This window comes from Flavobacterium fontis (assembly GCF_900129405.1).
Lineage (GTDB): Bacteria > Bacteroidota > Bacteroidia > Flavobacteriales > Flavobacteriaceae > Flavobacterium > Flavobacterium fontis.
Genome location: NZ_FQVQ01000007.1, coordinates 1 through 115,343, shown reverse-complemented (window position 1 = coordinate 115,343; position 115,343 = coordinate 1). Strand labels below are relative to the sequence as shown.

Annotated in this window: 109 protein-coding genes and 2 tRNA genes (1 of these 111 running past the window's edge); 72 read left to right on the top strand and 39 right to left on the bottom strand. The window is 40.2% G+C overall.

The annotated features are described in order from the left end of the window. From BUC17_RS07745 to BUC17_RS07725, 5 genes are all read left to right on the top strand, one after another. On the top strand, nt 1-180 hold the end of the coding sequence (locus BUC17_RS07745; protein WP_073363117.1) for a GAF domain-containing protein. The gene continues 276 nt to the left of window position 1, outside the view; only the last 180 of its 456 coding nucleotides appear in the window; the start codon falls outside the window, past its left edge; its stop codon occupies nt 178-180. 99 nt (nt 181-279) lie between these two features. Further along, nucleotides 280-549, top strand: a complete 270-nt coding sequence (gene rpsO, locus BUC17_RS07740) for a 30S ribosomal protein S15 (protein WP_073363115.1) — start codon at nt 280-282, stop codon at nt 547-549. A gap of 129 nt (nt 550-678) precedes the next feature. Continuing rightward, nucleotides 679-2,883, top strand: coding sequence for a polyribonucleotide nucleotidyltransferase (locus BUC17_RS07735; RefSeq protein ID WP_073363114.1), 2,205 nt, complete (start codon nt 679-681; stop codon nt 2,881-2,883). A 296-nt stretch (nt 2,884-3,179) separates the two neighbouring features. Beyond that, nucleotides 3,180-4,295, top strand: coding sequence for an Lcl C-terminal domain-containing protein (locus BUC17_RS07730; RefSeq protein WP_143161753.1), 1,116 nt, complete (start codon nt 3,180-3,182; stop codon nt 4,293-4,295). Between the two features lie 252 nt (nt 4,296-4,547). After that, entirely contained in the window at nt 4,548-8,126 is a 3,579-nt protein-coding gene (locus tag BUC17_RS07725; protein ID WP_073363111.1) for a DUF2339 domain-containing protein, read from the top strand. Here the strand turns inward: BUC17_RS07725 and BUC17_RS07720 are convergent. Beyond that, nucleotides 8,123-8,722 carry a CDP-alcohol phosphatidyltransferase family protein gene (locus BUC17_RS07720; RefSeq protein ID WP_073363110.1) on the bottom strand — a complete coding sequence of 200 codons (600 nt, stop codon included), beginning with the start codon at nt 8,720-8,722 and terminating at the stop codon, nt 8,123-8,125. The genes BUC17_RS07725 and BUC17_RS07720 overlap by 4 nt on opposite strands. Nucleotides 8,723-8,965: 243 nt before the next feature. Here BUC17_RS07720 and BUC17_RS07715 point away from each other — a divergent pair, with 243 nt between their 5' ends. The 5 genes from BUC17_RS07715 to BUC17_RS07695 all read left to right on the top strand — a co-directional run bounded on the left by BUC17_RS07715 (nt 8,966) and on the right by BUC17_RS07695 (nt 13,766). Continuing rightward, nucleotides 8,966-9,910 carry a helix-turn-helix domain-containing protein gene (locus BUC17_RS07715; RefSeq protein ID WP_073363108.1) on the top strand — a complete coding sequence of 315 codons (945 nt, stop codon included), beginning with the start codon at nt 8,966-8,968 and terminating at the stop codon, nt 9,908-9,910. A gap of 57 nt (nt 9,911-9,967) precedes the next feature. Then, nucleotides 9,968-10,516, top strand: a complete 549-nt coding sequence (locus BUC17_RS07710) for an RNA polymerase sigma factor (RefSeq protein WP_073363107.1) — start codon at nt 9,968-9,970, stop codon at nt 10,514-10,516. After that, entirely contained in the window at nt 10,506-11,822 is a 1,317-nt protein-coding gene (locus BUC17_RS07705; protein ID WP_073363105.1) for a porin family protein, read from the top strand. Before BUC17_RS07710 ends, BUC17_RS07705 begins: the two co-directional genes overlap by 11 nt. A 47-nt stretch (nt 11,823-11,869) precedes the next feature. After that, nucleotides 11,870-12,817, top strand: coding sequence for a hypothetical protein (locus BUC17_RS13990; protein ID WP_143161752.1), 948 nt, complete (start codon nt 11,870-11,872; stop codon nt 12,815-12,817). Between the two features lie 85 nt (nt 12,818-12,902). After that, nucleotides 12,903-13,766: a sigma-70 family RNA polymerase sigma factor gene (locus BUC17_RS07695; protein ID WP_073363102.1), complete on the top strand. Its 864-nt coding sequence runs from the start codon at nt 12,903-12,905 to the stop codon at nt 13,764-13,766. A gap of 125 nt (nt 13,767-13,891) precedes the next feature. Here the strand turns inward: BUC17_RS07695 and BUC17_RS07690 are convergent, their stop codons facing one another. After that, complete coding sequence (locus BUC17_RS07690; protein WP_073363100.1) at nt 13,892-14,218, bottom strand: hypothetical protein; 327 nt, start codon at nt 14,216-14,218, stop codon at nt 13,892-13,894. Between the two features lie 127 nt (nt 14,219-14,345). On the opposite strand from BUC17_RS07690, the gene rpe reads away from it, so the two are divergent. Then, nucleotides 14,346-15,005: a ribulose-phosphate 3-epimerase gene (gene rpe, locus BUC17_RS07685; protein WP_073363099.1), complete on the top strand. Its 660-nt coding sequence runs from the start codon at nt 14,346-14,348 to the stop codon at nt 15,003-15,005. 30 nt (nt 15,006-15,035) lie between these two features. On the opposite strand, the gene BUC17_RS07680 is transcribed toward rpe, so the two are convergent. Both BUC17_RS07680 and BUC17_RS07675 read right to left on the bottom strand, forming a co-directional pair. After that, complete coding sequence (locus BUC17_RS07680) at nt 15,036-15,455, bottom strand: CBS domain-containing protein (protein WP_073363097.1); 420 nt, start codon at nt 15,453-15,455, stop codon at nt 15,036-15,038. A gap of 67 nt (nt 15,456-15,522) precedes the next feature. Beyond that, on the bottom strand, nt 15,523-16,521 hold the full coding sequence (locus tag BUC17_RS07675) for a GntR family transcriptional regulator (protein ID WP_073363095.1): 999 nt from the start codon (nt 16,519-16,521) through the stop codon (nt 15,523-15,525). 100 nt (nt 16,522-16,621) lie between these two features. On the opposite strand from BUC17_RS07675, the gene BUC17_RS07670 reads away from it, so the two are divergent. From BUC17_RS07670 to BUC17_RS07640, 7 genes are read left to right on the top strand one after another with little or no spacing between them, the layout of a single operon-like run. After that, nucleotides 16,622-17,665, top strand: coding sequence for an aldose epimerase family protein (locus BUC17_RS07670; protein WP_073363094.1), 1,044 nt, complete (start codon nt 16,622-16,624; stop codon nt 17,663-17,665). 4 nt (nt 17,666-17,669) lie between these two features. After that, complete coding sequence (locus BUC17_RS07665) at nt 17,670-18,740, top strand: glycoside hydrolase family 53 protein (protein ID WP_073363092.1); 1,071 nt, start codon at nt 17,670-17,672, stop codon at nt 18,738-18,740. Between the two features lie 9 nt (nt 18,741-18,749). Next, nucleotides 18,750-19,760, top strand: coding sequence for a glycoside hydrolase family 53 protein (locus BUC17_RS07660; protein WP_073363189.1), 1,011 nt, complete (start codon nt 18,750-18,752; stop codon nt 19,758-19,760). Nucleotides 19,761-19,764: 4 nt separating this feature from the next. Next, entirely contained in the window at nt 19,765-22,170 is a 2,406-nt protein-coding gene (gene galA, locus BUC17_RS07655) for a beta-galactosidase GalA (protein ID WP_083544805.1), read from the top strand. 6 nt (nt 22,171-22,176) lie between these two features. Continuing rightward, entirely contained in the window at nt 22,177-23,349 is a 1,173-nt protein-coding gene (gene galK, locus BUC17_RS07650; RefSeq protein ID WP_073363091.1) for a galactokinase, read from the top strand. Continuing rightward, nucleotides 23,346-24,392, top strand: a complete 1,047-nt coding sequence (locus BUC17_RS07645; RefSeq protein ID WP_073363089.1) for a UDP-glucose--hexose-1-phosphate uridylyltransferase — start codon at nt 23,346-23,348, stop codon at nt 24,390-24,392. The genes galK and BUC17_RS07645 overlap by 4 nt, the downstream gene beginning before the upstream one ends. Before the next feature lies 1 nt (nt 24,393). Continuing rightward, complete coding sequence (locus BUC17_RS07640) at nt 24,394-26,064, top strand: sodium/sugar symporter (RefSeq protein WP_073363088.1); 1,671 nt, start codon at nt 24,394-24,396, stop codon at nt 26,062-26,064. On the opposite strand, the gene BUC17_RS07635 is transcribed toward BUC17_RS07640, so the two are convergent. From BUC17_RS07635 to mraZ, 16 genes are all read right to left on the bottom strand, one after another. Further along, on the bottom strand, nt 26,035-26,883 hold the full coding sequence (locus tag BUC17_RS07635) for a zinc-dependent peptidase (RefSeq protein WP_073363086.1): 849 nt from the start codon (nt 26,881-26,883) through the stop codon (nt 26,035-26,037). The two genes, BUC17_RS07640 and BUC17_RS07635, sit on opposite strands and share 30 nt — an antisense overlap. Before the next feature lie 637 nt (nt 26,884-27,520). Beyond that, nucleotides 27,521-27,594: transfer RNA gene (locus BUC17_RS07630), tRNA-Arg, on the bottom strand. A 23-nt stretch (nt 27,595-27,617) separates the two neighbouring features. Beyond that, complete coding sequence (locus BUC17_RS07625) at nt 27,618-28,067, bottom strand: GatB/YqeY domain-containing protein (protein ID WP_073363186.1); 450 nt, start codon at nt 28,065-28,067, stop codon at nt 27,618-27,620. Nucleotides 28,068-28,192: 125 nt separating this feature from the next. After that, nucleotides 28,193-30,160, bottom strand: coding sequence for a cell division protein FtsZ (ftsZ, locus tag BUC17_RS07620; RefSeq protein WP_073363085.1), 1,968 nt, complete (start codon nt 30,158-30,160; stop codon nt 28,193-28,195). A gap of 34 nt (nt 30,161-30,194) precedes the next feature. Next, nucleotides 30,195-31,589, bottom strand: a complete 1,395-nt coding sequence (gene ftsA, locus BUC17_RS07615) for a cell division protein FtsA (RefSeq protein WP_073363083.1) — start codon at nt 31,587-31,589, stop codon at nt 30,195-30,197. Between the two features lie 28 nt (nt 31,590-31,617). Beyond that, nucleotides 31,618-32,346: a cell division protein FtsQ/DivIB gene (locus BUC17_RS07610; RefSeq protein WP_073363081.1), complete on the bottom strand. Its 729-nt coding sequence runs from the start codon at nt 32,344-32,346 to the stop codon at nt 31,618-31,620. Then, nucleotides 32,337-33,677, bottom strand: coding sequence for a UDP-N-acetylmuramate--L-alanine ligase (gene murC, locus BUC17_RS07605; RefSeq protein ID WP_073363080.1), 1,341 nt, complete (start codon nt 33,675-33,677; stop codon nt 32,337-32,339). The genes BUC17_RS07610 and murC overlap by 10 nt, the downstream gene beginning before the upstream one ends. A 116-nt stretch (nt 33,678-33,793) precedes the next feature. Then, nucleotides 33,794-34,885 (bottom strand): undecaprenyldiphospho-muramoylpentapeptide beta-N-acetylglucosaminyltransferase, encoded by a 1,092-nt coding sequence (gene murG, locus BUC17_RS07600; RefSeq protein WP_073363078.1) that lies wholly within the window; start codon nt 34,883-34,885, stop codon nt 33,794-33,796. 2 nt (nt 34,886-34,887) lie between these two features. After that, nucleotides 34,888-36,177 carry an FtsW/RodA/SpoVE family cell cycle protein gene (locus BUC17_RS07595; protein ID WP_073363077.1) on the bottom strand — a complete coding sequence of 430 codons (1,290 nt, stop codon included), beginning with the start codon at nt 36,175-36,177 and terminating at the stop codon, nt 34,888-34,890. Nucleotides 36,178-36,355: 178 nt separating this feature from the next. Further along, a complete protein-coding gene (murD, locus tag BUC17_RS07590) occupies nt 36,356-37,690 on the bottom strand; it encodes a UDP-N-acetylmuramoyl-L-alanine--D-glutamate ligase (RefSeq protein ID WP_073363075.1) in 1,335 nt (444 codons plus the stop codon). Between the two features lies 1 nt (nt 37,691). Continuing rightward, nucleotides 37,692-38,918, bottom strand: coding sequence for a phospho-N-acetylmuramoyl-pentapeptide-transferase (gene mraY, locus BUC17_RS07585; protein WP_073363073.1), 1,227 nt, complete (start codon nt 38,916-38,918; stop codon nt 37,692-37,694). A gap of 3 nt (nt 38,919-38,921) precedes the next feature. Beyond that, nucleotides 38,922-40,382: a UDP-N-acetylmuramoyl-L-alanyl-D-glutamate--2,6-diaminopimelate ligase gene (locus BUC17_RS07580; protein ID WP_073363072.1), complete on the bottom strand. Its 1,461-nt coding sequence runs from the start codon at nt 40,380-40,382 to the stop codon at nt 38,922-38,924. Beyond that, entirely contained in the window at nt 40,382-42,394 is a 2,013-nt protein-coding gene (locus tag BUC17_RS07575; protein ID WP_073363070.1) for a penicillin-binding protein, read from the bottom strand. Before BUC17_RS07575 ends, BUC17_RS07580 begins: the two co-directional genes overlap by 1 nt. Continuing rightward, a complete protein-coding gene (locus tag BUC17_RS07570; protein ID WP_073363069.1) occupies nt 42,382-42,732 on the bottom strand; it encodes an FtsL-like putative cell division protein in 351 nt (116 codons plus the stop codon). The genes BUC17_RS07575 and BUC17_RS07570 overlap by 13 nt, the downstream gene beginning before the upstream one ends. After that, nucleotides 42,729-43,628 carry a 16S rRNA (cytosine(1402)-N(4))-methyltransferase RsmH gene (gene rsmH, locus BUC17_RS07565; RefSeq protein WP_073363185.1) on the bottom strand — a complete coding sequence of 300 codons (900 nt, stop codon included), beginning with the start codon at nt 43,626-43,628 and terminating at the stop codon, nt 42,729-42,731. Before rsmH ends, BUC17_RS07570 begins: the two co-directional genes overlap by 4 nt. Continuing rightward, complete coding sequence (gene mraZ / locus BUC17_RS07560; RefSeq protein WP_073363067.1) at nt 43,615-44,088, bottom strand: division/cell wall cluster transcriptional repressor MraZ; 474 nt, start codon at nt 44,086-44,088, stop codon at nt 43,615-43,617. Before mraZ ends, rsmH begins: the two co-directional genes overlap by 14 nt. Nucleotides 44,089-44,480: 392 nt before the next feature. Here mraZ and BUC17_RS07555 point away from each other — a divergent pair, with 392 nt between their 5' ends. Genes BUC17_RS07555 through BUC17_RS07545 form a run of 3 tightly spaced genes read left to right on the top strand, consistent with a single transcriptional unit; the run spans nt 44,481 to nt 46,502 of the window. Continuing rightward, nucleotides 44,481-45,245 carry an alpha/beta fold hydrolase gene (locus tag BUC17_RS07555; protein WP_073363066.1) on the top strand — a complete coding sequence of 255 codons (765 nt, stop codon included), beginning with the start codon at nt 44,481-44,483 and terminating at the stop codon, nt 45,243-45,245. A 3-nt stretch (nt 45,246-45,248) separates the two neighbouring features. Further along, on the top strand, nt 45,249-45,866 hold the full coding sequence (gene yihA / locus BUC17_RS07550) for a ribosome biogenesis GTP-binding protein YihA/YsxC (protein ID WP_073363064.1): 618 nt from the start codon (nt 45,249-45,251) through the stop codon (nt 45,864-45,866). A 12-nt stretch (nt 45,867-45,878) separates the two neighbouring features. Next, entirely contained in the window at nt 45,879-46,502 is a 624-nt protein-coding gene (locus tag BUC17_RS07545) for a hypothetical protein (protein ID WP_143161751.1), read from the top strand. A 1-nt stretch (nt 46,503) separates the two neighbouring features. Here BUC17_RS07545 and gldC read toward each other — a convergent pair whose 3' ends face one another. After that, a complete protein-coding gene (gene gldC, locus BUC17_RS07540; protein ID WP_073363061.1) occupies nt 46,504-46,842 on the bottom strand; it encodes a gliding motility protein GldC in 339 nt (112 codons plus the stop codon). Next, complete coding sequence (gene gldB / locus BUC17_RS07535; RefSeq protein ID WP_073363059.1) at nt 46,835-47,803, bottom strand: gliding motility lipoprotein GldB; 969 nt, start codon at nt 47,801-47,803, stop codon at nt 46,835-46,837. Before gldB ends, gldC begins: the two co-directional genes overlap by 8 nt. Before the next feature lie 186 nt (nt 47,804-47,989). Between gldB and nadE the strand changes: the two genes are divergently transcribed. Next, on the top strand, nt 47,990-48,796 hold the full coding sequence (gene nadE / locus BUC17_RS07530; RefSeq protein WP_073363057.1) for an NAD(+) synthase: 807 nt from the start codon (nt 47,990-47,992) through the stop codon (nt 48,794-48,796). Nucleotides 48,797-48,873: 77 nt separating this feature from the next. Beyond that, complete coding sequence (locus BUC17_RS07525; protein WP_073363056.1) at nt 48,874-49,503, top strand: response regulator transcription factor; 630 nt, start codon at nt 48,874-48,876, stop codon at nt 49,501-49,503. Here BUC17_RS07525 and dnaG read toward each other — a convergent pair. The 5 genes from dnaG to BUC17_RS07500 all read right to left on the bottom strand — a co-directional run bounded on the left by dnaG (nt 49,500) and on the right by BUC17_RS07500 (nt 55,032). After that, nucleotides 49,500-51,485: a DNA primase gene (gene dnaG / locus BUC17_RS07520; RefSeq protein WP_073363054.1), complete on the bottom strand. Its 1,986-nt coding sequence runs from the start codon at nt 51,483-51,485 to the stop codon at nt 49,500-49,502. The two genes, BUC17_RS07525 and dnaG, sit on opposite strands and share 4 nt — an antisense overlap. An 87-nt stretch (nt 51,486-51,572) precedes the next feature. Next, nucleotides 51,573-52,622 carry a hypothetical protein gene (locus BUC17_RS07515; RefSeq protein WP_073363052.1) on the bottom strand — a complete coding sequence of 350 codons (1,050 nt, stop codon included), beginning with the start codon at nt 52,620-52,622 and terminating at the stop codon, nt 51,573-51,575. A gap of 34 nt (nt 52,623-52,656) precedes the next feature. Beyond that, nucleotides 52,657-53,373, bottom strand: coding sequence for a hypothetical protein (locus BUC17_RS07510; protein WP_073363051.1), 717 nt, complete (start codon nt 53,371-53,373; stop codon nt 52,657-52,659). Further along, nucleotides 53,360-53,920: an RNA polymerase sigma factor gene (locus BUC17_RS07505; RefSeq protein WP_073363049.1), complete on the bottom strand. Its 561-nt coding sequence runs from the start codon at nt 53,918-53,920 to the stop codon at nt 53,360-53,362. Before BUC17_RS07505 ends, BUC17_RS07510 begins: the two co-directional genes overlap by 14 nt. A 134-nt stretch (nt 53,921-54,054) precedes the next feature. Further along, entirely contained in the window at nt 54,055-55,032 is a 978-nt protein-coding gene (locus BUC17_RS07500) for a polyprenyl synthetase family protein (RefSeq protein ID WP_073363048.1), read from the bottom strand. Between the two features lie 115 nt (nt 55,033-55,147). On the opposite strand from BUC17_RS07500, the gene BUC17_RS07495 reads away from it, so the two are divergent. Then, nucleotides 55,148-56,014, top strand: coding sequence for a hypothetical protein (locus tag BUC17_RS07495; protein ID WP_073363046.1), 867 nt, complete (start codon nt 55,148-55,150; stop codon nt 56,012-56,014). A gap of 49 nt (nt 56,015-56,063) precedes the next feature. Here the strand turns inward: BUC17_RS07495 and rlmN are convergent, their stop codons facing one another. After that, nucleotides 56,064-57,101 carry a dual-specificity RNA methyltransferase RlmN gene (gene rlmN / locus BUC17_RS07490; protein ID WP_073363045.1) on the bottom strand — a complete coding sequence of 346 codons (1,038 nt, stop codon included), beginning with the start codon at nt 57,099-57,101 and terminating at the stop codon, nt 56,064-56,066. A 588-nt stretch (nt 57,102-57,689) separates the two neighbouring features. Beyond that, the gene (locus tag BUC17_RS07485) at nt 57,690-58,226 is read right to left on the bottom strand and encodes a CIA30 family protein (protein WP_073363043.1); all 537 of its coding nucleotides are present in this window, start codon (nt 58,224-58,226) and stop codon (nt 57,690-57,692) included. A gap of 408 nt (nt 58,227-58,634) precedes the next feature. Between BUC17_RS07485 and BUC17_RS07480 the strand changes: the two genes are divergently transcribed. Next, on the top strand, nt 58,635-59,276 hold the full coding sequence (locus BUC17_RS07480; RefSeq protein ID WP_073363041.1) for an O-methyltransferase: 642 nt from the start codon (nt 58,635-58,637) through the stop codon (nt 59,274-59,276). Here BUC17_RS07480 and BUC17_RS07475 read toward each other — a convergent pair whose 3' ends face one another. The 5 genes from BUC17_RS07475 to BUC17_RS07455 form a co-directional block, all read right to left on the bottom strand. Then, nucleotides 59,277-59,831: a phosphatase PAP2 family protein gene (locus tag BUC17_RS07475; RefSeq protein ID WP_073363040.1), complete on the bottom strand. Its 555-nt coding sequence runs from the start codon at nt 59,829-59,831 to the stop codon at nt 59,277-59,279. Beyond that, complete coding sequence (locus tag BUC17_RS07470) at nt 59,831-60,193, bottom strand: Sec-independent protein translocase subunit TatA/TatB (protein ID WP_073363038.1); 363 nt, start codon at nt 60,191-60,193, stop codon at nt 59,831-59,833. The genes BUC17_RS07475 and BUC17_RS07470 overlap by 1 nt, the downstream gene beginning before the upstream one ends. 39 nt (nt 60,194-60,232) lie before the next feature. Beyond that, nucleotides 60,233-62,479, bottom strand: coding sequence for a M1 family metallopeptidase (locus BUC17_RS07465; protein WP_073363037.1), 2,247 nt, complete (start codon nt 62,477-62,479; stop codon nt 60,233-60,235). 62 nt (nt 62,480-62,541) lie between these two features. Beyond that, nucleotides 62,542-63,039, bottom strand: coding sequence for a DUF6702 family protein (locus BUC17_RS07460; protein WP_073363035.1), 498 nt, complete (start codon nt 63,037-63,039; stop codon nt 62,542-62,544). Continuing rightward, complete coding sequence (locus BUC17_RS07455) at nt 63,032-63,775, bottom strand: carboxypeptidase-like regulatory domain-containing protein (RefSeq protein WP_073363034.1); 744 nt, start codon at nt 63,773-63,775, stop codon at nt 63,032-63,034. Before BUC17_RS07455 ends, BUC17_RS07460 begins: the two co-directional genes overlap by 8 nt. 98 nt (nt 63,776-63,873) lie before the next feature. Here BUC17_RS07455 and pepE point away from each other — a divergent pair, with 98 nt between their 5' ends. Further along, the gene (gene pepE / locus BUC17_RS07450; RefSeq protein ID WP_073363032.1) at nt 63,874-64,593 is read left to right on the top strand and encodes a dipeptidase PepE; all 720 of its coding nucleotides are present in this window, start codon (nt 63,874-63,876) and stop codon (nt 64,591-64,593) included. Between the two features lie 45 nt (nt 64,594-64,638). On the opposite strand, the gene BUC17_RS07445 is transcribed toward pepE, so the two are convergent. Beyond that, nucleotides 64,639-64,714 (bottom strand) — tRNA-Gly (locus BUC17_RS07445). 109 nt (nt 64,715-64,823) lie between these two features. On the opposite strand from BUC17_RS07445, the gene BUC17_RS07440 reads away from it, so the two are divergent. Both BUC17_RS07440 and BUC17_RS07435 read left to right on the top strand, forming a co-directional pair. After that, on the top strand, nt 64,824-65,288 hold the full coding sequence (locus BUC17_RS07440; RefSeq protein ID WP_073363183.1) for a GNAT family N-acetyltransferase: 465 nt from the start codon (nt 64,824-64,826) through the stop codon (nt 65,286-65,288). Continuing rightward, entirely contained in the window at nt 65,285-66,973 is a 1,689-nt protein-coding gene (locus BUC17_RS07435) for a L,D-transpeptidase family protein (RefSeq protein ID WP_083544798.1), read from the top strand. Before BUC17_RS07440 ends, BUC17_RS07435 begins: the two co-directional genes overlap by 4 nt. On the opposite strand, the gene BUC17_RS07430 is transcribed toward BUC17_RS07435, so the two are convergent. Beyond that, on the bottom strand, nt 66,944-67,636 hold the full coding sequence (locus BUC17_RS07430) for a murein L,D-transpeptidase catalytic domain family protein (RefSeq protein WP_073363029.1): 693 nt from the start codon (nt 67,634-67,636) through the stop codon (nt 66,944-66,946). The genes BUC17_RS07435 and BUC17_RS07430 overlap by 30 nt on opposite strands. Before the next feature lie 250 nt (nt 67,637-67,886). On the opposite strand from BUC17_RS07430, the gene BUC17_RS07425 reads away from it, so the two are divergent. The 8 genes from BUC17_RS07425 to BUC17_RS07390 all read left to right on the top strand — a co-directional run bounded on the left by BUC17_RS07425 (nt 67,887) and on the right by BUC17_RS07390 (nt 78,602). Beyond that, entirely contained in the window at nt 67,887-70,310 is a 2,424-nt protein-coding gene (locus BUC17_RS07425; protein ID WP_073363027.1) for a DUF5916 domain-containing protein, read from the top strand. 89 nt (nt 70,311-70,399) lie between these two features. Beyond that, nucleotides 70,400-71,917: a 2,3-bisphosphoglycerate-independent phosphoglycerate mutase gene (gpmI, locus tag BUC17_RS07420; protein WP_073363182.1), complete on the top strand. Its 1,518-nt coding sequence runs from the start codon at nt 70,400-70,402 to the stop codon at nt 71,915-71,917. A 119-nt stretch (nt 71,918-72,036) separates the two neighbouring features. Further along, nucleotides 72,037-72,675 carry a leucine-rich repeat domain-containing protein gene (locus BUC17_RS07415; protein WP_073363026.1) on the top strand — a complete coding sequence of 213 codons (639 nt, stop codon included), beginning with the start codon at nt 72,037-72,039 and terminating at the stop codon, nt 72,673-72,675. Between the two features lie 2 nt (nt 72,676-72,677). Beyond that, nucleotides 72,678-73,376 carry a TerC family protein gene (locus BUC17_RS07410; protein ID WP_073363024.1) on the top strand — a complete coding sequence of 233 codons (699 nt, stop codon included), beginning with the start codon at nt 72,678-72,680 and terminating at the stop codon, nt 73,374-73,376. A gap of 3 nt (nt 73,377-73,379) precedes the next feature. Further along, on the top strand, nt 73,380-74,045 hold the full coding sequence (locus tag BUC17_RS07405; RefSeq protein ID WP_073363022.1) for a TetR/AcrR family transcriptional regulator: 666 nt from the start codon (nt 73,380-73,382) through the stop codon (nt 74,043-74,045). A gap of 2 nt (nt 74,046-74,047) precedes the next feature. Continuing rightward, nucleotides 74,048-75,712 carry a peptidase domain-containing ABC transporter gene (locus tag BUC17_RS07400; RefSeq protein WP_073363021.1) on the top strand — a complete coding sequence of 555 codons (1,665 nt, stop codon included), beginning with the start codon at nt 74,048-74,050 and terminating at the stop codon, nt 75,710-75,712. Nucleotides 75,713-75,716: 4 nt separating this feature from the next. Next, the gene (locus BUC17_RS07395; protein WP_073363019.1) at nt 75,717-77,081 is read left to right on the top strand and encodes an HlyD family secretion protein; all 1,365 of its coding nucleotides are present in this window, start codon (nt 75,717-75,719) and stop codon (nt 77,079-77,081) included. Nucleotides 77,082-77,219: 138 nt separating this feature from the next. Further along, the gene (locus tag BUC17_RS07390; protein WP_073363018.1) at nt 77,220-78,602 is read left to right on the top strand and encodes a TolC family protein; all 1,383 of its coding nucleotides are present in this window, start codon (nt 77,220-77,222) and stop codon (nt 78,600-78,602) included. Between the two features lie 62 nt (nt 78,603-78,664). On the opposite strand, the gene BUC17_RS07385 is transcribed toward BUC17_RS07390, so the two are convergent. Further along, entirely contained in the window at nt 78,665-79,939 is a 1,275-nt protein-coding gene (locus tag BUC17_RS07385; protein ID WP_073363016.1) for an acetyl-CoA hydrolase/transferase family protein, read from the bottom strand. Nucleotides 79,940-80,105: 166 nt separating this feature from the next. Here BUC17_RS07385 and map point away from each other — a divergent pair, with 166 nt between their 5' ends. From map to BUC17_RS07355, 6 genes are all read left to right on the top strand, one after another. Continuing rightward, entirely contained in the window at nt 80,106-80,924 is an 819-nt protein-coding gene (gene map, locus BUC17_RS07380; RefSeq protein ID WP_073363014.1) for a type I methionyl aminopeptidase, read from the top strand. Further along, the gene (locus BUC17_RS07375; RefSeq protein WP_073363180.1) at nt 80,924-81,694 is read left to right on the top strand and encodes a class I SAM-dependent methyltransferase; all 771 of its coding nucleotides are present in this window, start codon (nt 80,924-80,926) and stop codon (nt 81,692-81,694) included. The genes map and BUC17_RS07375 overlap by 1 nt, the downstream gene beginning before the upstream one ends. Before the next feature lie 52 nt (nt 81,695-81,746). Continuing rightward, nucleotides 81,747-82,994, top strand: coding sequence for a type IX secretion system plug protein (locus BUC17_RS07370; RefSeq protein WP_073363013.1), 1,248 nt, complete (start codon nt 81,747-81,749; stop codon nt 82,992-82,994). Between the two features lie 69 nt (nt 82,995-83,063). Continuing rightward, a complete protein-coding gene (gene apaG / locus BUC17_RS07365; RefSeq protein ID WP_073363011.1) occupies nt 83,064-83,450 on the top strand; it encodes a Co2+/Mg2+ efflux protein ApaG in 387 nt (128 codons plus the stop codon). A 128-nt stretch (nt 83,451-83,578) separates the two neighbouring features. After that, nucleotides 83,579-85,207 (top strand): L-glutamate gamma-semialdehyde dehydrogenase, encoded by a 1,629-nt coding sequence (gene pruA / locus BUC17_RS07360; RefSeq protein ID WP_073363010.1) that lies wholly within the window; start codon nt 83,579-83,581, stop codon nt 85,205-85,207. A gap of 106 nt (nt 85,208-85,313) precedes the next feature. After that, complete coding sequence (locus BUC17_RS07355) at nt 85,314-87,584, top strand: T9SS type A sorting domain-containing protein (RefSeq protein WP_073363008.1); 2,271 nt, start codon at nt 85,314-85,316, stop codon at nt 87,582-87,584. A gap of 32 nt (nt 87,585-87,616) precedes the next feature. On the opposite strand, the gene rsmG is transcribed toward BUC17_RS07355, so the two are convergent. Next, nucleotides 87,617-88,246, bottom strand: coding sequence for a 16S rRNA (guanine(527)-N(7))-methyltransferase RsmG (rsmG, locus tag BUC17_RS07350; protein ID WP_073363007.1), 630 nt, complete (start codon nt 88,244-88,246; stop codon nt 87,617-87,619). 111 nt (nt 88,247-88,357) lie between these two features. Between rsmG and BUC17_RS07345 the strand changes: the two genes are divergently transcribed. From BUC17_RS07345 to BUC17_RS07195, 29 genes are all read left to right on the top strand, one after another. Next, on the top strand, nt 88,358-89,452 hold the full coding sequence (locus tag BUC17_RS07345) for a fatty acid desaturase family protein (protein ID WP_073363005.1): 1,095 nt from the start codon (nt 88,358-88,360) through the stop codon (nt 89,450-89,452). A 45-nt stretch (nt 89,453-89,497) separates the two neighbouring features. Then, entirely contained in the window at nt 89,498-90,682 is a 1,185-nt protein-coding gene (locus BUC17_RS07340; protein WP_073363004.1) for a pyridoxal phosphate-dependent aminotransferase, read from the top strand. A 179-nt stretch (nt 90,683-90,861) separates the two neighbouring features. Further along, a complete protein-coding gene (purT, locus tag BUC17_RS07335; RefSeq protein ID WP_073363002.1) occupies nt 90,862-92,028 on the top strand; it encodes a formate-dependent phosphoribosylglycinamide formyltransferase in 1,167 nt (388 codons plus the stop codon). Between the two features lie 3 nt (nt 92,029-92,031). Further along, on the top strand, nt 92,032-92,358 hold the full coding sequence (locus BUC17_RS07330; protein WP_073363001.1) for a DUF6370 family protein: 327 nt from the start codon (nt 92,032-92,034) through the stop codon (nt 92,356-92,358). A 2-nt stretch (nt 92,359-92,360) separates the two neighbouring features. After that, complete coding sequence (locus tag BUC17_RS07325; RefSeq protein ID WP_073362999.1) at nt 92,361-92,936, top strand: Crp/Fnr family transcriptional regulator; 576 nt, start codon at nt 92,361-92,363, stop codon at nt 92,934-92,936. Between the two features lie 80 nt (nt 92,937-93,016). Then, nucleotides 93,017-93,481, top strand: coding sequence for a hypothetical protein (locus BUC17_RS07320; RefSeq protein ID WP_073362997.1), 465 nt, complete (start codon nt 93,017-93,019; stop codon nt 93,479-93,481). Nucleotides 93,482-93,699: 218 nt separating this feature from the next. After that, entirely contained in the window at nt 93,700-94,545 is an 846-nt protein-coding gene (locus tag BUC17_RS07315) for a hypothetical protein (protein WP_073362995.1), read from the top strand. A 267-nt stretch (nt 94,546-94,812) separates the two neighbouring features. Then, the gene (locus BUC17_RS07310) at nt 94,813-96,195 is read left to right on the top strand and encodes a tetratricopeptide repeat protein (protein ID WP_073362994.1); all 1,383 of its coding nucleotides are present in this window, start codon (nt 94,813-94,815) and stop codon (nt 96,193-96,195) included. Between the two features lie 139 nt (nt 96,196-96,334). Further along, complete coding sequence (locus BUC17_RS07305) at nt 96,335-96,535, top strand: hypothetical protein (RefSeq protein ID WP_073362992.1); 201 nt, start codon at nt 96,335-96,337, stop codon at nt 96,533-96,535. Next, on the top strand, nt 96,525-97,049 hold the full coding sequence (locus BUC17_RS07300) for a hypothetical protein (protein ID WP_073362990.1): 525 nt from the start codon (nt 96,525-96,527) through the stop codon (nt 97,047-97,049). Before BUC17_RS07305 ends, BUC17_RS07300 begins: the two co-directional genes overlap by 11 nt. A 249-nt stretch (nt 97,050-97,298) precedes the next feature. Beyond that, complete coding sequence (locus BUC17_RS07295; protein ID WP_073362989.1) at nt 97,299-97,907, top strand: hypothetical protein; 609 nt, start codon at nt 97,299-97,301, stop codon at nt 97,905-97,907. Nucleotides 97,908-98,052: 145 nt separating this feature from the next. Next, the gene (locus BUC17_RS07290; RefSeq protein ID WP_073362987.1) at nt 98,053-98,283 is read left to right on the top strand and encodes a hypothetical protein; all 231 of its coding nucleotides are present in this window, start codon (nt 98,053-98,055) and stop codon (nt 98,281-98,283) included. 6 nt (nt 98,284-98,289) lie between these two features. Beyond that, nucleotides 98,290-99,141, top strand: a complete 852-nt coding sequence (locus BUC17_RS07285; protein ID WP_073362986.1) for a hypothetical protein — start codon at nt 98,290-98,292, stop codon at nt 99,139-99,141. A gap of 318 nt (nt 99,142-99,459) precedes the next feature. Then, nucleotides 99,460-100,317 (top strand): toxin-antitoxin system YwqK family antitoxin, encoded by an 858-nt coding sequence (locus tag BUC17_RS07280; RefSeq protein WP_073362984.1) that lies wholly within the window; start codon nt 99,460-99,462, stop codon nt 100,315-100,317. Nucleotides 100,318-102,035: 1,718 nt separating this feature from the next. After that, nucleotides 102,036-103,403 carry a tetratricopeptide repeat protein gene (locus tag BUC17_RS07270; RefSeq protein ID WP_159433936.1) on the top strand — a complete coding sequence of 456 codons (1,368 nt, stop codon included), beginning with the start codon at nt 102,036-102,038 and terminating at the stop codon, nt 103,401-103,403. 260 nt (nt 103,404-103,663) lie between these two features. Continuing rightward, nucleotides 103,664-103,825, top strand: coding sequence for a hypothetical protein (locus tag BUC17_RS14075; protein WP_159433935.1), 162 nt, complete (start codon nt 103,664-103,666; stop codon nt 103,823-103,825). A 110-nt stretch (nt 103,826-103,935) separates the two neighbouring features. Continuing rightward, nucleotides 103,936-104,334 carry a hypothetical protein gene (locus BUC17_RS07265; protein ID WP_143161750.1) on the top strand — a complete coding sequence of 133 codons (399 nt, stop codon included), beginning with the start codon at nt 103,936-103,938 and terminating at the stop codon, nt 104,332-104,334. A 476-nt stretch (nt 104,335-104,810) separates the two neighbouring features. Continuing rightward, on the top strand, nt 104,811-105,071 hold the full coding sequence (locus BUC17_RS07260) for a hypothetical protein (RefSeq protein WP_143161749.1): 261 nt from the start codon (nt 104,811-104,813) through the stop codon (nt 105,069-105,071). 795 nt (nt 105,072-105,866) lie between these two features. Further along, complete coding sequence (locus BUC17_RS07250) at nt 105,867-106,280, top strand: hypothetical protein (protein WP_143161748.1); 414 nt, start codon at nt 105,867-105,869, stop codon at nt 106,278-106,280. 78 nt (nt 106,281-106,358) lie between these two features. Further along, nucleotides 106,359-106,745, top strand: a complete 387-nt coding sequence (locus BUC17_RS07245; protein ID WP_073362973.1) for a hypothetical protein — start codon at nt 106,359-106,361, stop codon at nt 106,743-106,745. Between the two features lie 261 nt (nt 106,746-107,006). Next, nucleotides 107,007-107,699, top strand: a complete 693-nt coding sequence (locus BUC17_RS07240; protein WP_073362971.1) for a hypothetical protein — start codon at nt 107,007-107,009, stop codon at nt 107,697-107,699. A gap of 443 nt (nt 107,700-108,142) precedes the next feature. Continuing rightward, entirely contained in the window at nt 108,143-108,466 is a 324-nt protein-coding gene (locus tag BUC17_RS07235; RefSeq protein WP_073362969.1) for a hypothetical protein, read from the top strand. A 168-nt stretch (nt 108,467-108,634) separates the two neighbouring features. After that, nucleotides 108,635-108,934, top strand: a complete 300-nt coding sequence (locus BUC17_RS07230) for a hypothetical protein (protein WP_143161747.1) — start codon at nt 108,635-108,637, stop codon at nt 108,932-108,934. A 111-nt stretch (nt 108,935-109,045) separates the two neighbouring features. After that, the gene (locus BUC17_RS07225; protein WP_143161746.1) at nt 109,046-109,477 is read left to right on the top strand and encodes a hypothetical protein; all 432 of its coding nucleotides are present in this window, start codon (nt 109,046-109,048) and stop codon (nt 109,475-109,477) included. Between the two features lie 735 nt (nt 109,478-110,212). Continuing rightward, nucleotides 110,213-110,614, top strand: coding sequence for a hypothetical protein (locus tag BUC17_RS14070; protein WP_159433934.1), 402 nt, complete (start codon nt 110,213-110,215; stop codon nt 110,612-110,614). A 175-nt stretch (nt 110,615-110,789) separates the two neighbouring features. Beyond that, nucleotides 110,790-111,185, top strand: coding sequence for a hypothetical protein (locus BUC17_RS07210; protein WP_073362961.1), 396 nt, complete (start codon nt 110,790-110,792; stop codon nt 111,183-111,185). A 467-nt stretch (nt 111,186-111,652) separates the two neighbouring features. Continuing rightward, the gene (locus tag BUC17_RS07205; RefSeq protein ID WP_073362959.1) at nt 111,653-112,600 is read left to right on the top strand and encodes a toxin-antitoxin system YwqK family antitoxin; all 948 of its coding nucleotides are present in this window, start codon (nt 111,653-111,655) and stop codon (nt 112,598-112,600) included. 85 nt (nt 112,601-112,685) lie between these two features. Then, nucleotides 112,686-113,306 (top strand): hypothetical protein, encoded by a 621-nt coding sequence (locus BUC17_RS07200; RefSeq protein ID WP_073362957.1) that lies wholly within the window; start codon nt 112,686-112,688, stop codon nt 113,304-113,306. Between the two features lie 209 nt (nt 113,307-113,515). After that, nucleotides 113,516-114,253: a hypothetical protein gene (locus BUC17_RS07195; protein WP_143161745.1), complete on the top strand. Its 738-nt coding sequence runs from the start codon at nt 113,516-113,518 to the stop codon at nt 114,251-114,253. A gap of 61 nt (nt 114,254-114,314) precedes the next feature. Here BUC17_RS07195 and BUC17_RS07190 read toward each other — a convergent pair whose 3' ends face one another. Continuing rightward, nucleotides 114,315-114,515 carry a type II toxin-antitoxin system ParD family antitoxin gene (locus BUC17_RS07190; protein WP_073362954.1) on the bottom strand — a complete coding sequence of 67 codons (201 nt, stop codon included), beginning with the start codon at nt 114,513-114,515 and terminating at the stop codon, nt 114,315-114,317. 140 nt (nt 114,516-114,655) lie between these two features. On the opposite strand from BUC17_RS07190, the gene BUC17_RS07185 reads away from it, so the two are divergent. Continuing rightward, on the top strand, nt 114,656-114,919 hold the full coding sequence (locus tag BUC17_RS07185; RefSeq protein WP_073362953.1) for a hypothetical protein: 264 nt from the start codon (nt 114,656-114,658) through the stop codon (nt 114,917-114,919). Nucleotides 114,920-115,343: the final 424 nt, after the last annotated feature.

Genomic DNA, 115,343 nt, shown 5'->3' with positions numbered 1-115,343 from the left:
GCCCAAGATAATTACATCGCTTGTAGTTTTACGGTCAAATCAGAAATCGTAGTTCCGTTGTTTGTTCGCGGTCAAAATATGGGCCAAATCGATATTGACAGTCATGTACTCGACCCGTTTTCAGAAGCTGACGAACGTTTCTTGGAGTTTGTAAATCAAGAAGTTGCCAAATTATTTTAATTCCTTTTTTTTATTTGTCAAATTCAAAAATAAGGCTACCTTTGCAACCGAATTGGGAACGACCCAATCTACATAATAATTATTTAAATAAATATTAGCATGTACTTGACTAAAGAAGTTAAAGAACAAATCTTCGCTAAACACGGAGGAGCTGCTGCAAACACAGGGTCAGCAGAAGGACAAATCGCTTTGTTCACATTCAGAATTAACCACTTAACGGAGCACTTGAAAAAAAATCGTCACGATTTCAACACTGAGCGTTCGTTGGTAAAATTGGTAGGTAAACGAAGAAGCTTACTCGATTACTTGAAAAATAAAGATATCAACAGATATCGTGAAATCATCAAGGAATTAGGTATTAGAAAATAATACAAAACTAAAGAGGTGCCTGCGCGCCTCTTTTTTTTAAACACTATTAAAAAAAGTTTCAGTTTTTCATTGGGTTACAACAACTAACAACAACACAACTAACCTTAATTAAAAACAGAATTAAATTTTATGATTTCAAAAGTAACCCAAGAAACCATTACTTTGGCCGATGGAAGAACCATCACCATTGAAACCGGGAAACTTGCCAAACAAGCCGATGGTTCGGTTGTTGTTCGCATGGGCAATTCTATGCTATTGGCCACTGCCGTATCGGCACGTACATCCAATCCCGGAGTAGACTTTTTACCTTTAACGGTAGATTACCGTGAAAAATTTGCCGCTGCAGGGCGTTTCCCTGGCGGATTCTTCAAACGTGAAGCTCGTCCAAGTGACGCGGAAGTATTAACCATGCGTTTGGTTGACCGCGTATTGCGTCCCTTATTTCCAGACGATTATCACGCCGAAACCCAAATCATGATTCAATTGATGTCGCATGACGAAGAGGTGATGCCCGATGCTTTAGCAGGTTTGGCCGCTTCGGCTGCATTGGCTGTTTCTGACATTCCTTTTTACAACTTAATTTCGGAAGTTCGTGTAGCCCGTGTTGACGGAAAATTAGTCATCAACCCAAGTCGTGCCGATTTAGAGCGTTCAGACATCGACATGATGATTGGGGCCTCTATGGATTCTGTTGCGATGGTAGAAGGCGAAATGAAAGAAATTTCAGAGGCCGAAATGATTGAAGCCATCAAGTTTGCTCACGAAGCCATTAAAATTCAAATTCAAGCGCAAGAGCGATTGAGAGTCGCTGTTGGTTCTCCAGCCTACCGCGAATATGAAGGTGAAGTTGAAGATGAAGAGGTGTACAAAAAAGTAAAAGCAGCTTCGTATGACAAGTATTATGCTATCGCACAAGAAGCTTCTGCTAAAAGCGAAAGAGGCGAAAAATTTGCGGCAGTTAAGGAAGAAGTAAAAGCGCTTTTTAGCGAAGAAGAATACGCCGAAAACCCCGATTTAGCTGGGTTAGTTGGTAAATACAGTTACAAAACACAAAAAGAGGCCGTACGCAATGTAATTTTAGAAAAAGGCATTCGTTTAGATGGAAGAAAAACAACTGAAATCAGACCTATTTGGTGTGAAACAGATTACTTACCTTCTGTTCACGGATCATCATTGTTTACCCGTGGGGAAACACAAGCCTTGGCCACAGTAACCCTTGGAACATCACGCGAAGCCAATGTGATTGATAACGCTTCTGAACAAGGAGAAGAAAAATTCTATTTACACTACAACTTCCCTCCTTTCTCTACTGGAGAGGCCAAACCGTTACGTGGAACGTCACGCCGTGAAGTAGGCCATGGAAATTTGGCACAACGCGCCTTAAAGAATATGATTCCTGCTGATTGTCCGTATACTATTCGTGTGGTTTCAGAAGTATTAGAGTCTAACGGTTCCTCATCGATGGCTACGGTTTGTGCTGGTACAATGGCACTTATGGATGCAGGAGTTCAAATGATTAAACCGGTATCAGGGATTGCCATGGGATTGATCACTGACGGACAAAAATTTGCTGTTCTTTCCGATATTTTAGGTGATGAAGATCACTTGGGGGATATGGATTTTAAAGTAACGGGAACTGCAGACGGAATTACCGCTTGTCAAATGGACATCAAAATTGATGGATTGCGCTATGACATCATGGAGCAAGCTTTGGAGCAAGCTCGTGAAGGCCGTATGCATATTTTAGGTAAAATTACCGAGACCATCGCTACTCCAAGAACCGACGTTAAAGATCACGCGCCAAAAATTATTACCCGAACTATTCCAGGCAACTTTATTGGTGCACTTATTGGACCCGGTGGAAAAGTAATTCAAGAATTACAAAAAGCCTCGGGAACCACGATTGTCATCAACGAAGTGGACGAGCAAGGTATTGTAGAAATCTTAGGAACTAGTCCAGACGGTATCGCCATGGTTTTGGCCAAAATCGATTCAATTATTTTCAAGCCTGAAATTGGCGAGACGTATGAAGTTCGCGTCATCAAGATGTTGGACTTTGGTGCAGTAGTTGAATATACCCAAGCGCCAGGAAATGAAGTGTTACTTCACGTGTCTGAATTGGCCTGGGAGCGCACCGAGAAACCTTCTGACGTAGTGAATATGGGCGATGTGTTCCAAGTGAAATACTTGGGTATTGATCCGAAAACGCGTAAAGAAAAAGTTTCCCGAAAACAATTGTTACCACGTCCTCCACGCGACGATAAACGTCCCGAAGGTGGACCGCGCAAACCTTTCCCTCCGAAAGGTGATGCTAAAGAAAATCAAGAAGGTTAATTCACAATTCTTTTTCGATAAAAAACCCCAATCGCAACCGATTGGGGTTTTTGTTTTAAGGAAATTTTAAAATTTGTTTTACCCAGACGCAACCTACACCCAATTTTATCGTCATTCTAAAAAACAATCCTATGAAAGCCTTACCAAAAATCAAACATTTCATCCTTCTCACCCTATTGATACTCGGCGTCGGGAGTTGTACTAACGAGCCCGCTGAACGGACTGAGTCGACTATCGGATACCAGAATGAGCTCTTCAAACTTATGTTAAATACCAGCTCGCAAAATGGGGACCCGATGAAGGAGCAGATTTGTATTGATTTTGTGTATCCTTTTCAATTGTTGGTGTACAATACCAATCGGGATCCGGTGCAAAACTTGACTATGACCGATGACAGCACCTTGTTTCAAACGTTGATGAATTTACCCTTAAATCACAGCATCAGCATTTCGTATCCCATTGAAACCACCGATTCCAATGGAAATATAATAAGTATAAACAACGATGATGAACTGTTGATTTCCCTACGTTCGTGTTCGGATGAAAGCGTTATTTCGTATGTTTCGGGTCAGTTTTGCACGCCCATGAATTGTGTGACAAAAGTCCCGTACCTCCCGGATAATGCAGATAATGAATATGCAGGCGCTATTTTTTACGCCAATCCTGACAACACCATCACTTTACGCCATTTGGGCAACAACTACTTAGGAACCTGGACGGTGATGATTATCAATCAAAAATCGTACATCAACATCAACTTTGCGGGTATTAATCCCATTGCGACCTATTGGAATAAAAGTTATCACTATTTGGGCTTTGTGGGACCGTATCGAAAACTTAGCTATTCGGGAGGATCGCGCTATTTTCTACAAGTTTGCAACGAAATTCTACCGTATCAAGTGGGTGATTTCGGACCTTCAGGTGGAATTATTGCCTATGACAAAGGAAGTTACTCGGACGGATGGCGCTATATGGAAGTGGCGCCCAACGATTTACCCGCCAACGAGTGGGGTTGTGTCACCTCCAATTTGATGAACGCCCAATTTGACGGTGTGGGTAGCGGATATCAAAACTCGGTGGCTATTGCCAATTTTCACCAATCGTTGAATCAATATGCAACGAATCCTGCAATTTGCAGTGCGTTGAATAATGGAACCGTTGCAGCATTTTCGGGCTTAACGCATGATTTTGGGGACCAACGCGACTGGTGTTTGCCTTCGCATGATGAATTAAAACTGATTCACGACAACTTACATGTAACCGGAGCGGGCGGATTTACAGCGATTCCCTACTGGAGTTCAACCGACACGGGAACGCCACAGGCAAAATGCATAGATTTTAGTACCGGAGCGACCGTTTTACTTCCTAAAAACACAGCCAATGTGGGCACACGTTTGGTGCGTTATTTTTAATGATAGGGAAAAAGTTATCCCACCAATTCTAAGGATTTAGTGATTTTCATTCCCTGCAGGAAGTGCACGAGGGGGAGAAGCGGCATCCTGCCCCGACGTGAGAAGGGGCAGATACAGCGGATCACCCGGCCCCGATTGCGGCAGACAATGTTCCTTATCACTGGCCAAATTACTGACTATCGGGGCGTGCCCAAAAAATAAAAAAGCGACTTCGGTTTTGTTTTTCTATATTTGAGTACTAAAGGCCTTGGTATGGAGTTTTTTGTATTTATACTTTTTATTCTTGTAATTTATGGTGTGGTCAAATTCCAATCGCTGAAATCGAGCGTGGATGTCATGATGACCCAATTGTTTAAACTAGCGGGTGATCGGGACAGTTTGCAGCAACAAATAAATGCGCTGCGCGAAGAATTGCAACAATTGAAAAACCAACCAATCAAGGCAACTCCTGTTGAAATTGAACCTCCGATTGAAGCACCGGAACCGCCACTACCGATGGACGAAGAGCCTGCTGTGGAACCTGTGCTTCCTGAAGAAGTATTATCCCTCTCAGAATCAGAAGTAGTAGAGGAGTTCGCGCAAGAAGCAATGCCTGAGACCAGTACCGTTGCTGCCTTCAGCACCCCGAAAGTTACTGAAACCGTAGCTCAACCCACTCCTTATGTTCCGCCCACTCCTCCTGAACCCTCGGCGTTATATTTATTTTTTAAAAAATGGGAACGCCAATTTGCTGACAATTGGACGGGAATTTTGGGCACCGCGATTATGGTCTTGGGCGTGGGGTATTTGAGTATTTACACGGCCCTCAAGGTAAGTCCGCTTTTCCGAGTGCTCATTATTTGGGCCTATGCCGGACTCTTAATGGGTTCGTATCTCCTTTTGAAGAAGAAACCGCTTTGGGAAAAAACGGGCTTATGGTTGCGCAGTGCCGGAGCGAGTTTGTTTTTGTTTGGGTGCTTTGGCGCTTCTCAGATTCCGGCTTTACAATTTATTGAGCAAACGACTTTGGGGTACGGACTTTTGGGGATAGGTATTGGATTGAATTTATGGATTGGATATTGCATCAAAAGGCAAACTTTTTTATCACTGCATGTGGTACTCAGTATGCTTATCTTGTGTGTCATTCCCGAGAAGTTGCTCCTTACCTTTTTACTGGCCGCGGGTACGGCTACGGTGGGTATTTTACTTTCTTACAAAGAGAAATGGGAGTACCATATTCTTTCGGTAATTGGTTCGTTTTTGGTTTTTGACGTTTGGTTTAACGTGACCGATTCACCTCTTACGAATGTAGAAAATAAAATAGCTATTCTGGGGATTGTGGGGGTTGCGGTGAGTTGTATGTTGATGCAATACCGCAAATTATATGACCACACGGCCTTTGACAAAGCGGGTTTAACGACGCATTTGGTCAATTGGAGCTTGTTTGCCACAGGATTGTTAATGCATGCCACAGGAAGTAAATTTAAAACTATAGTTGTAGCCTTGGGTGCTGTGTTGTGTTTTTGGGCGTCTCGCGTGGCCAAAAAACGAGGGATTACATGGTTGTATCACGTTGATTTCTTGGTTAGTTTTTCACTGCTTTCATTTACCATCATCACCTTAAACGAATGGAACGTCGGCTTGGCCATTTTGTTTTTGGGTCTCACCCTAACGTTTAATTTGGGCTTATTGTTTACCCATTTGGAGCAGCAGGATTTTTTACATCGTATTTTAAAAATAGGATACCATGCGTACATCGGTTTTTCGTTGCTCATTAGTTTGAAGGTCGTGGTGGAAACCGACGATTATGGCATATGGTTGTATGGACTAATTGCACATTCGCTGTTGGTTTTGGGGCTACATGTATATAGCCTTGGCACAGCCAAATGGAAGTCGTTTGATGCGTTTTATGGGTTGCCATCGGTAGCCTTAAACGGTCTTTTTGCGGTGGGACTTCAACTTTTATTGGTGGCTTTGGTTTATCATCAAACGACACATAATCTTTTTGTTTATGTGCTGTTGGGAGCGGCATTGCTGTGGAGTGTTTTGCTCCTTTTCAGATCGAGTTTACTGCTCAATTTAGGTCGGATTTTGTTCTTCATACTTGCGGGTATCGAGGTAATTTATCTGACTTTGGAGGGGGCCGAGCACTGGATAGACGGTTTATACCTTCTTGCATTAGCTTTGATTGCTGGCCTTCAATGGCGCAAGCCTGAATGGGCAGAAAATCGCTTTTTTGTGCGCTTTACCCTTGGTCTTGTTACAACTTTATACTTGATTGTGGTTAACTTTAAATATGGCGATTATCAACCCTTGTTGACTACGTTAGGATTTTTTGGCCTCGCCTTTGGTTTAGTTCGAATTTTACATCATCTTATTCTATCGGAGCCGAATGAGTTGGAATTGGCAAAATTCTTCAAAATACTGTATGGACTGACGTTTCTTTGTCTTTTATATTATGTAAGCAGCGAGGTAAGTTCGTTTTCATGGGTTGAAATGGTGGGCTGTTTTGGAATTGGTTTGGCGTTGCCGCTTGTCAATTTGGGACTTTCGCATCGTTTTGCCTTACGTTATCCTGCGATAGATCCATTTTTGGTATCCAAAACGCATGAAGCCTTGGCCTTGTTTTTAATAACCCAAAGTATAGGATTTTGGGTGGTGCCTTCGCCCTACACCATCATTTATTTTGGAGCCATTCCGATGGTCTATTTTATACTGTATGAAAAATCGAATTGGTTTGAGCCCCTTCGATTCTTTGCTTTTTTACAGCTGATTTTCAGCTTCAGTTATTTTTGCCCCGAATTGATTGAAGTCATTGGGTTGTATGACCCCACTACTGCGTTGTATTATGCTATTGGGTTTTTATTTGCGCTAGGCTATGGGGTGCTTCAATTTCGTTCGAAGCAGCCCAGTGGATCGGAGCATCTGGTGAAAACGATTTATGTGCTCAATCTATTTCTGTTGCTCTTTTGGTATCGATCGATAGAGGAATTGTATTTCGGTTTGGCGTTCATGAGTGTTGCCCTGTGCAATTATTACCTTCGTTTCCAAAAAAATATTGGCCTACATCGTTTGGTTCCCGATGGTATTGCCTTATTAGGGCTCATTGTTTCATTGCTTTATGCACTGACTGAAACGCAATTCAAAGGGATGGAATGGTTGGTATATACGGGCGTGTATGGATTGGCATGGGTTTGGATCGTGGTTATGCAACGCACTTCCCTGCACCCGATGGAAAATGGATGGCGTCAAATTTTGGTGAATATTTGGGTATCGGCACTATTATTTAGTCAGCTTGATCAAAAATGGATGCCATTTTATTGGGCTGTAATGGCCGTTATACAATTGTATTTGGTGCAACGAAAAGTGACTTTCCACACTTCCATTCCACTGATCTACTTCATGTTGGCCAACCTGCATTTGGGCATTTTAGGATTTTGGTACTATCACCCAGACTACTTACCCTTTTATTTGGGGCTCATGGGAATCTTGGGCGTTTTTGTGGGTTATGCCTACCGTGTATTGGATTCCTTTCCTCTCAAAAACAGCCTTTTGATTTATCCCGTTACGTTGAGTATTGGCTTGTTCTTATACCTCACATTTGACAAGGGCGCGCTTACTTTTTTCTGGGTTTTGGAAGCATTAGGCTTGTTGGTGTTGAGCATCACTTTAAAAGAAAAATACTTCCGTTATGTATCCTTAGCGGTGGTGGGATTGTGCATAGTACGATTGATGTTTTTTGACCTCTCTAATACCGACTTTTTGATCCGCGCGTTGGTGTTACTTGGAGTTGGAGTCGTGCTATTGGTTATGAACAGCTTATTCAAAAAATACAAGGACCGATTGGATTAATTTAAAAGGCGGTGTTTTTTGAACGGAATTCCTTTTCGAATCAAATACGCATGATAGGCGCTGGGAACATCATGGGTCCATTGCGGAAGAATCCAGATGATGAGATATACATCCAAATGACTTATCACGCCAAAAATAACAGCTAAAGCAAATGGCCAACCCGTATGCGCAAAGCCAATGAGGGAAACAAAAGCACTCAAAAGTGTAATGCCCCAAAGTTTGGATAAAAAGGCATGGGTACAGGTTTCGCGCCCAAATTTGAGAAAACTAAATACGTAGGTTAAGGCTTCCATACCCAAAACGGTGAGAACGGCCAATCGATTTTGAGCGATTAATGCTGGATTCAACCACCAAGCACAAATGCCGATACAAACCCAAAATACCATATCGGTTTGACTGTCCATGCGACGTAATTTGGCGGTAGCCACACCTGTTTTACGGGCGATGATACCGTCGAGAATATCGCTCACAAATCCGAGACTCATAAGCACCAACAAAATAGGCCGAACTTGAGTAACGTCCAGCACAACAAGTGTGATGGCCAATGGGCCTAACAACAATCGAAACAGGATAAGAAGTAAAGGAATCTTTTTCATATTATTTGTTTTTTAGATAATTCATTAATTGCAACAACAGGTACTTCAATTGCTTTCGTAAAAGGCTTTCGGGTTCATACCATTCGACTCCTTTTCGATAGATCCAAGACAAAATCCAAAGTGCTTTTTTTTGCATCTCATAGTGCTATTGCGTGGAATTCACAGTTCAAAATTAATTGCGATTATCGCTAATACATTTGTGTTTATCCGTATATTTGAAATAAATATTTGCGTTTTTCACAAATGAATAGACAAGACCTTTTGCTACAGAGCATTCGAAAAAAAATTGGAGACCGCTCCTTACACGATGTATTATCCGAAATATTGGCCATTAGTTATGATGCGGCCCACCGAAGAATTAGCGGAAAAAGTAAATTAACACTGGAAGAAGCGCTGACATTGAGTCAATATTTTAGTATTCCCTTGGACCAACTCCACTCGAAGTCGGGACTTTTGCATTGTAAAAAATCGGTGAGTGTCACTTCGCAAACAGAGTTAGCCTCATATATTCAACAAGCGGTATCCGATTTACAAGCGTTTCAACCGCAAGGTACATTTTACTATTCGGCCAAAGACATCCCCTTATTTTATACGCTTGGGGGTAATCTTTTGACCAAATTCAAATGGTATGTTTGGCTGAATTTGTTGGCAAAACCGGAGGAGAGCAAAGCATTTCATCAATTTTACCTTACTGCATCTGTTGCCGAACAAGCGCAGCATTTGCAACAAATTTATGCCAAAGCTACTGTACATGAATTATGGAATGACTCTACGTTGAATAGCACTCTTTTCCAAATTGATTATTACTACGAATCGGGATTGTTGCAGGCAAATGAGGCTTTACTTTTGTTAGCCGATTTGTTGCAATTGGTGCAGGACATTGAACGAAAATTAAATGAAGAATCAACTTACTTTTTATACTACCACGAACTTTTGTTGATGAACAATAATGTTTTGGTGGAAAACGAGCGTTTGCGAAAATTATTTGTTCCCTACACAATGATAAGTTATTTGGTAACCGAAGATGAGCAAACCTTGATAGAAGCCAAAACCTATTTTCAACGTCTATTGCAAAATGCCAAATGTTTGAATACCGCAGGCCCGAAAGACCGCCTCCAGTTTTTTGCCAAAAAGAAACAGCGCATTCAATTTTACCACCAAAAAATAAAAGAGTCAATACAAGAGTAAAATGAACACGCAACGTTTTCACTTTTTGTCCGTCTTGCTATAAACAACCCTTTTACCTTGGATTTAAACCAAATCATCCATGGGTGTAAAAACTACAACCCAAATGCACAAAAAAGACTTTTCGAAATATACTCGAAGACGCTGTTCCATTTGAGTTTAAAATACTGCCGTTCGTTTGCTGATGCACAAGACAATACGCAAGATAGTTTTATCACCATTTATCATAAAATTCACCAATACCGAGGAAAAGGTTCGTTTGAAGGATGGATGAAACGCATCGTTATTAACCATGCTATCGATCGGTACCGGGCAGAGATAAAGACGGTTACAGAAGATGTTCCCGCAGTTTGGCTCACAGAAGAACCCGAAATTGAGGACCCTGAAACGTTTCCAATGGAAGCATTAATCCGTATGATACAGGAGTTACCCGATCAGTATCGACTCGTGTTTTCGCTATATGAGATGGAACACTATTCGCATGCTGAAATTGGTTCCCTTTTGCAAATAAGCGAGGGAACATCGCGCTCTAATTTGTCGCGGGCAAAACAACTTTTGAAAAGTAAAATTGAACAATTTTCACTACACCATAAAAATCATGGAACATAAACCCCAAAATATCGGTGATTTTTTCAATGCGCAACTAAACAATATGGATTTTTCAATGCCAGAAGATAGTTGGCAGGCGATTGAGCCGCATTTGCCTAAAAAGGAAAAGAAAAGACGCTTTATAATCTGGTTTTGGCTTGGAGGATTACTCATTATTGTGGGTTTGGGAACCTATACCTGGAACCGTAACCTTCCCTTTTTGCCTCAACAGAAAAACAACATTCCTCAAGCGAATTCGATACAAAAAAGCACAAAAGTCGCGGTAGAACCCAACAGCGATAAATCTTCAGCAGCTATTTTGGCGAAAAAAGCTTCTTCACCAGCAAAGGCTACTATTGTAGAGACTGATTTCCAAATCAGCAAGCCTGAAAAATTGAATACCGAGACGAAAGATAACCCTCATGCACCTAAAGAATCCTTTGAACGCCGATTATCAGCATTTGATACCAAAGCAGACAAAGTAGAACCACAACCCACCATCAATACCACACAAAATAGCATTCTAGTGTCAATGACCAACGTAGACGGCACCTTACTCCGAGAAGAAATAGATTCCCTTTGTTGGGAAGCGGGTAAGGTGAAAAAAAATGGGCGTAAACAGAAGAAAAAACTGGAAACGGCTAGTGACGAACAAGAGGAAAAAGGAAAGAATACGTTTTGGATTATGCCATATGCCGGACCCCTACTTTTGAACGATACAGGCACCGATCAAATAGTGGTAAATCAAGATACAAAGAAGAAAGTGAGTGAAATTACACTAACCTATGGCGTTCAATTTCGATGGATGATGAATGAAAATTGGGGGATGCAATTGGGAATCGGAAAAATGCAAGCTAGACAACGCCTTACATTTACCAATCAAAACTTACTTTTCAATTTTGATCATGTAGAATCGTCGTTAAATCAAAATGACCTCAACAATCAATTTGCAGGTATGGAATCCATTCAACTGCTGCGCGACGTTACCTATTGGGAAGTTCCCATGGAGGGATACTATCAATGGTCGCAAAACAAATGGAACATGGCGGTAAGTGCAGGCTTCAGTTATTTGGTTCAAACGCAAAACAGTCTTAGCAGTACCCATGCCAACGGAGAATCTTTCTATATCGGAAATGTGTTTACCGACACGCGTAACAGTATGTCGGCCAATGCAAAAGTACACTTACAGTATGTATGGAAAAAGAATTGGCGGTTGGAAATCGTTCCCGCTTTTCAATACCACTTTTTGACTAATGTGGAACGAACTAGAGCCATGAACTATTGGTTCTCTATTCGTACTGGAATCACCTATCAATTGCCATTCTAAACTGAATTGCATTACTAACCCTTAAAAAAGAATAAAAAAGAATAAAAATGAAAAAGAATATTCTACTAATGTTCAGCAGCCTGTTTCTTTGCACCCTAGTAGCTTGTTCTGAATCAGAGGACATAGCCGCAACCTCAACCACTACAGTGACGAAAATAGTCGAAAACAATTTCAACACTACAACTTCACCTTTTACCCTTAGTGATTCGACGACATACATCTTAGACAGTCAAGAGCGTATCATTGAAGTGGAACGAAGATTTACTTCGAATTCCAACATAGGAACAAGCACATACCTCTACAATAATGGTAAGATTGCACAAATAGAACGCCGACAAAATAACGTTCTTACTTCAAAATCTTACTACACTTATAATGGTGATGATTTGTCAGAATTCCGAACAGAATCCATTTCCAATACTGGAGTGGTGGGTTCTATCAACAAGCATACTTTCTACACCGTACAAGACACTATTTATTCGGATTGGGAACGAAGTGTTAATGGCGGTACAACCTACAGCCCTGTATTGCATTCTAAAATGGTCATTCAAAATGGAGATCGCACGTTCTATGAACATTATGACCCCATTAACTTGGAATGGCAACGGGTTTTGATTGCCTTTGACGCCAACCATAATCCCATAACAGAAACAAAGTACATTTTAAATGATAATGGCATTTGGGTAGTCGTACAAGTAGACAACTACACCTATGCAACACTGAAAAGTCCATTTTATAGAGCCTTAGAAAGAACTTTTGGTCGTAAAATCCTCGGAATGGTATATCATCTTTCAGGTAATGCAATTAATCGAGTTAACGCTCGTCATATTGCACCGTATTGTTTTGAAACCTATACTACAACTTGGGGAGGTGCAGAAGCTCCTACTTTTCAATTCACAAATACGGCACATAATACTGTATACGCCAAGAGCACGGTCATTAATTGTTTCAGTGGCGCTCTCACCACGCAACTCGGTTTTAATTACTATTTTTAAAAAAAAGGTAATTTTTATGTAACTTTTTGGAAGCGCATTACGTAAAAACACCTGAACACTTGAATTTAATTAAGGAGAAAACGTAATGAGACAGCTCAAAATCACCAAGCAGGTAACCAATCGTGAAACTGCTTCCTTAGACAAATACCTACAAGAAATCGGTAAAGTCGATTTAATTACTGCCGACGAAGAGGTGGAATTGGCCCAGCGTATCAAAGCCGGGGACCAACGCGCTTTGGAGAAATTAACCAAAGCCAATTTACGTTTCGTTGTATCCGTAGCCAAACAATACCAAAACCAAGGTCTTACACTTCCTGACTTAATCAACGAAGGGAATTTGGGATTGATTAAAGCGGCACAACGTTTTGACGAAACGCGTGGTTTTAAATTCATTTCGTATGCGGTTTGGTGGATTCGTCAATCGATTCTTCAAGCGTTGGCTGAGCAATCGCGTATCGTTCGTTTGCCTTTGAATAAAATTGGTTCGATTAATAAAATCAATAAAATGTACGCTTTGTTGGAGCAATCCAACGAGCGTCCGCCTTCAGCTGAGGAAATCGCTAAGGAATTAGACATGACCGTTAATGACGTGAAAGAGTCGATGAAAAACTCGGGACGTCACTTATCAATGGATGCTCCTTTGGTGGAAGGGGAAGATTCTAACTTATACGATGTATTGCGTTCAGGGGAATCTCCGAATCCTGATCGTGAATTGATTCACGAATCGTTGCGCATCGAAATCGAGCGTTCACTAGAAACTTTAACGCCAAGAGAAGCTGACGTCGTTCGTTTGTATTTTGGCTTGGGCGATCAACACCCGATGACATTGGAAGAAATTGGAGAAACTTTCGACTTGACCCGTGAACGTGTGCGTCAGATCAAAGAAAAAGCCATCCGACGATTGAAACATACGTCACGAAGCAAAATTTTAAAAACGTATTTAGGATAATATATTTGTTTCATGTTTAAAGTTTCACGTTACTCATAATAACTTGAAACCTTAAACTTGAAACTTGAAAGCAACAACAGTCCACGACTGTTCGTTTTTTGATTGATGATTGAAACTCCGGCTGATTACCGGAGTTTTGTTTTTTTAGGGCAAACAAAACCCGGTCTGTTCGCTTCCAGCTCGAGTATCCGGAGTTTTGTTTTTTTAGGGCAAACAAAACCCGGTCTGTTCGCTTCCAGCTCGAGTATCCGGAGTTTTGTTTTTTTAGGGCAAACAAAACCCGGTCTGTTCGCTTCCAGCTCGAGTATCCGGAGTTTTGTTTTTTTAGGGCAAACAAAACCCGGTCTGTTCGCTTCCAGCTCGAGTATCCGGAGTTTTGTTTTTTTAGGGCAAACAAAACCCGGTCTGTTCGCTTCCAGCTCGAGTTTAGCTTCGCTCTGTTCGGTTTTCAACCTCGAGTCCGGAGTTTTATTTTTTTATATCCTGTATCTCGCATTCCATCAATTCACAATTCATAACTCATAATTCATAACTTAATTAATTACTTTTGCAGCACAACACAACAAATTCTCTTTTCTCATGAAAAACACCCTACTTGCGCCTTCCGTTTTGGCCGCTGATTTTGGCAATCTACAACGCGATATTGAAATGATTAATCAATCGGAAGCCGATTGGTTCCATATTGATATTATGGACGGCGTTTTTGTTCCCAACATTTCGTTTGGAATGCCAGTTTTGGAAGCAATACAAAAACATGCTAAAAAAACAATCGATGTCCATTTAATGATTGTCGATCCTGATCGTTACATCACCACCTTCAAAAAATTAGGCGCCGATGTTCTCACGGTACATTACGAAGCTTGCACCCATTTGCACCGTACCCTTCAAGCCATTAAAGCCGAGGGAATGCAAGCTGGAGTGGCTTTAAATCCGCATACCCCCATTGAAGTGTTAAACGATATCATCCAAGATATAGACTTGGTCTGCTTGATGAGCGTCAATCCAGGGTTTGGTGGACAATCGTTTATCGAACATACCTACAATAAAATTATCCGTTTAAAACAATTGATTACGGAGCGAGGCGCTGCTACTTTAATCGAAATCGACGGTGGCGTCACCGACCAAAACGCAAAACAACTGGCGGCTACCGGTGCAGATGTTTTGGTGGCAGGCAGTTTTGTCTTCCGCGCGGAAAACCCGATAGCAACTATACAAAATTTAAAATCAATTACACGATAACACAAAGGCTTCTTAGGGAGCCTTTTTTTTTTAATACTGTGCCAATAAGTATTTGATCAAATCTGTGGTCGTGACAATACCCACCAATAATTCATCCAATACAACAGGTAAAGCATGAAACTCTCGGGAAGCTAAAATTTCGGCAACCTCTCGAATAGTAGTCTCAGGCGATACCGTAACCAAATGACGCGCCATCACTTGTTCAATCGAAAACATATTGTAGACGGTAGTATCTACCTCCATCGCTTCCTCGTCAACGGCATCGGCGAAAGAAATACGCAACAAATCGGTGAGACTCAACATCCCAACAATGGTATTGCCTTGCACCACGGGAATATGGCGAATGTGATGCTTTTTGAACAACGCTTCTGCTTTGGTAAGATCGTCTGTACTGTTGAGTTTAATTACATTTTTGGTCATAATCGTAGCGACCGGCACATGATTTTTCATAAGACTTTCTATTTATTTATCCCTAAAGGTAGTCGATACCCAAACGAAAGAATATGATATAAATCAGTTATAAGGATTGGCGCAGCAACAAACGACTTGGATTCTCCTCCTGTATAAAATCTTGCGTGTTCACCCACGATGCCAAACGTTTTCCCATCGCTGTAAAATCGGTTGAAATCGTTGTTATTCCGCGGGCTACGACTTTCTTTAATGGCGTATCATTATAGGATATGATGCCCACATCACTACCAATTTCCAATCCGTATTCTTGTGATTTTTCTACCACCCGAACCAAATCCCGATCATCGGGGATCACAAACACCGTTCCTCGTTCCAATTGCGAAAGCTCAAAATGGGATTGAATGGTATACGGCTTTCCAAAATCACGACAAAATTGCTCAAAACCCGTAACCATGCCTAAAGGTTCTTTTTGCCCTGGGAACAACAATACCAATTGGGTATAGGGTTCCAATCGTGAAGCAGCCAAGGTCAACGCCGAATACATAGCCCGAACAAAATTTTGATAAATACTCGGATATTGCTGTAAACTGGGACGCGTTTGGTCTAAAATCAATACATCCTGACGAGGCAATTGCGCAATGACCTCTTCAACACCTTCCATGTTTGAGGGCATCAAAATGTATTTGGAGTAACTTCCTACCGCATCGTCAATCATTTTACGAAATAAACCTAAATTAAAATGATGAAAAAAAATATCGACCTGTGCCTTACTCTCCAAAGCTTCCAAAAACGCATTATAAATATCCTCTTTAAAAGCATTCAGTTCGTCAAATAATAAAAAATAACGCTGTGTATAACTGAGATCCTCACTTTTTACAAAATATCCTTTCCCCAAATGGGCGTAAATCACCCCCTGTTTTTTTAAAATCTCATACGCCGTCAAAACGGTATCACGCGATACTCCATTTTCTAAACAAACCTTGTTAACGGAAGGAAGTCGATCGTGTTTGCGCCATTTTTTACGCACAATAGCCTCCTCTACGGCAGCAACTATTTGCTTATAAATGGGTGTAACAGACTGTTTATCAATGTGTATAATGCGCATCTTTTAAAAACCGGTAGGGTGAAAAATAAAAACTGGTAGGTACCGGTATGCAATTTACAATAAAGTCGGCTAATTTTGATAATTCCAAAAAAAAATCAGGATGAAATCATCACATTCGCAAATACAGTCCGCTACGGGAGCACAATTTTTCGGAACAACGCCTTTGGGTCATGATGTGTATTTGCGTACCATTCGCAATCAAAATGGGATGGAACTTTCTGTGGCTGATTTTGGAGCGACGATTACACGTTTGAAAATCCCTGTGAATGTATTGTATGCGGTTGATGTTGTCCTCGGATTTGAATCGGTCGACGACTATATTCAATCGTTTTCCTTGCCCAACCCACCCTTTATGGGAGCTGTAGTGGGACCCTTTGCCGGTCGGATCAATCACGGTAAAGCTCCCCTTAATGATAAAATGATTCAATTGGAAACCAATGCTGGAGAGCACCATTTGCACGGCGGCTCGATCAATTTAAGCAATCAATTGTGGCGTTTTAAATCGGCCACTTTTGGTGAAAATCCGAGTTTGACCTATACCTTTACCACAGTGGCAGAGGCAGGGAATTATCCGGGTATTTTAACCTTGTGGGTGACGTACCAACTTTTGGAAAACAACACCCTTAAAGTCACCTTTAAAGGAACCTCAACGGCGGATACTTTTATCAATCTCACCCAACATAGTTATTTCAATTTAAACGGACACGACACTTCGATTCATGGCATGCAATTGCAACTTTATGCTTCCCAAAAATTGGAGACCACCGCGGATTTGATTCCTACAGGAAATCGGTTATCCGTTCGCGAAACCCCTGATGATTTCGAGCAACTTCGAGCATGTCCTAAAGCATGTGATACGACGTTTATTCTTTCAAATGCACATGCCGCAACATTATATAGCCCTAAAAACCAATTGCGCATGGATGTTTTTACCAACCAACCTGCTGTGCATATTTACGTTGGGGGTAACTGTTTTGACACCCTAATCGGCAAAGAGCAAGCCGCCTACCACAGCTTAAGCGGCATTTGTTTTGAAACCCAAAAATTTCCCGACGCGCCCAATCACCCCCATTTTCCCAATACCGTGCTACGAAAAGGGGAACCCTATTTGCACGAAACGTTATTTCAATTTCAAAAACAATAAGCATATGAAAAAGTTACTCTCTTTATGTAGTCTTATCTTTCTTTTCTCTTGTTCCAATAGTGAAGAAAATGCAAATCCAACACCTACTCCCGAACCGACGTTTTATCGGGCTACGGATGCTTCTTTTATTCCGCTTATCGAAAGTGAAGGAACCGTGTATAAAAATAACGGAGTGGCAGAAGACCCTATAATTACGCTAAAAAACGCAGGGTGCAACGCCATTCGTATTCGCCTTTGGCACAATCCCGCCGACGGACATAGTGGATTTAATGAAGTTAAAACCTTTGCCCAACGCATCAAACAAGCGGGACTGAAAGTTTGGATCACCGTACACTACTCTGACACTTGGGCCGATCCGGGACACCAAACCAAACCCGCTGCTTGGCAGAGTATGGATTTTAACAGCTTGAAAAATGCAGTAATTAGTTATACCACCCAAATTGTCAACGAAATTCAACCCGACATCATTCAAATAGGAAACGAAACCAACGACGGTATGCTTTGGCCTGAAGGTCGCCTTTCGACACAAGAAAATCAATATTTACAACTCGTGAATGCGGCTTGTGGAGCTGTTCGATCGGCCAATCCAGCTACAAAAATTATGCTTCATTTTGCAGGTTTGACAGGAGCGGATTGGTATTTTGGAAAAGTAGCTCAAGTGGACTATGATTATATCGGACTCTCGTATTACCCCATTTGGCATGGAAAAAGTTTGGTCGATGTGCAAAACAAAATGAATACTTTGGGCAACCTACATAATAAAAAAGTCATGCTAGCAGAAACTTCCTACCCTTTCACCCTTGGCTTTGATGATTTTACCAACAATGTGGTGGGACTAAACAACCAATTAATCCCCGGTTTTGACGCCACTCCCAATGGCCAACGCGGCTTTTTTTCAGCCATTAAAAATATGGTGAATCAATCGCCCGTAGGTATTGGATTTTGCTATTGGGGCGCCGAATGGGTGGCGTTTCGGGGACCCACAGCTACCAATGGATCCAGTTGGGAAAATCAAGCGTTATGGGATTTTGACCAAAATGCTTTGCCTGCGATGAGTGTATTTAATGCCAACTAACCGTTGAAAATGAAGAAGCTATTCATCTATATCGGGCTATTTCTTTGGGGAACCCTAATGGCTTGGGCGCAAGAACCCTTTTTTGCCAAAGGAGCCGATGTGAGTTGGTTACCTCAAATGGAAGCCAGCGGTATCACCTTTAAAGACTCGCAAGGACAACCCAAAGACTGTTTGCTTATTTTGAAGGAATTGGGCATGAATAGCATCCGATTGCGCGTTTTTGTGAATCCCAACAACGACAAAACCAGCGGCCATTGCAGTACGGATGAAACGGTCGCTATGGCACTTCGGGCCCAAAAATTAGGCATGCGAATCCTTATCGATTTCCATTACAGCGATTCCTGGGCCGATCCTGCCAAACAAAACAAACCCAAAGCGTGGGAAAATCTCGCTTTCCCCCAACTTTGCGATGCCGTTTACCAACATACTCATGAAGTACTTACCGCCTTGAACAAAGCGGGCATCACCCCAGATTGGGTTCAAATTGGCAATGAAATCCCAGGAGGTATGCTTTGGCCCGACGGGAGCACACAACATTGGAACCAATTGGCGCAGCTTCTCAACAAAGGCTATGATGCTACCAAAGCCGTCAATCCCAGCATTAAAGTCATCGTACATGTCGACGAAGGCAACAATCGGGAAAAGTTTAATGCTTTTTTTGACCAAGCCACACAACACCAAGTGCGTTACGACATTATTGGACTCTCCTACTACCCTTTTTGGATAAAAAAAGATTACTCAGAGACGATCACCGATTTGGAAACGAATTTGATTACCTTGTCTAAAAAATACAACAAAGACGTTATGATTGTTGAAGTAGGCGGGGAAGTCTCCAAAATTGAGAACACCTTTCAATTGCTTCAAGCCACCTTGAATGCGGTACGAAAAGTTCCCAACCACCGCGGTTTGGGCGTCTTTTATTGGGAACCGCAAGGCATTCAAAGTTGGAGTCACTACAGCTTAAACGCTTGGCTAGAAAATGGCCAACCTTCGCCCGCTTTGGACGCTTTTAAAAACTAAACCTATGCAAAAAACGCTACTCTTCCTCGGACTTTTGGGCTGTATTTGCTTTTCAACCCAAGCGCAACGTATAACCAACCTCGATAGCGATTGGCGCTTTCATTTCGGACATGCTGCACTACCCGAAAAAGACTTCAACTATAGTTTGGCTACCATTTTCTCCAAATCGGGAGGCGCCGCACAAACCGCGATCGACCCAAAATTTGTAGACACAACGTGGACCAAAATCAATATTCCACACGATTGGGCCGTATCCTTACCTTTTGTCTACGACCCGAGTTATGAAGTGGAGTCGCACGGCTACAAACCGGTCGGCGGACGGTTCCCAGAAACCAGTATCGGATGGTACCGCAAGCGCTTTACCGTTTCGCCACAAGCTGGACTCGATCGCTATGCATTACAATTTGATGGCATCTTTAGAAATGCTTCCGTTTGGCTCAATGGGTTCTATGTAGGCACCAACCAAAGTGGTTATGTAGGCATCACGTATGATGTGACCGATTATATTCAAGTGGATAAGGAAAATGTATTGGTCGTTCGTGTAGACGCTACGCAATATGAAGGTTGGTTTTATGAAGGAGCAGGCATTTATCGCCATGTTTGGTTACAGCAATTCAATTCCCTGCATGTGGCCGATGGGGACTTTTTCGTTCATTCGAAAATAGAGGGTAAAAAAGCAACCGTGACCCTAGAGACCACCGTGACCAATAAAAACTTTTCCCCCAGCGATTGTACCGTTGCCACCTATATTACTACTCGGGAGGGTAAAATAATAGGGAAGTCAAGCGAACAGCAACTCTATTTGACCACCAATCAACAAGGTACCGTCAAACAAAAAATTACGCTCAACAATCCGCTCCTCTGGGATATTGACAATCCGTACTTATACCGTGCTGTAACCGTTGTTAAACAAAAGGGAAAGATTGTCGACCAACACAAAATAAAGTTCGGAATCCGTAGCGTAGCGTTTGAGGGTAAAAAAGGATTTTTCTTAAACGAAAAACCTCTTAAAATTAAAGGTACCAACAACCATCAAGACCACGCTGGAGTGGGCAGTGCATTGCCCGATGATTTGCAGTATTACCGGATAAAACTGTTGAAAGAAATGGGTTCCAATGCCTACCGCGCGAGTCATCATTCTCCCACGCGCGAACTCCTAGAAGCGTGCGACAGTTTGGGCATGTTGGTTGTCGATGAACAGCGATTACTGAATAGCAGTGCTGAATATTTGGATCAATTTACCCGACTTATCAAACGCGACCGCAATCATCCTTCGGTATTTTTATGGTCGATTGGTAACGAAGAAGGATGGATTCAGAAAAATGATTTTGGTAAAAGAATTGCCCTTACGTTGTTGGCCAAACAACGGGAACTCGATCCTTCACGAACCAGTACGTATGCTGCCGATATGGGGAACGAATTTCCAGGGGTCAATGAAGTCATTCCGATACGCGGATTCAATTACCGACAGTATGCTGTTGCCGATTACCACAAAGACCATCCTGACCAACCGCTTGTAGGAACGGAGATGGGGAGTACCGTAACCACCCGCGGTATTTATGAAAAAGACCCTGTACGAGCCTACGTTCCCGATCAAGATATCACCGCACCATGGTGGGCTAGTAAGGCCGAAGATTGGTGGCGATTGGCCGCCGAAAACGACTATTGGATGGGTGGTTTTGTTTGGACCGGATTTGACTATCGCGGGGAACCAACACCCTACAAATGGCCCAATATCAATTCGCATTTTGGTATCTTGGACATGTGTGGTTTTCCTAAAAACATTTACTACTACTATAAAAGTTGGTGGACCGATGAAGAGGTAATGCATATTTCCCCCCATTGGAACTGGCCAGATAAAGTAGGTCAACCCATCGATGTTTGGGTAAATACCAACGCCGATGACGTCGAACTTTTTTTGAATGGTAAAAGTTTGGGTAAAAAAGTCATGCCGCGCAACAGTCATTTGAAATGGTCAGTTCCCTACGAGCCCGGGAAACTGGAAGCTGTTGGATATAAAAAAGGAAAACGTATCACTGCACAAGTAGAAACTACAGGCACACCCAATCGTGTTAGCGCCACACCCAACCGTGTACAATGCCAAGCTAACGGTACCGACATTATCGTGGTTAACCTTTCGATAGTCGATGCTGCAGGCCGTGAAGTCCCTGTTGCCGACAACCGCATCCAATTTGAACTCACAGGAGAGGCCAAAATCATCGGAGTTGGGAATGGCGATCCCAGTTCACACGAACCCGATCAATGGGTGAATGGCACCTGGCAACGCAATGCGTTTAATGGAAAATGTCAAGTGATTATACAGGCGGGAACGACCGCAGGACCCGTACAACTAAAAGCAACAGCCAACGGACTTCAGGCGGCAACCCTAACGTTGACCCAAACCAAATAAGCATCCATGAAAAAGCAACTTATCCGTCAAACCCGTGAACACTTTCAACACCGCTACCACCAAGCGCCTGAAGCCCTATTTCTGTCGCCGGGTCGCATTAATATCATCGGGGAACACGTAGATTATAATGACGGGTTTGTATTGCCAGCCGCCATAAATAAATACGTTTGTTTTGCCTTTCGAAAAACGGATAATGAAATGATCTCCTTGGATGCGAAAGACATCAACGAATCCTATTCACTCTCTATTCACGACAATTTGGTCCCTGTCGAACCCATGTGGGTGAATTACCTCTTGGGCGTTTTGGACGAACTCAAGCGTCGGAATAAAAAAATAGCAGGTTTTCAAATGACATTTAGCAGCACCGTACCCATGGGATCAGGACTTTCCTCGTCGGCAGCGGTTGAATGCGGATTGGCCTTTGCTTTAAATACGCTGTTTGATCTTGGTCTTTCCCGTCAAGAAATTGCCTTGATTGGTCAGCAAGCAGAGCACCGTTTTGCGGGTGTAAAATGCGGTATTATGGACCAATTTGCTTCCGTTTTTGGCAAAAAAAATAAGGTGATCAAACTTGATTGTACGACCTTGGACTATACTTACTATGAAGCGAATTTAGGAGAATACAGCTTACTACTTTTAGACAGTTGTGTCAAACATACCCACCTCACCTCGGGCTATAATGATCGAAGAAATGAAGTGGAAGTTGGTTTAAAAATGATTCAATCTCAGTTTCCCGCAGTACACACTTTTCGCGATTGTTCGTTGGAAATGATTGAACAGCTCAAAACCGAACTAGGCGATATTATCTACAAACGCTGCCTTTTTGTGGTCAAAGAAATAGCCCGTGTAAGTCAAGCCGTTGCGGCATTGCAAGCCAAAGACTTTTCGTTGTTGGGGCAAACGATGACCGAAACGCACTGGGGACTCTCGAAAGAGTATGAAGTAAGTTGCCCTGAAATTGATTTTTTGGTCGAAACGATTTTACAACAAGAAGGGGTTTTAGGAAGCCGAATGATGGGCGGAGGCTTTGGAGGCTGCTCCATCAATCTGATTCCAAAAGCACAAGAAAAAACAATTATCGCCACCATGAAATCGGCATATTTTGAAAAATTTGGCATCCATTTGAACTACTACCCTGTAAAAATTTCAAAAGGAACCACCCAATACAAAAAAGCATGATGGTTTTTGATCGAAACGAACACCCCCACCGTCGCTACAATCCCTTGCTGGGAGAATGGATTTTAGTTTCTCCACAACGGGCCAAACGTCCATGGCAAGGCCAACAAGAAACTGTGGTTAGCGACACCCTACCTTCTCATGACCCCTCGTGCTATTTGTGCGCAGGAAATACACGTGCCAACGGAGAAATTAACCCTGACTATTCGGACTGTTTTGTCTTTGACAATGACTTTGCCGCCTTATTGAATCGGGAGGTGCAATATACCGCTCCACCCGATTCTTTTTTTACACTTCAACCGGAACGCGGCATCAATCGGGTGGTATGCTTTTCGCCCTACCACCATTTGACCTTAGCCGAAATGAACGTAACGGCCATTGAAAAAGTCATTTCCACTTGGCAAAGCGAATTCGAGCAATTAGGGCAACTGGATTACATTAACCATGTTCAAATTTTTGAAAACAAAGGTGCCGTTATGGGATGCAGCAATCCACATCCCCACGGTCAAATCTGGGCGCAGTCGTCCCTGCCTACTCAAGTAGCCAAAACACACGAACATTTGACCCGCTATTACCAACAAAAGGGAACGAATTTACTGAGCGATTACGTTCAAGCAGAAATACAGGCCAAAGAGCGTGTGGTGTATAGCAACGCCCATTGTATCGTTGTGGTTCCGTTTTGGGCAACTTGGCCCTATGAAACGCTATTACTTCCCAAACGAACGATTGCAACTATCCTTGAATTTACAGCCGCCGAAAAAGCCTCATTTGCCGAGGCCATAAAAGTACTAACCGTGAAGTACGACAATCTTTTCCAAACCTCTTTCCCCTATTCGGCGGGAATACATCAAGCACCTACCGATGGAATGCCTCACCCTGAATGGCATTTGCACATGCATTTTTACCCGCCATTACTGCGCAGTGCATCGGTCAAAAAATTTATGGTAGGCTACGAAATGCTAGGCGAAGCACAACGCGATATCACGCCCGAGCAAAGTGCCGCCCTCCTTCGGGAAACCTCCAACCAACATTATAAACAAACGTAGTATGAAAACATTGGCTACCCAAGATTACATTGTCTTTTTCCTGTATTTTATTCTTATCGTTAGCTACGGAGGCTACATTTATTATAAAAAGAAAAAAAAGGAAGCCGACAGCAAAGACTATTTTTTGGCTGAAGGTTCGCTTACCTGGTGGGCGATTGGCGCATCATTAATCGCTAGCAATATCAGTGCAGAACAATTTATCGGTATGAGTGGCAGCGGCTTCAAAATGGGATTAGCAATCGCCACTTACGAATGGATGGCCGCATTCACCTTGCTTATTGTGGCCGTATTTTTTATCCCCGTGTATTTGAAAAATAAAATCTATACCATGCCACAATACCTGCACCAACGCTATAACGGTCAAGTAGCCATGATTATGTCGGTATTTTGGCTTTTGCTGTATGTCTTGGTCAACCTTACCTCCATTTTATATCTTGGCGCCTTGGCCATCAGCAGCATTTCGGGCCTAAACCTCACGTTTTGCATGGTCGGTTTGGCTGTTTTTGCCCTTGTGATTACCCTTGGCGGTATGAAAGTCATTGGCTACACCGACGTGATTCAGGTGTTCTTTTTGATTTTGGGCGGACTCGTGACGACCTATCTCGCGTTGAATTTAGTGGCCGAACAATACGGTACTACTGGCGTTTGGAACGGGTTTACGTTGATGAAAGCAAATGCTTCCGATCATTTTCACATGATTTTTGACAAAACCAATCCCAACTACATGGACCTTCCCGGTTTGTCGGTTTTGATTGGAGGAATGCTCATCATCAATTTGAACTATTGGGGTTGTAACCAATATATTACCCAACGGGCCTTGGGTGCCGATTTGAAGACAGCCCGTGAAGGGATTTTGTTTGCCGCCTTTTTAAAATTACTCATGCCGATTATCGTGGTCATCCCAGGCATTGCGGCCTATGTATTGCATCAAAACGGCTACTTTGGAAACGAATTGATGCAAGACGGTAGTCTAAATCCAGACCGCGCCTATCCTACCTTGTTGAACCTACTCCCTGTGGGGTTGAAAGGACTCTCCTTTGCCGCATTAACCGCTGCCATTGTGGCTTCTTTGGCAGGAAAAGCCAACAGTATTGCAACTATTTTCACCTTGGATATTTACAACAAAAACCGAGCGCAACCGGCATCTGAAGCACAATTGGTGAAAGTAGGGAAACAGGTCGTCATCGCCGCATTACTCATCGCCATCCTCGTCGCACCTTTTTTAGGCATTGACAAAAAAGGAGGATTCCAATACATTCAAGAATACACAGGTTTTGTGAGCCCCGGTATCTTTGCCATGTTTATCCTTGGCTTTTTCTGGAAAAAAACAACCTCCAATGCCGCTTTATTTGCCACGATCGGCGGATTCTTACTGTCGTTGGGATTCAAATTCTTACCGGGCTTGCTGAATTTAGAATTCCTCTACAGCAGCGGTTTTGCCGTTCCCAATGCCGACGGCCTTTATGAAATTCCATTTGTCGATCGCATGGGCTTTGTATTTCTTTTTTGTGTTTTGGGTATGGTAGCCATCAGCCTTTATGAAAACAAACGTGGCGTGAAAACCAACGGCCTTGAAATAGAGGCCGCCCTTTTCAAAACATCCCCCGCATTTACGGTGTGGAGTTTGCTGGTGCTTGGCATTCTAGCGGCGTTGTATACGGTTTTCTGGTAATTGCAGGGTGTGGGCATGGTTGAGCATGCGACTTACTTTCCGAAAAAGATTTGGAAAATGCGACCGAAACTCTAAAGGCGTTTCATAATAATGCTCGATGACCACCGCCAAAAACTCGTATTCATTGGTAAAGGCATAATCCCGAAAATAATTGGATTCCACGATCTGCCGTTGGATATGCGGGTGCTTCACAAATTCCATAAGTCCCTTAAAATGCATTTTAAATAACGACGCCGAAGTGCTGCGTTGTGCCAACCCTTTACGGTGTAAAACATGCGTAAACTCATGAATCCCCAAATTCAAATTATCGTTATCTACCGAATGTCCCTCGAGCAAATCAGCCCATGAAAAAACCACAGCACGAGCCACAGGATTAAATTCACCTTTATGATACTGCTCCGTAATTGTTGAATAGTATACTTCAGGATATACAATAACGCGCTCAAAAACCGAGGTTAGATAATCCCGAAATCCAAACGTCAGCATCACATACGTACCTGCCACCAAAATACGCATCTCATCAGTTATTGTAAGATCTTGTCCATGAAAAGTATAACGTTCCAAAAAACAAGCTACTCGATGCGTAAACTCACGCTGACGACGTGGTGATAAGCGACGATAAAAAGAAAAATAGTGCCGAACCAATGCATTTTGATTAGGAGTCAAGGTTTTGTACTTCATTCGAAAAGGAAGTCGCAATGTACGGCCAATGAGTACCGCCAACAAATAGTCGAGAATATGAATGAAGAAGTATAGCACAACCGCACCCAATAGCAAAACCATTACCAATATCATGGAAAAAGTCAACCAGTCCTCCATAGTCGAAAACCCAAAGATAACAAAATACAACGTGCACTCACTATCCGAAAACAAGCGTTTTAATTTCGTAACCCGTTTCCTCTGTCATTTTGTAGGTAAACCTTTGATTTGATTTTTGGCAGCCGCAAGTCCCTATACCCCAAGAAAGCGGGTTCCCGTGCTCCACTGTATCGTGCCTACGGTACCCTCCGTCACGGATGCCGTTGCGCCCGGGGCTGGATACATCTCAAGTGCTGTAATGAGGGTTTTGAAAAAGACTTTTACCCCAACGCCGCCCTAAAAATTCAACGCCGATGACTTATTAAATTACTAGGGTGAAAAGAAATTTTAAAATAAATTTTAATACCACGAAGGGGAGTCAACTCCGTTGATCCCTCAAAGCTCCGCTTTGAAAATAACTAGGGTGAAAAGAAATTTTAAAATAAATTTTAATACCACGAAGGGGAGTCAACTCCGTTGATCCCTCAAAGCTCCGCTTTGAAAATAACTAGGGTGAAAAGAAATTTTAAAATAAATTTTAATACCACGAATGGGATTCAACTCCGTTGATCCCTCAAAGCTCCGCTTTGAAAATAACTAGGGTGAAAAGAAATTTTAAAATAAATTTTAATTTCTTTTCACCCTAGTTATTTATTCGTGACCGCGGAGGGATTCGAACCCCCAACCCTCAGAGCCGAAATCTGATATTCTATCCAGTTGAACTACGCAGCCGTTATATTATTCTAGACTTTATTTTAAGCCAACAACTTTTTTACGATGGTAGATATTGTTTTTCCATCGGTTTTTCCCGCTAAAGCTTTAGAAGCTATGCCCATGACCTGACCCATAGCGGCCATTCCTGAGAATCCATTTTCAGCAATGATTTGAGCTACAGCCGCTTCTACCTCAGCCTCTGACATTTGAGCGGGTAAAAACTTTTCAATAACCGCCACTTGAGCCAATTCGGGTTCAGCCAAATCTGTTCGTCCTTGCTCCGTAAAAATGGCAGCACTGTCCTTACGTTGCTTCACCAATTTCTGCAATAACTTAATTTCATCGTCCGCAGAAAGGGTATCCGAGGCACCTGCTTCCGTTTTGGCCAATATAATCCCAGATTTAATCGCACGCAAAGCTTCAAGGGCTACGGTATCCTTGGCACGCATCGCGTTTTTCATTTCTTCCATAATTTGGCTTTCCAAACTCATTTCTTTGTCTTTTAGGGGATTAGAAACCAGCAACACTTCAATTGCCAATTTGCGATGCCAAAGGTAAAAAAATAACCCGAAAGAAACAATTCCTTCGGGTTACCCATCTTTAATTAACTTATGATTTAATCTACATTATCGTGCAAGAATGAATTGTTGGAACGCAATTGCACATCGTCATTGCTATCGGTTCCGATAGACATTCTAGACGTATTGGAAGTGGGCTGATTGGCTGACAAATCAACTCCCATGCGTTTGTACGCGGGTTCTTTTTCTAACTCATCCACACGTGATGGATTGTTGTGAAATTTGTAATTAAACTCCTTCAACTTCCGACGACGTTCTTCTGCGCGCATTTTTAAAGTTTCTTCAATGGTTAACTCCACAGGCGACAACTCATCAGCGGCATATTTTGGCATCACCGGTTCAGCAGCGACTTTGGTGGTAAACTGAAGTGTTTCATCCACTTTCTCTTCCACTTTTGCTACTGGCGCTGCAGGTTTTGAAGTACCCAAAAGCTCATTCTCAATTTCCATATACTCTTCCAAAGAGTAACGAATTACGCCTTGATCAACTTCAGTCATGGGAACAAACTCAATAGGTTCGTTCACCTGAATATTTTTCGTTTCATCCGTCAAATCAAAAACCAATTTTGACGTTTCTGCTACAGGGGATTCAGATACTTGTAAAGGTAAATCAAACGTCAATGTCGCTTGCGTTTCTTCCGCAAAAGAAATAGTTTGTGGTTCGTTTACTTTGATTTCTTGAACAGGCGTTACAGGAGCTGTAAATCCGAAATCCAAGTCCTTAATAGGAGAAACAATTTCAAAAGTAACGTCCAAATTACGGATAAACTCATTCATCGGGATCAAAGCTTCTGCCTCAACTGCTGGCGTAAATACGGGCGCAACTACCTCTTCTTCCAACAATTCAAAAACCACTTTTTCCTCTACGGGAGCCGTTGTTTCAAAAACCGGAGTGATGGGAGTTTCTACGGGACTTTCAAAAACGGGTACCGAAGGCTGAATTAAATCACGCACTAAACGTTGCTCGTCTTCCAAAGAATGGATGATTTTTTTGGGCTCAGTGTTCACAATCTCGGCTTGTTGATCGGTGGTGAACCCGGTAGCGATGATAGTAACGGCAATAGCTTCTCCCAAGGTTTCATCTTCACCAACCCCCATAATGATGTTGGCATTGAACCCAGCTTCGGCTTGAATATGATCGTTGATTTCACCAATTTCATCAATGGTAATTTCACTAGTCCCAGAAACGATAAGCAACAATACGTTTTTGGCACCATTAATTTTGTTATCATTCAACAACGGCGAATCTAAGGCCGCAATAATGGCATCTTTGGCGCGGTTATCACCCGTCGCAGTAGCCGATCCCATAATAGCTGTACCACTATTCGACAATACCGTCTTGGCATCTTTCAAGTCGATGTTTTGTGTATAATGGTGCGTTATGACTTCAGCGATTCCGCGTGAGGCCGTAGACAAAACCTCATCGGCTTTGGAGAACCCAGCTTTGAAACCAAGATTTCCATAAACCTCGCGTAATTTATTGTTATTGATAACGATGAGCGAATCTACTTGTTTACGTAAACGTTCAACCCCAGCCATCGCTTGTTCGGAACGAACTTTCCCTTCAAATTGGAAAGGAATCGTCACAATACCAACGGTAAGAATATCGCGTTCTTTGGCCAATTGAGCAATCACAGGAGCAGCACCCGTTCCAGTTCCACCTCCCATACCGGCAGTAATAAAAACCATTTTGGTATTGCTGTCCAACATTTTTTCAATCTCGGCAATACTTTCAATCGCAGACTGCTGACCGACTTCAGGATTGGCACCCGCACCAAGCCCTTCAGTCAACCCCACACCCAATTGGATTTTATTGGGAACAGGACTGTTTTGCAAAGCCTGTGCATCCGTGTTACATACCACGAAGTCTACACCTTTGATTCCTTGTTTGAACATGTGGTTGATGGCATTGCTTCCGCCGCCGCCAACACCGATTACCTTAATAACATTTGATTGGTTTTTAGGCAAATCAAATGAGATGCTTCCAAATTCTGAGTTGCTCATCATACGATTTTGGTTTTGTTTGTATTTTGCTGTCTACTTATTCTGCGTTATCTAAAAAATCTTTAATCTTATCGACATACCGATCAAAAAACGATCGTCGAATGGTACTCTCGGTACTCGGTGCTTGTGGAGTTGTCGCTACAGGTTCTTCTACCTCTTGCGTGACGGAAACCACAGGCGGCACCTCATTTACTGGGACTACAGGCGGTACAGGGGCTGCAACGGGTTGAGGCGCTTGTTGCAATTCAATACGGTAAGCACTTTGGGTATTGTTTGCCACACTATTCATCACCAATCCAACGGCTGTGGCATACAACGGACTTGAAATTTCCTCACTAGAATTTCCCGCCAAATGTTCGTTGGGATACCCAATACGCGTGTCCATTCCCGTGATGTATTCAACCAATTGTTTTACATGTTTCAACTGTGAACCACCTCCCGTCAATACAATCCCAGCAATCAATTTCTTGCGTGGATTTTCATGGCCATACGCTTTGATTTCGGCAAAAACTTGTTCAATGATTTCAACCACGCGGGCATGAATAATTTTGGATAAGTTCTTTAGCGAAATTTCTTTGGGGTCACGTCCACGAACCCCGGGTATCGAAACGATTTCATTGTCTTTATTTTCTCCTGGCCAAGCCGATCCAAACTTCACTTTCAACAACTCTGCTTGCTTTTCGATAATTGAACAGCCTTCTTTGATGTCTTCGGTAATCACATTCCCACCAAAAGGAATTACAGCCGTGTGACGAATAATTCCATCTTTGAAAATAGCCAAGTCGGTTGTTCCCCCTCCGATATCAATCAAGGCAACACCAGCCTCTTTTTCTTCCTGACTCAATACGGCATCCGCAGAGGCTAAAGGCTCTAACGTTAGGCCCGATAATTCAATACCCGAACTTTGGACACATCGCCCAATATTTCGGATAGAAGACGCTTGTCCAACGACCACATGGAAACTTGCTTCCAAACGCCCCCCGTACATCCCGATAGGCTCTTTGATGTCGGATTGACCGTCAATCTTGAACTCTTGCGGCAACACGTGAATAATCTCTTCCCCAGGCAACATCGCCAAACGACTTACTTGATCGACCAACAATTGAATATCCTTTTCGCTAATCACCTCTTCTGGATTGCTGCGGATCAAATAATCGGTATGCTGGATGCTGCGAATGTGCTGTCCTGCAATCCCAACGACTACATCATTGATTTTGTAACCGGAATTTTCCTCGGCTTCTAATACCGCTTGTTGGATGGATTGAATGGTTTGGGTAATGTTGTTGACAACCCCACGGGAAACGCCCAAACTTTTGGCTTTTCCAACGCCCAAAATTTCCAATTTCCCATACTCGTTTTTCTTTCCGATCATGGTCACAATCTTGGTTGTTCCAATATCTAATCCTACGGCAATGCTTTCTTTCGGGTTCATAGTTCAAAAATGGTCACTTACTGTTTGTTTATCGGGTGCATACAACTTGGTGGATAAACCGTAAATTGATGCGTTTATATTTTTCTAGTGTACTGTCTTTCACTGCTTTTTGGAAGAAGGCTTTGTAATTCAAAAACTTTCGTTCCGGATGCACCAATTGTCCAAATTCAATGACAAAGGGGTGATTGCGCGAAGCCATTTCCAGACTTTTATCGTTTAACACGCGTACACTAATTATATTTTTTTTCAAAAATGGATCCTTCTGCATCATGGCCATCACTGCGGTAAGCTTCGGCATCACTTCATCGGTGATTGAACCAGTCAGCAAGGGCACTCGAGCGGTGTAATGATTGGACAAAGGCATTTGTTTTCCATTTTTATCCAAATAATACGACGTTTCGCCTACCATAACGCGCGCTACAGGCGTTCGTTGTACGACTTCAGCCCGCAATACTCCGTCAACACTTACGTAAACCTCTGATTTCTCAACCATTGGATTTTTATTGACAGAAGACTCCAATTTATCCAAATTTAATTGCTCTTTAGTAATGCTTCGCAGGTCACTTTTATTTTCTATTAACAATTTATTAACCGTTTCCTGGCGCATAAAACTGTTGCTTTCACCTACAAAAACAACCTCTGTTTTTTGCAGGGATCGACGGCCATTGCGCAGCGAGGAAAAAGCATACAAAAACCCCGCCAATCCTAGGATTAGCACCAATCGAATGGTGGACCAAGTGTTGCTATTTATGCCCATATTTTTTTAATTTCTGGAACCATTTCACCAATATCGCCAGCCCCTATTGTTACCAAGACAGGAGTGTTAATTTGGGGGATTTGTACCCTAAGTTCTTCCTTGCTCAAAAGTCTCACCTCAGTAAGCGTCATCTTACTCATTAACCAAGCTGAGGTTACCCCTTCGATAGGCAATTCACGCGCGGGGTATATATCCAACAAAATTACTTCGTCAAACTGGGATAAACTGGCTGCAAAACCCTCAATAAAATCCTTTGTTCGGCTAAATAAATGAGGTTGAAAAATAGCCGTCACCTTTTTTCCGGGATACAATTCGCGTACCGCTTGATGTACCGCATTAATTTCCGTCGGATGGTGTGCATAATCGTCTATATACACCTTTTCAGGAGTTTTAATTTGATACGAAAAACGACGTTGCACGCCTTGAAATGAAGCCAAAGCTTTAGCAATGGAACCGGTTGGGGTGCCGTACGTGTAAGCCATTGCTAAAGCGGTTAAGGCATTCATTAAATTGTGATGCCCTGGCAATCCAAAGGCAATATTGTAAATCGTTTCTGTGGGTGTTTTAACATCAAACACATAGGCGCTGTTTTCCACCCGAATATGATGTGCGACAAAATCGGCCTCTTCATTAATCCCTAAGGTTGTTCCCTCCAAGGGCAATCCTTTGGGCACAAACAAATGTTTTGGATTGGAAACTTTGGCCGCAAATTCTCGGAAGGATTCCTCAATCGCCGTAGCATCTCCATAGATATCCAAATGGTCGGCATCCATTGAGGTTACACAAGCCAAATCAGGATGTAAATGCAGAAAGGAACGATCAAATTCATCGGCTTCCACTACCGAAATTGTTTTTCCGTGTCCAATCAAATTGGAATGGTAATTTTCAACAATTCCTCCCAAAAAGGCGGTCACATCGGCACCACTTTCATAGAGAATATGACCCAAAATACTTGATGTAGTTGTTTTTCCGTGCGTTCCTGCCACTGCAAAACAATAAGTACCTTGGGTAATTAAACCTAAAACTTCTGCCCGCTTTTTGATGACAAAGCCTTTTTCAACCAAATAGTTCCACTCCGCGTGATTTTGGGGAATGGCGGGCGTAATGACCACCAGTGTAGTGTCTTTCGTAAAAGTCGACGGAATCGCTGCAATGGAATCTTCAAAATGAATGGGCATACCGCCTGCAACCAACTCATCGGTGAGACGCGTAGGTGTTTTATCATAACCGGCCACGTTTTTTCCTATGAATTGGAAATACCGCGCAAGGGCACTCATCCCGATGCCTCCGATTCCGATGAAATAGACGTTATGGATTTGGTTTAGATTCATATTTATGTTAAAATTCAATGGCAAAATCAATGGCAATGGCAATGTTCAATTTCAATGATTTTCATAGCTCTGACTATTTCCAACAGCATTCTTATTGTTATTTCTAATTGTTATTGTTACTGCACCAATTTTATTATTTCTTCAACGATATCACGAGTAGCATTGGGTTTAGCCAACTTTTTAATATTTTGACATAATTCCTGTTGCCAATTTTCATCGGATAACAACATTGAAAAAGTGCTTTCAAATTTTTCATCCAATTCGTCCTCGCGTAACAATACCGCTCCGCCTTTATCCACAATAGCCTTAGCATTTTTGGTTTGATGATCTTCGGCCACATTGGGCGAAGGGATAAACAACGTTGGTTTTCCCACCAAACACAATTCTGAAACCGAAGAAGCGCCTGCTCGGGAAATCACCACGTCGGCCGCGGCATAAATCAAATCCATTCGGTCAATAAACGCAGTCACTTGCACATTCGGTTTCTCATTCAAATGTTTGTATTCTTCAAAATAGAGTTTTCCACATTGCCAGTACACTTGAATCCCTTGTTCCAACAAAAAATCAAGTTCTTTTGCCAACAATTGGTTAATGCGACGTGCGCCTAAACTTCCACCCAGCACCAGTAACGTTTTCTTTTTTGGGTCTAGTTTAAAATACGATTGCCCTTCTTCGCGTTTATCCGACAATTCAAGCAAATCTTGACGCACAGGATTCCCTGTGACAACAATTTTCTCTTTAGGAAAAAAGCGTTCTAAATTTTCATACGCCACACAAATCGCATTTGCTTTTTTACTCAACAATTTATTGGTAATGCCTGGATAGGAATTTTGCTCTTGAATCAAGGTAGGAATGCCTTTACTATTGGCCATTTGCAATAAAGGGCCGCTAGCAAATCCGCCAGTTCCAATGACCACATCGGGCTGGAAGCGATTCAAAATACGTCGGGACTTCCATAAACTGCTCAACAATTTAAACGGAAACATCATGTTTTGTAGTGTGAGTTTTCGTTGCAATCCTGCAATCCACAATCCCTCGATAGCATACCCTGCTTGAGGTACTTTCTGCATTTCCATTTTATCCTCGGCACCTACAAAAAGAAAATCAGCGTCAGGAAAACGTTGTTTTAACGCATTGGCAATTGCAATGGCCGGATAAATATGTCCGCCAGTTCCCCCACCGCTCAATATGAATTTATACTTTTTCATGGCTAACGATTTAAAACAGCATTCATCGGATTATCATCTTCATTTTGCCCTTGGTTTCCCGCACGTTCGGCTTCCTCTTCTTCCAACAATTGTTTATCAATCAACCGTTGTAAAGCTTCCTCACGACGTTGTTTATCGGCTTCTTCTTGCGCAATTTCCTCTTCTTTTTTGGTCACACTCAAGATAATTCCCAAAGCAATACAAGTCATCCATACCGAACTTCCCCCCGAACTGATTAAAGGAAGCGTTTGACCTGTAACGGGCAACAATTCAACGGCTACTGCCATATTGATTAACGCTTGAAAAACAATAGGAAATCCGAGACCGATGACGACCAACTTGCCAAAAAGCGTATTGGCTTTGTGAGAAGCTATCACAAATCGGAAGAGTAAGAGCATGTAAAAAAACAGGATCGTCAATCCGCCCATCAACCCATATTCTTCTACGATAATGGCATAAATAAAGTCGGAAGACGATTGCGGCAGAAAGTTTTTTTGGACACTTTTACCGGGTCCCAACCCATAAACATTCCCAGAAGCTATCGCAATTTTGGCCTTTTCAATTTGATAATCATCCTCACCGGGTTTGTCGGAGGTAAAATTTTCAATACGGCTTTTCCACGTATCGACGCGGTTGGGAAAGGCTTTGGGAAAGGCAATGACTAGAAGCACAAAAAACGAAGCTGCCGCCACCGCTAAAGCCAAAATGAGTCCGATATATTGCAACGGATATTTCCCGATAAAGGCAATCATTAGCACCATGGCAAACAACAAGGCTGCCGTGGAGAAATTGGCTGGAAAAATCAATCCTAAGGTAATAAAAACTGGAAGCCAAAGGTCGACTAATGAATTTTTAAACGTCAGTGGGGTTTCCCGAGTTTTGGAGAGGTAGCGTGCCACATATACGTACAACACTATCGCTGCAAAAGTTGACGTTTGGAACGAAATGCCCAGAAACGGAATTTGAATCCAACGACTCGCATTGGCCCCGTCGATTACAGTTCCTTTGACGAGTGTATAGCCCAACAACAGCCACACAAAGGGCAACGCTATTCGAGACACCCCTCTGAAATAATGGTAAGGAACTTTATGTATTTTGTAAATGATAAAAAACCCAATGATGATATGCACCGCATGCTTAATCAAGTAGGTAAGCGTGTTTCCTGTACCATGACGCATATAGGCCAAATTACTACTGGCGCTAAATACGGGCATAAAGGAAAACACCGCCAAGAAGGCGACTAGCGCCCAAATGACTTTATCTCCGTGTAAGCTGTTAATCAGGTTTTTCATGGGTTATTTTATTTTCTATCCTAAACACGAACCGAACCATTGATGGTCTACTTGCATTGAAACGACAGCAATGCAGCATGACATGCAACCTTTTGGTTCTCGGCTCCTTCTGCACCCTCTTGTAAAAATTGATTCTTGAGTCAAAAACCTCAAGTGAGCTTTTACAATAGTGGTTTATCTATAAATTCCGAACGGCATCTTTGAACTGACGTCCGCGGTCTTCATAGTTTTCAAACAAGTCAAAACTCGCACATGCAGGAGACAAAAGCACGGTATCGCCTTTTTCGGCAATGTGTTTGGCTGTATTCACGGCATCGCGCATATTATCGACTTCCACCATCATGTCTACTACATTTCCGAAAGCATCGATGATTTTTTTATTTTCAACACCTAAGCAAATAATGGCTTTCACTTTTTCATGAACCAAAGCCATCAATTCGGTGTAATCATTTCCTTTATCAACGCCCCCTACAATCCACACCGTAGGAGTAGTCATGCTTTCCAAGGCAAAATAGGTCGCATTGACATTGGTCGCCTTACTATCGTTGATGTATTGTACATTTTGGATTTTCAACACTTTTTCCAAACGGTGTTCTACCCCCTGGAAATTGGACAAACTCTCCCGAATGGTTTGTTTGCGGATACGCATGAGTTGCGCCACAGAGGTCGCTGCCATTGCGTTTTTTAAATTGTGTTTTCCTTCCAATGAAATTTGAGCAGTTTCCATCATGAACTCCTCTTGGTTGATGTTGATTTCCATAGTTTTGTCGTTTAAATAAGCTCCGTTTTTAAGTACTTTGGTTACCGAAAACGGAATGGGTTTTGCATTGATTTTATTGTTTTGGAGCCACTGGCTAATGGCTTCGTCATCGTTGTCGTAAATGAGGTAATCGTCCTCGGTTTGATTCATCGTGATTCGAAATTTGGAAGCGATGTAGTTTTCATACTTGTACTCATAGCGGTCCAAATGATCGGGGCTAATGTTGGTAATGATCGCAATATGGGGTTTGTAATGCACGATACCATCCAACTGGAAACTGCTCAATTCAAGCACATAGCAATCGTAATTTTCTTCGGCCACTTGCCAAGCAAAACTTTTTCCAATATTTCCACCCAAGCCCACATTCAATCCGCCTTCTTTGAGCAAATGATAGGTGAGCATCGTTGTGGTCGTTTTGCCGTTGCTTCCAGTAATTCCGATGGTGATCGCGTCGGTATAGGGATAGGCAAACTCGATTTCTGAAATCACGGGAATTCCTTTTTCCACCAACTTTTTCACAATAGGGGCTTTATCAGGAATTCCTGGACTTTTCATCACCACATCGGCGTTGAGAATCAAAGCTTCCGTGTGTTGGTTGTCTTCCCACGGAATGGTGTATTGTGTAAGAACGTCTTTGTAATGTTGCTTGATTGCTCCAAAATCGGATACAAACACCTCGTATCCTTTTTTCTGACCCAAAATGGCAGTTCCCACGCCACTTTCGCCCCCACCAAGCACAACCAATCGTTTCATTCTAGCGTAATTTTAGAGTAACAATAGCGACAATAGCGAGCATAATCGTAACAATCCAAAAGCGGGTTACAATTTTACTTTCATGGTAGCCTTTTTTCTGATAATGATGGTGCAAAGGCGACATTAGAAAAACCCGTCGTCCCTCGCCAAATCGTTTCTTGGTGTACTTGAAATAGGAAACCTGAATGATTACTGAGGCACTTTCGGCAAAGAAAATGGCACACAAAACAGGCAAAAGCATTTCTTTTCGAACCGAAATTGCGAGTACGGCAATAATTCCGCCGATGGTAAGACTCCCCGTATCGCCCATAAACACTGAGGCGGGATACGAATTGTACCAAAGAAAACCGACCAAAGCACCCACAAAAGCCGCAATGAATACCGTCATTTCTCCCGAATTGGGGATGTACATGACATTCAAATAGCTGGATAAAATGATGTTTCCGGAGATGAATGCAAAAATTCCCAACGCGAGTACCGATATGGCCGAGGTTCCAGCCGCGAGACCGTCAATCCCGTCGGTGAGGTTGGCTCCATTTGAAACCGCTGTAATGATAAAAATCACAATCGGAATAAACACTAACCAAGCCCATTGATGGTAATCGTCGGTGAATGGTTTTAAAATTTGCGCATACTCCAACTCGTTATTTTTCATAAACGGAATGGTCGTTGTGGTTGACTTGATTTCTTTGGCTGTGGGAGCAATCGTGTTTTGGGTTTGATTGAAGGTAACGGGCGCCGTCGACTTTTCACGAACGGTTACTCCGGGGTGAAAATACAAGACAGACCCCACAATCAATCCCAAACCAACTTGACCGATGACTTTAAAAATGCCTTTTAAGCCCTGTTTATCTTTTTTGAAAATTTTGATATAATCGTCAATAAAGCCAATAGTTCCCATCCAAAGGGTGGTGACGACCAATAAGATCACATAGATGTTGTTTAATTTGGTCAACAATAAAACGGGGATCAGCGTAGCAATAATGATAATTAACCCTCCCATCGTTGGCGTTCCAGCCTTTTGTGTTTGTCCTTCCAAACCCAGTTCTCGAATGGTTTCACCCACTTGTTGGTTGCGTAAAAAATTGATGATTTTCTTTCCATAAATGGTAGAAATCATTAACGATAGAATGAGCGCTAAAGCCGAGCGAAAGGTGATGTATTGAAACACCCCTGCGCCGGGCACATCCAATTGTTTATCGAGATAATCAAACAAATAGTAAAGCATGGGTTAGGAATTTAAGCGTTGGAGGAATTCGGTAACTATTTTTAAATCATCAAAATCGTGGCGCACCCCATTGATTTCCTGGTAGGTTTCGTGACCTTTACCAGCAATCAGGATAATATCGTGGGGTTGAGCCATTTGACATGCGGTTTTTATGGCTTGTTTTCGATCTAAAATCGAAAGGGTTTTTTTGAAATGTTGGGGTTCTACACCAGCTTCCATTTCAGTTAAAATTTGTTGCGGGTCTTCCGTACGTGGATTATCCGAGGTAAAAATGACTTTGTCGCTATGTTCTGCGGCAATATTGGCCATAATCGGACGCTTGGTTTTGTCGCGATCGCCACCACACCCCACTACGGTTATCAATTGTTCGTTGCGGGTACGAATGTCGCCAATCGTTTTCAGCACATTGGCTAAGGCATCGGGCGTGTGCGCATAATCGACAATCGCTGTAATTTGGTTGGGCGAAACCACAAACTGAAAGCGTCCTGAAACACTCTCCAATTCAGACAAAAGGCGTAAAGCCTCTGATTTTTCGAGTCCCAACTCAATGGCAACTCCATAAATGGCCAAAACGTTGTAGGCATTGAAGGATCCGATTAATTTGACCCATACTTCTTGCTCGTTGATTTTTAAAAGCAACCCCGACAACTGATTTTCCAACACCTGTGCTTTGTAATCGGCCATAGATTTCAAGGCATACGAAAGGGTTCGGGCCCCGGTGTTTTGAACCATAACTGCACCATTTTTATCGTCGGTATTGATGAGTGCAAAAGCAGTTTTGGGCAAATGATCAAAAAATGATTTTTTCACATCACGGTATTCTGCGAAAGTGTTGTGGTAATCCAAATGATCATGGGTTAAGTTGGTAAAAACACCTCCTTTGAACACCAATCCTTCGGTTCGTTTTTGGTGTACCCCATGGGAACTTACTTCCATGAAACAATATTCACATCCCACCTCGGCCATTTCGGCCAAATACCGGTTGATCGTGAGGGAATCGGGCGTGGTATGTGTGGCAGGAAATTCGTGGGTATCAACCATCACTTTTACGGTGGAAAGCAATCCGACTTTGAATCCGGCTTTTTTAAACAATTGATACAACAGTGTTGCAATGGTTGTCTTCCCATTTGTTCCCGTTACGCCTACCAATTGTAATTTGGTGGAAGGATTATCATAAAAGTTATTCGCCATCCATGCCAAAGCAGTATTGGTATCGGCCACTTGGATATAGGTGATTTGGGGTAAAAGCGTTTCGGGAAGCGTATCACATACCACCGCTACAGCACCCAAAGTGATTGCTTTTTCGATAAAATCATGTCCATTGGCTAGTGTTCCGCGTAAGGCTACGAACACATCCCCCGAAGTAACTTTGCGGGAATCAAATTCAATCTTAGCCACAGGAATATCGGTCGGTCCTTTAACCGATTCTAAAGCTACGCGGTATAGTAAATCTTTGAGTTGCATTATGATAATTCTAGGGTGATGGGTGTATTTTTTCGGAGGATTTCTCCAGGTCGCAACGATTGGGACTTCACTTTCCCTATCCCTTTGACTTTAACTTTCATGCCCATATTTTCTAACAAAGCAATGGCATCCATGCCGGGCATCCCTTTCAGATTGGGCATGGTATTTTTGGTTTTTTGCAATTTTTGATAGTAGGCATTGTATTGTTGTTCTTGACGCGCAATTTTGGCATCCACATTGTGCACTTTATTCATGGCGGGCGCATCGGTAAAAATCTTCTGCGCAATACGTTTGAATACAGGACCCGCTACATCGGCGCCATAGTAATTGTTGTTGGACGTGTTGGGCTTGTGCACTACAACGATACACGAATACTTGGGCTTGTCGGCAGGGAAAAAGCCCACAAATGACGAAATGTAATGCTTTTCATTGCCCCCATTTTTTGCGTAATTGGCTTGCGCTGTTCCCGTTTTTCCGGCCATAGAGAAATCTTTGGAATACAACTTTGAACCCGTACCGCGTTTGACTACATTTTCCATAATCGCCTTCAACTTTTTAATGGTTTCTGGCGAACAAATGCGACGGTTTATCACTTCCTTATTGTATTTTTTAATGGTATTGTTCCATTCTTTTATCTCAGAAACGAACAACGGTTTTACCATTTCTCCATTATTGGCGATGGCATTGTATAGGGTTAATGTTTGCAGTGGCGTCACCGAAACCCCGTAGCCAAAAGCCATCCAGGGTAATGCAATAGCGCTCCAACCCTTTTCACCGGGTTGTGGGATAAACGGAACGCCTTCGCCTTTGAACGGTAATCCCAAGGGTTTATTCAATCCCATGCGGTCGATGCGATCCACGAATTGTTTGGGATTGCCTTTGTAATTTTCATAAACCGCTTGCACCAAGACGGTGTTGGACGAAACTTCAAATCCGCGTGCCAAAGAGATACTTCCATAGCCTCCCTCATGAGAATCGCGTACTTTTTTACCTCGGTACGTAATCACCCCGCCGTTGGTATTATACACCGCACTCGTATCCACTTTTTTATCCTCCAACAAGGCGATCATATCTACTAGTTTGAACGTAGAACCGGGTTCGTGCGACTCCGCTACCGCATAGTTGATGGTTTCGTAGTAGTTGCCTGATTTTTCATCACGGCCCAAATTGGAAATCGCTCGTACATAACCCGTTTTGGTCTCCATAACCACCACACAGCCATGCTCAGCCCCGTATTCTTCCAATTGCTTTAGCAAGGCATGGTGGGCGATATCCTGAATGAAAACATCGATGGTTGAAATCACATCGTAGCCATCGCGGGGTTCTTTTTCATTTTCATCCCGAATGGGTTTCCATTGACCTTTGGCAATTTTTTGTTTCAAAATTTTACCATCTTCTCCCCGTAAATACTTGCTAAACGCCCCTTCAATTCCGATACGTTTTACTGTACCATCGTCCAAAACTCGTTCGTAACCAATGGTCCGTTCGGCCACTTTCCCAATGGGATGCTCCCGAACGGTATGTTGTTCTACAATCATACCCCCTTTGTAGGCCCCTTTGTTGAACAAGGGCATCGCTTTGAAATCCATGTACTGCGTGTAGGTCAAATCATCAGCGATAAACAAGTATCGGTTTTTGTTGGCGCGTGCTTTGCGCAACATATCTTGGTAATGGGAAGCGGGTTTGCCCAACATCTTGGATAAGGCTTGGGCTAAATCGGGGACATGGGCTTCAAAATCTTCGAGTTTAGGCGCCATCGCATCAAAGCGTATGGTGTAATTGGGAATGGAAGTCGCTAATAAACTCCCGTCGGCAGAATAGATATTGCCTTTATTGGCGGGAATAACAAAGGTTTTTACCGAACGTTCTTTGGCTAACTTTCGGTAATAGGGTCCCTCTACCCACTGGATATTAGTCAATTTTACCACGATAGCAATCGCCATGAGGAAAAAGACCAACGCGGTAAGGTAGGTTCGGTAAGAAAGTGCTTTATCGTTGTTTACTCCTGCCATAGGGAACTCCAAAATCCTTTCGATTCTTTTTTGGTTACGGTTATCTTCTGTGGAGGCACGGGAGAAGGTTTGATCCCACGGGCTTCCATTTTTTTTGAAATGGTCGACTCCATACGGAGTTTCATCAATTGCGAACGGCGATCAACAAATCGCGAACGCAATTCTTTTACTTCATTATTCAATTCGGCGATACGAAACACCTTTTGTTCATACCGATGGGTATTGGCGATCATGATAATGGCCAATAAAATCAGAAATAGAATAAACCGCCAGTTTTGTGAGGCGGACTCATCCACTAGAAATCGGGCTTTTAGTAAGCTATATATTCCTCGTTTCATCCTAATTTTTCGGCTATACGTAGTTTCGCACTTCGAGCACGATTGTTTGTACTAATTTCTGCTGCACTAGGCACGATGAGCTTCCCAATAGTTTTGAAAGGCACCGAATAATTCCCAAAGAAATCGCGTTCGGGTTCGCCTTCAAACATTCCGTTTTTGACATAGCGTTTCACCAAACGATCTTCCAAAGAATGGTAGGAAATCACACTCAATCGTCCGCCAGGGCGCAATACTTCTAGAGATTGTGTCAAAAAATCTTTGAGCACTTCCATTTCTTGATTCACTTCAATTCGAATGGCTTGATAGATTTGTGCCAAAATTTTATTACTCAAATGTGCGGGTAAATATTTGGCCAAAACCTGTTTCAAATCGGCGGTGGTTTCAATTGGTTTTTGACTGCGTGCTTCGACGATAGTTCGCGCAAAAGCGGGAGCTTGTTTGAGCTCGCCATACAACAAAAACATACTGCGCAACGCACTTTCATCATAGGTGTTGATGACTTGATAGGCGTCTAATTCATTTTGCTGACTCATTCGCATGTCCAATTTCGCCTCAAAACGTGTTGAAAATCCGCGCTCGGGCACGTCAAACTGGTGGGACGATACGCCTAAGTCGGCCAATATCCCATCGACGGCACGAACCCCATGAAATCGGAGAAAGCGTTTAAGGTATCGGAAGTTTTCGGGAATCAAAGTGAACCGTGCATCCTCAATCGCATTGGCCCAAGCGTCTTCATCTTGATCAAAAGCAAACAGTTTTCCCTCCGGACCCAAACGACGTAAAATTTCACGCGAATGCCCCCCGCCTCCAAAGGTCACGTCAACATAGACGCCATCGGGACGAATTGCCAAACCGTCAACGGTTTCCTGCAACAATACGGGGTTATGATAGTCCATGATCATCGTCGTTTACATTTCCCATTACATCTTCGGCCAAATCTGCAAAGTCAACGACAGAATCATCAATTGCTTTTTCATACAAGTCTTTATCCCAGATCTCGACGATATGTACCGCCGATGATAAGACTACATCTTTGGAGATTTGGGCAAAAGCGGTTAAGTCTTTGGGGACTAATAAGCGGCCCAAGTTGTCAATTTCAACCACTTTAACCCCCGCTGTAAAGCGACGAATGAAGTCGTTATTTTTTTTGACAAACTTGTTGAGCTTGTTGATTTTTTGCATCATCAGATTCCACTCCGCCATAGGGTACAACTCCAAACAAGGTTGAAATACCGAGCGCTTCAGCACGAAACCGTCCTGAAGTACAGCCGCAAGTTGCTTCTTCAAAGGCGCAGGCATCAAAAGCCTTCCTTTGGCATCAACTTTACACTCGTATGTCCCTATTAATGCGTTCATTATGCGAAATCGGATGTATGGGAACAAAAATAGGAAAGATTTTACCACCTTTTACCACTTTCCTCCACTTTGTTGATAAGTTTTACCACTTTAAAGAAAAATCCTCGAACAACACGGAAAAGGGTCTTTTACCAAAAGTTTAACAATTGTGGATAATGGATAAAAAAATCTCATTTTAAGGTGTTGTTTATCGATACTTACCACAAACCCCATGGAAGATTTAACAGTTTTGAAGCGTTTTGAAAAAATGAAGTTCTGATTTCAAGACGATTAGCCTTTGGGTGTATTGAATCAAAATCGCGAAGAAACATCACCGCAAATAATGATGAGAGCACTGGGATATTAGGTTTAAAAAACTATATTTGTAACCAAGCAAAATCGTAAGATTCACTATGGATGTAAGCGCAAAAAAAGAGGGTAAGTACCAATATTATGAAGCTGGAGAAGGCACCCCAATCGTGGTGTTGCATGGATTGATGGGCGGATTGAGTAATTTTAAAGCGGTTGCCGATCACTTTTCAACCCGAGGCTACAAAGTGGTGATTCCTGAATTACCGCTTTACACCCAAAACATTTTAAAAACCAACGTCAAAGCTTTTGCGAAATACGTCAAGGATTTTATCACCTACAAAGGGTTTTCGCGCGTAATTCTTTTGGGCAATTCTCTTGGAGGACATATCTCGTTGTACCATACGAAAATGTATCCCGAAAAAGTGGCGGGTTTAGTAATCACAGGGAGCTCGGGCTTGTATGAAAGCGCCATGGGAGACAGTTACCCCAAACGCGGAGATTACGAATACATCAAAAAGAAAACCGAAGACGTGTTTTACGACCCCAAGATGGCTACTCCTGAATTGGTAGACGAGGTGTTTTCTATTGTAAATGACCGTATTAAAGTTTTAAAAACACTTACGATTGCCAAAAGTGCCATTCGTCACAATATGGGAAAAGATTTACCCAAAATGCATGTCAAAACCTGTATTATTTGGGGGAAAAACGACCGAGTTACACCGCCTGAAGTTGCCGAAGAATTCCACAAGTTAATGCCTAATTCGGATTTGTATTGGATTGACCAATGTGGCCATGCTGCGATGATGGAACAACCTGAAGCATTCAATCAGCATTTGGAAACATGGCTTAAAAAAGAAGGTTTATAAGGCATGAAAATCAATAGCGCCGAATTTATCATCAGCAATTCTGTGGTCAGTAAATGCCCTCAAGAACCCCTTCCCGAATATGCCTTTATTGGGCGTTCCAATGTGGGAAAATCTTCACTGATTAACATGTTGACCAACCATAAAAATTTGGCTAAAACATCGGGGCGACCCGGTAAAACCCAGTTAATCAATCATTTCAAAATCAATCAAAATTGGTTTTTGGTCGATTTACCGGGGTATGGCTATGCTCGTGTGTCAAAATCGACCAAAGCTACTTTTCAAAAATTTATCACCGATTATTTTGAAAAAAGAACCCAATTGGTATGTGCTTTTGTTTTAATTGATGTGCGTTTGGAAGCTCAGAAAATCGATTTGGAATTTATCAATTATTTGGGGGAAAACGGCATCCCCTTTTGTTTGGTCTTTACCAAAATGGATAAAATTACGCGGGTAAAAGCTGAATCCAATGTGGCGGCTTACCGAAAGAAACTATTGGCAGAAAATTGGGAAGAAATGCCTCCTTATTTTATCACTTCTTCAGAGACTAAAGTAGGTCGCGAGGAACTTTTGACGTATATCGAGTCCATCAATGAAACGATCCGGAAATCACCCTTTCCTTAATATTTTTTTGCCATGAGAAAATCGATCTTTTTTGCCTTTCCCTTGATCCTTCTCACTCTTTCCACAATGCTTTTATCAGGTTGCAATGCAGCCAAATACACGATGCTTTCGCAGGGACCAGCAGGCGGGGTAGATTTTCGTACCGGTAATTGGTTGTTGTTGGAAATCGATTGTCCGCCAGAAGTCTATGGTGCACTCAACACGGCAATACAAACCGACTTCAAAGCAATTTTGGGCGATCGTCTTTACTTTCCCCATCAAATACAAAGTGCTACTATTCCGAAAGACGCTAAAGTACAGATGAAATTAACGGCCTTGAAACAATTGGCGTTGGGGGTTCCAACTTGTGATTATGTAATTTTATGTAAAGCCGTCATTGCTAGAGATGAAATGGGACTCCTTAACTACAATTCCCGTTTTCAGCAAACACAGAAACAAAATCAGGCGCATATTACCTTGGAATGTTACGACCTCAAAAAACAAACCCTGTTGTATTCCAAGCGATTTACGGGAAGCAGCACCAGCACCTCGATACATGGGGGCGAACGTTGGGAGTTTAGCGTTCAAGCGAGAAGTTTATTGCTCAAAGCCTATGAAAAAGGAATAAAAGATTTACGGCGAACATCGGTACGCTAGCTTACCCCTTCAAATTCAATTTTTCGGCAAAAAAATCAGAGAAATCCCGCATGGAATCGGCCATTTTATCGTCTTGGGTGGCACGTTGGTAAGTGTCGGCCATGGCTACCAGGGTTTGATGAAAAAAGATTTTCATTTCATCTACTGGCATATCTTTCGTCCACAAATCAATCCGTAAAGTTTCTTTTTGCTGACTGTCCCACAACGACAACAAGACCGCTTTGGCTCCCGCATTTTCGACTCCACCGTCAATGGCGGTCCAACTTAAGGACTCGGGAATACGATTTTCATCGAGGGTTACATTTACTTTTATTTCCGAGGTAAAGGTTTGCTTACTCATTCTTTTTGGGTTTGTATTTGGATTGTTCAAAGATACGATGTGCATCCATCGCGAGCAAGTCTTTGGGAGTTACATCTTCATTATTTTCAACAAACGAGCGAATGATTTGCCATCCTACCCATTGGCCAATGCGTCCGGGGGTTTCGTTGTCGATTTCGAGATAAAATTTTGAAAAAGGAGCCATGTTGATGAATCGGTTGGGCAACTTACTATCGGTGCTGTAGAGGTATTTGTTTTGCACAAAATTCTCCCAAATATAGGCTTCATTTTCTTGACAAAACTGAAGTTGCTTGGGCGTATATCCAATTTTCTCCGCATCGGTATAATCGGGAATCAAAAGATCTTTAAGGTACAATTCTTTCCCCGCATCAATCATCAAACTCAAAAAGTCGGCTTTGCGCGATTTGGGGATTACCCGAAAACCTATGGCGGCTACTACATCGGGAATCATTTGTCGCGGCTCAAAGTTATCGCGAATGTATTGCGGAATTCCAGCGTAAAAGGGATGATTTTTCCCGAGATACATTTCCAAGGAGATAATCAACTTATCTTGCGTGTAAATGGCTTTGTTAAGGTAATCCATTTCACCTATGGCCGTGTAAATCGCGGGTTCTTTGACTTTGGGAAAGTAATATTTAACGTGCTTAAACACATCGTCTATTTCGGTTTGCTCAGCGCTAAAATCGTTGTAGCGTTTGGAGACCTCGCGGTAAAGTGCCTGCCAATCTTTATTTTGTAGGCGATTAATCCATACGGAATCGGGAACATCCTCAGGAAAAAAATCGGGATATTGTTGTTTGACTTTAGCCAATTCGGTGGGCTTGGACTCATAAAATGCTTGTTCAAACCGATTCAGTTTGGTCACTACAGGTATAGCTTCTACTTCTTTTTCGACCTTAGCTTTCGAATCACAAGCAATGGCTACGAGTCCTATGCAAAACAATCCTATTAATTTTTTCATTCCTACAAAAATTTATTTTTCTTTCGTAAATAAAACCTTACCTTCGCCCTTTACGTAAATAAAGAAAACGTTCTAAAATGGTTAATTTCTTTGTCAATTAATTCAAAACGAACAAGTATTAGAATTCGTATAAATTAATAATTTTGCAAATATACGTGAGATACAATACTTTTCATCACCGTACTAATGACAAATAAAAACGTGTTTAATCCGGCTCTTGTAAACGACTACATCGTACAGTGGTTGCGGGATTATGCAACTCAAGCTGGCGTTAAGGGCTTTGTTGTAGGAATCTCAGGGGGCGTTGATTCGGCGGTTACTTCAACGTTATGTGCCCAAACAGGATTCCCTACGTTGTGTGTAGAAATGCCTATTCATCAGGCCGAGAGTCAGGTCAATCGCGCGCAAGAACATATCGCTCAATTGCAAGAGCGGTTCCCAGGGGTTACAGGAATGCGCGTTGATTTAACCCCCGTTTTTGAAAGTTTTAAAAAAGAAGTTCCCACGAGTCCCGATGAGAAAGCCTACTTCTTATCGTTGGCCAACAGTAGAGCGCGATTGCGAATGACTACTTTATACTATTTGGCGGGTATACACGGCCGTTTGGTCGCTGGTACCGGCAACAAAGTAGAAGATTTTGGCGTTGGATTCTACACCAAATACGGGGATGGCGGTGTCGACTTAAGTCCGATTGCCGATTTGATGAAAAGTGAAGTCTACGCACTTGGAAAGTTTTTAAACATTCCTGAATCAATTCAGCTCGCCGCTCCAACGGATGGATTATTTGGGGACAACCGAACCGATGAAGATCAGTTGGGAGCCAGTTATAACGAACTGGAATGGGCGATGCGCGAACAAGAAAAAGGCAAGCAAGCTGATGCTTACACAGGCCGCGAGCTTGAAGTCTTTACTATCTTTCAGCGACTCAACCGCGCCAACCGACACAAAATGGAACCGATTCCGGTTTGTGTCCTTCCGGAGGCATTACGCTAATCCTGAAGATCTTCAACGTTTTGGAACAACATAAAGAAAAAATAAAGTTACCCTAACACACTCTAAAACGTTAAATTATGATTACAGTTTGTCTAGCCGACAATTTACCCGTGGTTCATTACGGGGTCAAATCGTATTTCAGGGATCACCCCGAAATTGCGGTGGTATCCAATGTAGGTAGCTTCTACATGGTGCCCGACGCCCTTCGGAACCGTGAGATCAACGTACTGGTTATCGACTTAGAATTGGATGGCCTGAAAAGTATTTACGAACTTAAAGCGATTATTAAAAACTTTCCCAACACGAAAGTCCTTGTTTTCTCCAGTCTTAACGAACAAATTTACGCTCCTAATGCCATCAAAGCGGGCGCTGCGGGCTATGTACACAAGAGTTCCAAATTGGAAACCTTAGGTACCACCATCATCCGTGTTCACCAAGGATTGGTGATGATGAGTGAAAACATCAAAAAGAACTTGGCTCTCATTGCCAAACAAAACAAAACCGAACGGGTATACCGTAAACTTTCCAACCGTGAAATCGAGGTACTGCGTTACTTGTCTGACGGAAAGAAAAACAACGAAATTTCTAAGATTTTAAATCTTAACGAAAAAACGATCAGCACTTACAAATTGCGTTTATTACAAAAATTAAACGTAACCAATTTGGTCGACTTGGTCAACAAAGCGAAAACGCTAGATATCGTTTAATGGAGACTGTGGCGCGAGATTACGCGTCCGAGTTTCTTTGAAAAGACACTGGTCAACCCCAAGTAGTCGACGATCATCTCTAATGTATTTGAATTATCTGAATCAGCCTCCGGGCTGATTTCTTTTTTTAGCTCATCGATAATTTTATTTACCCAATACCAACGCAATGTGAGGATAGTTTCGGTAACATATTGCGCAATTCCTTGCACTTTATCTTTCACCAAAATATTCTTGGACTCCCAATTGTGTAAAAACTCACGTTCTTCTTGCATCAATATTCCCGTGACCGTTGCAGAAAGCTCAGGCGGTAATTGCGCCACGTATTGGTCCAAATCAAACTGCTCATTCTGGTGTAAATAGGCAATTACATCGTCGTAAATTTGTTTGAACCCCGGATGTGCCAATTCAATTTCGTCCTCTTGTAAACTCAAGTAAATTCGGTGAAAAACCTTATAGCGATTCCATTCCCGCACCTCAACCATTTCACCTCGTTCATCAGCTTTTAACAAGACATCTTCAAAATCTACCTCTTGGGTTCCATACAACAAGAGTATTTCAATAATTCGCTGCTCCAAAAGATGCTGAATATCGACTCCTGTGGCGGGTTGTTCGGGGGTTTCATTGCGGTGAACTTCAAATGCTTTTTGAGCTTCCTTTTGTTGTTTCCCTATAGCCTCTACCTCTTTTTTGAGCAACTGGGCCAACGTATTAAACAACACGTCTTCAGAAATGTCCATGATACGGGAACACTCTTGGATATAAATTTCACGCTTGATTCGATCAGGAATTTTGGAAATGCTCACCACCATATCCCGAATCAGTTCGGCCTTTTTAATAGGATCATTTTGGGCTTCCCGCATCAATAGCGAAGCTTTAAATTGGATAAAATCCTTGGCCTCTGTGTCGAGATACGCCAACAAATCGTGCAGCGGTGTTTTTTTGGCAAAACTATCGGGATCTTCACCATCGGGAAACGAACATACTTTTACATTCATTCCTTCTTCGAGGATCAAATCAATACCGCGCAAAGACGCACGTAATCCTGCAGCATCACCGTCAAATAATACGGTAATATTTTTGGTCAAACGACTGATTAACCGAATTTGATCGGGTGTCAAAGCGGTCCCCGAAGAGGCTACCACATTTTCTATACCCGCTTGGTGCATTTGAATCACATCGGTGTAGCCTTCCACCAAATAACAGCGGTCGTTCTTGGCAATGGCTTGTTTGGCGTGGGAAATCCCATACAGGACTTTACTTTTATGGTACAAATCGCTTTCGGGAGAGTTCAAATATTTGGCTGCTTTTTTATCGTTGGTGAGAATACGCCCCCCAAATCCCAAAACACGTCCCGACAAACTTTGAATTGGAAACATGACACGGCCTTTGAAGCGGTCAAACGTTTTATCCTCTCCCACTATGGTCAGTCCTGTTTTTTCGAGAAATTCCAATTGATATCCTTTGGCCTGCGCCTCCTTGGTCAAAGCATCCCAGGTATTGGGTGAATAACCCAGTCCAAACTTTTTAATGGTATCGTTGGTAAAACCACGCTCTTTGAAATAGGTCCATGCAATCGCTTTTCCTTCTTCCGTATCCCACAATTGTTTTTGAAAATATTGAGCCGCAAATTCGGTCACCAAAAACATACTTTCCCGCTCGTTCATCGCCTCGCGCTCCTCATCAGTACGTTGCGTTTCTTCTATTTCGATATTGTATTTTTTGGCCAAATAACGAATGGCTTCAGGATACGAAAAATGCTCGTGCTCCATAATAAATGCAATCGCATTTCCCCCTTTTCCTGTACTAAAATCCTTCCAAATTTGCTTCACAGGCGACACCATAAACGAAGGAGTGCGTTCGTCGGAAAACGGACTTAAGCCTTTAAAATTACTGCCCGCGCGCTTGAGCTGCACGAAGTCGCCAATGACCTCTTCTACCCGAACGGCGTCGTATACTTTATCAATCGTTTCTTTGGTAATCACCTTGGTTTTGTTTAGGAACGGGTAAAAATACAAAAAAGACGCCTTACATAAAGCGTCTTTTCTACCCTCATCCAATCGTCATGTGCGTTAATTGAGATCGAAGCGAACGCCCAATGAGATGTTGTTTTGTTTGATGGCATTGTTTTGGAAGAGCGGATTCAAATCGTATTTCAAATACAAACTTGTTTCCCGATACCCGATATAGGTACTCAACCCATAAATAAAATTGGAAGCATTGAAATCGCCTTTCACCTTTTGGTCGTACTCCATATCGTCGATTTCATACTCAATTTTTTGTTTTGACTTGATGCGAATTCCAGCATAGCCTCCTACTCCCAAGCGCAAACTTTTGTGCGTACGGAATAATGTTTTATCGTCTTTCACTTCTTTTTTGGAAAAATCAAACTCCAAATGTAACGGCGCAACCAAATACACATTTCGGAAACGTGCACTTTCTAAATTCACCGGACTGGTCACCAATACAGTTTGATCGCCTTGCTTTTCAAAAACACGGTTATCGGTGGGACGTAAATCGTTGTACATCAAAGACATTCCGTATTTAACATGCAACAAGTTGTCATTTTTAAACAAACGCGTATTGTAGGTAAAACCCCATTCGTAAAAGCGAGACCCTGCAAAACGGAAATCAGAATTTTCTACCGAACCGTCAGTAACGACATTGTTTAAACCAATCGCAAAGACAAACTGCGAGGTGGTGCGTTTTTCACCGTGGAATGTATACTTTTTCTTGTTCTTATCATGGTTTCCAAAGTTGATGGAAAAAAACTTCCCATGGATGTGCACGGTATCGCGGGTAGCCAACTTCCCGTCGACTTTGTTTTGCACTAAAATGCGAAGCTCGTCGTTTAGTAAATTGACGCGTGACTCAATTTTGGCTGCCGTTTCGGTGGCTAAAGCTTGCTTTTCTGTGGCGGCTTGTGCTGCGGTAATTTCGCCTTTTTCCAAACGAACATTTACAGCTTCAACTGCGGTTTTTAGCGCTAATTTTTCCTCCAAGGTTACTTGCTCGATTTTGTCGGCGATAGCACGGGCTTTGGATTCAAAGGTTTCTTGCGCTGTTAATTTTGACGTGATCGCACAAAGGATTAAGGCCAAATAAAAAATAAAGTTTCTCATGACGTAGTGATTTTTGTTTTTTGATGAATGATTGTTACTCCTGATTGCGGGTGGCTAAAGCAGATTTAGCCGATTGATAATTACGGTTAAGGCGGTCAAACATACGCTCGCGAAACGACTGATTGAGTTCGCCATCTACCTGATTCAACAAACTTGAAGCATCCACTTTGATGTTGGTTTTTGCCAACTGGGGTTGGACAACCGCGACAGCTGTTTTGGGGATTACTCCCGTTGTGTTTTGTGGATTCATGGGCTGGTTTTGTACTCCCGTTTGTGGTACAGGCACTGCAGTTGCTGTATAACTTTCGGTGGTAGGTATTACTTTTGGATTGATGATGCGTTTTTTTGGTGAAACGGCAGCTGATTTCTCATGATTCGCTGGTCTTTTCGTTGCAACGGGTTGTACAGCTACAGCTTGAGTCTGTGCGGGTGTTCCAATGGGTAACGCGTTGACGGTTGTTCCTTCGGGTTGGCGTTGGGGCTCACTTCCCTCCTTTTGTGTGACTTCGGTTGGGGTATTCGACTCCGGTTCGGATAGGTTGGAGGTAAAATAAAACCCGAGTGAAAGCAGGACCAAAACGGACGCAGCTACGGCCATATAGCGGAAGTAAACGCCAAACGGACGCTTGGTTTTTTTTTCCTCGGCGACGGTCAACATGGCATCCAAGCGATCCCAAGCTTGCGCCGAGGGCTGGATTTCGCGCCCTTGTAGGCCTTGTTTGATTTGTTCTTCCCAATTATTCGGTGCCATTGGTATATTTTTTTTGAAGGTTAAGTTGCTGTTGCAACATTTTTCTTGCGTGTGATAACTGTGATTTGGATGTGCCTTCACTGATATTGAGCAGTTCAGCAATCTCATGGTGTTTATACCCTTCGATACAATACAGGTTGAACACCATTTTGTAGCCGTCGGGCAGTTGATCAATGAGGAACTGAATCTCGTCTAGAGTGAGCTGACTCTCAATTTGATTATGGGTTTCTTCAAAAAAAGTTTCATCATCCATAAACCGCACTTTCTTTTGCACCCTCAAAAATGAAATACATTCATTAACCATTATTCGACGTATCCACCCTTCAAAACTGCCTTTATGTTGGAAGTGCTTCAAATTGGCAAACACTTTCATAAAAGCGGTAATCATCACATCCTCGGCTTGGTGTATGTCTTTGCAATACTGACGACAAACTCCAAGCATTTTTGGGGCAAACTTCGTGTAGAGTTGGTGTTGCGCATGACGGTTGTTTTCGAGTGCCAGCGCAATCCATTCATTTTCGTCGTTATGGAGGTTGATCACCTTCATGTTCGTTTGTTCCTTAGGGTTTCTATTGGGTAAGACGTGAATGGATTAAAAAGGGTTGCATCACTTGATAAAAAAAGTGATTTTTTTTAAAAAAATACTTTTAATCTATTGACTATGAGTAGTATAAAAATAAATTATTTTTTACGCTCAGTAACGTAATTGACCATTAATTCCAGGCTTTCTTTGTAGGGTGAGGCTGGAAAATTTTGCAAAAGGTGCAAGGCTTCCGATTTAAACTCGGTCATTTTTTGTTCGGCAAAAGTGAGTCCGCCTTTGTCTTTTACAAATTGAATTACCTCCTTGACCCGCTTTTTATCCTTATTGTGGTTTTTGATCGAATTGATGCACCAGCTTTTTTCGGAGGGCGTACAATGGTTGAGGGCATAAATCAGCGGTAAGGTCATTTTTTGTTCCTTGATATCAATACCGGTGGGTTTCCCAATGGCATCGTCGGTGTAATCAAACAGGTCGTCTTTGATTTGAAAAGCCATCCCAATCAACTCGCCGAATTTTCGCATCCGTTCTACCACAACATCGTCATCGGATACTGAACGGGCACCTAAGGCACAACATGCGGCAATTAAGGTAGCGGTTTTTTGACGGATGATTTCGTAATAAATCGCTTCGGTAATATCAAGGCGGCGTGCTTTTTCAATTTGCAACAATTCCCCCTCACTCATTTCGCGAACAGCCACCGAAATAATGCGCAACAAATCGAAATCGCCGTGATCGATGGACAGCAGTAACCCTTTGGACAACAAATAATCACCGACTAAAACAGCAATTTTATTTTTCCATAAGGCATTGATAGAGAAAAATCCACGGCGACGGTTGCTATCGTCTACCACATCATCATGAACTAAAGTCGCGGTATGAATCAATTCGATCACACTGGCCCCGCGGTAGGTTCGTTCGTTGACTTTTCCTTCATGGAGCATTTTGGCGGTTAAAAACACAAACATGGGACGCATTTGCTTCCCTTTTCGGTTGACGATATAATGGGTAATGCGGTTAAGCAATGCTACTTTGGAGGACATTGACTCTCGAAACTTGGTTTCAAAAAGTTCCATTTCCTCTTGGATGGGTTGCTTGATTTGCGCCGTAATATTCATCGGTTCAAAGATACAACAATCCTATGGGTCGCAACGTTTTTTGATTTCGCATTAAACTTTTTTTAACGTTCCTTATCTAAGTACTATAACCGTAAAAATTAGCTTTTTGAAAACAATGCTTAAAACTCTTGTAATTGGCTGGGCTTGCCTTCTGGCCAGTTGTACCAAAGACGATGCTTCCCCTGCTATCACCGCTGAAGAAGCCAGTGTGAATGCCAAAATTGACTTGGCCAACAATGATGTTACCGATATTGTCATGAATGAAGAACAAAGTACGTACCTAGATCCTGCCAACAAAAATAGTGCTGTGAGTGCCTTGGCCTTACCACCTTGTGCCACTGTAACGCGTGTACCAGCCTTTGGAACGCCTTTAACGCCGGGCACTCAGGTGACCAAAACCATCGACTTTGGCACTACGGGATGCACCCTTGCCAGCGGGAATGTAGTGAAAGGGCGAATTATCATCACATTTACCTTCAACCCGGGAGCCACTTCCCATACCATCAACTATCAGTTTGATAATTTTTACCACAACAACCTCAAATTTGAGGGGAATAAAACCTTTACTCGAGTCATGACGCCTGCAACCGCAACAACACCAAGTCTTCCCGTGGTTACGATGAATATGGAGATGAGTGTAACTCTTCCCAACGGCAATGTATACCAACGGGTTGGGCAACGTGTACGTCAAATCACAGCAGGGTATGACACCCCCAATGTACTGATTGACAATGTATATAGTGTCACCGGAAACTGGACCACTACGTTTCCAAATAGCACTCTTCAAACAAGTACGATTACCACACCTTTGATGGTTAAAATGAGTTGTATCACCGCCAACAAACCCTTATTGGTGAGCGGTGTGATTACCATCGCGCGCAATGGAAACACGGCGACCTTGGACTACGGTGACGGGACTTGCGACAATACCGCCCTGTTTACCTTTAATGGAACCTCGGTAACTATTGTGATTGGAAATTAAAAAAAGAACCCTTCAAAAAAAACGTCTCAACATAGCTGAGACGTTTTTTTTATGATTTATTGGCCAATTGCCCACAAGCGGCATCGATGTCTTTGCCGCGACTGCGACGGACTTTCACGACAATATCATGGCGTTCCAAGGCGTCGATATAGGCTTGAATTGCTTCTTCGGAAGCTTGTTGAAATTCGCCATCGTCGATAGGATTGTATTCAATTAAGTTGACCTTACACGGAACGTATTTGCAAAACTTCACCAAGGCATCTACAGCTTCGTGATTGTCATTGATCCCGCGCCAAACGACATATTCATAAGTGACTTTACTTTTGGTTTTTTGGTACCAATACTCCAAACTCTCCCGCAAATCGGTGAGGGGAAAATTGGTCGTAAACGGCATTATCTTGTTGCGCGTGCTTTCAATCGCCGAATGCAACGAAACGGCCAATTTAAATTTCACGCCGTCGTCGGCCATTTTTTTTATCATTTTTGGAATCCCCGAGGTCGACACCGTAATGCGTTTGGGCGACATGCCTAAGCCCTCTTCGGAAGTTATTTTCTCGATGGCTTTCATCACGTTGGGGTAGTTCATGAGGGGTTCGCCCATGCCCATAAACACAATATTGGACAAAGGATGATTATAGTACAACCGACTCTCGCGATCGATAGCGACAACTTGGTCGTAGATCTCATCGGGTTGTAGGTTGCGCATACGCTTCAGGCGTGCCGTGGCACAGAAGTTACAATCCAAGCTGCAGCCTACCTGACTCGACACACAAGCCGTGGTGCGGGTTGCCGTGGGAATCAACACACTTTCGACAACCAAACCATCGTGGAGTCGCACCGCATTTTTGACCGTTCCGTCGGCACTGCGTTGCATTTGGTCGACTTGAATATGATTGATAACAAAATGGGTTTCCAACAAGGTTCGAGTAGCTTTGGACACATTGGTCATGTCTTCAAACTTATGGGCGCCTTTGGTCCACAGCCATTCATAAACTTGATTGCCACGAAAGGCTTGATCGCCTTGTGCTACAAAAAAATCACGCAGTTGGTCTTTGGTCAGCGCTCGAATGTCTTTTTTGTCTTCCATGGGGCAAAGGTAGATAGGAATTGTAAATTTTGAATTATAAATTATGAATTATGGGTTTGAGGTGGGGAAAGTGGAGTTTAGTTTAAATGTTTATTTGGTTTAAAAGTGTAACGAGAATAGGTTGATTTGTTCATTTTCAAATTGACTCATTGACTCATTGACTCATTGGCACATTGACTCATTGACTCATTGCCACATCGGCTCATTGGCACATTGATTATTTGGAGCACAAGGTTACACAAAGTTGGGCACAGAGTTTCACAAGGTTTTTAACCGCATTGTCTTAGTCGCAGTCGCAGTTTTCAGTGGGTTTAGAGTGATAAAGAACGTTTTGGGTTTATCGGGTTGAATGAGTTTAAAAGTGGAGCTGGGAAAGTATATCAATTTGACAAATTAGCACATTTACAACTCAGAATCTTAGTGACTTAGTGGCTTAGTGGCTATAGTTTCAGGTGGAGTAAAAAGTGGAGTTTAGTTTAAATGTTTATTTGGTTTAAAAGTGTACCGAGAAAAGGTTGATACGTTCATTTTCAAATTGGCAAATTGACTCATTGACTCATTGACACATCGGCTCATTGCCACATCGACTCATTCCAAAGCAATCCAATCGATAAGCAGCGTGAAATCTTCTTCCTGTTTGTTGGCAATAAGAAAACTAATTTGAGCGATGCGGTCAAAATTAAAGTTAGGCATCGCCAACATACGACCTCGGAATTGAGGGTAAAAGTCTTTCAGGGGCAATCGAATTTCCTGCCACTGACCATTGGTGAGAAAAGGTTGGACGAATGATTCGGTTTGGTTTCGCGTGCTTTTGAGACGAAACTCATAGCGTTTGCCATCGCCTTTTACACGAAGAACTAAGTGGGTTTGGTCGGGCGTAAGCGATTGGGCAGTGTCCCATTGAACAGAGGCAAAACCTCCGTTATAGGCTAGGGAAACCTGACCCGAGAAGACGCCATGGCCTTCGGGAGAGAGGCGAATTGTACTGCTGGAAACCCCGCCCATGACGCCATCATTGACGATACGCCATTCCCGCAGATTGGTTTCGGTGGAAAACGTAACTATTTTCTTTCGCGGCCCTTCATGGGTAAGGCAAAGCACAAGCAGGAGGCTGATGAATTTCATGGGATATTATTTTTTTTAAAACGAAGCAGATCGCTTGAACCCTTGGTTAGCGACGTTGGATCACCACTTTCTGCTCGAAGATACGAAGATATTTTGTTGTTCGAAAATTAGAAATTTGATCGAAAGTTTATTCTAATGGAGGAGTGCTTTAGGTTGAAAAGTGGATCGAACAATCCGACAGTTGGTTTGTCAATTCATACTGGTAGCGTCGAGCCTTGTTTTAAATAAAAACGAATTAGAGGACTTTGAAGCTATAAATAACGATGAAAAAACCGCACAACCCCGATAGCGCGGATTTGCAATCCGTGCTAGTTGTAATAAGCACCAATTAAAAATCCGCACTATCCGACTATCACCCCCCGCGCAAATTCCAGTATCTATTCGTACTTTTGCCCAAAATTCATCCTTATGCATTTCATCTCTGAAGATCTGGAGCACTATGTGGAGCAACATTCGCAAGACGAACCCGAATTGTTGGTGCAACTCTTTCGCGAAACGCACCAAAAAGTATTGCAACCGCGCATGCTCAGCGGACATTTCCAAGGTCGGGTGTTGAGTATGCTGTCGAAAATCATTCGCCCCAAACACATACTCGAAATTGGAACGTATACCGGATATGCTGCGCTTTGTTTGGCCGAAGGTTTAGCTCCTGAAGGCACATTGGACACCATTGACATCAAAGAAGAATTGGTGGGCATCCAACAAAAATATTTCTCCCTTTCGCCTTGGAAAAATCAAATCACGGCGCACTTGGGCAATGCCCTAGAGGTAATTCCAACGCTGGATAAAAAATTTGACTTGGTCTTTATCGACGCCGATAAAGAAAACTATATTGCCTATTTCCACCTCATCTTACCCATGATGAATCCGGGCGGCATTATTTTATCCGACAATGTATTGTGGAGCGGAAAAGTCTTAGAAGAATTGGATCCACGTGATACCAGTACGAAAGTGTTGTTGGAATATAACACCCTATTGAAAAACGATCCGCGTGTAGAAACGGTGTTGCTGCCCATCCGTGATGGATTGACGGTAAGTCGAGTGCTCTAATTATTGTTTTAAAACGAACTTGCGAAACAAGCGGTACACACCATAGCCATAAACCGCGCCAAAAAAGTATCCGGTCAAAATATCGCCAGGGTAATGCAAGCCCAAGTAAATGCGACTGTAGGCAAAAATCAAAGGAAAGAGAAACAACAGGGCCGCATACTTGTAATAGGGCCGCAACAGCGCAAAAATTACTACCGTCGTGGCCATCGAATTGGTGGCATGTCCCGAGTAAAAACTAAAGGAATCGCTATGTTTTACTACACGAATCAACCCTTCGAGTGCTGGCTCATTGCAAGGCCGTAAGCGCATGAAATAATTTTTAAAGGCATTGGCAGATTGATCGGTAACTACCAACAACAGGGCCATAAAGAGCAGCAGGTATAGAAACGAAACCCGACCCAATTTGCGGTATACTACATAAAAAACTACGATAAAAAAGGGAGTCCAATGGAGTTGCTTGGTCAAAAACAACCAATATGCATCGAAGGGTTTTGACCCTAAATTATTAAGCCAAACAAACAGTTGTTGGTCCCAAGAAATCAATCGTGCTAGCATTACCGTTTCCTTTTAATCGGCCCCGTAAGTGATTCGATATCTTCTTCAATCGCTTTAACCGGCTGTAAAGGATCTTCGAGTAACGCATTTTCATTTAAATCAATGATGCCGCCGGGAGCCACACTTTCTTTAACCTCCTCCACTTCACGCGTAAACGAGTCCGTCAAGCTGTTCATGGACTTGGTAAGGTCTTCCGTTTGGGCGCTTTTCTGAATTTCGTATTTGATTTCGTTGGTTGTACTCTTCAAATTGGCCATAAACTTCCCAAAAGTGCGCGCAAATTCGGGAATCTTATCGGTTCCAAAGAGCATCAAGGCGATGAAAATGATAAAGAGTAATTCTCCTCCCCCAATTCCAAACATAAGTCCTACTTTTTTAACGACCCAAAGGTACGAAGTTCTTTAATCAAATTTGGATTTCTCCACTTGTTTTGGCCACACATTGTTTTGGGTATCAATATCGGCAGTTTCCTCTTTCGGGTCCACCGTAATTTTGGTAATGGCTTTGTGGGTTGCAAACGTACGGCTCACTTCTTTATCGTTCATACGCCAAATTTGGGCTGGAAAACGATGCATTTCGGTGGTACCATCTTCAAAGGTAAGTTCGACCAACAACGGCATCACCAATCCGCCGGGCTTGTCAAAAGTAACTTGGTAAAAATACTTCGGCGACTTTAAAGCAGCGCGTTCTTCGGCGGTAAAGCGTTCGTTGAGATAAGTATCTAGGGCTTGGAACTCTTTAATCACAAAGGGCTTGTTGAGTTCGGGTTTGTAATCGGCCGAGCCCTCTTCAATCATATAGACCATCGGCCCTATAGGCGCATTGCGACGACGGCGGTTTTTGAGAAACTCTTCCACTTCTTTGGAAGGTTCGTTACTCACAAAATATTTTTTTACTTCTTTAACCCCGATGTCATTGTAATCGGTTGTAAAGAACCAACCCCGCCAAAACCAGTCCAAGTCAACCGCTGAGGCATCTTCCATGGTACGGAAAAAATCTTCTGGCGTAGGGTGTTTGAATTTCCAACGGTTGGCATACACTTTAAACGCATAATCAAACAACTCGCGCCCCATAATGGTTTCGCGTAAAATATTCAATCCACAAGCGGGTTTACCGTAGGCATTGTTTCCAAATTGACGGATGCTTTCCGAGTTGGACATAATGGGCTCGAGGTTCTTTTGGTCGCCACTCATGTAGGGCACTATATTTTTGGCAGGACCACGAGTCGCAGGAAACTTTGGATCCCATTCCATCAAGGCCATGTATTCCATAAACGAATTTAACCCTTCGTCCATCCAAGTCCATTGGCGCTCATCCGAATTTACAATCATAGGGAAATAGTTGTGCCCTACCTCATGAACGATTACAGAAATCATTCCGTTTTTCACGCGATCGGTATACTTCCCATCTGGATCGGGTCGCCCCCAATTCCAACAAATCATCGGATACTCCATTCCTTGGTCTTGGGCATGCACCGAAATGGCTTTGGGATAAGGATAATCAAACGTATGGGCCGAATAACTTTTTAAGGTGTGCGCCACTACGCGTGTGGAATACTCACCCCATAACGGATTCCCTTCCTTGGGATACAAAGAAATAGCCATCGCTGTTTTGCCTGCCAATTGCACTGCCATAGCGTCGTAAATAAATTTTCGGGAGGTTGAAAAAGCAAAGTCGCGAACATTTAACGCTTTGAACTTCCAGGTTTTTTTGGCGTCAGAAAACCCTTTTTCCGCAGCAATTGCTTCGTCTTGCGTGACTACAATAACGGGTTTGTCAAAGGTTTTTTCAGCCAACGCATAGCGCTCGAGTTGGGCTTTGGTAAATACCTCTTTGCGGTTGAGTAAGTCGCCTGTTGCTTCGAGTATATGATCGGCAGGAACCGTAATTTCTACGTCAAAATTTCCAAAAGGCAAGGTAAATTCACCCGATCCCCAAAATTGCTGGTTTTGCCACCCTTCTACATCATTATATACGGCCATACGTGGGTAAAACTGAGCGATGATATACACATTATTTCCATCGGCATCAAAATGTTCGTACCCCGAGCGGCCCCCGTCTAGCAAGTAGTTGTTGACATTGTACCACCATTTGAGGTGAAGTTCCACTTTTTCGCCTTTGGCTAAAGGTTTGGGCAATTCCACACGCATCATCGTTTGATTGATGGTATAGGGCATCGGATTCCCTTTGGCGTCGTTCACATATTCGATGCGAAATCCTCCGTCAAAACGCTCTTCTAGGTATTTACGAGAAAATTGCTTCACACCCATGGCAGGTTCTGTACGATCGCCATTTTGCAAGGGAGACAACGAGGTACGTGACTGCTGATTTTGGTCCAGTTGCAACCAAAGATAGTCAAGGGCCTCACGGGCATTGTTGGTGTAGGTGATGATTTCCGTACCATATACTTTTTGAGTACGGTCGTCTAATTCCACTTTAATTTTGTAATCGGCTTGCTGCTGATAATATTCGGGACCCGGTGCCCCAGAAGCGGTGCGATACATATTGGGTGTTGCCAACAAATCGTACATCTGTTTGAATTTGTCTGGATTTCGATAATTCGGATCTGGTTGGGGCTTATCTTGCCCCCACGCCATAAAAGTGATACAAGAAGCGAGTCCGAAAAAGGTAAGTAATGATTTACGCATAGCTATATTTTTTAGCGCCTTAAAAATACTTTTTTTTGCGGGGTTAATTGCAAGAGGGCGAATTATTTTAACATTCCTTTGGAGTTCTCTCCGGTCAGCACTAACGTTTGCTTGGTGCCGTTATATTGAAAGTGCATCATGTTTTGTTGATCCTCAAAAAGCTCGGTAAACACCGTATTCTCGACTTCCATGGGTGTTGCTTTGGAAACGTCAGGAATCGAGAAATAGCACACATATACATTGCCATCCAAGGCTTTGCTTTTGAATTGCAACGTCTTGGGTTGCCCTCCAATGGTGAGTCGCAAATGGGCTGCAAAATACTTTTTCATATCGGCGATATCGGCTTCCGTCTCTTGATCGGTGGCCAAATGGTGTCGCGTTTTGTATTTTTTATCCAACGCAGAATTTAGATCGTCGGCAAAAACGCGGGCCGTAATTTCCATACGTTTTTTGGATGCATTGTGGTCTACTTGAAAGATGGCTACATAAAATTTATGGGCGGAAAATCCAGAGGTTAAAAGCCATAACCCTAAACATCCCATAAGTAAGCGCTTACTCATTTTCTTTGGTTTTTAAAAATTCAACAACCAATTGTGCTAATTTGAATTGCAAACGGGTTACATTATTCGTTTTCAATAAATCGCGTACTTCGGCATTTTCGACGGCATAGTATTGAAACGCTTTGATGCGATCGGGAGGCAAACGAAGTTTATCTGTAAAATAAACCGAATCCAACTGAACTTCCATCGCTTCGAGTGCAAACTCCCGACGTTCGACTTCGAGTTCTTTTTCCAATCGTTTGGTCCGCCCCGAAATGGCATTGATCAGGGGGTCCAGGGGCATTCCTCCCAAGGGAATTAGCAAAAATTGCCAGGGACTAAAACGACCCGCGGTTTCCAATCGGCGTTCGGCGGGCGTATACTTTTTGGGTTTGTAATCGATAATCCCCATTTTTTGTGCATCCAAATGAATGATATTGACTTCGTCCAATTGGTAAACTGCGGTTTTTAACTTGACCATCACGCGCCCTTGTTGTTGGTGCATGGGTTCGATGCGGAGGTAGAAATCTTCATAGCCTACGGCACTAAACTTCAAAGCCTCTTGCTGTTGTACGGGAATGCTAAACTTTCCTTGCGCATCGGTAACGACAGTTACTTGCGATACCATGTTGGTCACATTGATATTGGACAATTCATTGCGCATTTCCGAGAGCACAATCCCCTCCAACCGAAAGGGTTTGGGTTGCGCTTGGAGCACGGTTGTCGTGAAGAAGAGTAAAATCCAAACGTATCGCATGGGGTAAAAATACCGAAATTTCAAAGGGCTTCGGTGCTCCTATGCGTCTAAATTTTTGTTAATTGTTACCTTTGTTGCATACGAAATGTTACTTACTCATGAAAAAAATGGTGATTGCTAGCACTTCCACGTTGCATGGAGGGGCATACTTAGACTACCTTCTACCCCGATTGTCGACGCATTTTGAAGGAGTCAAAACCTTGGTATTTCTTCCTTTTGCACGACCCGGCGGAATATCGCACGACGCCTACACGGCCAAGGTTCAAGAGGCTTTCGCCAAAATAGGCATTGAGGTAGTTGGGTTACATACCTTTGCCAATCCGAATCAAGCTGTACGGGAAGCTGAGGCCCTTTTTACAGGAGGCGGCAATACCTTTCAATTGGTTTCGCAATTGTATGCCTTAAACTTGTGGGCGAGTTTGCGTGAGGCGCTCGAACAAGGAACACCTTATTTAGGGTGCAGTGCTGGTAGTAACATTACGGGGATTTCAATGCAAACGACCAACGATATGCCAATTGTGTATCCGCCCTCGTTTGAAACGTTGGGTGCGATTCCGTTTAACCTGAATCCGCATTATTTGGATCCTGATCCGAGTAGCACCCACATGGGCGAAACGCGAGAAACCCGAATTCAGGAATTTCATGCCTATAATTCAATCCCTGTTTTGGGCTTGCGCGAAGGAAGTTGGTTGGAAGTAGAAGGCGATAGTATTCGCTTGATGGGTCCTTTGACTGCCCGATGGTTTGTGGCCCAGGAAGCCCCTGTAGAATTAGAATCGGGAACAACGTGGCCAAGGAAAGACGCATCTAAAACGTAGCTTTTGAGCATAAAAAAACCTCTAGTTTCCTAGAGGTTTTTCTTTTGGAGCGGAAGACGAGGCTCGAACTCGCGACAACCAGCTTGGAAGGCTGGAGCTCTACCAACTGAGCTACTTCCGCTTTTGTGGATGCAAATATAAGACGATTGTTTTTATCTGTGCAAGTTTTTTATAAATTTTTTTTGCCCGACATTTATACACTTAATTGCGCGAAAGCTAACAATTTTAGGATGAATAATTTATCCCCTTTTCCAGCTAATTTACATTGTGCTCCCGTTTCGGCCACTGAAGTAATTCCGATACGGCATGCGGTTTTGCGCCAGGGAAAACCCGTCGCTAGCTGTTATTTTCAAGGAGATGATGCGGCAACTACCCAACATTGGGGGGCATTCGAAAATGGACTTTTGATTGGCGTTGCTTCGGTATATGCCGTAGCGCGACCCGACGCTCCTGACGCACGAGAATACCAGTTACGGGGCATGGCCATTTTGCCTGAACACCAAGGAAAATCAATTGGAAAAGAATTAGTAGCAGCCCTAGAAAATGCCGTAAAAGCAAAAGGTATGGAACGAATTTGGTGCAATGCTCGAACCGGGGCAGTACCGTTTTACCAACGCCTTGGTTATGGGTGTGAAGGCAACGAATTTGAAATTCCCGAAGTAGGTCCCCACTGGCGAATGGTCAAAACACTATGAGAAACGCAGGATTTTGGAGCATTGTTCTCCCAGGAATGCTTTGGTTTGGATTGATGTCAAACAATCCAAAGCCGTTTTATAGTCCAAAATACCAACAAACCCCATTGGATTCAACCCATATTTTGTTTGAAAAAAATGGGCTGCTCAAAGACTTTTACCGGCGCACCCAATTTTCTCCCGTATGGACCGAATCAGCACTACGCGACACCTTACTCCTACACATCGGTCAAGCCGAATGGGAAGGATTGCGGGCCTCCGACTACGAATACACGCTCCTAGCGCAACGGCATGCACAGTTTGACAGCCTCCCCGATTCGCTACAAATAGACACCGAAATTCGTTTCAGTCGTAGTGCCTTGCGTTGGTTACGTCATGCGTCGGATGGAAAACTGAATCCGGATTTACTTTATGAAGATTGGGACTTGAAGCGCACGCCGACCCCTGTGGCACAACTGCTTCATGAAGGATTACAGCGCCAACAGCTTTCGGCTTTGCTTACAGACTGTCACCCCAAACATCCCGTATACCTGAAATTAAAACGGGCACTCCGACTCCTGAAAGCTTACCCCGATAAATTTATTGGATTGGTCAACTTAAAAGAAGTCATCAAACCCCAACAAAAGAGTAGGTACATGCCGATCATCAAAAAGCGTTTGATGTATTGGGGAGACCTCCCTGAAAAAGACACGCTGCTTACCACTACCTATGATGCCAAAACAAGGGCTGCGGTACTTCGTTTTCAAAAAAGACACGGTTTACGTCCCGATGGCATTATTGCGCGCGCAACGATAGATGCCCTAAATTATTCGCGGGATCAACGCATCGAACAGATTGTGGTCAATATGGAGCGATGGCGTTGGTATCCCAACGATTTGGGGGCACACTATTTACTAATTAACATTCCCGATTACACTTTGGTTGCTGTCAAAGCCAACGATACCGTCCAAAGGCAACGCGTGGTTGTAGGACGCGATAGTCGACGAACGCCCATCCTTACCTCAAAGATTACTACCCTGAATTTGAATCCGAATTGGACTGTACCGCCTACCATTTTGAAGGAAGACATTTTTCCAGAGGCTGAGAAAAACCCCTATTTTTTTCGTAAAAAAGGCTTACAAATTATCGACCGTTACAACCAAGAAGTGGCCCCAGAACTGTGGCGTTTGGAGGATGCCTTTAAATACAAGTATGTTCAAAACCCCGGGCGAAACAACTCGCTGGGGCTAATGAAAATCAACTTTCCCAACCGATATACGGTCTACTTACACGACACCAACCATCGGGAATATTTTTCGCTTTCGTTTCGCTCGTTGAGTTCGGGCTGTGTGCGCTTGGAACGTCCCCTAGAAATGGCAGCGCATTTACTCAACGACACCTTGCAATGGCCGTTACAAAAGATAAAAGACACCACCAATATTAAGCATTATCAAAAATTACGGGAAGCCAAAATCAAAGCCTTAGAAAAAAAACAAGCCCTCGTTAAAGCCAAGAATCCAAAAGCAAAACCAGTTCCAATCCAACTACCAAAAGCCGAGTTAAAAACCTTAGTCCTTAAAATCAAAGACGATATTCGAGTACACCAATTCTACTGGACCGCTTGGGAGGAAAACGGGATACTACAGTTTAGAGAAGATATTTACTGCATTGATTCTGATTTATATACTTTGCTGCGCTATAAAAGTTGATTGCTCCAAATAGGAATTCTGTGGGGCATAAATAAAAAGACAAGAACCGTTTTGAATGGTAGGAATTATCACTTGCGCATCCGGTTGCGAAAGCGCGGGACACCCCTGACTTCTGCCCAACCGTTGGTGCCGTTGAATGTGTTGCGCTGACACATAGGTGGCGCCGTGCATTACAATGGCTCGTTCGGCAGCTTTATCATTAAATCCGGGTTCCATACCTTTTAATTTCATCGCCAAACCGTGTTTCCCAAAATAAGTCCCTCCCGTGAGATAGAACCCCAAACTGCTTTGTTGCGATTCGGGTGTATTGGAGAATTCCGTTGGAGTAATCCAGCCTGAATTACGACCATGGGCAACGTAGGTATGTTGCACCACTTTAAGTTGTTGCATATCGATAACCCATAATCGCTTTTGGGTGGAAGGCAAACTGAAGTCGATAACCGTGAGGTACGGATTATTAATTTTCCCTAAAGCAACTAGTTTTTGGTACCCTTGTTCGGCATACGCAAAACAACTCCATGAGGGATAGGAACGCGATTGGGCTGTAAGTTTTTGAAAATGAAATTGTGCTTCAGAAAGCGAAAATGAAGGCATTTTCTCAGGGCTGGGTACCGTTGAAAAAGAAACCAATACGAGCGATAAAACGAATAGAAGACCACGCATCAGGCATCTGAATTTATAGGTTAAGTAGTATGATTTGGGATTTCAAATGTAGGGAGTTGATTTGGAACGACCAAGAAAAATAGCACAAAAAAGACGATTAAAGTCGTATTTAATCGATGAAATGCATTTTTGAATTAAAAATATAAGATTTTTAAACAATAAATTGGCAGTTAATTTAATTTCCAATTACCTTCGCACAACCCGATACGATTCGGGAATATCGTTATATTTGCACACCAACCCATTGTTAATGAAGCCAAAAATCGGATTTATCTTCCTCTTTTTATTGCTCTCGTTTTACGGCCTAGCTCAGGCGCCAAAGAAAACATTGCGCACTAAATTCTCGGATGAGAAGTTTACCATCGATGGCGTTCTCGACGAAAAAGCATGGGCAACTGCCGATACGGCTACCGATTTTGTGATGATCGAACCCGACAATGGTAAGTTGGAAGAACCCACCCGCAAATCGGTAGTAAAAGTGGTCTATAGCAATGAGGCTTTGTATGTGGGAGCGATTATGTACGACAGTCAACCGGAAACCATTTTACGGGAGTTAACCATACGCGATGACTTTGCGACAGCCGATCATTTTGGGGTCATTTTAAACGGATTCAACGACGGTCAACAAGATTTTCGCTTTTTTGTGAGTGCAGCGGGGGTGCAACAAGACTGTGTGTATACGGACGCAAGTGGAGAAGATTTTTCTTGGGATGCCATTTGGGAGAGCGATGTTAAAATCACTGATTTCGGTTGGGTAGCCGAGTTTAAAATTCCCTATGCTGCTTTGCGATTTCCTCCTAATGCGAAACAAACTTGGGGCATTAACTTTTATCGGGAAGTGAAAACCATTCGTTTTCAATATACATGGAATTTAATCGATAATAAAATTGGCACCGAAGCCAACCAAGCGGGAATTTTGGAAGGTATTGAAAACATCAAAACCCCCACGCGCCTTTTCTTTATTCCCTATTCGTCATTTTACCTCAACACCAACAACACCCAAAAAACAAATGGAGAACTCAAAGGCGGGATGGACATCAAATATGGAATCAATGATGCTTTTACACTCGATGCCATTTTGATTCCCGATTTTGGCCAAACCAAATTTGACAATGTAGTGCTCAACTTGGGGCCATTTGAACAAACGTTCAATGAAAACCGTCCGTTTTTTACTGAAGGTACCGAAATGTTCAGCAAAGGCGACCTACTCTATTCGCGTCGGATTGGTGGAACACCCATTTTACAAGAAAATTTGGGCCCCAATGAAGAAGTTGTTGAACGCCCTGTTGCCGTGAACTTATACAATGCCATGAAAGTCTCAGGCCGCACCGATAAAGGATTGGGTGTGGGGATTTTAAATGCTTTAACCCAACGCATGTTTTCGGATATCCGCAATACGGTTACGGGGGAGACACGAAAGGAATTGGTTGAACCTTTAACCAATTACAACTTAATGGTGTTGGACCAACGTTTTCGCAAGAACTCATCGGTGAGTTTAATCAATACCAATGTTACCCGCGAAGGCCATTTTCGGGATGCCAATGTAACGGCGTTGTTGTTTGACTTAAATACCCGTGAGAATACTTTCAACTTGAGTGGCGATTATAAAATTAGCACCATCAAACGTCCTGAGGCACGCGATTTAACCGGTTACAACACATCGCTATTTTTTGGCGAAACCAGTGGCAACTATCGTTTTGGAATCGGCGGGCAATATGTGAGTACGTTTTTTGACATTAATGATTTGGGCGTCAATTTTCAAACGCATTACCATTCGTTGTATGCCAATGCGAGTTACCGCATTTTGAATCCCACCAAACGATTCAACACTTTTAGTTTGTTTGTTAACGGGTATTCGGAATTTGATAACCGTACGGGACGGGTTCAGCAATTCAATTTACGCTACAATGTAAATATTGTGGACAAAAAAAATGATTACTACGGCTTCGGTATGAGTGCGCGCCCCGTGAAAGTCTATGATTTTTATGAAGCACGAACCGAATTTGACACTCGATTTTTAACGCTTCCTGAAACCTTCAATGTCTTTGCCTATATTTCAACCAATTACAACCGTCCTTTTGCCATAGATTTTAACCCTTCGTTTACCTATCTCAATGAAGAAGGGCGACGTTCGTATTATGTGCAATTGGCTCCGCGCTATCGTTTTTCCAATAAATTTTCAATGGTATGGGACTACAGTTATGGTTTTCAAAACAACAATATCGGATACACAGGACAAAATGATGTCTTGGGCGATATTTATATGGGGCGCCGGGATGTCACCACGCACACCTTGTCCATCACCGGGAAATACTCCATTAATCACAACATTACTATTAATTTAACCACCCGCTACTATTGGTCGTATGCCTTGTACAACCGTTATTACAGCTTGAATTCTGATGGTTCGTTAACCAATTTGGGGGCCGATGCCTTTGATGCCGATCAGAATTTCAACACTTGGAACTGCGACTTGAATTTCTCATGGTGGTTTGCGCCAGGAAGTCAAATCAATATCTTGTACCGCAACAATGCCTTTTTATTTGACCGCTCCGATTTTAACATCGACACCCGTAGCAATTTCGGAAGAGTATTGAGCGCCAACAGTCTCGACCATATCCTGTCGGTGAGCGTTCGGTATTTTGTAGACTATAATTCGTTACGAAAAAAGTAAATTTCCTCCTTTATTTTTGAGAATATTCTATGCATTCGGACTTGATTCAGCGCACCGAATTGCCGTACCTTTGTTTAAATTTTTTTGCAATGAACACAAAAGTCATTCTCATGATATTGGACGGTTGGGGAAAATCGCCCGACCCTAAAGTTTCGGCTATCGACAATGCCCAGGTTCCTTTTATTCAAAGTTTGTACACCCGCTATGCTCATGCCGAATTGCGTACCGATGGGTTACATGTTGGACTCCCCGAAGGACAAATGGGGAACTCCGAAGTAGGGCACATGAATCTCGGTGCCGGTCGCATTGTTTATCAGGATTTGGCTAAAATTAATTTGGCCGTACAAAATCAAACCTTACGCCACGAGCAACCTCTCATAAACGCTTTTGAATATGCCAAAACCCATGGCAAAAAAGTCCATTTTTTAGGATTGGTTTCCAATGGGGGGGTGCACTCGCATACCTCGCATTTGTATGGGTTGTTGGATGCCGCAGCTTCATACAACCTTGACCAAGTATATATTCACGCATTTACGGATGGCCGCGATGTTGACCCGAAATCGGCTCAAACAGACTTGGCGAATTTGCTTTCGTACACCCAACAGTCAAACGCAAAAATTGCCAGTGTCATCGGACGGTATTATGCCATGGATCGTGACAAGCGTTGGGAACGGGTAAAACTTGCTTATGATTTACTCGTGCATGCCGAAGGAGAAAAAACCAGCGACATCCTCGCGAGTATTCAGCAGAGTTATAACGAGGGCGTAACCGATGAATTTATCAAACCTTTGGTGGTAACTCAGGCTAATGGTGAACCCACAGCTGTCATCGCTGAAGATGATGTCGTGATTTTCTTCAATTTCCGCACCGATCGTGGGCGCGAATTGACAGAAACCTTGTCCCAAAAAGATTTCCCTGAGTTTGGGATGCACAAATTGCCCTTGTATTATGTTACCATGACCAATTATGATGACACTTACGAAAATGTTCATGTCATTTACGATAAAGATAATCTAAGTGAAACCTTGGGGGAGGTATTAGAAAAAGCTGGAAAAAAACAGATTCGCATTGCCGAAACCGAAAAATATCCCCACGTGACCTTCTTTTTTTCGGGCGGACGCGAAATTCCCTTTGAAGGTGAACGTCGCATTTTACGCAATTCACCCAAAGTGGCTACCTACGATTTACAACCTGAAATGAGTGCGTTTGCGTTGAAAGACGCTTTGATTCCCGAATTGGCACAAGAAACCGCCGATTTTGTTTGTTTGAATTTTGCAAACGGCGATATGGTAGGACACACCGGTATTATGGAAGCTGCCATTAAAGCTTGTGAAGCTGTCGATCAATGTGTTTCCGAAATTATTCCCGTAGCCTTGGCACATGGGTATACTACGTTGCTTATTGCCGACCATGGGAACTGTGAAACCATGATTAATCCCGACGGTTCTCCCAACACTGCGCATACCACCAATCCTGTGCCGTTAATTTTAATTGACCCCGACCGCAGCCACATCGAAAGTGGAATTTTGGGCGATATCGCACCCACGATTTTATCCTTGATGGGAATTCCACAACCGGCTGCCATGACCGGTCGTTCGCTCGTTTAATACGACCCAAATTCATAGATTAAAGAGGCTTTCAATCGAGAGCCTCTTTTTTTATAATTAAAAGTTAAAATTTCACAATTGAAAGTATTACTATTATCTTTGCGTTAAAATACTCATATATGAAACGCGGACTACTTTTAGGAATCATCGGTTGCATGCTCTTTTTAAGCATGCCAGTAGCCGCTCAGCAAACATTGCCCGGCTATTTTACCAATTTGGAAGAAGCCAAAAAAAATGCTTTGGCTGTAAAACAATTGGATTTGAACAACTTTTCGGGGACATTACCCTCCGATTGGGATGTATTGTTCCCTAACTTGGAGTCGTTATCCCTTCAAAATGACAACCTGCTTGAAGTTCCCGCCAGCATCACACGTCTCAAAAAATTGAAAGTGCTCAATTTGAGCGGGAATCCGATACGCACAGTACCCGAGTCGATGGCCCAGTTGACAACACTGGAAGAACTCTACCTCAACAACGATGCCGCATTGGATTTACCCCAAACCTTAAAAATCTTGGCAAAGTTGCCGAAACTAAAATCCTTGCATTTAGACAACGACGGACTGGTCCAACTGCCTCAAGAGTTGTATGCCTTAAAGCAATTGGAGTCACTTTACCTAAACAACAACAAATTACCTGAGATCCCGCGTCAATTGGAAGGGCTACCCCATTTGCAGTACCTTGAGATGCGCAACAATAAATTACAACCCGATGTAATCGATACCCGTAACTTAAATTTTGGTTTTAAAATTCAATTGTAATCATGACTGACGCTATTATTGCCTTACTTTCTTTAGTGACCCTTGAAGTTATTTTGGGGCTTGACAATGTTATTTTTATTTCCATTTTGGCCGATCGTTTGCCCGAACAAGAGCGAAAAAAATTGCGTTTTTGGGGACTAGGATTGGCGATGATCATGCGTTTGGTGCTGTTGACCGTTATCGCTTGGATCATGAAATTGGATGCCACCCTGTTCACTATAGCCGATATTCCTTTTTCGGGGAAAGGTATCATCTTATTGCTGGGAGGGCTCTTTTTGATTTATAAAAGCACCAAAGAAATTTACCATAAAACCGAGGCCGCCAATGCCGACGCTTTAAGTGCCCCAAAAAAAGCTACTTTTAGCCGCTTATTGGGAGAAGTGATTCTTTTGGATTTGGTCTTTTCCATCGACTCCATCATTACTGCGGTAGGTATGGTAAGTGAAATTTGGATTATGTATACAGCGGTCATTATAACGGTGGTCATCATGTTGTTTGCCTCCAAACCCATCAGTGAGTTTATCAGCAAACACCCTTCGTTTAAAGTACTGGCTTTATGCTTTTTAATGATGATTGGTGTCTCCCTAATTGCTGAAGGATTGCACTTTGAAATACCCAAAGGATACATTTATTTCTCGATGGCATTTGCCTTTTTGGTCGATGTGATTCAGATGAAAACGATTCCGCAAAAAAAAGACTAAACCATGATTTTAAACCAGATCATTATCGCTGTAAACGATAAACTTTACGTTAAAAATCCGGAGTCTTCCGATTTAGGACGCAAGATTATCCAGCACAGCATCCTCTTGATTGACGAAATTGGCTTTGATGCATTTACGTTTAAAAAACTTGGGGAACGCATTGGTTCGAATGAAAGTTCGTTGTACCGCTATTTTGAAAACAAACACAAATTATTGTTGTACCTTTCCTCCTGGTATTGGGGATGGATGGAATACCGCTTGGTTTTGGAAACCAACAACATTCCTGACCCCAAAATAAAATTGTTGAAGGGTATCGAAATATTAACTGAAAAAGTCAAAGACGATTCGGCGACCTTACACATCAATGAAGCGCTGCTCAACAACATTATCATTTTGGAATTTACCAAAACAATCTTGACCAAAGAAGTCGACCGCGAAAATCGAGAGGGCTTTTTTATGGTGTACAAACGCGTCATCAACCGGTTGGTCAATTTAATTTTGGAAGCCAAACCCGATTATCCTTTTGCTAAAAGTCTGGCTTCATCTATCATTGAAGGATCGTTGCACCAACATTTTTTAAAAGACCACCTGACCACCATTACCGATTGCAACGACACCCAATCGCCCGCTATTTTTTATAAAAACTTAATCGAACAAATTTTAAAATAAGTATGAAATCCACCCCTCTTCAACGCCTCACCGGCTTGTTAAAAGTTGACCGCAAAGATGTGACCCAAATCATCTTGTATGCGGTTTTTGCCGGATTGGTGAGCTTGTCGCTTCCGCTTGGTATTCAAGCCATTATCAACTTAATCCAGTCGGGGCAAGTGAGTGCTTCATGGATTCTTTTGGTGGTAATTGTCGTTTTTGGAGTCGCCTTGGGTGGCGTTTTATCCGTCATGCAATTGCGTATCACTGAAAACTTACAACAGAAAATTTTTATCCGTTCTTCGTTTGAATTCAGCTACCGTTTGCCCAAAATCAAATTTGAAGCGCTGTACAACACCTACCCGCCTGAATTGGCCAACCGTTTTTTTGATACCCTCACCATTCAAAAAGGGACCTCCAAATTATTGATTGATTTTTCTTCTGCCTTACTGCAAATCATATTTGGGATTATCTTACTCTCGTTGTACCACCCGTTCTTCATCTTGTTTGGGTTGCTGTTACTCTTTATGTTGTATGCGATTTTCCGCTTTTCTTACAGCAAAGGACTAGATACAAGCTTAAAAGAGTCTAAATACAAGTATAAAGTGGTAGGATGGTTGCAAGAAATTGCCCGCAACAGCATCAGCTTCCGTCGTCGGGAGAACTTTGATTTTGCGCTCGACAAAAATGATCATTTAGTTAAAGAATACTTGGTCAACCGCGAAAAACATTTCAATGTGATCAAACGCCAATACATTCAATTGATTGGATTTAAAATCTTAATCACCGCTTCGTTGTTAATCATCGGGGGATTCTTGGTGATTAGCCGCGAAATGAATATTGGACAATTTGTGGCCGCCGAGATTATCATTCTTTTAGTCATCAACTCGGTCGAAAAAGTAATCTTGGGCTTGGAAACCTTTTACGATGTGTTGACTTCGGTAGAAAAAATTGCACACGTGGTCGAATTGGATACTGAAAAGATGGAAACCAAAGAACCCGAATTTTGTTATACCAACATTCAAATCGTCACCGATCATTTGTGTTTCAAATTCCCAGGCGAATCAGATTCGGTGCTGTCCAACATCAATTTGACCATTAATCCCGGTGAAAAGATTTACTTAGACGGACGAAACGGCTCTGGAAAATCTACGCTGATTCGCATTCTTTCGGGATTGATGCAACCTACTACGGGTTCGTTTTCAATCAACGACGACACCTACCGCAAAGTCGACATCAACCAATTCCGTTTGCATATTGGCACCATTTTGCACGATGAAACGCCTTTTGAAGGTACGATTTTAGAAAACATCACCTTTAAAAACGCCCACGTTTCCGATGAACAAGTGAAATGGGCTATCGACAGTGTGGGATTGGGGAGCTTTATCAAATCACTTCCCGAAGGTTTAGACACCATGATTTATCCGGAGGGCCGTCAATTATCGTCTTCCAATGCGCAAAAAATCTTATTGGCTCGCAGTATTGTTACCCAACCGAAGATTTTATTTTATGAAGATCCTTTGGACAAAATGGATGACGATGCCGCGCTTAAAATCATCGATTTCTTAACCGATTCAAAGCATCCTTGGACCTTGATTGTGACCTCTAAAAATCCGTATTGGAAACAAAAATGCAGCCGCATTATCCAAATCACTGAAGGTAAAATTAGTAACGATATAACGCAATAACCCCATGCTTAATCTATCCGACAAAAATCCGATTACCGAAAAAATTGAGCAATACAGTACGGTTAAAAATCTTGCCGACCGTCCCCATTACAAAATACTCAATCGTATTATCCTTTGGGTATCCATTATCATCGTCATCATTTTGTTTTTGCCATGGACGCAAAACATCGGCGGAACAGGTTCAGTGACCACGCTCAAACCCGACCAACGTCCCCAAACCGTGCACAATGCCATCGCGGGACGTATTGAAAAATGGTTTGTCAAAGAGGGCGACTATGTAAAAAAAGGCGATACCATTTTGTTTATTTCTGAGATCAAAGAAGATTACTTTGACCCTGAATTGGTAGACAACACCAAAAGTCAAATGGAAGCCAAAGCTATGGCGGGTGAATCCTACGGCGATAAAGTAGTCACGCTGGGTACCCAAATTCAAGCCATCGAAAGTGAGCGGAATTTGAAATTACAACAAGCCCAAAACAAAATTCGTCAAGCACTGCTTAAAGTTCAAAGTGATAGCATGGACTTGGAAGCGGTTAAAACCCAACTAAAAATTGCCAACACCCAATTCAACCGGGCGGTGACTTTAAATAAAGAAGGGTTAAAACCGTTGACCGATGTGGAAGAGAAACGCTTGAAATTACAGGAAGTAGAAGCTAAAATCATCACCCAAGAAAACAAATTTTTGGCCAGTAAAAACGAGTTAATCAACACCCGCGTCGAAATCAATCGTATCGGAGCCGAATATGCTGAGAAAGCCTCCAAAGCACGAAGCGATCGCTTTACGGCCATGAGCAATCAGTTTGACACCGAAGCCCAAGTCAACAAACTCAAAAATCAATACACCAATTATCGCATTCGTAACGGTCTGTATTACATTACTGCCCCACAAAATGGTTATGTAAACCGCGCCTTAAAATCGGGACTCGGGGAAACCATCAAAGAAGGAACTGAAATCGTAAGTATCATGCCGGCCAAATACGACATTGCCGTAGAAACCTATGTGAGTCCCAACGATATTCCCCTTATTCATAAAGGCGAACGCGTACGTATCTGGTTCGACGGTTGGCCCACTATCATCTTCTCGGGCTGGCCAAACATGTCGTATGGAACCTTTGGAGGCCGCATTGTCGCTGTGGAGAATTTCATCAGCAGTAACGGAAAATTCCGCGTATTGATTGCACCCGACCCCGAAGATCAAGCTTGGCCGAAACAAATCAGCATTGGTTCAGGAGCGCAAACCTTGGCCTTGTTAAACAATGTCCCCGTTTGGTATGAAATCTGGCGAACACTCAACGGATTCCCACCCAACTATTACCAACCCAAAGGCGGTAACAAAGGGGAATCAAAAACAGATGGCAAAGGAAAATAACACGGAACGAATGGCTTGGGCTTCCCGGCCATCGTAGTTCCTGCTTTCTGTTACAATCCGCAGCCGTTTGGCAACGGCCACGGGATTTTCACGGCAATCAGGGTTAAAAAATTCAGGCTTCAGGCCTACTTGAAACATATGAAAAAAATACTTTTCTTCCTCATCACGATACCCGTTTGGGGTCAGAATGTAGAATCAAACATTCTCACCTACAACGAGTATTTGGGATATGTGAAAAAATTTCATCCACGGGTAAAAAGCGCCGATTTAAATATCAGCAATGCCCAAGCCAATTTAATGATGGCACGGGGTGCATTTGACCCCAAAATAGAAGTGGACTTTGATTCGAAACAATTCAAGGGAAAGGAATACTTCTCGCTGTTGAATAGCAGTTTTAAAATTCCAACCTGGTACGGTATCGAAGTCAAAGCTGGTTTTGACAACAGCGAAGGGATTTTTGTCAACCCCGAAAATACATTGCCCAATCAAGGACTGACTTCCTTTGGAGTGACGGTTCCGCTGGGGCAAGGACTTTGGATCAACCAACGAATGGCCGATTTGCGTAAGGCAAAAATTCAAATCAACCTAGGTAACGCCGAGCGTCAATTGGAAGCGGTACAGGTGCTTTATGATGCTTCGGTAGCTTATTTCAATTGGAAACGAACCTATGACGAAGTCCAATTGTATAAGACTTATTTGACCAATGCAGAGATTCGATTCAAAGGGATAAGCGGTTTGATTCGCAACGGAGACAAACCCGCCATCGACAGTGTAGAGGCTGGTATTATCGTGCGCAATCGCAAACTAAGCCTCACCGAATCCCAACTGAAATTGGTCAAAGCCAAACTGGAATTGTCCAACTTCCTCTGGTTGGAAAACAATATTCCGATGGAGTTACAAGACACGATGATTCCCGAACCCGAATTGGAAAAAACCATTCAGGAAACCCTACGCACCAACGCTTTGATGGCGGGTGACGTTAGTTTGAATAACCACCCTAAAATCACCGCTTTAGAAAGCAAAGTCAATCTGCTTGAAATCGACCGAAAGTTAAAGGCCAATATGCTTTTGCCCAAAGCCAATGTGGGGTATCATTACCTTTCGGAGCCTAGTGCTTGGAACAATCGGGATTTTGAGAATTACAAAATAGGCGTCAACTTTTCTTTCCCGCTCTTTTTACGCAAGGAACGCGGTAGTTTGAAATTGGCCAAATTCAAAGTACAAGACGCTCAATTTGACCTCAACTTGGAACGTGTTCAATTGGGCAACAAGGTCAAAGCGCAACAAACCGAATTGAATTCTTTGCTCGAACAAGGATTGTTAACCAATCAGTTGGTCAATGATTATCAAGTCATGTTGCAATCGGAGGAACGTTTATTCTCTTTTGGAGAGAGTTCTATTTTCTTGCTAAATTCACGCGAAAACAATTTGGTCACCGCCCAATTATCAGCGATTGCTTTGAACAACCGCTACCTGATTTCCAATGCCGAACTCTTCCGCATCATGGCGCAACCCGAGTAACGGAAAAAATCAATACCTAAAGTTATAGCATAAAAAAACGCCTTTATTGGCGTTTTTCTTTTTTATCCCTGTTGAACCATTTCATAATAGCCTCGCTCGATGGCCTCTTGATGGGTAGGATGGGCGATCCGAACCAAGGCATCGGCCCGTTGCTTCAATGTTTTACCGTACAAGTCCGCAATGCCATATTCGGTAATAACATAATGGATGTGTGCTCGGGTAGTCACTACGCCGGCGCCTTGTTTGAGGAAAGGTACAATACGACTTTCGCCGCGTTTGGTTATGGAGGGAAGCGCAATAATTGCTTTACCCCCTGGACTCAAGGAAGCCCCTCGGATAAAATCCATTTGACCGCCCACGCCAGAGTACATGCGTGGTCCTATTGAGTCGGCGCAAACTTGTCCCGTTACATCGACTTCAATAGCCGAATTGATGGCAACCATATTGGGATTCTTTCGAATGCGTGCCGTATCATTCACCATCGAAGACTCTTTCATTTCGATAAAAGGGTTGTCGTGTACAAAATCATACAAGCGTTGGGAACCGATTAAAAACGTAGCCAACACCCGTCCGCGAAGGGTTCCTTTGTACTTGCACGTAATCACTTCTTTTTCGATCAAATCAATCACCCCATCGGAAAACATTTCGGTGTGTAAGCCTAAATCTTTGTGATGAATCAACTGTTTTAAAGCTGCGTTGGGGATCGAACCAATTCCCATTTGCAACGTACTGCGATCTTCAATCAAAGAGGCGATGTAGGACCCAATCTTTTCTTCCTCGGGAGAAGGCGATTCAACCGCATGCGCATAAATAGGCGTATCTACTTCGACTAAATAATCAATTTCAGAGACGTGAAGAATACCATCCCCAAAAGTACGGGGCATCTTGGGATTGACTTGCGCAATGACAATTTTGGCATTCTCAATAGCCGCTACTGTAGCTTCAACCGAGACCCCAAGTGAACAATACCCGTGCAAATCGGGTGGTGAAACATGGATGAAAGCGACATCAATCGGAATCACATTTTTTCGAAACAAAAGAGGCAATTCACTTAAAAAAACTGGCGTGTACGAACCGTTACCTGCTTTTAGTGTATGACGCACATTGGCCCCAATAAAGAAAGAATTCACATGAAAACTCTCGGCCAAATCGGGATGCGCATACCGCGCTTCGCCCTCGGTGTGCAAATGACATATCTCAACATTACGCAATTCCGAAGCCCTGTCGCTTAAAGCATTGGTCAATTCGGTTGGAGCTGCTGCGGCCGCCTGCAAATACACGCGATCGCCTGATTTAACTACTTTGACCGCTTCGGCGGCCGTTACATATTTACGCATACCTATTTCAATTATTGCATCAAAGGTAGGGTGCGTTGTGCCAAAAAAATATGATATTTCTCATTCCAACTTCAGAAAAGAGCCCTTGTAACCGAGCGAAGGACGGGGTGAACTGCCGTAATTTTTCCAAAAAAAATACCTACTTTTGCGGTCTCATTTTTTAGTTATGATTCAACCCAAAACCCGTGAAGAAATCGAAATCATGCGCGAAAGTGCATTGCTGGTTTCCAAAACCTTAGGGGAAATAGCCAAAGTCATTCAACCTGGGGTGACCACCTTACAGTTGGACAAACTCGCCGAAGAATTTATCCGTGATCATGGAGCTGAACCCGGATTTTTGGGCATGTATGGTTTTCCAAACACCCTGTGCGTGAGTCCGAATGCCCAAGTGGTTCATGGGATTCCGAGCAACAAACCCTTGGAAGAGGGCGATGTGATTTCGGTAGACTGTGGGGTGCTTAAAAATGGATTTTACGGCGATCATGCCTATAGTTTTGAAATTGGTGAAGTAGCGCCTGAAGTCAAAAAATTGCTGCAAGTAACCAAGGAAAGTTTGTATGTAGGCATTCGTGAATTTCGTGCGGGCAATCGTGTAGAAGATGTAGGAAATGCCATTCAGAAATACTGTGAAAGTCACGGGTATGGTGTGGTTCGTGAGTTGGTGGGCCATGGTTTGGGACGAAAAATGCACGAAGAACCCGAAATGCCAAATTACGGTAAACGCGGTCGCGGAAAATTGTTTGTGGAAGGCATGGTGGTGGCTATTGAGCCGATGATCAATATGGGGACAAAAAACATCAAGCAATTGAAAGACGGTTGGACGATTTTGACCGCCGACGGAAAACCGAGTGCGCATTTTGAACATAATGTCGCCTTAATTGATGGAAAACCCGAATTGCTTTCTACCTTTCAATACGTCTATCAAGCCTTGGGCATTGAAAGTAATGAGGAGGATGAATTCCGTAAAACCCGTTTGGTAGTATGATCAAAAAAACATTCAAGTTTATACTCAACACCATACCTCGCCCCTTGTTAATTCGGTTGAGTATCGTGGTGCGCCCGATTTTGGCCTTCGTATTGAGCGGAAATCGTTTTACCGACCCCATTGATGGCAAGAGCTTTCGCCTATTTTTACCCTACGGCTATGGGTCACAACGCAACAATGTCCTTTCGCCGAGCACCTTATCGCTGGAGCGTCATCGTTTGTTGTGGTTGTATTTGCAACGGGAAACCGATTTTTTTACCGCAACAGAAAAAAAGCGCGTATTGCATTTTGCGCCCGAACAAGAGTTTTACAAGCGTTTTAAAAAACAAGCCAATATTGATTATACCACCACCGACTTACTGTCGCCACTCGCCGACATCAAAGCGGATATTTGCAACTTACCTTTTGACGATAATACGTACGATATCATCTTTTGTAACCATGTGTTGGAACATATTCCGGATGATACCAAAGCCATGCAAGAATTGTATCGCGTGTTAAAACCGGGCGGGATGGGGATTTTTCAAATTCCGCAGGACCTCAATAGGGCCACTACCTTTTCGGATGACAGCATTACAGACCCTAAAGAACGGGCAAAAATATTTGGTCAATACGACCATGTGCGCGTGTATGGCCGGGATTATTTTGACCAACTTCGCCGCATTGGATTTACTGTAGTTGAAGAGCGTTATACCGAAAAACTAACGCCCGAAGAAGTAGAACGCTATTGTTTAGCACCGGGAGAGATCATTCCGGTTTGTTTTAAATAATTTGGCATTGTTTTCGCGAGTTTAGTATCTTTACGAAACTAAACCAAGAAATATGCGCAATCTATTTTGGCTGTTCGGATTACACCTTTGTTTTTGTTGGGGCTGGACGCAAGAGAAAGAAGTACTTCCACCCTATTACATCAAAACGGTTTCTTTTATCCAAAATGGGCTGAATAAAGTCCCCGTCTTTCAGTTGGGCGACGAATTTCAATTGCAATTCGACGATTTACACGGCTCGGAAGACAACTACTATTATCGCATCACGCATTGTGATTACGATTGGAAACCTTCACAACTCACCATCAACGAATATCTGAATGGTTTCAACGACCAACGCATTATCGAGTACACCAACTCGCTCAATTGTTTGCAAATCTATTCGCACTACCGCATCGGATTTCCCAACAAGTTTACCCAAATTAAGGTAAGCGGCAACTACATGATTAGTATTTTGAACGAAGACCGTGAAGTGGTTTTTTCGCGCAAATTTGTATTGTATGAAAATCTAGTTTCGGTACCCGTTCAAGTAAAACGCGCCCGCCGTAATGAAGATGCTCCGCACAAACACAACCTTGATTTTGCCGTTCGTTCGGGTTCGATTACCTTCCAGAGTCCGTTGCAAAATGTCAAAGTAATGCTGCTTCAAAACGGCAAATTCAATAATGCAAAAACGAATATCCGTCCCATGTTTACAGTGGGGAATGATTTGATTTACAAGTACGATGCGGAGACTCAATTTTGGGGAGGCAACGAATATTTGTTTTTAGAAAACAAAATTATTCAAGCGGCCAATAACTCTATCGCTCGAATTGATACCAACGGCGGTTTATACAATTGCTATTTATACACCAATGAAGCGCGAGGCAACAAACCCTACACTTTTTGGCCTGACAAAAACGGAAACTTCATGGTCAACAATGTTAATGCAGCCAATTCAGAGATAGAAGCGGATTATGCTTGGGTGTATTTTTCGTTGTCGGCGCCTGCCTTCTTTGCCAATAAGAACATTTACATTACGGGAATGTTCAACAATTTTGCCCTCAACGACGAGTACAAAATGGAGTACAATGAAAAGAAAAAAATATACGAGAAGGCCGTGATGATCAAGCAAGGTTTTACCAACTATAGCTACACTATTGCAGACAGTCGTGGTATTATCGATGAAGAAAATGCGCTCGATGGGAATTTCTTTGAAACCGAAAATGACTACATGGTTTTGGTCTATTACCGGGAAAACAACCAACGCTATGATCGGGTCATTGGAAAAGGAATTGCCTCTTCGGTCGACATTATCAATTAATGATACTTTAACAGGTAATTCGTTGACTATTACATATTTTTTTTAACTTTACGTCACTAAAACGAGGTTATGGTTACCCAAATCACCAAAGGCATAAAGATTTCAGTCAGCACAAATTTTGAAGGTACGTACTTCAAAAATTACAAGCTGCACTATGCCTTTTCGTATGAAATTACCATTGAAAATCACAGTAAAGACTCGGTACAATTGTTGTCCCGTCATTGGGAAATTTTTGATTCCCTCAACGACTTAGAAACGGTCGATGGCGAGGGCGTTATTGGTAAAAAACCCGTATTAAAACCGGGGGAAACCCACACCTATTCTTCGGGATGCTTACTTTCCTCGCCCCACGGAGCCATGCGGGGTTGGTTTACCATGGTCAATTTTACGACCACTAAGAACTTTCGAGTTATTGTTCCAGGGTTCCGCTTAAACGCCCCTTATGCTTTGAATTAAACCCGTCTTAAGTTTATTTCCCGATTCCTTAATTATCACCAAAACCTTTGTATTTTTGCGAAAGGGTAACGCATTCGTAAAAAGTACCCCTATTTTTTTTCTATTGTTCAATTTTTAAACACAACACCATGCCTAAAGGATTTTTTAATGTCCCCAAAGCGGTTAACGAACCCGTAAAAGCATACACTCCCAATTCCCCTGAAAAAGCAGCTGTGCTTGCCGCATACCAAAAAATGTGGAATGAAACGATTGATGTGCCTATGCACATTGGCAGTCAAGAAGTTCGCACCGGAAATACCCGCACCATGAGCGCTCCACATGACCACAAACATATTGTAGGTACCTACCATTTGGGTGAAGCTACCCATGTTACACAAGCGATAGATGCCGCTTTGGAAGCGCGAAAAAAATGGGCCAACATGCCTTGGGAGCACCGCGCGGCCATCTTTTTAAAAGCTGCCGAATTGATTGCAGGTCCCTACCGTGCACGCATCAATGCAGCGACGATGATTGCACAATCCAAAACGATTTTTCAAGCCGAAATTGATGCAGCCTGTGAGTTAATTGACTTTTTGCGCTATAATGTAGCCTTTATGACGCAAATCTATAGCGACCAACCTGCCTCGGTATCCGACATTTGGAACCGTGTAGAATACCGACCACTAGAGGGATTTGTGTACGCGATTACACCGTTTAATTTTACAGCCATCGCCGCCAATCTTCCTGCGAGTGCCGCCTTAATGGGGAATACCGTAGTTTGGAAACCCAGCGACAGTCAAGTGTTTTCGGCCAAAGTAATCATTGATGTTTTCCAAGAAGCAGGAGTCCCCGATGGGGTAATCAACGTGATTTTTGGCGACCCCGTGATGATCACCGATATTGTTTTGAAACACCCTGATTTTGCTGGCGTACACTACACGGGCTCAACCTTTGTCTTCAAAGAAATTTGGAAAAAAATTGGTGAAAATATCCACACCTACAAAACCTACCCTCGTATTGTGGGAGAAACAGGTGGTAAGGACTTTGTTTTGGCCCATCCTTCAGCCGATGTAAAACAAGTGGTGGCCAATACCATTCGTGGTGCTTTTGAATTTCAGGGACAAAAATGTAGTGCGGCTTCCCGTGCATATTTCCCAAAATCCTTATGGCCCGCAATTAAAGATGAAATGGGCAAAGAATTGGCTTCCATAAAAATGGGGTCACCTGAAGATTTCTCCAACTTTGTCACTGCCGTCATTCACGAAGGGTCGTTTGACAAACTCGTTTCTTACATCGAGCAAGCCAAACAAGATGCGGATGCCGAAATTTTATTTGGTGGAAATTATGACAAATCGGTGGGGTACTTTATCCAGCCCACGGTGATTTTGACAACCAATCCCAAGTATAAAACGATGGAAACGGAGTTGTTCGGTCCCGTATTAACGGTGTATGTATATGAAGATGCCGATTGGAAAGATACCTTAACGCTAATCGATCAAACATCGGAATATGCCTTAACGGGTGCTGTTTTTAGCCAAGATCGTTACGCCATTGTAGAAGCCACTCAAGCGTTAGAAAATAGTGCAGGGAACTTCTACATCAACGACAAACCCACAGGAGCAGTTGTGGGCATGCAACCGTTTGGTGGAGCACGAGCTTCTGGAACCAATGATAAAGCGGGATCGATGCAAAATTTATTGCGTTGGGTTTCGCCGCGCACCATTAAAGAAACCTTTGTTACACCAGCAAACTATCGTTATCCGTTTTTGGGCGAATAGGTTTTTAACGCTTATCGAATACAAATCCGGTTCTACCTAAGAATCGGATTTTTTTATTCGCTTGATTCTGAATTTTTTGTACATTCGAAAATCAAAATCCTAACACATGAATCAAACAATACGCGTATTCGTTTTGGGCTTATGGGGGATAACCCTACAGGCGCAAGATGCTACTTATGATCTTTTGAAATCGGATACCCAAACCCATATCCTCATCGACCGGGTATGGTGCCATTCAAACATCAAAGAACAAGCACCCAGCACCCTCAACACCTCACTTTTTAAACAAATCTACAGCGAACTCCAACGGGCAGATTTTGACCATCGCTTACCCGATCTTTCAGTGTGGGAAACCCAAAGAGCGCTCGGAATTGCTCAGCAAGAAATTCCTCTTGCCCTTTTGGATACCGATTTTGAATCTATCCCACAAAGCCAATATGCCAACTTGCAAAAAAACAGCCAAGGGCTATGGTTGGCCAAAGGAAATGCCCACTATTTGCAACAACACCATTTTACTGGGGTAGCGCCAATTATGGCTTCTTCGCGCACTAATGCCGTAACCTTCACCCTCCCCGAACAATTGGTGTTTAGCACTTCCAAAACGCTTTCCTCGCTCGTACTTACGTTGGAAAACGGCAGTACGTATTCCCTTCAAAAAGGACAAAAACTACCGATTGCCTTTCCCCAAAGCGGGCAACATACGGTAGCAGTCGCCCTTCAATTTACCGATGGAAGTCAGTCCCAGAGCCGTTTTAACTTTACTACAGAAGGACAAGTATACGGGAAAAGCAATGGTTTTACGGTTGTTCCCAACGTGGTTAATACGATAAATTCGACCCTTACGTACCAAGGATTTGGCGAAACTGCTCCTTTTGCAGGTCGTGGGGAATACGAACTTTTCTTGGACACCACCAATGGTATTTTGGACAAACCCATTATTCTTGTGGATGGTTTTGACCCCGGCGACACCCGAAATACAACCGCTATTTACAATCAATTGACGTATGGTGTGGGACAAAATATGGCCGATGATTTACGCGCCTTAGGGTTTGATGTCATTGTGCTCAACTTCCCCAATTATGTCCGTCCAAATAGCACAACAACGGTTGATGGCGGTGTGGACTTTATCCAGCGCAATGCCTTTGTATTGGTCGAACTCTTGCAGCAAATCAATGCGCAGAAAGTTGGAAACGAGCAAAATGTAGTGATCGGACCCAGTATGGGAGGACTGATTTCACGTTACGCGCTGCGGTATATGGAAATGAATAGCTTAAGTCACGACACCCGTTTGTACATTTCGTTTGACTCGCCCCATTTAGGCGCCAATGTCCCAATTGGCTTTCAACATTTGTTCAACTATATGGCGTTTGGTCCTTTGGGCGACACCTCCATGCAGGCTATTGTCAATGGGATGTTGAAGAGTCCCGCTGCACGTCAGATGTTGATTGACCATTTGGAGGGTCACTTGCAAGCAGGAAGTGCTTTTGAGTTTATGACCGCAACCAATGCTTTATTGCCAACGGGAGCGCCCAACTTTCGGGATGCCTTTCAAAACGAACTCAACACGATGGGATTCCCCACTACGGTGCGCAACGTAGCCATCGCCAACGGGGCAGGTAATGGAACGATGACAGGTACCCCCGATATGGTCGTTATGGATCATACGTTTAACCAAAGTAGCTCCCAACGGGCCATTATCAACCTACGCTTTACGCCGGCTGCGGGACAAACCAACCAAGTGAGCCGTTTCCGTGGACAGACCTTTATCTTGTTTGGATGGGTCACCCTGTTGGAAAGCTTGGCCAACTGCCGTTATCCTGCTACCACGGCTGGATTGGATTCGGCGCCTGGGGGTCGTTTTGACATGTCGGGATTGGCTACGGGAGCGCCAGGCAACACCTTAATTACGGAGTTTATGGATAATTTGGAGATTCAATTTTTTGATTTTATTCCCACCTTAAGCGCCTTGGCCGTGTCGAATCCCAATTGGTATAGTCCGATAACAACCAACACGGTCACCCCTTTTGTCAACTACCATGTGCCCAATGTGAATGAAAACCACGTCACCTTAACACCGACTAATCAACTTTTTGCGTACAACGAAATTGTACAAGGACAATTGGGATTAAACTCCGTTGCGATTGCACAACTTCAGGTAAAAAATCCGATGGGGAGTGCCTTGGAACTCTATGCTCCCGCAGAAGTTGTGGCCTCGACCTTGCAGCTTACCGATATGACCGGGAAAACCATTTGGAAAGCTACGTTGGCCCCTTTTTCGGGGTTGATACGTATTCCGATAGATCTTTCTACTGGCGCCTATCTGCTGAAGTTGTCGAATGAATCGGGGAAAAAAACCTTTAAACTGATGAAATCATAACCAAAAAAGTCCCTTTTACAGAGGGACTTTTTTTAGGTTTTATACTTCAACGGAAGGTATACTACTTTTTTGGTTTCAAAAAACGGGTCTTCAAAATAGTCTGCTAAATCATACAGTACGGTGCGTTGAAATACCGCCAATTCCTCGGTTAAATCCCCGCCTTTTAAATAAAGGATTCCATTGTCGAGCGGGTGTTTGGATTGCTTTTTTACTTTGCCGCGTACCCATTTTACAAAATCGGGCATGTTGGTAACGGCACGGCTCACAATGAAATCAAATTCTTCTTGCACATTCTCCGCGCGCATTTGGGCGGCTTTCACATTGGTCAACCCCAAGGCGGCAGCTACTTCTTGCACCACTTTTATTTTTTTACCAATCACATCAATCAAGTAAAATTGCGTATCGGGAAAAAGAATGGCCAACGGAATTCCCGGAAACCCACCTCCTGTCCCTACATCCATGACCGAAGCGCCCGGTTGAAATTCCATCACCTTGGCAATTCCCAGCGAATGCAAGACATGTCGGGTGTACAACTCGTCAATATCTTTTCGTGAAATTACGTTGATTTTAGCATTCCACTCCGTGTAAAGGGCCTGCAATTGTGTGAATTGATTGCGTTGATTTTCAGTAAGGTTAGGAAATTGCTTCCAAATTTCTTCCATGCATTGAATTTTGGACAAAGTTACGTTAAATCGTGAATAAAATATGAGCAATGTCAGGTTTGAAAAAATTATATTACTTAAATTTGAGGCAATATTTAAAATTTAGAATACATGGAAGCAGGAAGTCCTATCTTCTCCAAAAATGATCAATTAAAATTCTTCAGAACGCTCAACAAGCGCGTAAACGATTACTTCAAAGACAACAACCTCAGCCGCACTGGAAACTGGAAATTGCACCTGAAAACGATTGTAATGTTTTCAATCTTTCTCGTGCCTTACTTTTTTGTATTGGCCATGGATATGCCTTTTTGGATGTATCTTTTGCTCAACATCATCACCGGTATCGGGATGGCTGGTGTGGGCATGAACGTCATGCACGACGGGAATCACGGCTCGTATTCGACCAAATCTTGGGTGAACAAAATTATGGGCGGCAGTATTTATATTTTGGCAGGGAATGTGTACAATTGGCAAGTGCAACACAATGTTTTACACCATACGTATACCAATATTTTAGGCCATGATGAGGACCTAGAAGCGGGACGTATTTTGCGCTTTACACGCGAAGCCAAATGGTACAAACACCACAAGTTTCAACATGTGTATTCCATCTTTTTATATGGATTACTCACGTTCAACTGGGCCATTACCACCGACTTTTTGCAAATGAAACGCTACTTAGCCCGTAAACTGTCGTATGGCGATTTTAAAAGTCCTACCTTCCAATGGACTACCCTTATCATTACCAAAGTGATTTATTTCTCTATCTGGTTAGTAACCCCTATGGTGATGGGAATTACTTGGTGGAAAGTAATCTTAGGGTTCGCCGTAATGCATTATACCGCAGGTCTTATTTTGAGTATTGTATTCCAATTGGCGCACGTGGTACATGAAACCCACAACCCCGTTCCCAATGAAAATGGAGAAATCGAAAATACTTGGGCCATTCACCAATTGTATACTACGGCTAATTTCGCCCCCAAAAACTGGTTGGTGAATTATTACACAGGCGGTTTAAATCACCAAATTGAGCATCACATTTTTCCTAATATTAGTCACATTCATTACGACAAAATTGCAGAAATCGTAAAACAAACGGCCAAAGAATGCAATCTCCCTTATTATGAGTTCAAAACCATGCGGGAGGCCGTGATTTCGCATTTTAGTCACTTGAAGGAATTGGGTAAAAAACCCCAATTGGCATAAATTTTAGGACTATCTTTGCCCGAAATCTCAAAACACAACACCCCTATGAATCCGTTATCCGACCGTATCAACAGTCTGACTACATCCCAAACCCTAGCGATGGCCGCCTTGGCACGCGAATTGAAAGCCCAAGGAAAAGACATCATCAGTTTAAGTTTGGGCGAACCCGATTTTAATACGCCCGATTTTATCAAAGCGGCTGCCAAAAAAGCCATTGATGAAAATTACAGCACCTACTCGCCTGTCGATGGGTATCTCGAACTCAAAGAAGCCATTTGCCGTAAGTTCAAGCGTGACAATAACCTCACCTATACTCCAGCGCAAATTGTGGTTTCTACAGGGGCCAAGCAGTCGTTGTACAACATTGCCCAGGTGATGATCAATCCGGGTGACGAAGTTATTCTTCCAGCGCCGTATTGGGTTTCCTATGCTGAAATCATTAAAATAGCAGGCGGTATTCCTGTGGAAGTTCCAACCAGCGTAGAAAGCGATTTCAAAATTACACCCGAGCAATTGGCACACGCCATCACGCCCAAAACCAAAATGATTTGGTACAGTTCGCCCTGCAACCCCAGCGGTTCAGTGTATAGCCGTGAAGAATTGACCGCGCTATCGGAAATCATTCTTCAACACGACAACCTTTACGTCGTTTCGGATGAAATCTATGAACATATCAACTTTTCGGGAACTTTCTGCAGTATTGCATCGATTCCGGGGATGTTTGACCGCACGATAACCGTCAATGGAGTGGCCAAAGCTTTTGCGATGACCGGCTGGCGTATTGGCTATATCGGTGCCCCCGAAGTCATTGCCAAAGCGTGTACCAAAATGCAAGGGCAGGTGACCAGTGGTGCCAACTCTATCGCGCAACGGGCTACCATAACTGCCGTCGATGCCGATCCGAGTGTGTTAAATGACATGGTGGCCGCATTCCAACGCCGTCGTGATTTGGTAGTCGGATTGATTCAAGATATCCCAGGCATGAAAATCAACGTTCCCGAAGGCGCTTTCTATGTGTTCCCCGATGTGTCGTCGTTTTTTGGAAAAACCTTACGCGGAAAATTGATTCAAAACGCCGATGATTTCTCGATGTATTTGCTTTCCGAAGCCAATGTAGCCACGGTAACCGGCGACGCTTTTGGCAACCCCAACTGCATCCGTTTCTCCTACGCCACCAGCGAAGAGGTACTTACCGAAGCCTTACGCCGCATCAAAGAAGCCCTAGCATAAACCCATCGCCTCAAGGAAACTTGGGGCTTTTTTTATTTTATTTTTTGGGCGTTCCCTTTCAGGTCGGGTGTTCCCTTGCAAGTCCGTTGCCTCCGTAAACTCCAGCATCCGGGCTTTCCAGTACACCCCCTAACGCAACCTGAAAGGCATGTTTCGCCTACCGTAACAACATCTACTGCATGAAAAAAAAGATTTTACTTTTAGGTTCCGGTGAACTCGGAAAAGAATTTGTCATCGCCGCCCAACGTATCGGACAAACCGTGATTGCGGTCGATAGCTACGAAAATGCACCCGCAATGCAAGTCGCCCACGGTTTTGAAGTCATCAACATGCTCGACGGCGCCGCCCTTGACGCAATCGTTGCCAAACACCAGCCTGATTTAATCGTTCCCGAAATCGAAGCCATTCGCACCGAGCGGTTTTACGATTATGAAGCGCAAGGCATAACGGTAGTTCCCTCGGCCAAAGCGGCCAACTTTACTATGAACCGTAAAGCCATTCGCGACTTGGCGGCTAAAGACCTAGGACTACGAACGGCTCACTACCGCTATGCGACCTCCGCTGCCGAATTGGAACAAGCCGTTGCCGAAGTAGGTATTCCGTCTGTGGTGAAACCTTTAATGAGTTCGTCGGGCAAAGGCCAATCTACGATAAAATCATCCGAGGATATTACCAAAGCCTGGGCCTACGCTGTAGAAGGTTCGCGTGGCGATGTAGTCGAAGTGATTGTCGAAGCCTTTGTGAACTTCCATTCGGAGATTACCTTACTCACTGTTACACAGCATAACAATCCCACATTATTCTGTGCGCCTATTGGTCACCGTCAAGAACGCGGCGACTATCAAGAGAGTTGGCAACCGGCCCGCGTTTCCGACCGCGACTTGGCCGAAGCCCAAGATATGGCGCGAAAAGTTACCGAAGCCTTGGGTGGGGCAGGATTGTTTGGCGTTGAATTCTTCTTGACCGATGAAGGCGTCTATTTCTCTGAACTTTCCCCGCGCCCGCATGATACGGGCATGGTGACGTTGGCGGGCACACAAAATTTCAACGAATTTGAATTGCATTTACGGGCGGTGTTGGGTTTGCCTATTTTTGAAATCACCCAAGAAAGAGCTGGGGCTAGTGCGGTAGTTTTAGCGACAGCCAACTCTGAAAATCCTACCTACTCTGGTATTGCAACCGTGGCGGGTTTGCCTAAAACTGATTTTCGTATTTTTGGAAAACCTACTTCGCGACCCTACCGCAGAATGGGCGTAGTGTTGACCCACGATGTTTTAGCAACACCGATTGAGCAACTTGTTGAACGCGCGCAAGAAACGGCGCAAATGATTACTGTAAACCCGTAAGTTATGAAAACTATCCTATTTACTTTTTGCTTGTTTATTATATCCTTCGCGGCACAAGCGCAAGAACCCAAAGCGCAACCCAAAACACAGCGGGTCGAAGTCTCCTGTGGGCAATGCCAATTTGGAATGAAAGATAAAAAAGGCTGTGATTTGGCAGTGCGGATTGATGGCCAATCCTATTTTGTAGAGGGAACCAAACTTGACGATCATGGTGATGCCCATGCGGAGGACGGATTTTGTTCGGCCATCCGTCAAGCGGAAGTCATTGGTGAAATCAAAGGCAACAGGTTTGTGGTGACCTATTTTAAATTACTTCCGTTGAAAAAATAAAGGTGTACTTACTTACCGAACATATCGCACAACATGTTCGCCTCTCTCCCGAAGAGGCGGCGTTGTTTTTGGCCCATACTGAAACCCGACGGTACAAAGCCAAATCGGTGCTGCAGCATGCGGGGAGGGTGTGTACAGAAACCTATTTCATCACGTCGGGTTTGGTGCGGAGTTTTTACATCAACGACAATATTGTGGAGCACATTCTCCATTTTGCGTGTGAGGGTTGGTGGATTAGCGACATGTACAGTTTGTTTTCGGGGAAGCCAGGCGATTTGTTTATCGAAACGCTAGAAGACACCGAGGTCATTGTATTACCCAAGGCGCAGCAAGAACTTCTTTATCAACAACTGCCCCAACTGGAACGGTATTTTCGCCTACTGGCTGAAAATTCGTTGGTCGCCCATCAAGAGCGTTTACGGGACAACATGAGCCGCAGTGCCGAAGAGCGTTTTGAAAAATTTTGCAAACGCTACCCTTCCTTGATTCAGCGTGTGCCTCAAAAGCAAATTGCTTCGTACATTGGGGTTACCCCCGAATTTTTTAGTAAGATGAAGGGGAAGATGTTGCGGAAGTGATATAATAAAAAAACACTCGGGATGTGCAGCGAGGGATATTTAGAGAAATTTTAATAGATGGATGAATTGCTAAATAAAAAATGAAGATTATTAATATACTAAGTTTTATTTGGATATCCTTAATGTCCTTAAACAGTTGCCAAAAAGAAATAATAATTAAACAAGAACAAAATTACTGTTTAATATCAAGTGTTTATGTAGAAAATAACAAGCATTATATAGAAGCTGACTATGTACAATACTTAACTGGTGAAAAAGCAATTGAAGCTGCAAAAAAGAATGGAGATGCAGATGTGTTTATGATAAATGGTAGAAAAGAATACGATATACCAGGTGATTTTTATATTGTAAATGAAAATACTAAAATTAGAAAGTTGGAAGTATCTAACAAAGTGAAAATCGAGTTGGTTGGTTTGAATGAATCTATAAATGAAAATCAAATAAAAACATTTGATAATTTAAAAAATGATTTTAAAAACAGGTTGTTTTTGTTAACTATCGAAAACGATAAAATCATTGAGATTAAAGAGATATTTACGCCATAAGATATTGTTTCAATTTCAATGTAAACACCCTGTTAGCGCGGATTTTCAATCCGTGCTCACAAAGTAACAAGCAAAAATCTACATCCAAACAGATGTAGTTTTACCTATTTTTGAAGAGTACTGTAAAAGCCAACTTTAATGAATTGGGATGGATTGAAAATCCGCGCTAGCGGGAGGAAAAGAAATAAAACCAAAATCATAAATAAAATTATAATACGATGTTACATTTTGCAAATGAAGAGAAAAAAAGAGTTTATTTTTTTCCTGAATGCATTAAGGAATTACAAGATTATTTTAAATCAAATGTTGAAGCAACATTAATAATAAATTTTAGTAATTATATAAATTATGACAATAAAAAAGATTTTTTTGAAAATATTGAGGATATATGTTTTAAAAAAGTTTTGTTAAATGGAAATGGAAGCCATAGATTCAATATAGAAAATCTAAAATCTAATGAGAATCTAATTGAACTAGATGATCAATATTCTGAAATTCCATACGATTTTGCTAGGTTTCCTAATCTAGAAATTTTGAGATATGAGCATGTTAAAAATTGTTCTAATTATTCTTCATTGATTAAACTAAAAGAATTAAGTCTTTGGGCATATCCTAACAAAAATATTGATGAGTTTTTAGGGTTATATAATCTGGAAGACTTACGATTTGTTCAATCAAAAATTATAAGCCTCAACGGTATAAATCTGTTCAAAAAGTTAACTAATGTCTTTTTAATTGCTAACAAAGACTTAATATTTGATATAAATGTTAAGGTAAATGACAGCGTGAGAGAATTGTATATTGAGAGTTGTAAAAAAATTGATATAAATTTAATTCCAAAGCTGTTTCCCAATTTAGAAAAATTAACTTTAATGAAGAATGGAGAAATTAAAGAATTAAAACCCTTGCTTGAAAATCTTAATAGATTACAGGAGTTGAATTTAATGGGGACAAAAATTCTTGAAAATGATAACAGATATTGGAAAGACTACAATAATATAAAAAAGATAAGTTTTTTAGATCAAAAAAACCTATTATTAAAAGCAAATGAATTTAAAAAATAAGTTTTCTAAAATACCCGATAGCGCGAATTTACAATCCGTGCTCACAAAGTAACAAGCAAAAAATATATTCTATTCGATGTAGTTTTATATTTTTATAATGAATTCATCGATCAATTTCAGAGTATTGGCACGGATTATAGATCCGCACTAGCGGTAAAAAGAAACCAGAGGCCAACATTAAAGCAACATGAAATCCACATTTATAAATTGAGTTGCCATTTATAAATACGATAATTAAATAAACCCCTAAATAAGTTAAATCGGCTTATGATACTCTTAGAAAACAAATGGATTAAACTTTTTTTCTTCATTTTATTCATTCCTAACTTTATTTTTTCACAAAAAGAAAGTGATCTTTATTACAAAGAGGCAATCCAATTAATTGAAAAAGGGAGTAATTTGGAAGAAGCTAATACATTATTAGATCGTGCCATACAGAGCGATAGTTTGAACAGAAACTACTTAATTTTAAAATCTAAGGTGTTGTATTTAAAATCGGATTGTTCAAATTCCTTCCGATACTTAAATAAGGTGATTTTAATGGATAAAAAGTTTACCGATTCAACGGCAATTTTTTTCTCTGATCTTTCAGACTGTTTAAAGGATAAAGCCACGGCCATTGAGGTATTGAAAGATCATTTGGACAAAACGAAATCAGCACTTGTCAAGGTGCGATTGGCTCAAAAATACTTTTTGAACAACCAGCATGAAGAAGCCATACGCTTGTATCAGGAATATGTGAGAGATCATCCAAAAGACATAGAAGCTACTATTGATTTGGCGCGCATTTTTTTTACTATAAAGAATGAAGACCGCGCCATAACCGCCTTGCAAAATAGCCTTAAAATCCAACCGGATAACGTGATGCTATTGTCCTATTTATTCAGCCTTTATGCACATCTTAAACGCTATGAAGAGGCTATTGTCATTGTAAACAACATCATAAAAAATGAATATAAACTTGAACACATTATCAACCGATCCATTCTTTTTGAATTAGTCGACAAGACACATGAAGCTTACGAGGACTTCAAGAGAATCGTCAAACTAGACCCCTGTAACAGTGAATACTACATTAAAATTTTGCAATATGAGTTTGATCACAAACTGTATGACCAAGTCATTCAAAGTAGCAATAAATTTATGGCATGCGACAGTAAAAATGAAGCAATTGTGCTTGATGGATTATATACCTCATTATTTTTTTGCAATGATTATAAAAAGGGATTGTTTTACCTAGACAAGCGAATGGAACAAAATCCCAACACTTTCAACCCAAATTATATCAAAATACTTACGTTATTGAAGTCTAAAAATTATGCTCCCCTAATCGATTACGCAAAAAAGGCCTATAATGCCACAGATGCCACAGCGGAGAATAAGTTGAAAGTCAACTTTTTGTTATTGGGGTATTATTTACTTGTAGAAGACTACTCGGGATTTGCAAAAAATTGGAAGTCTGGAGATAATAAAGGAATAGATGAATTTTGGAATTTAAAAGTTGTTGAAAATGCTAACCTAACGCAAGTAGAAGTTACCATCGATTTTGATAAAACCGCAGGCATTATTAACACGACGTTGAGCATTCCTTTAAAAATTGTTCAGCTTTTGAAGGATAACTATGGCGTTAATTTGATTGACATAAAATAAATCCCAACAACTTGGATTTAGAGCATATTGGACAAAGGCCTCGAGTGCAATCCGTGATCACCAAATAAGAAGCAAAAAAACACATTTAAACAGATGCCGTTTTACCTATTTTTGAGGCGTACTGTAAAAGCCAATTCTAATGTATGGGCACGGATTGAAAATCCGCACTAGTGGGGTTGGTCGAATTCGTAGCGATATAGTTAAGCCAGAAGATTTTGATTATGCTTATGATCTTTTAAAGAAAAATATAGAATTGTTTAATAAGGTAACAAAAAGTAAACTAAAACTTAGTTCGAAAGAAAGTTATTTAAAAACTAGAAAATATAATGATGAAAACTAAAGGAATCTTTATTGTTTTTTTTACATGCCTTGCATTAAATGGATGTGAAATTAATAACAATATATTTAAAGTTAAGAAAATATCCATCGAATATAATACTTGTGAAAAAAATTGTATTTGTTTAAGTAGCTTTAAGATTAATTATTTTTTTGAGTCAAATTTTTTATTAAAAAAGAATGATTTAAAACTAAAATTGATCAATTTTAATACATTTAAACTCATAAAAATGTCCTCAGAAACTAAAGATGGATTGTATTTATATCAATTTGTTTTTGACAATTTTGATATGTCAAAATACAGAACTTTAAATCAAATAAAAAAAGACTATAAATCAGTAATATACTTCAATAAATTAGAAACCCTAGATTCAGATTTACTGATTGAATCAAATCAAGAAACAATAATTCAGTATATGCTAAATGGACAAGTCGTACATGAAAACGATACAACTAAAATGAATTTCCCTCCGATTGAAAGAGTAATTTTTAATAAACCTGGTTCTCAAAAGTTCTAAATAAAGAATAAACCTGCTTTACAATTTTCTAGGCTACTAGACTCAACGAGTTTCCTTTAGCGTATTAAGCAAAATAAAGTAACCTTCTGGTTTGACGAATGGCTAATCGCTGAAAGCTAATCGCTAATTCCTATCTTTACGAAACAATGGAAAAGTGATTCTAAGTTGGGCAATACTTTGTAGCGGTGTAAAAGTGGAACGGGCAACTATAAAAATAGAACAAGGGAAATTAATTAATGAAATTGCCAAATGAAAATATTAAAAACGATTATACCATTTTACTTTGCATTTACTTTAATCAATATTTATATAAATAATGAAAAAACTTGCATTAAGTTAAATAAACTAGAAGTTTCAAAAGATAAAAGTTTTAAGGTTGTAAAAAAAATTAACTCTTGTAATACAAATTTTTATTTTGTGTCATTTTATAGTAATGATAATTTTAATGCAAATGTTGAAGACTTGAGAACTCCCCCTAGATTGAAACAATTACTGTACATTATAAAAAAAAATAAAAAAAAGATAATTAAAATACCGAAAACAAATCGTTACCAAATAACAAGTAGTGGTAAAAAAATTAAAATTGTAGATATAAGAATTGACAAAATAGATTTTTATAGTTTTAAAGGGGATACATGTTTTAGAGTATCAGGCTATGGAGGTTGTAATTCTTGTAACGAGTTTGAAGGTTATTATAATTTAGAAGGAAAAATAATTTACTACAGCTATAGAAATAAAGTGAAAGATATTGAAACTGTAGACAATTTAAAAAAACCTTGGGACTCACTTCTTTTTGAGAGGAGTTATATCAAAAAACCTTTTTTAAATATTTATTTGGATTCAGTTAATAACAATTAACTTCTTAATATTTACCCTCGCTTCCACGCGAAATGAAATTCGACGAACCCTGATAGCCTGGATTTTCAATCCGCGCTAGCGGGTATATATATTGAATGGACACAGATTGTGCTTGAGGCATTTACTGAACAAACGAAGTACATCCGTGCTAGCGGGACTTGAAGTAAATACTACAAGTGAGGGCAAAATTAAAAATGTGATTCAAGAAAATAAAAGATTTAGAAATTTTGCAGAAAAGAAACGAGAAGGAAATGTGTCGGCAAATTTAGAACTGAAAACAGACAAAATTAAATGGAATGATGTTGATAATAATAGAGATACATATGAAGTTAGAGATAATTATGGAAACACTGGTTTAGATTTGCCTACAAATTAATTATATATGAATTTATATTATAATGTTTTAAGTTCCTCAGAAAATTATACTATCGAAGAGGGGAATATTCATTTTTGGTTGCATTTTGATGATTTAAAAGAATCTAGTTTTGATACTTCAATAATTGAAGAAAGCTATAAAGTATTCAAGTTTTTAAACGCTTCAAAAGTAAATATTATGTACATTTTTTCGGAAGAGTTTAAAAAAAGGAAAAGTTTTGGATGGCAAAAAAGTACAGTTTTTTATTTGAGAGAAGAAGAAATTGTTTCTTGGGTCGAACGATTAAAGGAATATGTTGCCTCAATTCAACTCACATCGAATAACGATTTGGAGCTACTAGCAAAGCTAAAAGTGATGTGTGCTATATACATTGAAGCCTGTAAAACTGGGTATGAATCGTACACGTTGGATGCAGAATACGGGCTTTTATTTGAGTCAAATTCTAATCCGTTAAATATAGAATATCAATTAGTTAATTTTGAGTATGAAGTAAATACAGGGCCGTTTATTAAATTATATGCGAATTGTCAATTTAAGGTCAAAAAAGATTTTACCCCTGATGAAGTAATTCCTTTTAAAGTTTTGATCGCCTCTCCCGAACAATTGCTTCATGAGTATAAGGTCGATAAGAAAAACTATCTTACAATGATTTTAAGTACCCACATAGACGAATCATCGTTTGAAGCCTATTTAAAGCATACATTTTCATCATTCAAAGCAGGAAGTTTAGAAGAATTATATTTAAAAATCGCAACTTTTGCGCATGAGTTTACAATACCAAACAACAACAAAAAAATTACAGAAAATAATCAAGTTATTACACTTAAGTTATTGCCATTAATTGAGAGCAATTATTAGCCCCAACCCGAAGGCGCGGATTTACAATCCGTGCCCACCCAGTAAAAAGTAAAAAACTACAATTAAATACATGCCGTTTTACCTATTTTTGAAGAGTACTATAAAAGCCAATTCTAATGTATGGGCACGGATTGTAAATCTGCGCTAGCGAGGTGAGTCAATTTCAAATAATCCAGCAGAGCTAAAGAAAGTTACAGATTTTTTAAATTACAATTATCCAAATACAATCAACATTGAAATACAAACATCTGGCCCCGGAATTACAATTGAAGCAAATGAAAAAAGTCCAGAGGAATATTTAAAAGAATTAGAAAGCAAATGAGACTAATTATTTTTTATTTTATTGGTAGTACTATTTTATTTGGTCAAAATAAAGAAATCACTCAAACTTCTTTCTATGAAGATGGCCAAATAAAAAGTTACATATTAAAAAGCAACTATACTCATAATGAAAATATGTATGTATTGTTTGACTCAATATGCGATAAAAAAAAGCAAAAGCAAAGAATTGTAAGGCAATGTACCTTTGACTCGAATAATTGGAATAATGACATGTATTATTACAAAGATTCTTTAATGGTTTATTACAGATATGGATTTAAAAGAAAACCTTCAATTGGTTTAACCGAATACAACATATTATTTCTTTCAAAAGAAAAGAAAAGCATAGGCATTGATATAGAGTTCAATAAAGATTCATTGATTTCAAGAGTTTTAATTTATAAACCAAAACACAAAAAATTAGAAATTGATAAAATATATTCAGACTTTCATACGGATCCAATAGCTATGAAAGGAAGCTATTTATTGATTATTGATGATGAAACAAGTATTGAAATCAATTTTTTGAAAAAGAACATAATTAAAAATATTTCCTACTACAGTGATCTTACGTCTGATGACAATGATTTTTTAAGAACCTATGTATTATTTCATGAAAACAATAAACCCAAAGAATATGGTGATTTTAGATATAAAGTGGGGCGTGTTGGAAAATGGTATACCTACTATGTAAATGGTCAACTTGAATCAGAAGGGGAATATTGCGGGAGTGAGATAGACTACAATGGCAATGAATTTAATTTAAAAAAAGATGGAAAATGGACGTACTATACCCAACAGGGTTGTATTGATAAAGAGGAAAATTGGGACAAAGGCAAATTGATAAATCGTTAATGAGTTAATATTATAAAATGTTAGTATTATTTCCCTGTTAGTTCTAATAAAATCATTTCCCAGCTCCCGCGCGAAATGAAATTCGACGAAGCCAATCTCATTTCGAAGAAAAATAAAAAGCTAATACTTCATAAAACTACAACGTTTTGAGTTGAAGTATTTAGTAAGTTTACTCTACGTTCTTAAACAAAATTAATAGTATAAGTTCAGCATATAGAACCTGTTTTCTCGTGCTACTTTCGGAAGTCTTGTACCCAATCGACATAAAAGTACCGATGATTATCGATACGGCTTCCAAGGGCAAGAGAGAGATTAAGAAATAAAGGTGAATGGAGTTCATTGAATTCAATTAAGCTGTCCAAAGTCTCCCGACTTTGACTAACACAAAATGCTAACTTCAGGATTGGCTAATTGCTAATCGCTAATTCCTATCTTTACGAAACAATGAAAAAGTGGCTCTAAGTTGGGCAACATTTTGCAGTGGAGTAAAAGTGAAACGGGGCTCAAAGTCAGGAGACTTTGCGCAGCAGGATGTGGTGGGAGCAAGATCCTTGCAACAACAGCAATGGAATAATGTTCTTCAAGCAGTACATTTTGCATGAGGAAGTCCAGAAGTTAAATCAGCAAATGCAATAGTTAAAGAATATGATTACAATGACTATACAAACACTATTGAAGCGGAAGAAAAAGATGAAAGTTTTTCAGAAGATTTAATGTATTTATTTCCAAAAAACAGAAATGATTAATAAAAAAATAAAACTCTCAATAAACATAATAATCATTACTCTAGTAGTCATTTTTTTATGTTGGATTTTGACGAAAATTATTCATCATTATAAAATTTATAATGATTTGGGTATTTTGGTCTATTCAATTTGTTTTTATTTAGTAATACTCTCCTTGTTTATATTAATAGTAATGTTGTTTAGGTTATTATTCCTTTTTATAAAAAGAAAACAATGCAGGTAATTTAGAAGATAAATATGATTTCGTTGGAAATGTACTGAGTGCTGCTGATAGATGGCTTTGGGCATGAAACTCATGGGATATGAAGGAGTTACTCCGGAAATGATGCCAAAGCCTAAAGGTTATTACATGAAAGTTAAAATAAAATTAAAAAATGAAACACCTTAATATTAAAACTTTGACTATTTACATATTATCCTTTGCACTTACCTTTTGTGCAATATATTTTCATACAGGTTTTTTTTATTTTGTAAATGAAGTGATATATTCTGACAACAAAATCCCATTTGAACATAAAAATGATTTATATTATTTTATGGAAGATAAACTATTATTTAAAAATATTTCAGCTACATTGTTATTAATATTATCAATTTTATTTTTTTTATTTAATTATAGAAACAATAATAAATTCACTAAAGGAATCTTGACTATCCAATTAGTAATTGTTTTTTTTCAGTTTTGAGATGGTTTCTATTTCCAGGATTTATTTTAGGCTAAATGGATAATTTAACCCGATGGCCTGGATTTACTTCGTCTGTTCGGCTAAAACCTCGAATGCAATCCGAGCTCACCATATAAGAAGCAAAAAAACACATTTAAACAAATGCAGATTTACCTATTTTTGAGGCGTACTATAAAAGCCAATTCTAATGTATGGGCACGGATTGAAAATCCGCGCTAGCGGGAAAATATCCGCTTCTAAAGTTAAAAGTGTTTTTGATTTAGCTAAAAATTATTATAAAATAATCATGAAAAATAGAAAATTGTTGATATTAATATATATATTCTCTTTTCCAAATGTATTTGCCCAAATTGATTCAAATAAGTATTTTGAAAATTCAAAACAGTTTCTTAAAAATGAGAATTATGAAAAAGCATTAATTGAAATAGATAAAGCTTTAGATTCTGACAGCTTAAATAGAGATTACTTATTACAAAAAATTAAAATACAATATTTTAATTCTGATTGTAATAGCGCTTTTGAAACATTAGAAAAGCTAATTAAAAGAGATAATAGATTATGTGATGAAACAGTATCGTATTTTTGTGACTTATCAGATTGTATAAAAGAACCTAAAATGGGTACTGAAATATTAACAAAATATGTTGATGCTAAAAAATTTGAATCAAATGAAATGTTAATACGATTAGGGCAAAGATATTTTATAACAAAAGAGTATGATAAATCAATATTTTACTATCGCGAATCAATTAAATTGAATCCAAAAGATGTAAACGCTATAATTGATTTAGCAAGAATTTTATATGTTTTTAAAAATAATAGTGAAGAAGCTAAAGAGGAGCTATTAAAAGGGCTAGAAAACAATAAAAACAATATCTTGTTATTAACATATTTAGCAAGTTGCTATCACAATGATAATGATATTAACTCTGCAATAAATATTATAAATCAAATAATTATACTTGATTATAATTCAGAACATATTGCTAGCAGGGCAATGTTGTATGAATTAAAAGGTGAAAAATCAAAAGCATATAATGATTACAAGAAAATTATTGAATTAAACAAATGTAATTTAGAGTATTATCTAAAGATTTTGCAATACGAATTTGAAAATAGATTATATAATGAGGTTATTCAAAACAGTTTTAAGCTTATAGAATGTGATAAGAAAAATGAAGAAATTTTACTTGACGTATTATACAGTTCATTATTTTTTTGTGGAGATATAGACAAAGGAATAGTGTATTTAGATAAAAAATTAAGATTAAAACCAAATACTTTTAATCCTTATTATTTCAAAGCAAATGTGTTATTGAGAAATGGACAATATGAGGAAGTATTAAAATATTTGAATCTAGCATTAAATACTGAAGATATTGATAAAGAAAATGTTGTACAAATTAATCATTTAAAATTTGGATATTATTTATTAAAAGAGGATTATAATGGATTTGAAAGTTATTTGAAATCAAATAATGTAAAATCTTTAGATAATAATTTAAATTTCACATTTATTGAAAATCATAAGGTAAAAAAAACTGAAATAAGAATTGATTTTAACAAAGAGAATGGTACTATTAATTCTACTGTAATAATTCCAACAAAAGTATTCAAGTTGTTAAAAAATAAATATGGCTTAGAAATTAAATAGCGAGCAAGGTGTTTAATGATTAATACCAGATCCCCCGCTACCGCGCGAAATGAAATTCGACGCAGTCAATCCTTTCGCGTGGTAAAAAATAAAAACCCGAAGGCGCGGATTTACAATCCTTGCCCACCCAGTATAAAGTAAAAAACTACAATTAAATACATGCCGTTTTACCTATTTTTGAAGAGTACTATAAAAGCCAATTAATGTATTGGTACGGATTGTAAATCCGCGCTAGTGGGGTATTTAATGGTAGAAAGGCAATGAGTGAAGAAGAACTTTTTGTGATAGACAAAATAATGTTTCAAATCAACAAAGTGTTTGGAGCTCCAAATCCTTACGACCATGTTGGTGTCGATGTTGAAACTAAGGGCTCAACAGATTTAGAGCCTATTGAAAATCCAGATGTATATAAAGGTGGTTAATGAATAATTGTATGTATACTTATAAATCTTTTAGGGGCATTAAATTATGTGTTTTATTAATTTTGTTAATAATTCTCGGGTCTAGTTGTTCTAGTAAAAATTATTTAAAAATGATTTATATTCCGGGAGGAACACCTACAGATGTTGAATACGAACCCTGTATGTGTAAGATGAGTATTTGGGATACTTTAAATGGTCCTTTTTTAGATACAATTATAACATTTGACAAAAGGAAGATTAATATTTTTATTAAAAGCTTAAAAAAAGTAAAGATTAATGAATCCTATACTTTTCCTAATTTTACTAATGCTTTTATATATAAAAAAGGTAGAGTAATAGATACTATTTATGCTAATTCTCATTTTACAATTTTTGCAAAAAAAAAGGAATTAGTTGAAGAAAATATTATAATAATCTTAAAAGGTTTTGAGATAACTGTTGATAGAAAAGAATTTATACCAAAAGAGTTTTTAGAGGAATATCAATTGAAAACAAGGACAATATTTTGAAAAAATTGTCATAAAAATCCCATGCTCCCGCGCGAATCTCTTCGCGTGGAAAAATTAAAAGGTAAAACTACATAAAATCACAATCCAAAAAGTTGTAATTTTTTTTATATTTTCACTACGTTCTTTTAAATATTTATGTAGTAAAAGTTCGGCTTGTAGAACCTGTTTTCTCGTGCTACTTTCGGAAGTCTTGTGCCCAACCGACATAAAAGTACCGATGATTATCGATATGGCCTCCAAGGGCAAGAGAAAGATTAAGAGATTAAAGGTGAATGGAGTTCATTGAATTCAATTAAGTTGTCCAAAGTCTCCCGACTTAGACTAACACAAAAATGCTAACATTAGTTTCACTAATGGCTAATCGCCGAAAGCCAATCGCTAATTCCTATCTTTACGAAACACTGGATATGTGGCGCTATGTTGGGCAACATTTTGCAGTGGAGTAAAAGTGAAATGGGACTCAAAGTCAGGAGACGTTGCGCAGCAGAGATGAGAACAGTCCTAATATAATGATGTCAGGAAATCATAGAAGTTCTTACCTTAGACATAATCCAGATAAAGGTGTTACTGATATTAGGGATAATGATTTAGAATTAATTTTTTTTGGATTTGTTGATAGGATGAAAAGTAATTTTGGAAATAAAAAATCAAAAAATAATTATGTCAACAATAGATTTAATATTGAAGCAAATAATGAAGGTAAAATTGGTCCTCTTAAACCTGATGGTACTTTTTAGTTTCTTAATAATGACTTCTTGCAATAAAAATAAATTTATAAATGATCAAAGTCTTATGATAATTAAGGAAACTGTTGAAAATCAAAATACTTTTATTTTTAATAAATGTTTCGAGGAAAAAATTCTCACAAAAAAATTTATTGAACATAAAAACCTAATACATAAAATTGAAAATGAAAAGTTTGATCATATTATAAATGACATATCTATTGACTACAGAAATAGGAGAAAAATCTTATTCAACATTAACCTTTTAAAAAATAATATAAATGATAATAAAAGTTATGAGTTCAAAATTTTAAAAATTCAAACTTTATATTTCATAAATCAGGATTTTATTAGACAAAACTTAAATTTCGTCTATTAATTAAAATTAATATATCAAAATACGTTGACTAATCGGCTTAACTTAATTGATACGTTATTAATATTACAAAACGTTCTTTTTAATATTTTGAAGAATAAATTCAAATTTTACAACCTATTTTCTTGTAATTTTTTCGGAAGTCTAGTACCCAACCGCCATAAAAGCTCCGATGATTATCGTTACGGATTCCAAGGGCAAGAGAAAGATAACGAGATTAAAGGTGTATGGAGTTCATTGAATTCAATTAAGTTGTCCAAAGTCTCCTGACCTTAAGTAATACAAAAAACGACTGTTTTGGCTAATGGCTAATCGCTGAAAGCTAATCGCTAATTCCTATCTTTACGAAACAACGGATATTGGTGGCATCGTCCGGTTCTGCTAGCAATCGGGAAGTGAACGGAGTCAAATCCAAAAAGAGTAGCCTAATTATGAAATATATACTTTTTTTACTTTTGTTTATATTGTATTCCTGCACTTCGGATGAGGAAAAAAATTTTAAACGAATTGAAGGCATTTGGTTGATTGAAAAAATAGTTTACAAAAATCAAGACATTACTAAAGAATTTTATGTAAACACATTAACTTTTGAAAAAGGTAATAATTCCCATTTTTTGGTTATACCGAGAACTGAAACTCATGAGGCAGAAAATGCATTGATCAAAATTTCACCCAAAAATGATTCAACCATTATCCAAATTGAATCTGTAAATAAAAAAATCAGAGGGTCATTTATTATGAACGTTAAAACAGATTTAGACAATTTTACAATTCTTGAGCTTCGTTCACGAAATGGATATTTTAAACTAAAAAAAATGCCAACCGTAGCCGAAAGATTACTGTAGTTTTTTTTGAGTTTTTACATTTTTAAATTCTTTTACAATTCACAAACCCGTAAATAGGAGAAGCTAAAGTTGCTTACAATGAAAATAAATTATTTACATATTGCTTCAATAATTGTATCAATAATTGGAATTCTGGGCATAGTATCTAGTATTGAGGAAAAAAATGAATTTGAAAAGGGTAGAAAAGTTGTTATGAATGTTATTGAGAAGCCGTTTGATTGTAATTCAATAAATACTAGAAATACTTTTATAAAGTTGGAGTTTAAGGGAAGGGTTTATATAAATAAAGTAGGGCCAAATTTTTGTGATTATTTAGAAAAAGATGCTATTGAAGTTATTTTAAGCCCTGATGAACAAACGATATATTTTGAAAGTGAATATAAGAATTTTTTTAGCGATACAATTTCGGGAGTGATGATTTTGTTTATAGGGATACTCTGTTTTTTAAAATCTAGAAAAAAATGATTTATAATTTTTTTCAGTTTATTTTTTTTGAGCTATACAATAAGTTTTGAAGACAGCTGCTTTAAATAGTTCAATTGCCCGGATTTCCTTTCTCTGCTCAGCTAGAGCCTCAGGTATAATCGATGCTCACAAAGTAAAAAGTAAAATCTACTTCAAATTGAATATGGTTTTCTTTACTTTTAAGAATTATTGTAAAGGCAATTTCAGTGTATTGGCATGTGTTATAAATGTGTGTAATCAGTAATAACATAAAAAAATTGTATGCATAACCATATCAAATCAAAAGAATTATTAGAAATTTTATCTAATAGATTAAAGGTAAAATCTAGCTTAGAGAGATATGAATTTTCTAAAAATTATAAAACATTAAAACAGCGCGTAAATGATGGTTATTATAAAATAGAGCTAAATACCTATTTGAGCTTTGATTTAGACAGGAAAGAGGTTTCAAATGAAATAATTCCCTATTACTATAGAAAATTTGATGTTCTCCATAATTGGTTTAAAAGATATACAGCATTAAGTAATGCCGATTTTAACTCTAGAGCTTCAATTTTTGAAGGCGGTGGAAAGTTGGGATTTACAAATCAATTTCACTTTTTAGTAAATTGTCATGAATTTGAGGTTGATTATCTTTTTTTTGAAAGTGAATTAATTAAAACAGAAAATGTATTTTTCAATAAATTTCTGACTTTAGAAAGTCTATATCAGCATGAAGCTTTGCCTATAATTTCTAACAAAGATCATAAGTTTCATTTTCATGAAAGTGAAGATTTGTTTGTTTTACTTCGATTAGTTTACATTGTAGCACCTGAACATTTTGAAGATTTAAACAATAGAGTTTACATTCATTATGAAAATTTAGTCGTTGAGGAACATCCACATGCAATTTTACAGTTTCCTATGTACAATGATATAATAAAAGATTTAAAAGATGTTAAGATTGGGGGTTAAAAGAGTTAAATACTAGTTTTTATTCCATTTATTTTACGATTTTTCTTTTATTTTCAAACATCTATAGCGGCATCAGTAGATAAATTGTTTGTTTTAAAGGAGAGCTTACCATGATTGACCCCGATAGCCCGGATTTCCTTTCTCTGTTCAGCTAGAGCCTCAGGTATAATCGATGCTCACAAAGTAAAAAGTAAAATCTACTTCAAATTAGACGTCGTTTTCCTTATTTTTGAGAACTACTATATAGGTATGTATATTGATAGGACACCGATGTTGCTCGAAGCATTTGCCGAACCGACGAAGTAAATCTATGCTGGAGTGGTGCCATAGATGCTGTTTAAAGGAAAAACAAAATACATGAGAATGGAATATATTGAAGCGACCAATGAAGTACAAGTATAAACCATAACTGAAGCACGGCACAAAAATTAACCAAATAAGAAATGATAAATAAAAAAATATGTTTAGATAAATTTATTGTTTTAAAAAATGATTTTACAGATTTAAATTTAACTTTAGAAAATCAATTTAAAAATAGCCTGTTGTATGAAGATATGTTTTTAGCAAAATATATTTTCGAAGATGTCTATATTGATATAGGTTGGATTTCTCATGATAATAGTTTTGAAAATGGTTTTTTTAAGATTATAGTGTTCAAAGATGATTTTTATAATAAACCCATTTTTATATTAAAAACAAAAAATTATGTTGGTTTGATAAAGGGTATGAAAAAAGCAATTAAACTTATAGAATTTAATTTTCTTTAAATAATTAGATGACAAACTTGTTTTTATTCTCGTAAGTTCCCCAAAAAAATTAAACTTCCCCCAAAGACACGGATTTTCAAACCGTGCTCAGAGAACAAATATTTTCAAATTACCTAAAGGTTAATGCAACCTTTGAACCTGTTAAATAACTTGAAGTTAATTAAAAAAATGGAAAATATAGAAGAAATCATATTCACAATACGAAAGAGAATTTATACATTCAGGATTGAGAATAATTTTGAGTCCACTGCTTTTATATTTGATATAAATGCAATTGAAATAGCTGTTTCTCTTATAGAGTTGGGATTAAAAAATGAAAGAAAAATAAAGAAAGAGGAAAAAGTTTGGTTTGAAAGAGAAAGATTTATAGAAGATTCTATAGGCAGTACAAAAAAATGGAAAGATATTTTTTTATTGTATTCTGACCTTATAAGAATTGTAAAAAAATATGATTTTTGGATTAATTAGTTTAAACTTAAAATGCGAATTCCCCACTCCGATGGCCCGGATTATAAATTCGCGCTAGCGGGGTTATAAACAAGAGTCACCATATATCAACAAAAGTAATCCATAAATAACATGATGAAAAGTTTATTGACCTTAGGCATTTTTTTTATTTTTTCTATTTCAAAAGCTCAATCAGACCCATTAAATATTCTTGAGCAAAAAATAGAAAATGAATGCTTTAATTGCAATCAAAGTGATTTAAACAACTATCTTAACGCAATTTGTAACAAAAGAGAATATTCTTTGGATAGTATTTGCAAAGAATTTGATAAAAAAGTGTCTACTATCAAAAATGATTCGGCATATAAAATGAAATTAGTAAAATTAAAAAATGAAACTTTAAATGATTTGAAAAATATTAGAAAAAAAAATATTTTAAACTTTTTAAATCTAAAAGAAACATCTTCTGAAAATGACTATAACGGATATTTCTTATACATATATTGGATGGATAGAGGAATTGAATTAATAAAATATTACATTAGATCTATTGATTTTATTTAATTTTACATTTTTGAAACCTCTCCAATTTTTTATGCTCTTTTTCAATCTCACCCGCTCCCGTCCGAATCCTTTCGGGTCCAAAAAAAGAGCTAAAACTACATAAAATCACAATCCGAAAAATTGAAGTTTTTATTATCTTTTTACTACGTTCTTTTATATTTTTTTTTAAAATAAATTCAACTTTTACAACCTATTTCCTTGTAATTTTTTCGGAAGTCTAGTACCCAACCGCCACGGCAGCACCGATGAGTATCGATATGGCTTCCAAAGGCAAGAGAAAGACGATGAAATAAAAGGTGAATGGAGTTCATTGAATTCAATTAAGTTGTCCAAAGTCTCCTGACTTAGACTAATACAAAAATGCTAACTTCAGGATTGGCAAATTGCTGATTGCTGAAAGCTAACGGCTAATTCCTATCTTTACGAAACAATGGAAAAGTAGCGCTAAGTTGGCCACTTTGCACAACAGGTCTTGAAAGAGAGGAAGGAGCAAATAAAGAAATGGTACCAAAGGAATAGTAAAATGAGAATCTTATTTTTTATATTTTTTACTAATTTATGTTTTAGTCAATTAATTAATGACAAAGGCTATTTTTTACAGATTATAACAACCCAAAAAATTAATGATACTACACTTACACAACAAAATAGTAACATAATTTTTATACCATTTAAAACAATCAATCAAAAATTAAACGGATATACAAAAGAAAAGGTATTGAAGGGCTACAAGAAATGGGGAATTGGTATCATTATGTACCTAGATTAAATCAAAAGCATTTATTATTAAAAGTTTTTGATAGTACAATTGTAAATGAAATTCATCAAATGAGTGGATGTGAGAATCGAACATTCTCAACAACATCAAAGGACAGAATACTTGTTGAACCCATAACTTTTAAAGGTTTCATTTGGCAGAGTTCAGTCAAAGATTTTGTATCCTATTTTTATATGTTTACAAATACTTTTTTAACAGAACAAATTAACACAGTATATAAAAAAACTGGTGATGTTAAACAGATAAATAAGAAATTTTATGTGGATTTGTATTGTGATTTGTACAAGGATTTAAATCAAAAGGCAACCTTTATTTTTATATTAAATTGTAGTATTAGTAATACCTATTTCATTGAATAAATTCATTGTTATGGCAAGAAATTGTACTAATTTTCGCAATACAAAACAAAATATTCAAATTTATGTTTTGGCTAATTGCTGAAAGCTAATTCCTATCTTTATGAAACAATGGAAAAGTGACTCTAAGTCTAGTGACTTTGGACTATAGAGTAGCTTTTATTAAAAATAATCAAATATGACCTTTTATAAGAACAGCCCATTCAATTTTGCAGAGGCTATATTGGAACAAGTAGTATTGCGAAATAATCAACTCTTTGTGTATGTGTACAATATTCAGACTATTGAAGAGATACAAGTAAATGTTCTTTCAATACCAAAATGTAGTTTTTTAAGCCATTGTTTACTGATTTATTCGTTACAATCATTAACGTATTCTTATGATGAAAGTAGAAAAATACCCAAAGAAAATAGAGAATGTATAGGGGATACATTTAAAGAAAATAGGGGTAAAGGTCAAGAGTTTTGGTTAGCATTTGAAAAAATTGAGATTGTTTTAGAAATGAACACCAACGTTAGTAGTAAATCGTTCAGTGATGCCGAAATAAATTCTTTTTCATTTGAAAATCTTTAAAAGTAAACTTCGTTAGGAATTTATGATTTGTCGTTTACAAAATTTTAAAATAACGGATAACTCTTTTGTTTTAAAATTTCTATTTGAATTCCTGTAAAACTATTTACAATTTTTATCTTTAAAATTTAATAGTTTACCCTCTGGAAAAATTAGCGATTGTAATTAGTAAAATGAGGCTGTAGTAAAAATGAAAATTAAACTTCCTATCTATTTTGGACTTTGTTTATTCCTTATTTCTTGTAGGGTATAACCCGTAGTGACTTATGATAAAAAGGTTAGAAAATACCCTACACTCCGATGGCCCGGATTATAAATTCGCGCTAGCGAGGTAGCAGGGTAATACAAAAATAAACGACTGTTTTGACTAATGGCTAATCGCTAATTCCTATCTTTATGTAACACTGGAAAAGTAGTGCAAAGTCTGTTCCCGATTGCTATGGGGATGCGCAACAGAGATACAACTCCCGATGAAAAATAACACTATAACAAAGACAATGATTATGTGCCAAAGGATTAAAATTTTAGGCTTTATTTTTTTATTTAATTACTCCTTTTCCCAAATTAAATTAATAAATAAGGATACCTTAAAAACGGAATACTTTAATTGTAATCCAAAAATTATTAAAAGTTTTGTTTATAAAAAACAATACATGACTATGCCATATCATGGGCAAGAGTTATTTGTTGAATATGATAGTGTTTGTAGTACAAAGCAAAAGCAAAAATTAATTTATGCCGAAACTTATAGTGATAAGTTTCGATTTTTTAAAGATTCTTTAATTATAAGAAATTGGAACATGAATAATTCTGAAATTTATTTTAGAATGCATATCTATTTGAAGTCAAAAAAATACGATAATTTATTAATCTCGACAATATATAATAGAGAAAATTTGCTTTGTAAAGTATTAACCGTGGCAAAACCAGATTCAATAAGTTTTGATTATAGTAAAATTTATGTTCATAATGAGTTTAAAGAAACTAAATTAACGGGTAGTCAAACCTATAACTTAGGAAACGATAGATATGTAGATTTAGAATTTAACGAAAAGAATTATATAGAAAAGCTTCGCTATTTTATTACTAAAAATGAAGAGTTAGTGGTCACATTTTCAAATTTTTATATTCCCAAAGAGTACGGTTTTTTCCGTTATTTAAACAATATAAAACAAAGTCGATTCGGCACATGGTATACTTATTTTGAAAACGGCAAACTATCCTCGGAAGGCGAATATAGCAGCAGTAAATTTGAACCAAACGGTAAAGAATACGATATAAGAAAAACTGGAAAATGGATTTATTACACCGAAAATGGCTGTATAGACAGGGAAGAAATTTGGGATGATGGTGTGTTAATCAATCCTATAAATTCAACAAACAAAAAAGCAACAAAAAAAGAAAAAAAGAAAAAATAAAGTTGTTTTAAGTGGGCTCCTCAGCTGTTTATCTCGATTGCTATCGGGATGTGTAGCGTGGTAAATTGGATGTAGTAGTAATTTTATGAAACGATTATCAAATAAAATAGTGCTAATTTTATTTATGGGAATTCTTGCTATTTCTTGCGGAAAGGCGATGGATGCAAATCATTCAGATGTAAATCAATCAGATGCAAATCAACATAATTCTATTGATAAGGTCATCGTTTATCAAGATGACGTTTATGACAGTATTCCCAAAGGCAAAATTGTTTACCATACAGCATGGGGTAATTCGGTTGATCGTTTAAAACCAAAATTCAATATTCAATTTTGTAAGGACAATTTTCAATTTCCTTATTACTTCCCTGCAACAGAGCAACTGAAAGGTATACCGAAACAATCAAAAAAAATAATCATAAATAAACATTTACAACCAGCATTGCAGACAGCTTATTCAATGAACTACGACAATGGCGGTAGAATTTCTCATTTTTCCATTACTGGACCTTCAACAATTTATTCTTGTAATTTTGTATATGATAAGCAAAATAGAATTCATCAAATTCTAGACGATACTAAAAGGATTGTTATTTTTTACACTAGTTTAGATAACATAGAAAGTATATCTGAAATTAGTGCATCAGGAAGGACAACTAAATCTTTAAAATTCGAATACACATATGTTGCCTTTCCGAGACATTGATTGTTGAAAAGCTTGTGCAGAGAGTTCTAACAAAAAAATGTTTTCAATTTGTGCAATAGAAAACAAGACTTTTCCTGTAAAGTATAAACTTATGGCTAATCGCTAACTCCAATCTTTACGAAACAATGAAAAAAAACCGCTTCTAAGTTGAAGTTGACCCTAATGACCCAGAGAATCTTCATTATCATAACTCAAATCCATCGCTTTAAATGATGAAAAATAGTTTTTTAATTATAGTATTTGTGAATTTATTTCTTTTTCAATGTGATGTAAATAAAGAAAAAAGAAAACAGTTAAAGAGAACAGATAAAAATGGTGAAATTGAAAAGTTTGAATATTTTATAAGTAATAATGACACAATAATAGATGGTATTTATGAAAAGAAATATGGTAATGGTAACCTAAAAGTTAAGGGTGGGTTTAAATTCAATGAACTTCATGGGTATTTAACTTTTTTTAAGAAAAATGGCCACAAAGAAAAAACTTCATTAATGGATTCGGGATATAAATTAGAAACTTCTTTGTTTGACAAAAAGGGCAAATTAAATAAATATTTGCTTTATGATTATGAAGAAAATCTTCGTTTTATCATTTCATATTCTAATAAAACTGTTGTTAAATATGACGGCCTTCCCATTTTTAGAGCTCTAAAGGATAAAGGGGATATAAATTATTTTAATTCTGAAATTAAGGTAGATGATGTTTTGATCTACAAAATAGTAGTTGCAAACATTCCCTACGCCAAGCGAAGTATTAAATTTATAAGCAATCATAGGAATAATGAGATTTATTTGGTGTATCAAAATGACTCTACTTTAATAACCGTTGAAGATACTAACCATGAAAAAGGGATGTATTCAATTAAATATGCCGTAGAATACAAATTTAACGATCATGTTACCCCTATTTTAAGAGATACTTTAGCAGTAAAATATATTGTAAAGTAAAATAAACTGAGTACTGTAAAAACATACGTTTTATATTTTCATACGTTTCTAATTTAATCAATTAGATGCTTTTGGGATCAAAGTCACCGGCTCGACCACTTTCCATTCCTCCATAAATTGCATGACGTAAAAGGATTATACGGTTTTCTTCTTCTAATAGTCGAAGACCAGCACGAACTACTTCACTTGCGTTACTGAAACGACCTTTGGAACCCGATAGCGCGGATTTACAATCCGTGCCCACAAAGTAAAAAGCAAAAATCTACATCTAAATAGATGCCGTTTTACCTATTTTTGAAGAGTATTGTAAAAGCCAATTCTAATGTATGGGCACGGATTATAAATCCGCGCTAGCGAGGTTGAGGCTTCTATTTCATCCGAATTAAATAAATACATAAAAAGATGAAAGAAATTAACAAATGTTGTGATTCAATTATCAGTAAAATTAATAATCCAGAAAAAGGTTTTGAAATTTTATATGAAGAGCCTAATTTCAAATTAATTTTTAATTCAATAGAAAAGAATAAAGAATACTTATTTATAAATAAATTTAAAGACAAAAATAATTTAATAGACCTACCAAATTTTTCAATTAGAGGAAGTGTTGCAATAAAATATTGTCCTTTTTGTGGATCAAAGTTAGAAATAAATAAAATTAACATTTGATATCAATATTTAATTATTTAAACTGGCGTAACTAAAGTGAAGAGCATTTAAGTCTAAAATGACAAGGATAGATTTGTTCAACTTAGAGTTTAATCGTTTTTAAAAAATGTTTAGACTTGACCAAAGATTAATCCAAAGGCGCGGATTTACAATCCATGCCCACCCAGTAAAAAGTAAAAAACTACAATTAAATACATGCCGTTTTACCTATTTTTGAAGAGTACTATAAAAGCCAATTCTAACGTATTGGCACGGATTGAAAATCCGCGCTAGCGGGTTTTAGAGTGTACAGTATACAGTGTACAGTATACAGTGTACAGTGTACATTATGTACTTCCCTAATTAGAGTTGACCGTTTTTAAACATTAATTTCATTGTTAAAAATAGTAATAGATTTTTGCTCAAAAGTACTTTTGAGCAAAAA

Coding starts and splice junctions, on each gene's coding strand:
- BUC17_RS07385 (WP_073363016.1), bottom strand. CDS start 79,939: ATGCGTAAATATGTAACGGCCGCCGAAGCGGTCAAAGTAGTTAAATCA.
- rpsO (WP_073363115.1), top strand. CDS start 280: ATGTACTTGACTAAAGAAGTTAAAGAACAAATCTTCGCTAAACACGGA.
- BUC17_RS07500 (WP_073363048.1), bottom strand. CDS start 55,032: ATGAATATTACGGCGCAAATCAAGCAACCCATCCAAGAGGAAATGGAA.
- BUC17_RS07580 (WP_073363072.1), bottom strand. CDS start 40,382: ATGCAACTCAAAGATTTACTATACCGCGTAGCTTTAGAATCGGTTAAA.
- BUC17_RS07660 (WP_073363189.1), top strand. CDS start 18,750: ATGAAGAAGCTATTCATCTATATCGGGCTATTTCTTTGGGGAACCCTA.
- BUC17_RS07670 (WP_073363094.1), top strand. CDS start 16,622: ATGAAATCATCACATTCGCAAATACAGTCCGCTACGGGAGCACAATTT.
- map (WP_073363014.1), top strand. CDS start 80,106: ATGATTCAACCCAAAACCCGTGAAGAAATCGAAATCATGCGCGAAAGT.
- BUC17_RS07695 (WP_073363102.1), top strand. CDS start 12,903: ATGAGACAGCTCAAAATCACCAAGCAGGTAACCAATCGTGAAACTGCT.
- BUC17_RS07405 (WP_073363022.1), top strand. CDS start 73,380: ATGATTTTAAACCAGATCATTATCGCTGTAAACGATAAACTTTACGTT.
- rpe (WP_073363099.1), top strand. CDS start 14,346: ATGAAAAACACCCTACTTGCGCCTTCCGTTTTGGCCGCTGATTTTGGC.
- BUC17_RS07415 (WP_073363026.1), top strand. CDS start 72,037: ATGAAACGCGGACTACTTTTAGGAATCATCGGTTGCATGCTCTTTTTA.
- BUC17_RS07370 (WP_073363013.1), top strand. CDS start 81,747: ATGCGCAATCTATTTTGGCTGTTCGGATTACACCTTTGTTTTTGTTGG.
- BUC17_RS07300 (WP_073362990.1), top strand. CDS start 96,525: ATGAAAACTAAAGGAATCTTTATTGTTTTTTTTACATGCCTTGCATTA.
- BUC17_RS07480 (WP_073363041.1), top strand. CDS start 58,635: ATGCATTTCATCTCTGAAGATCTGGAGCACTATGTGGAGCAACATTCG.
- BUC17_RS14070 (WP_159433934.1), top strand. CDS start 110,213: ATGGGGAATTGGTATCATTATGTACCTAGATTAAATCAAAAGCATTTA.
- rlmN (WP_073363045.1), bottom strand. CDS start 57,101: ATGGAAGACAAAAAAGACATTCGAGCGCTGACCAAAGACCAACTGCGT.
- BUC17_RS07715 (WP_073363108.1), top strand. CDS start 8,966: ATGAATAGACAAGACCTTTTGCTACAGAGCATTCGAAAAAAAATTGGA.
- BUC17_RS13990 (WP_143161752.1), top strand. CDS start 11,870: ATGAAAAAGAATATTCTACTAATGTTCAGCAGCCTGTTTCTTTGCACC.
- nadE (WP_073363057.1), top strand. CDS start 47,990: ATGACAAATAAAAACGTGTTTAATCCGGCTCTTGTAAACGACTACATC.
- murC (WP_073363080.1), bottom strand. CDS start 33,677: ATGAATCTAAACCAAATCCATAACGTCTATTTCATCGGAATCGGAGGC.
- mraY (WP_073363073.1), bottom strand. CDS start 38,918: ATGCTTTACTATTTGTTTGATTATCTCGATAAACAATTGGATGTGCCC.
- ftsA (WP_073363083.1), bottom strand. CDS start 31,589: ATGAACCCGAAAGAAAGCATTGCCGTAGGATTAGATATTGGAACAACC.
- apaG (WP_073363011.1), top strand. CDS start 83,064: ATGGTTACCCAAATCACCAAAGGCATAAAGATTTCAGTCAGCACAAAT.
- BUC17_RS07635 (WP_073363086.1), bottom strand. CDS start 26,883: ATGGAGGACTGGTTGACTTTTTCCATGATATTGGTAATGGTTTTGCTA.
- BUC17_RS07485 (WP_073363043.1), bottom strand. CDS start 58,226: ATGAAATTCATCAGCCTCCTGCTTGTGCTTTGCCTTACCCATGAAGGG.
- BUC17_RS07470 (WP_073363038.1), bottom strand. CDS start 60,193: ATGTTTGGAATTGGGGGAGGAGAATTACTCTTTATCATTTTCATCGCC.
- BUC17_RS07610 (WP_073363081.1), bottom strand. CDS start 32,346: ATGGGCATAAATAGCAACACTTGGTCCACCATTCGATTGGTGCTAATC.
- BUC17_RS14075 (WP_159433935.1), top strand. CDS start 103,664: ATGAGTGAAGAAGAACTTTTTGTGATAGACAAAATAATGTTTCAAATC.
- gpmI (WP_073363182.1), top strand. CDS start 70,400: ATGAACACAAAAGTCATTCTCATGATATTGGACGGTTGGGGAAAATCG.
- BUC17_RS07435 (WP_083544798.1), top strand. CDS start 65,285: ATGAGAAACGCAGGATTTTGGAGCATTGTTCTCCCAGGAATGCTTTGG.
- BUC17_RS07495 (WP_073363046.1), top strand. CDS start 55,148: ATGCTTAAAACTCTTGTAATTGGCTGGGCTTGCCTTCTGGCCAGTTGT.
- BUC17_RS07230 (WP_143161747.1), top strand. CDS start 108,635: ATGGAAAATATAGAAGAAATCATATTCACAATACGAAAGAGAATTTAT.
- rsmG (WP_073363007.1), bottom strand. CDS start 88,246: ATGGAAGAAATTTGGAAGCAATTTCCTAACCTTACTGAAAATCAACGC.
- pruA (WP_073363010.1), top strand. CDS start 83,579: ATGCCTAAAGGATTTTTTAATGTCCCCAAAGCGGTTAACGAACCCGTA.
- BUC17_RS07225 (WP_143161746.1), top strand. CDS start 109,046: ATGATGAAAAGTTTATTGACCTTAGGCATTTTTTTTATTTTTTCTATT.
- BUC17_RS07570 (WP_073363069.1), bottom strand. CDS start 42,732: ATGAAACGAGGAATATATAGCTTACTAAAAGCCCGATTTCTAGTGGAT.
- BUC17_RS07510 (WP_073363051.1), bottom strand. CDS start 53,373: ATGGCACCGAATAATTGGGAAGAACAAATCAAACAAGGCCTACAAGGG.
- BUC17_RS07315 (WP_073362995.1), top strand. CDS start 93,700: ATGTTACATTTTGCAAATGAAGAGAAAAAAAGAGTTTATTTTTTTCCT.
- BUC17_RS07270 (WP_159433936.1), top strand. CDS start 102,036: ATGAAAAATAGAAAATTGTTGATATTAATATATATATTCTCTTTTCCA.
- BUC17_RS07595 (WP_073363077.1), bottom strand. CDS start 36,177: ATGAAAAACCTGATTAACAGCTTACACGGAGATAAAGTCATTTGGGCG.
- BUC17_RS07675 (WP_073363095.1), bottom strand. CDS start 16,521: ATGCGCATTATACACATTGATAAACAGTCTGTTACACCCATTTATAAG.
- pepE (WP_073363032.1), top strand. CDS start 63,874: ATGAAAAAAATGGTGATTGCTAGCACTTCCACGTTGCATGGAGGGGCA.
- BUC17_RS07320 (WP_073362997.1), top strand. CDS start 93,017: ATGAAGATTATTAATATACTAAGTTTTATTTGGATATCCTTAATGTCC.
- BUC17_RS07705 (WP_073363105.1), top strand. CDS start 10,506: ATGGAACATAAACCCCAAAATATCGGTGATTTTTTCAATGCGCAACTA.
- BUC17_RS07195 (WP_143161745.1), top strand. CDS start 113,516: ATGATGAAAAATAGTTTTTTAATTATAGTATTTGTGAATTTATTTCTT.
- BUC17_RS07640 (WP_073363088.1), top strand. CDS start 24,394: ATGAAAACATTGGCTACCCAAGATTACATTGTCTTTTTCCTGTATTTT.
- BUC17_RS07735 (WP_073363114.1), top strand. CDS start 679: ATGATTTCAAAAGTAACCCAAGAAACCATTACTTTGGCCGATGGAAGA.
- BUC17_RS07720 (WP_073363110.1), bottom strand. CDS start 8,722: ATGAAAAAGATTCCTTTACTTCTTATCCTGTTTCGATTGTTGTTAGGC.
- BUC17_RS07625 (WP_073363186.1), bottom strand. CDS start 28,067: ATGAGTTTGGAAAGCCAAATTATGGAAGAAATGAAAAACGCGATGCGT.
- rsmH (WP_073363185.1), bottom strand. CDS start 43,628: ATGGACTATCATAACCCCGTATTGTTGCAGGAAACCGTTGACGGTTTG.
- BUC17_RS07400 (WP_073363021.1), top strand. CDS start 74,048: ATGAAATCCACCCCTCTTCAACGCCTCACCGGCTTGTTAAAAGTTGAC.
- BUC17_RS07575 (WP_073363070.1), bottom strand. CDS start 42,394: ATGGCAGGAGTAAACAACGATAAAGCACTTTCTTACCGAACCTACCTT.
- BUC17_RS07245 (WP_073362973.1), top strand. CDS start 106,359: ATGAAAATAAATTATTTACATATTGCTTCAATAATTGTATCAATAATT.
- BUC17_RS07390 (WP_073363018.1), top strand. CDS start 77,220: ATGAAAAAAATACTTTTCTTCCTCATCACGATACCCGTTTGGGGTCAG.
- BUC17_RS07505 (WP_073363049.1), bottom strand. CDS start 53,920: ATGAAGGTGATCAACCTCCATAACGACGAAAATGAATGGATTGCGCTG.
- BUC17_RS07305 (WP_073362992.1), top strand. CDS start 96,335: ATGTATGGGCACGGATTGAAAATCCGCACTAGTGGGGTTGGTCGAATT.
- BUC17_RS07525 (WP_073363056.1), top strand. CDS start 48,874: ATGATTACAGTTTGTCTAGCCGACAATTTACCCGTGGTTCATTACGGG.
- BUC17_RS07475 (WP_073363040.1), bottom strand. CDS start 59,831: ATGCTAGCACGATTGATTTCTTGGGACCAACAACTGTTTGTTTGGCTT.
- BUC17_RS07345 (WP_073363005.1), top strand. CDS start 88,358: ATGGAAGCAGGAAGTCCTATCTTCTCCAAAAATGATCAATTAAAATTC.
- purT (WP_073363002.1), top strand. CDS start 90,862: ATGAAAAAAAAGATTTTACTTTTAGGTTCCGGTGAACTCGGAAAAGAA.
- BUC17_RS07330 (WP_073363001.1), top strand. CDS start 92,032: ATGAAAACTATCCTATTTACTTTTTGCTTGTTTATTATATCCTTCGCG.
- BUC17_RS07680 (WP_073363097.1), bottom strand. CDS start 15,455: ATGAAAAATCATGTGCCGGTCGCTACGATTATGACCAAAAATGTAATT.
- BUC17_RS07515 (WP_073363052.1), bottom strand. CDS start 52,622: ATGAGAAACTTTATTTTTTATTTGGCCTTAATCCTTTGTGCGATCACG.
- BUC17_RS07425 (WP_073363027.1), top strand. CDS start 67,887: ATGAAGCCAAAAATCGGATTTATCTTCCTCTTTTTATTGCTCTCGTTT.
- BUC17_RS07555 (WP_073363066.1), top strand. CDS start 44,481: ATGGATGTAAGCGCAAAAAAAGAGGGTAAGTACCAATATTATGAAGCT.
- BUC17_RS07280 (WP_073362984.1), top strand. CDS start 99,460: ATGAGACTAATTATTTTTTATTTTATTGGTAGTACTATTTTATTTGGT.
- BUC17_RS07355 (WP_073363008.1), top strand. CDS start 85,314: ATGAATCAAACAATACGCGTATTCGTTTTGGGCTTATGGGGGATAACC.
- BUC17_RS07265 (WP_143161750.1), top strand. CDS start 103,936: ATGATTTATATTCCGGGAGGAACACCTACAGATGTTGAATACGAACCC.
- BUC17_RS07210 (WP_073362961.1), top strand. CDS start 110,790: ATGACCTTTTATAAGAACAGCCCATTCAATTTTGCAGAGGCTATATTG.
- BUC17_RS07725 (WP_073363111.1), top strand. CDS start 4,548: ATGGAGTTTTTTGTATTTATACTTTTTATTCTTGTAATTTATGGTGTG.
- BUC17_RS07235 (WP_073362969.1), top strand. CDS start 108,143: ATGATAAATAAAAAAATATGTTTAGATAAATTTATTGTTTTAAAAAAT.
- BUC17_RS07410 (WP_073363024.1), top strand. CDS start 72,678: ATGACTGACGCTATTATTGCCTTACTTTCTTTAGTGACCCTTGAAGTT.
- BUC17_RS07205 (WP_073362959.1), top strand. CDS start 111,653: ATGAAAAATAACACTATAACAAAGACAATGATTATGTGCCAAAGGATT.
- gldB (WP_073363059.1), bottom strand. CDS start 47,803: ATGAAAAAATTAATAGGATTGTTTTGCATAGGACTCGTAGCCATTGCT.
- BUC17_RS07730 (WP_143161753.1), top strand. CDS start 3,180: ATGAAGGAGCAGATTTGTATTGATTTTGTGTATCCTTTTCAATTGTTG.
- BUC17_RS07250 (WP_143161748.1), top strand. CDS start 105,867: ATGAAATATATACTTTTTTTACTTTTGTTTATATTGTATTCCTGCACT.
- BUC17_RS07200 (WP_073362957.1), top strand. CDS start 112,686: ATGAAACGATTATCAAATAAAATAGTGCTAATTTTATTTATGGGAATT.
- BUC17_RS07340 (WP_073363004.1), top strand. CDS start 89,498: ATGAATCCGTTATCCGACCGTATCAACAGTCTGACTACATCCCAAACC.
- BUC17_RS07665 (WP_073363092.1), top strand. CDS start 17,670: ATGAAAAAGTTACTCTCTTTATGTAGTCTTATCTTTCTTTTCTCTTGT.
- yihA (WP_073363064.1), top strand. CDS start 45,249: ATGAAAATCAATAGCGCCGAATTTATCATCAGCAATTCTGTGGTCAGT.
- BUC17_RS07395 (WP_073363019.1), top strand. CDS start 75,717: ATGCTTAATCTATCCGACAAAAATCCGATTACCGAAAAAATTGAGCAA.
- murD (WP_073363075.1), bottom strand. CDS start 37,690: ATGAAACGATTGGTTGTGCTTGGTGGGGGCGAAAGTGGCGTGGGAACT.
- galA (WP_083544805.1), top strand. CDS start 19,765: ATGCAAAAAACGCTACTCTTCCTCGGACTTTTGGGCTGTATTTGCTTT.
- BUC17_RS07645 (WP_073363089.1), top strand. CDS start 23,346: ATGATGGTTTTTGATCGAAACGAACACCCCCACCGTCGCTACAATCCC.
- galK (WP_073363091.1), top strand. CDS start 22,177: ATGAAAAAGCAACTTATCCGTCAAACCCGTGAACACTTTCAACACCGC.
- BUC17_RS07240 (WP_073362971.1), top strand. CDS start 107,007: ATGCATAACCATATCAAATCAAAAGAATTATTAGAAATTTTATCTAAT.
- murG (WP_073363078.1), bottom strand. CDS start 34,885: ATGAAAAAGTATAAATTCATATTGAGCGGTGGGGGAACTGGCGGACAT.
- BUC17_RS07545 (WP_143161751.1), top strand. CDS start 45,879: ATGAGAAAATCGATCTTTTTTGCCTTTCCCTTGATCCTTCTCACTCTT.
- BUC17_RS07430 (WP_073363029.1), bottom strand. CDS start 67,636: ATGCGTGGTCTTCTATTCGTTTTATCGCTCGTATTGGTTTCTTTTTCA.
- ftsZ (WP_073363085.1), bottom strand. CDS start 30,160: ATGATGAGCAACTCAGAATTTGGAAGCATCTCATTTGATTTGCCTAAA.
- BUC17_RS07295 (WP_073362989.1), top strand. CDS start 97,299: ATGAAAATATTAAAAACGATTATACCATTTTACTTTGCATTTACTTTA.
- BUC17_RS07185 (WP_073362953.1), top strand. CDS start 114,656: ATGAAAGAAATTAACAAATGTTGTGATTCAATTATCAGTAAAATTAAT.
- mraZ (WP_073363067.1), bottom strand. CDS start 44,088: ATGAACGCATTAATAGGGACATACGAGTGTAAAGTTGATGCCAAAGGA.
- BUC17_RS07460 (WP_073363035.1), bottom strand. CDS start 63,039: ATGAGTAAGCGCTTACTTATGGGATGTTTAGGGTTATGGCTTTTAACC.
- BUC17_RS07440 (WP_073363183.1), top strand. CDS start 64,824: ATGAATAATTTATCCCCTTTTCCAGCTAATTTACATTGTGCTCCCGTT.
- BUC17_RS07465 (WP_073363037.1), bottom strand. CDS start 62,479: ATGCGTAAATCATTACTTACCTTTTTCGGACTCGCTTCTTGTATCACT.
- BUC17_RS07455 (WP_073363034.1), bottom strand. CDS start 63,775: ATGCGATACGTTTGGATTTTACTCTTCTTCACGACAACCGTGCTCCAA.
- BUC17_RS07285 (WP_073362986.1), top strand. CDS start 98,290: ATGAATTTATATTATAATGTTTTAAGTTCCTCAGAAAATTATACTATC.
- BUC17_RS07310 (WP_073362994.1), top strand. CDS start 94,813: ATGATACTCTTAGAAAACAAATGGATTAAACTTTTTTTCTTCATTTTA.
- gldC (WP_073363061.1), bottom strand. CDS start 46,842: ATGAGTAAGCAAACCTTTACCTCGGAAATAAAAGTAAATGTAACCCTC.